This is a genomic window from Serratia sp. K-E0102 (genome assembly GCF_029962625.1).
In the GTDB taxonomy this organism is placed as follows: domain Bacteria; phylum Pseudomonadota; class Gammaproteobacteria; order Enterobacterales; family Enterobacteriaceae; genus Serratia; species Serratia sarumanii.
Window position 1 is genome coordinate 3,107,253 of record NZ_CP124754.1, and the last position, 113,658, is coordinate 3,220,910.

Genomic DNA, 113,658 nt, shown 5'->3' on the forward strand with positions numbered 1-113,658 from the left:
CACCTGGCGGATCGCTTCGGTGCCGCCGGTGGAAGCGCCGATGGCGATCAGTTTTTCACTGCTCAGCAGCGGCGCGTGGCTGAGGATCGCCGGCGCCGGGCTGTTGGAACGCTGCGGCAGGCGCGCCCTGGCGGCGGTGCGGATCTTCTCGGCAATCAGCTCGCTGTAAGCCAACATGCCTTCGCGAATGCCGAGCTGCGGTTTGGTCACGAAGTCCACCGCGCCCAGCTCCAGCGCGCGCAGCGTGATTTCCGAGCCTTTGCCGGTCAGCGAAGAGACCATCACCACCGGCATCGGCCGCAGGCGCATCAGCTTCTCGAGGAAATCCAGCCCGTCCATGCGCGGCATCTCGACGTCCAGCGTCAGCACCTGGGGATTAAATTTTTTGATCAGATCGCGCGCCACCAGCGGATCCGGCGCGGTCGCCACCATCTCCATGTCGGCGTGGCCGTTCACGATTTCCGTCATCAGCTGGCGCATCAGTGCCGAATCGTCTACGCATAACACTCTGATTTTACTCATTACCTCTCCTTGGTCAGCCCATACACGGTCTGCCCACGCAAGTAGAAATCCGGGCTGATCTGGCTGAAATTCTCGGAGTGGCCGGCGAACATCAGCCCCCCCGGCTTAAGCAAGGGAACGAAGCGGCGCAGGATGCGCTCCTGCGTCGCCTTATCGAAATAGATCATGACGTTGCGGCAAAAAATGGCGTCGAACTGCCCCGGCAGCGCCCACTCCGGCGCCAGCAGGTTCAGCGACTGAAAGTTCACCCGCGCCGCCAGTTCCGGCCGCACGCGCACCAGCCCCTGATGCGGCCCGGTGCCGCGCAGGAAATAGCGCTGCATTTGGGTCGGCGTCAGGGTGCGCAGATCTTCCTGGCGGTAAACGCCCGCTTCCGCTTTTTCCAGCACCTGCGTATCGATGTCGCTGGCCCAGACCTGGCAACTGCCGGCCCGCTGGCCCAATGCATCGCTCAGCGTGATGGCGATCGAATACGGCTCTTCGCCGGTCGAGGCCGCGGTGCTCCACACGCTGTAGCCGTTCGGCCGCGAGCGCGCGTGTTCCGCCAGGATCGGGAAGTGATGCGCCTCGCGGAAAAAGGCCGTCAGGTTGGTGGTCAGCGCGTTGATAAACGCCTGCCACTCCGCGCTGTTCGGATCGCTTTCCAGCAGCGCCAGGTAGTCGCCGAAATCGTGCAATCCCAACAGCCGCAGCCGGCGCACCAGACGGTTGTAAACCATCTCGCGCTTATGCTCCGCCAGCACGATGCCGGCGCGTTGATAAATCAACTGGCTGATACGGCGAAAATGCACGTCCGACAGCGGCAGGCGCTGCACCATTTGCGTCAACATCGACGCAGTATCCCGGTTAGAAGTTGACGGCGCCTGTTTCATGCCACCTCACCGGGGAAACACGTGCTGCTTATGCGGTTTAACAATCTTGGGCTTCCTTTACCACGGGTGAAACTGCGTTGTTGCTGTTACCTGGCGCGACGAAGTTATCGTCCGCCAGACGGAATACCGCGACCGCGTCAGCCAGGGTAATGGCCTGCTCTTCCAGCGCGGTGGCGGCAGAAGCGGACTCTTCCACCAGCGCGGCGTTCTGCTGGGTGACCTGATCCATCTGGGTCACCGCCTGCGTCACCTGCTCGATGCCGCGGCTCTGTTCATCCGAAGCCGACGCGATCTCGCCCATGATGTCGGTCACGCGGGTCACCGAACGCACGATGTCCTGCATGGTGGCGCCGGAGTTTTCCACCAGCACCGAGCCGTGTTTGACGCGGCTGACCGATTCATCGATCAGCACCTTGATCTCTTTCGCCGCCTGCGCGCTGCGGCTCGCCAGGTTGCGCACTTCGCCGGCGACCACGGCGAAACCGCGCCCCTGTTCACCGGCGCGCGCCGCTTCCACCGCCGCATTGAGCGCCAGAATGTTGGTCTGGAAGGCGATGCCGTCAATCACGCTGGTGATGGCGCCGATTTTCTGCGAACTGTTGGCGATATCGTGCATGGTGGTCACCACGTCGCCGGCCAGTTCGCCGCCCTTGGCCGCGGTGGCCGAGGCATCGCGCGCCAGCTGAGAAGCCTGCCGCGCATTATCGGCGTTCTGTTTCACCGTGGCGGTCAGCTGTTCCATGCTGGCGGCGGTTTCTTCCAGCGACGCGGCCTGCTGCTCGGTGCGGGAAGAGAGATCGTTGTTGCCTTCGGCGATCTCCTGCAGGCCGATCAGAATCGACTCCGCCCCGTCGCGCACCGCGCCGACGGTGCCGATCAGCGACTGCTGCGTGCGTTGCAGGCTGGCGAACAGCATGCTGATTTCATTGCGGCCATACACCTGAATCGGCGTCGCCAAATCGCCGGCGGCGATGCGTTCAAAGTGGCTGCGGATCTGGTTCAGCGGCTGTACCAGCATGGTGCGTAACCACCACATGGCGCTGCCGGTCACCACGATCAGCATCAAGACCGCCCCCGCCAGCATCAGGCCCGCCAGCGTGAAGGAGAACTGGTTGGCGTCTCTGGCTTCGCTGATGTCGCCGTTGACCAACTGCAGGTACTGCACGAAGTCGGCTTCGAACAGGTCCTGGGTTTTCTGCGTCGGCTGGTCCATAAACGCCTGCAGCTCCCCTTTCTCCAGAAAGCCGATCAGCTCACGCAGCGCGCCGCGCAGCCGCTCGTAGCTGGCCTTGGTGGTTGCCGTCTGCTGACTCTGTTGCTCACTGCTGCGCTCAACCGCCATGAACTGATTGAAATAGAGATCGGCCTTCTGCAGCGAACTGCGAGCGCTGCTCATCAATTCGTTCACCTGCTCCTGCGGCAGTTTCAACGCCGCACGGGTGCCGGCGCGGTTCAGCGTATTGCGCGCCTGCAACAGCGACACCCAGCTCAGGCTGAGCGAATCGCGCTGCTGGCTGCCGAGGGTGATGATGTCGAGGTTGTGGTTATCGGAGCGAAACGCGGAATACGACAGGCCGCTGCTGGCCAGCTGCAGAACGCAGAAGGTCATCAACAACAGGAACAAGCTGGTAGAGATACGGATTCGGTTAAACACTGTGAACCTCCTTGCAGCCGGCCGGCGACCGGCCTACGTAGGGGAAAGGGCCGCTGCGAGAGAGGCCCGATACCGGTCAGAACGTTTCCCAGTTATCCTGCAGATCGCTGGCGTTCATTTTCTTATGATTGATTACCGGTGTTACCGTCGCCTTGCTGGTGACAGGCGCTTTAAACTCTTCCTGGCCCTCCGCCCTCAGGCGGAATACCGCCACCGACTGGGTCAGCATGCTGGCCTGTTCTTCCAGCGCCGCCGCCGCCGAGGCGGACTCTTCCACCAACGAGGCGTTCTGCTGGGTCACGCGGTCCATTTCCGCTACCGCCTGGCCAACCTGATCGATACCGCGGCTCTGTTCGTCCGACGCCGAGGCGATTTCGCCCATGATGTCGGTCACGCGGGTGACGGCGTTGACGATGTCGCCCATGGTTTCACCGGCGCTCTCGACCAATACGGAACCCATATCGACGCGGCTGACCGAGTCTTCGATCAGGCCTTTGATCTCTTTGGCCGCCTGCGCGCTGCGCTGCGCCAGGTTGCGCACTTCACCGGCCACCACCGCGAAGCCGCGGCCCTGCTCGCCGGCGCGCGCCGCTTCCACCGCGGCGTTCAACGCCAGGATGTTGGTCTGGAAGGCGATGCCGTCGATCACGCCGGTGATATCGGCGATTTTCTGCGAGCTGCCGGCGATGTCGTGCATGGTCTGCACCACGTTGGCCACCACCTTGCCGCCCTTCTGCGCGGTTTCGGAGGCGCTCAGCGCCAGCTGTGAAGCCTGACGGGCGTTTTCGGCGTTCTGTTTCACCGTCGCGGTCAGCTGTTCCATGCTGGCGGCGGTCTCTTCCAGCGAAGCGGCCTGCTGCTCGGTGCGGGAGGAGAGATCGTTGTTGCCCGCGGCGATTTCAGACGCGCCGCTGTAGATGGCGTCCGCGCCCTGACGCACGCCGCTGACGGTTTCGATCAGTTCGCTTTGCATGTGTTTCAGGCTGGCCGCCAGCACGCCCATTTCGTTGCGGCTGGTGACGACGATCTGCTGAGTCAGGTCGCCGGCGGCGATCTGTTTGATGTGGTCAATCATGCGGTTCAGCGGGCGCACCAGGATATGATGGATGCCGGTCCAGGCGAGTACAATGACCGCCAGCACTACCACCAGCACCACGATCAGCGTCCAAATGGCCGAGTTGTACGAGCTGTTGCTGCCGTCGACCGCGATTTGGTACAGCTTGCCGTTTTGCTCCAGATACAGGTTGTAGCTCTGCTCAAAGTTGTCCTGGTAGCTCTGCGTAGGCTGATCGAAGAAGGCGTTGATCTTGCCTTCGCCCAGCAGCTGAATCAGTTCGGAGAGCGCGCCGTACAGAATGTCGTACTGTTGCTTAACGCGTTCTGCCGACTGGGGATCCTGACGCGGATCCTGAGGGATCTTTTCGTAAGCGGCATAGTGTCTTTCCGCCCTGGCCAGCTCTTCTTTCGCCTTGGCCAGCAGTTCATCAATGGTGGCGCCGCTGCCGATCTTATTGGTATCCATCATGTAGCGAATACCGGCACGGTTTAGGGAGTTGCGCGCCTGCAGCAGGTCAACGCGGCTTTCACTCAACTGCAGCTGCTGCTGGCGGATCGTTTGCAGGACGGTAAAGTTTTCCTTATCGCTTTTCAGCGAGGAGAAAAAGAGTCCGCCCGAAATCAACTGCAAGGCGCCAAACAGCACCAACACCAGCAACAGGCTGGTGACCACCTTCATACGATTTAACATGATTTCCCTTGTTGAAGCCCGCGCAGACAGGCTCTGATGACGTTGAATGTGAGAGTTATCGGCGCCGTGCGGCAAAACTTTATGCGGGAAAGTAACTATTTTTAGTGGGGGTTCCGGGCGCGGTCTGCGGCGCCGCGACAGGTCAGGAAGAGTGATGGATGAAGGGGGCAGCGCCCTGCCCCCTGGGGTCATGAATCAGACGCTTTTCGCCACGCTGTCGACCAGCGACATCTCTTCGCTGCTCAGCAGCTTTTCGATATCCACCAGGATCAGCATGCGCTCGCCCAGCGAACCGAGACCGGTGAGGTATTCGGTCGCCAGCGTCACCGCGAACTCCGGCGCCGGGCGAATCTGCTCGGCGGTCAGCGACAGCACGTCGGAAACGCCGTCGACCACGATGCCCACCACGCGCTGACCAAAGTTCAGCACGATCACCACGGTGTTTTCATCGTAAGACACGCTTTGCTGCGAGAATTTCACCCGCAGATCGATGATCGGGACAATCACGCCGCGCAGGTTGGTGACACCCTTGATGAACGCCGGCGTGTTGGCGATGCGGGTCACCTGATCGTAGCCGCGAATTTCCTGCACCTTGAGGATATCGATGCCGTACTCCTCATTGCCCAGGGTGAAAATCAGAAACTCTTGCCCTACCGTTTCGCCAGCCAATTTGCTGACGGCTGCCAATCCTGCCATATCATTCACCTTTTAAATCAATAAACTCATTATTATGCGGCGGCGTCCGTCAGACGCTTTTCACGGTTCAAGGTTTGCAACGCCGAGACATCGACGATCAAGGCCACGCTGCCGTCGCCCAAAATGGTCGCGGCGGAGATGCCCGGCACTTTGCGGTAGTTGCTTTCCAGATTCTTCACCACCACCTGGTGCTGGCCGATCAGTTGATCCACCAGCAACGCATAGCGGCGGCCGGCGCTTTGCAGGATAACGACGATGCCCTGCGTGGCGTCGGTTTTGGCGCCGTCCACTTCGAATACCCGATACAGCTCCACCAGCGGCAGGTATTCGCCGCGCACCTGCAGCACGCGTTCGCCCCCGGCCAGCGGATGCAGATCTTCCGCCTGCGGCTGCAGCGACTCCATCACCGCGTTCAGCGGCAGGATAAAGACTTCGTCGTTCACCTTGACCGACATGCCGTCGAGGATCGCCAGCGTCAGCGGCAGCAGGATGCGGATGGTGGTGCCTTTGCCGGCCTGCGAACGGATCTCGACGTGGCCGCCCATCTCCTGAATATTCCGTTTCACCACGTCCATGCCGACGCCGCGGCCGGAAACGTCGGTCACCTGCTCGGCGGTGGAGAAGCCCGGCGCGAAGATCAGCATGCCGACTTCTTCGTCGCTCATGCTTTCGCTCACCGCCAGCCCTTGCGACGCGGCCTTGGCGAGAATTTTTTCGCGGTTCAGGCCGGCGCCGTCGTCGATAACCTCAATACAGATGTTGCCGCCCTGATGTTCGGCCGACAGCACCAGATTGCCTACCGCCGATTTGCCGGCGGCGATGCGGGTGGCCGGCTCTTCGATACCGTGATCGAGGCTGTTGCGCACCAGGTGCGTCAACGGATCGATGATGCGTTCGATCAGGCTCTTGTCCAGTTCGGTCGAGCTGCCCTGCAGCGTCAGCTCCACCTGCTTGTTCAGCTTGCCGGCCAGATCGCGCACCAGGCGCGGGTAGCGGCTGAAGACGTATTCCATCGGCATCATGCGGATCGACATCACCGACTCCTGCAGATCGCGCGCGTTACGCTCCAGCTGGCTCATGCTGTTCAGCAGATCGCCGTGGTTGACCGGATCGAGCGTGCCGGAGCGCTGCGCCAGCATCGACTGGGTGATCACCAGCTCGCCCACCAGGTTGATCAGCTGATCCACCTTTTCCACCGCCACACGAATGCTGGTGGACTCGCTCGCCTTGGCGCGCGCTTTCGGCGCTTCCGCCGCTGCGGCGGCCGGTTTAGCGGCAGGCGGCGCGGCGGCCGGTTTAGCGGCAGGCGGCGCGGCGCTGGCGACCGGCGCTGGCGCAGGTTCCGGCACGGCGACCGCTGCCGGTAAGCTAGCTTCTGCGACGGCCGGTTCGCTCGGCGACGGCGTCGAGAAGCTGATTTGTTCCGGTTCCAGCACGAAGCACAGCACGGCGCTGATGTCGTCTTCGCTGGCGGAGGTGAGCAACGTCACGTCCAGACTGTGTTCCGTCTGATGAGGGTCTTTAACCTCACCGAGGTTGCCCAGCTCTTCCAACATCAAGGGGATTTCACTGGCTTTCAGCCCGTTCAGGCTGATGCGCATGCCGCCTTCGATCGCCGCCGGCGCGGCCGCCGGCTTCACGACAGGCTGCTGAACGGCCGGTTGAGCCGCGGGCGCCGCCTGCTGCTGTTGCGCTTCCAACGCCAGCTGGCGCAGCGCCTGGCAAATGTATTCAAAGCTTTCGGCGTCAGGCTGTTGCGAGGTTTTATAGGCGTCCAGTTGCTCCTGCATAATGTCTTTGGTTTCCAGAAACAGGTTGATAATCTCGGTGCTCAGGCTCATTTCCTGGCGTCTTGCACCGTCCAGCAGGTTCTCCAGCAGGTGGGTGGTTTCCTGCAGCACCGAAAAGCCAAAGGTCGCCGCGCCGCCCTTGATCGAGTGCGCCGCGCGGAAGATGGCGTTCAACGGCTCGATATCGGGGGCCAGCGGATCCAGCTCCAGCAGATGTTGCTCCATGTCGGCCAGCAACTCGTCCGCCTCATCAAAGAAGGTCTGATAAAAATCGCTAATGTCCATGCTCACGGGGTCACCTCTGGCTGTGAGTCGCGGTTAGTCGGTGCGGGTGCGGCCGCCGGTTGTTCCGGCGCCTGATCGGCCGGGGCTATCGCCGGGGATGCCTGCGCTGGGACGCTCGGCGCTGGCGTTGACGCCGCCGGCTCCGGGGCTGCCGCCGAGTGCTCCGGCGTTTGGCTGGCCGGTGCAGTTGCCGACGGCGCCAGCTGTTTCAGGCTGTCCGGCTGGGCGATATCCATCGCGTTGCTTTCGGCATTTTCATGTTCGATGCCTTCTTGCGTTTGCTTATTCAGCACCAGCACGGTGATGCGACGGTTAATCGCGTCATCGGCGCCGTGCTGTTTCAGGCTCATGGTCGCCGCCATGCCCACCACCCGCAGCACCTTGCCTTCCGCCAGGCCGCCGGCGATCAGCTCGCGTCGGGAGGCGTTGGCGCGATCGGCCGACAGTTCCCAGTTGCTGTAGCCGCGCTCGCCGCTGGCATAAGGGATATCATCGGTGTGGCCGGACAGGCTGATCTTGTTGGGCAAATCGTTGAGGATCGGCGCTATCGCCCGCAGAATATCGCGCATGTAGCTCTCGACCTGCGCGCTGCCGGTTTTGAACATCGGCCGGTTTTGGCTATCGATAATCTGGATGCGCAGCCCTTCGTCCATCATGTTGATCAGCAGATGCGGGCGCAGCGCCTTCAGGCGCGGATCGGACTCAATCAATTCATCCAGCTTTTCGCGCAGCTTGTTCAGGCGCAGCTCTTCGGCGCGCTTGTCCGGCGAATCGACCTGCTTTCTCACCAGGCCGTGCTGCTGCGTAGGATCGTCGCCGCCGCCCGGGATCGGGCTGCTTTCGGAGCTGCTCTTGTCACCGCTGGTCAGGGCCACCTTGAGCGGCGTGCGGAAGTATTCGGCGATTTGCGTCAGCTCCTGCGGGCTGGCGATCGCCAGCAGCCACATCACCAGGAAGAACGCCATCATCGCCGTCATAAAGTCGGCATAAGCGATCTTCCAGGAGCCGCCGTGATGGGCGGCATGATGCGACTTGCGCTTTCTGACCAGAACGACCGGATGATTCTGTTTCATGCTTCTTCTTCTTCCGTCGCCTGCTGCGCCGGCGCTTTCACGCGGCGCACGTGTTCTTCCAGCTCAACGAAAGAAGGACGTTCGGTGGTATACAGCGTTTTGCGGCCAAACTCGACGGCGATCTGCGGCGCGTAGCCGTTCAGGCTCGACAGCAGCGTGACCTTGATGCACTGCATCATCTTGACGTTTTCGGCGCTCTTCTGGCGCAGCAATGTGGCCAGCGGCGAGATGAAGCCGTAGGCCAGCAGAATGCCGAGGAAAGTACCGACCATGGCGTTGGCGATCAGCGCGCCCAGTTCCGCGGCCGGCCGATCGGCCGAAGCCAGGGCGTGCACCACCCCCATCACCGCCGCGACGATACCGAACGCCGGCAAGGAGTCGCCCACCATCGCCAGGCTGCCGGCGGGCACTTCGCTTTCCTGCTCGTAGGTTTCGATCTCTTCGTCCATCAGCGCTTCGATCTCGAACGCATTCATATTGCCGCTCACCATCAGCCGTAAATAGTCGGTAATGAACTCCACCAGGGTGTTATCGGCAAGGATGCGCGGATAATTAGAAAAAATTTCACTTTCTTGCGGATTATCGATATCGAACTCGAGCGACAGCATGCCCTGCTGGCGCGATTTGGCCAGCAGGCGGAACAGCAGCGCCATCAGATCCATGTACAGATCTTTGTTGTATTTGGAACGGCGCATCAGCCGCGGCAGCGCGCGCAGCGTGGCTTTGATTGCCTTGCCGTTGTTGCCGACGATGAAAGCGCCGACCCCCGCCCCGCCGATAATCAGAAACTCCGCCGGCTGATACAACGCACCGAGATGGCCGCCCACGATCAGGTAGCCGCCAAACACCGCACCCAATACCACCAGATAACCCAAAATAACTAGCACACGCATTCCTTAAATTAACAATGTGGATGGAAGGTGGGGCAAACGCGCCCTGGCGCACAGACCAGGCTGCGTGTCTGGGGGCGGCATGCCGCCCCTGCGTATCACACGTCGGTATTCATTGCCGAGAGCCGGCAATGTGGCGGCTCAAATGGCGCGTTTGACCTGCTCGTCCAGCAGTTGAGGAATAATATCGGCCAGTTGCGGCGAAAGTTTACGTCTTTTTACGGCGCGGGATGGGGGTTGGCATAAACTGCAGATGAAACCGTTCAGCGGCTGGTGCGCGTGGGTGATAAATGCGCCGCCGCAGCAGCTGCAGGCAGAGAGCTGCAGCATGCCGCTGTCGACGAAACGCACCAGCGTCCAGGCACGGGTCAGCGCCAGCAACGGCGCCTCACCAGCCTGCTGAGGACACTGCTCGAGATAGAGGCGATAGGCTTTGATCACCGCCTCCACTCCGCTGCACTGCCCGCTTTTCATCAGAAACAGGTAGGCGTTGTAAAACATCGACGAGTGAATATTTTGTTCCCAGGTCATAAACCAGTCGGTTGAGAACGGTAACATTCCTTTTGGCGGCGGGCTGCCGCGTAACTCCTTGTAAAGTTTAATCAAGCGCCCGCGGCTGAGCTGGGTTTCGCTCTCCAGCATCTGCAATCGGGCTCCCAGCGAAATCAGCTCCATGGCGAGCTGAATGTCCTTGGCTTCTTGAACGATACTTTTCTCAACCATCATCAGGCTCTTTTCTTCGTCGGGCTAGCGTCTTTACTCGATAGCTCTTGCAGTAAATGGCTTGATAGCAAAATGCCGGTATGGATTTGTTGCAGATCGTCGACGCGCGACTCTTTGGTCAGGCGTTCGATGGTCTGGCTTTCGTTAAAGCGGAAGTGGCAAACCAGCTGGTTGGTCTCGGCGAGTTTAACCATTTGCGGCAAAGTCAGCTGCGCCAGCGCATCGGCCATGGCTTCATCAATGCCAAGACGGAACATCGCGGAGGCTTTTTCATCGTTGATCAAACGCTGTGCTAAAAGTAAATATGACAGATTGATGTCATAAATATGCTTAAGTAATTCAGACGTACCCATATTCCCCATCCCGACAGACTATGTTTAAAAACATACGCTGGGTGATAAATTTTATCGCCCGTGACCTGGGTTGTTTCCCAAAGCTGGCAAATTAATCTCTCAAAAACGACTGCTATAATTTTCAACAATCGCTAAATTTGACCACTGTTCAGTATTTGCTACGAGCGTAAACCAACGTGTATGGATGTACAGCATTCTGCTTCGATAGTGTTTAGTCACCATGAAACTATTTTTACAAATTTAATAAGATTATTCCTAAAGCAGCGCAACTCTACCCCCGAACCATTAGCACACACAATGTAAGTGAGAGGCAATTTTAAATACAATGTGACATAGATCACAAAAATAAAAAATAATTAAGCCAAATACACCCAAATACGCTCACTTATTGACCGCTATTTTGTTCACAAAACAGCCATAGGTAAAAAAACGTCTTAAAAACAATGTTTATCCGCCAAAAAATTATCTTTTTTAGATCAATTCGAACAAAAGCATCACCAAACCAAAATAACAGAACAAAAATCTGTGTATAGGCGACAAACTCAGTATAAATAACCATTTGAGTTACTAAAAAATATCCAAGCTGAAAAATAACCTGTGTAAACTATAAGGTTATTAGCTATCGGATTTGACTTAAGCCCTCAGCCTGAAGCTGTTCTAATTTTCCACATCAGGTGATTATGGCTTATCAATGATTCGCAGGCGTAGTGAACAAGCTAACAGACGTAACGATATGTTTCCGTATTAGCGCGATGCAAGAATGCTTTTTCTACATTAGAGTTCCCCAAAACGACATATCGGCAGCAATCCATAAAACTTTAATGCCTTTTATTTCTTTTTCTTTCGCCGTGATAATTCCCTCTCCCCCAGGGATTATTTACATGGCTTACGTTTTCATCACTTCATTGTCATAAAATAAAACGCAGTTTTGTTTTACTCTTCATATTTCCCCATCGAGAAAAACGGCTTTTCAGCGCAAGCGACGACGACAAACACCGCACAATGCCGCAGCGGCACCACGGACGGTGAAAAAATCACCGCAAAAGATGGCCTGGCGCGGTGCCGCGAGCTTGTGCACGGCAAGAACGACGACGCGTCGGCCGTCAGCGGCCCTGAGACTTTCCCTATTTATCCGTTTATCAGCAGGATGAGATTGCTGACGGCGCATTGGCATATTATGATTTATCAAAGCGCCGCTACGTGCGGCGTGACATCATTACCCGGTGCAATTTATCTACTTGAAATGATTTTTGTCAGGTCGTACATCGCTGCCTCGACGGCGTCGCCGTGAGCCGCCGATGTGTTATTCACCCGGCTTTAACTATTAACAGGCTATATTTTAATCATGACCGATACGCTCGAATATCTGCTGACATTCCGTAAATGCTCCTCTTTGGACAGCCTGGAGAAGGTGTACGACAAACTGAACTACTCCATTGAAAATGATAAAGAAATGAGCAACATGTACCGCGCCGCCGACCACCGTCGCGCCGAGCTGGTTGCCGGTAAATTGTTCGATCTGGGCAAGGTGCCGAAAACGCTGTGGGCGCAGGTGCTTTAATTCAGTGAAATTACGTGCGGCAACGGTTTTATCTTTTATTGCTATATAACCGGGGTAAATTCGGCTTTTATTGCCGCGCGTGATGCGAAACACATTTATTCCCCCCGCCAGGCTCTACCCTTTATCCGACGCAGTACCTCCGCCCAGGCCGCCGATGCGGCAGCCTGGAATGCGATGGATACAACAAGGAGTGGGATATGGGGTATCAAAACGTTCTGGTCACCGTCGCCGTTGCCCCTGACAGCCACCGCCTGGTGGAAAAAGCCGTCTCCATCGTCCGCCCTTACGGCGGCAGCATCACCTTGTTAAGCACCCTCGCCAACCCGGAAATGTACAATAATTTCGCCGGGCCGATGCTGGGGGATTTGCGCTCGTTGATGGAGGAGGAAACCCGGCTGTTTATGGAGGAACTGCGTCAACGCGCCGGTTACCCGATCGCCGATGCGCTGATCGTGCACGGCGAGCTGGGTGACAGCCTGGAATACGCCAGCCGCCGTCAGCCGTTCGACCTGCTGATCTGCGGCAATCATCGCGACGGCATGATGAATAAGGTCTCCTGTTCCGCCGCCCGCTTTATCAATATCAGCCACATCGACGTGCTGATCGTTCCGCTCTAAGGCTAAGCACATTCGGTAACGTTGCCTTGCCGCCCCTGGACTAGGCTTAACGCATCTTGTTTGTCGCAACGCAAAGGAGCTTTCGATGTCCCCTTCTTCTCAACAGAACCGCCGCTTCCTGCTGGCCGCGCGTCCGCACGGTGAACCGACGGCGGCCAACTTCCGTCTCGATACCGTCCCCGCACCGCAGCCCGGCGCCGGACAGCTGGTGCTGCGCACCGTTTATCTGTCGCTGGATCCTTATATGCGCGGGCGCATGAGCGATGCCCCCTCCTACGCGCCGCCGGTGGAGATCGGTCAGGTGATGGTGGGCGGCACGGTATCGCGCGTAGCGGCTTCACAGCATCCCGATTTCAACGTCGGCGATTGGGTGTTGGGTTATGACGGCTGGCAGGATTACGCCCTGTCTGACGGCAGCGGCCTGCGCAACCTCGGCCCGCACCTGCCGCATCCTTCCCGCCTGCTGGGCGTGCTGGGCATGCCGGGATTTACCGCTTACATGGGGCTGCTCGACATCGGCCAACCGCAGGCGGGAGAAACGCTGGTGGTGGCCGCCGCCAGCGGGGCGGTCGGTTCGGTGGTCGGCCAAATCGGTAAGCTGAAAGGCTGCCGCGTCGTCGGCATCGCCGGCGGGGCGGAAAAATGCCGCTATGTGGTGGAAGAGTTGGGTTTCGACGCCTGCATCGATCACCGCGCCCCTGACTTTGCCGAACAGCTGGCGGCCGCCTGCCCTAAAGGCATCGACATCTATTACGAAAACGTCGGCGGGGCGGTGTTCGACGCCGTACTGCCGCTGTTGAACACCAAAGCGCGCATTCCGGTGTGCGGCATCATCGCCCATTACAATGCCACCGGGTTGCCTGCGGGGCCGGACCGCTTGCCGCTGCTGGAGGGACTGATCCTGCGCAAACGCATCCGTATGCAGGGCTTTATCATCTTCGACGACTACGGCTCACGCTTTGACGAGTTCTTGCAACAAATGAGCAGTTGGGTCGAACAGGGAAAAATCAAGTTCCGCGAGGACATCGTCGACGGGCTGGAGCAGGCGCCGCAGGCGTTTATCGGCCTGCTGCAGGGCAAGAACTTCGGCAAGTTGGTGATCCGCGTCGCCGACGAGTAACCGGTAACAGGGCGTGGTACACCACGCCCTGCTTTTAATGCACGGCACCGTCGCCGAATCTCACATCCTCCTCTACCGTCAGCGTCACCTGCACGATAGTGCGCACCGCTTCCACCCTCGCCGCCAGCGCCCTGCTCGGCTTGCCCGGATGCGCCGCCGCCGGCAAACGCGCAACGCGTACGCATTCTCCCGCTGCCTGACGAATTGGCCATCACGTCTTTCCCCATTGAGCCGATCGCCGGCCGGCAGAGCGCGACCCGGCCTTAATCTGGCTCTGCGGCCTGATAAGCCAAATCTCCTTCGCTCCCTGTCCACATTAATAATTGCTGCATTATCAACCGTTCAAACCCTCGACCAACGGCCTGCAGAGGGGGCTTTCCACGCCTACCAAATAGGAATCATCCGAATTAACATTCGGGAAATTTATATATTTGATCATCTTTAAGTGGCAAATGGTAAGGATAAAAAACAGTCAGTGACTTTTTTTACGTAAAAAAAGAGTTGTTTTATAAGCACGTTGACTTAAGTGTTACAGATTTATTTTTTGGTATTACCAATTACCCAATAATTTGAGATAAAAAATGATCTGCTCGCATGTATATGTTTTAGATGATTAAAACCAAGATCGTGAGCAAGTTAACGAATTGAGCATTGATCCACAAGGCTATTTTGCAAATGCAGAGCTCTATTGTAGACTGCACAAATCGTGCCTTTGTGTAAACTTTGTTAAATCTTTCGTCAGTTCCTGTCTCCATTCGTGACAGATACGCCATCGGGATCGCGCGTCAATTCTCGTGCGGTAGCTATGCCTAAAGCGGGGAATAGTATGGATCGCCTTATCATTGCGCACACGCCTTTGCCCTCCCATCAGCTGTTGTTCCGAAGCCTTTCCGGTGAGGAAAAACTGGCCGGATTGTTCGAGTTCGACGTCGAGCTGCTCAGCCCCGACAATCGGCTCGATCTGAAAGCGCTGCTGGGACAAAAAATCACGTTGGAGCTGCGGGGCAATCCGCTGGCGCCGCGCTATCTCAACGGCAATATCACGCGCATGACCCTCTCCGGAAGGGAAGCCGGCGGCAACCGTTACTATATCTACCGCGCCGTGCTGCGCCCCACGCTGTGGTATCTGACGCAAAACCGCGATTTCCGCATCTACCAGGAAAAGACCGTTCCCGACATCCTGACTCAGGTGCTGGGGCAGTATCAGGTGAAAATCGATAATCGCCTGAGTTACGACTACCGCATCTGGGGGTACTGCGTGCAGTACCAGGAGAGCGATTTCGATTTCATCAGTCGCCTGATGGAGCACGAAGGCATCTATTACTATTTCACGCACCAGCAAGACGGCCATACGCTGGTGCTGGCTGACGCGCCGTCGGCGCATCAGGAACTCGCCGGCTACGCCAGCATTCCCTATCAGCTCGCGGAAGGCGGCCTGGTGGAAAACAAAGACAGCATCAACAGCTGGAGCGTTTCGGACGCCATCACGCCCAGCCTGTATAGCCTGGATGACTACGATTTTCGCAAGCCGCGCGCGCGGTTGCTGGAGGCGCGGCAGAATCCCGCCTCGTTCGCGCAGGACAAAGCCGAGGTGTTCGACTGGCCCGGGCGTTATACCGATCACGCCCACGGCCAGTTTTACGTCAAGGTTCGCCAGCAGGAGTTCGAAGCGCAGCACGAGCAGATGAGCGGCGAAGGCAGTTCGCAGGGCATTGCGCCCGGCTACCGTTTTCAACTGATCCAGGCGCCGCGTATGGAGGACAACCGCGCCTACCTGGTGGTCAGCGCGCATTACTTCATGCAGGAAAACAGCTACGCCAGCAATGATAACGACGTCGGCGAGCAGCGTACCGAATTTCAGGTCGTTCCGGCGGACATCAATTGGCGCCCGGCGCGCATCACGCCCTGGCCGAAAACCCACGGCCCGCAAACTGCCGAAGTGGTGGGGCCGGAAGGCGAAAGCATCTGGACCGATAAGTATGGCCGGGTGAAACTCAAATTCCGTTGGGATCGCCACGGCAGCGGCAATGAAACCAGTTCCTGCTGGGTGCGCGTCTCCAGCGCCTGGGCCGGCTGGAAATACGGCGGGATCCAGATCCCGCGCGTGGGCGAAGAAGTGGTGGTCGACTTTATCAATGGCGATCCGGATCGCCCTATCATCACCGGCCGCGTTTACAACGAAGACAGCATGCCGCCGTGGGATCTGCCCGGCGACGCCACCAAAATGGGCTTTATGAGCCGCAGCAAAGGCGGCGGCGCCGACAACGCCAGCTTCCTGTTCCTGGAAGACTCGCCCGGCAACGAATCTTTCGACATGCACGCCGAACGCAACATGAACATGACGGTGGAAAACGACAAGAACGTCAATATTGACGGCAGCCGCACCACCACCATCGGCCGCAAGCAGGACGACACCGTCACCGGCGACGCCACGTTCCTGTACAAAGCGAAACGCACCACCACCGTCGATGGGCTGGAAACCGCCAACCTGAACGCCCACCAGACGGTGAACATCAAAGGCGGCCGCGACCTGACGATTATCGACGGCGGCGATAAAATCGACATCACCGGCAATCAGTCCTTCAAGCTTGACGGCGCGCAGACGCAAAACATTACGCAGACCCAACACGTCACGGTGAAGGGCAATCAGACCCTCGACATTACCGAAGGGCAACAAACCAGCACCATCAAGCAAGGGCAAACGGTCAACATCACCTCCGGCGGGCAGCACACCACCATCACCGCCGGCGGGCAGGAATTGACGGTTAAAGGCGGCGGCCAAACCGCTACCGTCACCGGGAATGTCACCGAGACCTACAAAAACGATCAGAGCACGACGATCACCGGTACGCTGACCATCAAAGCGAAAACGATCAACATCACCAGCGCGGACGGCGTGTCGGTGCAGACACCGAGCTGGAAAGATAACTGCCACGGTTGGAAATGGGTGGCGACGGGGGCCAACTTCGCCTTCTACGGCTCCAATCTTGCGTTGACAGGAGCCAGCCTGAAACACACGATGCTGGATATCTCGCACAATCCGCTGGCGATCAGCAAAACCAATTTCAAGCTCAGTAACGATCCCATGACGTTCACTCAGCTTGGCGCGCTGGTGACCAACGGCGCCTTACGGTTGAGCACCAAGGCGCTGGCGATCTTTTTATAAAGGGACTCCCATGTCGAAGGCCAAAAATGTTCTCACCGTTATCGGGTTGATTTTATTGGCTCCTATCCTCAGCCTGGTGGGTTTTTTCAAATTCATCACGGTCGATATCTGGGGTTATTTCAAACATATCGGTTCTTCCCTCAGCGTGATGGAGAACGGTATTTCCGCCTCCGGGCAAATCGTCAGCATTCGCCAGACCAACCTGTGGGACGGGAATCGGCCGGTCTGCGAAGTCGAAGTCAAATACATCGCCCAAGACGGAAAAAACCATACGGCCGTGGCGAAAGGCCCAATTAGCGTCGTGGATCTGCCGCGTTATCAGCCGGGCCATTTCACCGCGATCAAGTACGATCCGAAGAACCCCAAAAAAGCGGTGATCGAAGAGCTTTCCCGGCTTTGAGCGAAAAGGCTCCTTTCAATCACGCGATCCGATTGCAACGCTCTGCCAACGGCTTATCGTTCATCGGTTCGCTAACTCACCTTGCATAAGGAAAAGTCACGATGGGCGCGTTCATTGCCTTTTCGACGCAGGACAGCCTCTGGGGACAAATCCTGTTTACCTTCTTTGGCATCCTGGTTGGCTGCGTCTTGCTCGCCGCGATCGGCAAAACCTTTTTGTCGGCCAGCCGAGCGGCCGCGTTGCCTGCGCGGTTGCTGATCTTTGTCGCGCTGATGCTGGCGCTGCTGAAATACAACCAGCAGGTGATGTCTGCGGTGAATGCCCCCGCAGAATTGATCGGGTTCCTGATTTTGCCCGGCTTTTTGATGGGTTACCTGGGTGCGGCGCCCACCGGCAGACTGGCGCTGGTGATAGAGCTGCCCTGTTTTGCGGCGCTCGCCGCGCTGCTGATTCTGGGCGCCGCCGACGTCGAATTTTTTGCCCCCTATCACCTGGAGAGCGCCGGCCAATTTATCGCCAAGGCGATCGCTGCGGCATTGTCCGTCGCCGCCGTGCTGTTGGCTCGCGGAATAAACGGGAAGGACGGCGCACTGTCCTCTTGATCATCCCTTTCGAAGCGGGGCCCTCCCCGCATTAACGATCGGCGCTGAACGCCGCATCGTTTTCTTCATCTGTTGTGACATAGCCTGATATCTATTAAACCGAAAAACGGATTGTTTTTGAGCAGCAGCCTGGCTGCCAGCTGATATCCACAGGAAGCTTTACACACACAATGAAAGTCGTAAAACCTCTGCGCCTCAGCGCGCTTCATCGCCCCTTCTCTTGGCAAGGGCAAAACCATCTGGGCGTTTCCGTTTTGGCCTTGGCCGATATGGGGGCTTCCCCGCGCCTGCGCCCCGAACCGGAGCTGTGGCAGTTGGCCGCCGAAGAACTCACGCTGAGCGGCGGCGTGCTCGATTTGGCTATCCCCAAAGCCTGCGCGGAGTTTCTCGCCACCGGTAACGCCTACACCCACCATCAACAAGACAAAACCGCTTGCGCCGTAAAGATCCAGCTGGATTCGCTGGAAAAAACGCTGGTGGTTTTCGGCGATCGCCATTGGATCAACGATCGTCCCTCCACTCCCCTCCCTTTTGCAGAAATGCGTCTGGACTGGCGCCGGGCTTACGGCGGCACCCAGTTCGCCGATAATCCGCACGGCATCGGCGCCACTCCAGAAACATTTCCGCAGGGCCGCATCCATCGCCTACCCAATATTGAACCGCTGCAGGGGCGCCTCGCGTCTCCTCGGCAAAGCGCGCAACCGGCGAGCTTTGACGCGTTGGATATCACCTGGCCGCGCCGCTTCTCCCGCATCGGTAAAAACTACGACGCCGACTGGTTGAAAAACGGCTTTCCCGGCTTCGCCAACGATATCGACTGGCGCCTGTTCAACATGGCGGAAAGCGATCAGCAGTTTCCTCAACGCGACAGTTTGCCGCCCCGCGCCGCCTATCGAATTTGGAACATGCACCCTTCAGAACCGGTGCAGCAAGGTCATTTGCCGCCGTGGCGCACACGCTGTTTCATCAACCGGCTGCGCGGCGACGAAACGCATTTCGAAGAAATCGCGATGCGCCACACCACCGTCTGGTTCTTCCCGCATCGGGAACAGATGCTGCTGATTTATCAGGGCAGCACACGCATCAATGAAGACGATGCCGCCGACGTAATGCAGCTGATGCCGGCTTTGGAAATCGAAGGCGAGCCCCGCTCCACCGCGCATTATCGGCAGGTGTTGACCCAGCGGCTGGATAAGGAACGGGGGGTTCTGCACGCGTTTCGTGAGCAAGAGTTGTTGCCGGAAGCGTGCATCGGCGCCTGGCTGGATACGGAAACGCCGACGCAGCAAAGCCCGATGGCGGAAAATATCGCCGCCTACGAGCACCGGCAGCGCGAAGAGCACCGCCAGCGCCTGCTGCGTGAAGGCCAGGACATCGATGAACTGTTCCCGCTGCCGTCGCAAGACGCGCCGCCGAAGCTGGATCAACTCGCCGAATTCGTCGAGCGTCTGGAAAGCCAGGCCGAGGCGCAGTATCAGGACATGCTCAAGCTGGCGCAAGCCGAGGGTATCGATCCGCGCAATCCCGGTGGGGATCACGTGCCGCCATCCGGTGCGGAAAGCTACCAGCAGCAGCGCGATCTGCTGTTCCAGGAGGCGCGCCGGCATCCCGACGCGTTCAGCGAAAAACAGCTGGGGGAAAGCGAGCGCGCGCTGCACCAAATGTATTTAATGTCGGCACAGGCGCAAAGCCCTGCGCTGCGTTTAAGCGGCGATCTGGCGCAAATCATTCGCCAACGCGTCACCGCCGCCATGCTGCGCGATAAGGATCTCAACGGTCTTGATCTCACCGGCGCCGATCTGTCCGGCATGGATCTCTGCCAGGCTAACTTGCGCGGCGCTTTGCTGGAAAACGCCAATCTGCGCCAAACCCAACTGGTGGGTTGCGACCTTCGCGAGGCGATGCTGGCGCGCGCCGATCTCAGCGGTGCCGTCTTGCAGCAGGCCGATCTGAGCCACGCCTCTTTGGCCCTGGCGAAATGCGAAGCGACGGATTTCGGCGGCGCGCAGCTGCACGAAACCAACATTCAGCAAACGTTGTTTCAACGCTGCGATTTCACGATGGCCTCATTACGCGATTTGCTGGGATACGAAACCTTGCTCGGGCAGTGTGACTTCAGCCGCGCCACGCTGGCCAACATTACGCTGATGGAGCTGCAGTTGGAGCAGCTGACATTCCGCCACGCCCGGCTCGACAAAGTCAGCTTCGTCAAATGCCGCTTGCAGGCGGTGAACTTCGATCGGGCGCGGCTTGAAAGCTGCGCCTGGGTTGATACCGAGACGCAAAACCTCAGTTTCCGCGCCGCACGCCTCACGGCCTGCGCCTTTGCGGCAAAGACGCTGCTGCCGCAGGCGGATTTCAGCGACGCGACGCTAAACCAGTGCAATTTACGCCAGATGCCGTTGCAGCGGGCCAATTTCAGCCGTGCGCGTCTCAATAATTGCGACCTGTCGGAAACCCGGTTGAACGACGCCGATTTCCGTCAGGCCAACGGCAGCGGCAGCCTGTTCATTCGCAGCGATCTGTCTCGCGCCAACCTGCGCGACGCCAATTTCATTGCGGCGATCCTGCAAAAATGCGTGCTGTCAGGCGCCGACCTGCAGGGCGCCAATCTGTTCCGGGCCGACCTGTCGCAGTCGCAAGTGGATCAGGCGACCCGGCTCGAGGGCACCTATACCGCCAGGGTGAAAACATTGCCTCGCCACAACGGGAAGGAAGTATGACCTCAAAGCCAGAGCAAATACGCCAGCGCGTGAAACGCGGCGAGCTGATTGCCGGTGAGGATTTGCACGGCCTGTCATTCGCCGGTATGGATTTGGCCGGCGGCATGTTCAACGAACTGAACCTGAACGGCGTGAACTTCTCCGATTGCGATCTGCGCGACAGCGTCTTCAGCAATTGCCGGCTCGAACAGGCGCAATTTGCACGGGCGAACCTGAAGCAAACGGCCTTCAACCAGTGCGCCATGTCGGGCGGCCGCTTCAGCGAGAGCCATATCGAACTGACGATGTTCAACGACTGCCGGCTTGAACAGGGCGACTTCAGCCGGCTGGCGCTCAACCAAAGCCACTGGATGTCATGCCAATTGGCCGGCGCGAATTTTTCCGCCACTCAGCACGATCGCACCACCTTTTACGAAAGCCCGCTCGACGGCGCTGCGTTGAATCAGGCGCGGTTATCTCTTGTCACGTTCTTCCGATTAAATCTCCGTGACACAAGGTTTGAAGGGGCAGATTTCGACCGCGTCACGTTTTTCGAATGTGACCACCGCGGCAAAAGTTACGCCGGGCAGCGCCTGATCGCCTGCCAGTTTACCGATAACCAACTGGACGACGTCGATTTCAGCCAGGCGACGCTGCGTCAAAGCAACTTCAAGGGCGCTTCGCTGCGGCGCGCCAACCTGGCGGGCGTGCAGGCGCAGCAGTCGCTGTGGCTGGAGGCCAATCTGACCCACGCGCAGTGCCGCGGCGGGCAGTTCGATCAGGCGATCTTCAGCGAAGCGACGTTGGACGCCGCCAACTTCAGCCAGGCGCGCCTGTATCAATGCGTATTCCAGCACAGCCGCGCGGCGCGCTGTGATTTCAGCGACAGCGACCTGACCTACGCCGACTTTTGTTATGCCGACATCGGCGCCGCCGATTTCCGCCGCGCGCGCTTTATGCGCACCCGCATGCACCGCGCCCATCAGCAGCAAACGCGCTGGGGCGATCGCAGCGGAATTCTCGAGCGCGACGAAGAGCTGTACGCCGCCGAAACCTGGAGCGCACAGCGCCAGAGCCGAATCTGAATGCATTGACCACTTCACGAGGGGATCACCATGAGCGTTGCCAACACAACCCGCGCCGTCAACATCGCACCGCCCCAGCAGGCCGCCGGCCAGGTCGTCAACCTGTTGCCGGACGGCAGTCTGGTGGTGGAGTGCGAAGGCCGCGGCTGGCATTGCCGCCGGGCGGCGAGCTGCCTGCTGACGCCGGCACTCGGCGATAACGTGCTGGTCGCCGGCTGCGGCCACCAGCTGTGGGCGATCGCCGTCCTCGAACGTGCGGAACCGCAAAGCGCGGCGCGGCTGAGCGTTGCAGGCGATCTGCACATTGAAACGCCGAGCGGCTCGCTGTCGCTGCACGGCGCGCAGGCGCTGAAACTGAGCGGCGACGCCATGACGCTGCAGGCGAACAGCGGCGACTGCCAGGTCGACAAGATGAAATACAGCGGCGAAGAGCTGTCGGCCTTCGTCAGCATCAGCCGCCTGGTCGGCAAACGCTGCGAGTCGCTGTGGCATTCGGTCAGCCAGATCAGCCATTCGCTGTTCCGCAAAGTGCGCCAGACCGAGCACGTGCGCGCCGGGCAACTGGATTACCAGGCGGAAGATTACGCCCGCATTCATGCCCGCAACACGCTCATTACTTCAAAAGACATCACCAAGCTGGATTCGGAACAAATCCACGTCGGATAACCTGCGGAGGCCTTTTATGTTTGCCAACAGCCAAATGATCGGCGTGGACCTGGCGTTTCCCGACGTCTGTCTGACGCCAAGCCCGGCGCCGGTACCCGTGCCCTACCCGGATATCGCCCTGGCGCCGACCGCCATCCCGAACGCGTTCAACATTCTGTTCGTCGGCACCCCGGCGCACAACATGGCGACGGTTACGCCGCTGACCAACGGCGACAACCCCGGCGTGGCCACCGGCGTCGCTTCCGGGACGGTGATGGGGCCGTCCCGCCACCTGACCGGCGCCTTTACCGTGCTGCTCAAAGGCACCCCGGCCACCCGGCTGACCAGCCTCAGCCTGCAGAATTCCACCAACGCGCTCGGCATGCGCATCGTGCCGAGCCAATTAAAAGTGTTGCTGCTTGCGCCCTGATGACGGCGCCCTATTACACAGCCATTAAACAAGAAGAGGACATTGTGAAAACACGGATTACCCTGACGCTGCTGACCGCCCTGACGCTTGCCGGTTGTTCCACGCCGCCGCCACCGCCGCCGGCGCTCAATAACGACGCCATCGTCAGCAGTGAGGTCAACGGCGTCACGCTAAAGCACCGCGCCGCGGTGAGCGCGCCGCAACAGTTCAAGCCGATCGGTGAGGAGTACCGCAGCCTGTACGCCGCCAGCATCATGAGCAGCCCGAATTATACCGGCACCGCCGTCGGCAGCCTGGACAACGCCGCCGCGTTCTACGCGCTGGGCGAAGTGGAAAACAACTGGCTGGCGATCTCCGCCATCCGGGGCGGCGACCTGGTGGGTTACATCCAGGCCAACGCCGGCGTACCGGAAGCGCGCTACAAATCGACGCTGCGCAAAGATCTGCCGCGCCGCGCGCGCGCCGCCAAACAGGACTGCGTCAAAGTCGGCGGCGACAGCAAGGCGTGTAAAAACGCCGGCTCAGCCACCTGGATCCTCCAGTAGTCAGCACGCCTGCGGGCGACGAGATTCCCATGATGACGACCCCTATCGCTTCCCGCTGGTGCGGGATGCTGTTTTTGCTGCTGGGCGCGTTGGCGCTCGGCGGCTGCATGTCTTCCGCCAAAAGCGTGCCGTCGCGTTACAGCCTGGTGTTCGATGCCGATCGCCAGGTCAACGCCGCCGCCGGCGCGCAACCGGCGCCGATAAAAATTCGCGTGCTGCTGCTGCGTTCGGATGCGGAATTCATGGATGCCGACTTCTTCAGTCTGCAAAACGACGCCAAAAGCGTGCTCGGCAACAGCCTGCTGGACAGCGATCAGTTCTTCCTGACGCCGGGCCAGAGCGGCAAAAAACTCGGTGGGCAAAGCGCGTTGGATGCGCGCTACATCGGCGTGATCGCCGAATATCAAAATCTGGACGGCAAAACCTGGCGCCTTTCACTGCCGCTGCCGGAACCCACCGAAACCAATTTCTATAAGGTATGGCAATTCTCGCCGGATGAGCTGGAAGCGCATATCGTCGCGGGCGTGAGTGGCCTGCGCCCCGTAAAAAAGGTCGACTGACCTACCGCTGCGCTGAAGCGAAGTAACTATAGGTGTGATGATGAAAGATGCTCATAAGGTTGTCTGGACTGAGGGGATGTTTTTGCGCCCCCACCATTTCCAGCAGGCGGAAAACTATCTCGAAGGCTACATGCGCAACTGGGGCCAGGCCCACAGCGGCTGTTTCTGGGGTTTCCTCACCCTGGATCTGGACCAAACGCTGCTGCGCCAGGGCAAGATTGCCCTCAACGCCGCCAGCGGCATCATGCCGGACGGCACGCCGTTTCGCTTCGCCGGCGCCCAGCAGGCGCCCGCGCCGCTGACCATCGCCGAAAACAAGACCGGTGAAAACGTGGTGCTGGCCCTGCCGACCTACCGCGCGGGGCGTGAAGACGTGATCTTTCAGGAAAGCCCGGAGGCGCTGGCGCGCTATCTGGCTTACGAGAACGAAGTCGACGATCTCAACGCCGTCTCGGTGGGCAGCGCGGCGCTGCAGTTTGGCCGCCTGCGCCTGCGGCTGATGCTGGAGAGCGAGCTCAACGCCGAATGGACGGCGCTCGGCGTGACCCGCGTGCTGGAAAAACGCGGCGACAACAGCCTGCGCCTCGATACCGCGCAGATCCCACCGATGCTGAACTGCCAGGGCAACCCGGTACTGAAAACCTTCATCAACGATCTGCAGGGCCTGCTGCAACAGCGCAGCCAGCAGATGAGCCAGCGCCTGCTGCAGCCGGGCCGCGGCGGCAGTTCCGAAATGGTCGATTTCATGCTGCTGCAGCTGATCAACCGCCACCTCGGCCAGGTGAGCCACGCCTACCACCTCGACCATCTGCACCCGGAGCGCCTGTTCGCCGATTGGCTGCAGTTCGCCACCGAGCTCGCCAGCTTCTCGGCGCAGCGCACCCCGGAAGGCCGTCTGCCGGTGTATGACCACGACAACCTGGCGCTGTGCTTCGGCAAGCTGATGCTGTTGCTGCGCCAGGGGCTGTCGGTGGTGCTGGAAGACAACGCCATTCAGCTGACGCTGGTCGAACGCTCCCACGGGCTGAACGTCGCCACCGTGCAGGACGCCAAAATGATGCGCGACTTCGGCTTCGTGCTGGCGGTGCGCGCCGACGTGGCCGCCGAGGTGTTGCTGACCCATTTCCCGGCGCAGATGAAGATCGCCCCGGTCACGCGCATCCGCGATTTGGTGCAGCTGCAGCTGCCAGGCATCGGTTTGCGCACCATGCCCGCCGCGCCGCGCCAGATCCCCTATCACGCCGGCTACACCTACTTCGAGCTGGAAAAAGGCGGCGACCTGTGGAAACAGATGGAAAAATCCAGCGCCTTCGCTCTGCACCTGGCGGGCGAATTCCCGGGGCTGGACATGGAATTTTGGGCGATTCGCAGCCATACGGACCGGTAACCTATGACTCAGGAAAATAGCATGGCGCCGGCGGCCAACCCGCTGGTGGACGCCGCCAACCCGCTGCTGAACGCCATTTCGCAGATCCGCCAGTCGGCCACGCACGCCAACCCGGCGCAGCTGCGCCAACAGCTGATCGACGAAATGCGCCGCTTCGAGATCCGCGGCCAACGCGCCAACCTGCCGTACGAGGTGATCATCGGCGCGCGTTATTGCCTGTGCACCGCGCTGGATGAAGCGGCGGCGCTGACCCCGTGGGGCAGCAACAGCGTGTGGTCCGGCAGCGGGCTGCTGGTGACCTTCCATAACGAAACCTGGGGCGGCGAGAAATTCTTCCAGCTGCTGGCCAAGCTGTCGCAAAGCCCGCGCGAGCACATCAACCTGCTGGAGCTGATCAATTATTGCCTGCTGCTGGGCTTTGAAGGCCGCTATCGGGTGATGGAAAACGGCCGCTCGCAGCTGGAAACCATGAAACAGCGCCTGCTGCAGCTGATCCGGTCGGTGCGCGGCGGCTATGCCCCGCCGCTGTCGCCCCATGCGCTGGATCTGCCGGTACAGCAGAAACTGTGGCGCCCGCTGGTGCCGCTGTGGGCCTGCGTGGCGCTGACCGGCTTCCTGGCTTCGCTGCTGTTCATCGCCCTCAACTGGCGGCTGGGCGACAACACCAGCCCGGTGCTGGCGGCGATTTACCAAACCAATCTGCCGCAGGTGGCGATCGGTAACCCGGCGCCGGCCGCACCGCCGACGCTGAGCCTGAAGAGCTTCCTGCGCAAAGAGATCGCCGAAGGGCTGGTGGTGGTGCGCGACGAAGCGCAGCAAAGCGTGGTGATCCTCAAAGGCGACGGGCTGTTCGACTCCGCCGCCACCACGGTGCGCGCCAACTATATTCCGGTTATCGACCGCATCGCCGCCGCCATGAACGGCGTCAGCGGCAAAATCCTGGTCACCGGCTACAGCGACAACGTGCCGATCCGCAGCGCCCGTTTCGCCTCCAACTGGGAGCTGTCGCTGGCGCGCGCCGAAGCGGTCAGCGCCCGGTTGCAAAAGCACCTCGCCAACCCGCAGCGTGTCAAGGCCGAGGGCCGCGGCGAGAGCAATCCCGTCGCGCCGAACGATAACAAAGTGAACCGCGCGTTGAACCGCCGGGTAGAAATTACGCTGTTGGTCGCCCCGGAAAATACCCAGGCGGAAATCAACGGCTTGCCGCAAGGAACCGGAAAGTAATGCTCAGTACGTTATTCTCCATCATCACCAGCCGCCTGCTGTGGGGCTTTGTCGGCATTACCGCGCTGGCGTTCATCATCTGGATGATCGGCCCGCTGGTGGCCATCGGCGACTATCGCCCGCTGGAGCCGGAACTCAACCGCCAGATCGCCATCGGCGTTATCTACCTGATCTGGTTCCTGTGCCGACTGATCCCGCGCCTCTACAGCGCCTGGTTCAACAGCCGCCTGCTGAGCAACCTGCGCGCCGCCGAAGCGGTGCCGGCGGAAGACGGCAAGCCCGAGGTCAAACAAGACGATCAGTTGGCGCAGCGCTTCGACGAAGCGGCGCAGCTGCTGAAAAAGGCGCGCTTCACACCGGGCCAGGGCGACGGCAAACACCGCTGGATGACCCGTTTCAGCCGCCAATACCTGTACCAACTGCCGTGGTATGTGATCATCGGCGCGCCCGGCGCCGGCAAGACCACCGCGCTGGTCAACTCCGGCCTGCACTTCCCGCTGGCGGATCGCTTCGGCAAATCCGCGCTGCGCGGCGTGGGCGGCACCCGCAACTGCGACTGGTGGTTTACCAACGACGCCGTGCTGCTCGACACCGCCGGCCGCTACACCACGCAGGAAAGCCAGCGCGAAGAAGACGCCGGCGAGTGGCAAAGCTTCGTCGCGCTGCTGAAAAAATACCGCACCCGTCAGCCGATCAACGGCGTGATGGTGACCATCAGCGTCGCCGATCTGCTGAGCGACAGCGCCGAAGCGCGCGCCGCCCAGGCCAGCGCGCTGCGCAAACGCCTGATCGAACTGCACGAACAGCTGGGCATTCACTTCCCGGTCTATGTGCTGGTCACCAAAACCGACCTGCTCAACGGCTTTATGGCCTACTTCGGCAGCTTCGACAAAGCACAGCGCGACCAGATCTGGGGGTTCACCTTCCCTTACGAGCGCTCGCGGCAGCCGGACTTCAACCTGAACGCCGCTTTCGAACAGCAATACGCCCTGCTGCAACAGCGGCTGGACGCGGCGCTGCCTGATACGCTGCTGATGGAGCACGACGCGCGCCAGCGCGCCGAAAGCTACCTGTTCCCGCAGGAGTTCGCCGCGCTGCGCCCGCTGCTCGGCCAATACCTGGAGCAGGTGTTCGCCACCTCCAGTTTTGAAACCCGCTTTACCCCGCGCGGCATCTATTTCACCAGCGGCACGCAGGAAGGCCTGCCGTTCGACCGGGTGATGGGCGAGCTGAACCGCTATCTGCAGCTGCCGACGGCAAACTCAGGGGCGCAGGCCAACGCGGCCTGGGACAGCGTGGGTCAGGAAGCGCCAATCCCGGCGGCCAAGGGCCAAAGCTTCTTCCTGAAAGAGACGCTGGAATCGGTGGTCTTCCAGGAATCCGGGCTGGCGGGCAGCAACCGCTGGTGGGAATACCGCAACCGCGCCCTGCACTGGGCGGGTTACATCGCGCTGGCGGTGATCCTGGCGGTGCTGGCGATGCTCTGGTTCACCAGCTACGGCAACAACAAGGCCTATCTGGCAGAAGTGGCCGCCAAGGTGCCCGGCGTCGAGCGCCAGGGGCAAAACCTGACGCAGTTGGGCAACGGCGACATGTTCTCGCTGCTGCCGTTCCTCAACAGCCTGCTGCACCTGCCGGACAGCCAGAACTTTTCGCTGGACGATCCGCCGTTCACCTACCGCATGGGGCTGTTCCGCGGCGATCAGGTGAGCGACGCCGGCAATGCGCTGTACCAAAAAGCGCTGAAAGAGCTGCTGCTGCCGCAGGTGGCGCAACAGATCGCCGCCACGCTGCGCAACGACAACCACGGCGATGCGGACTTCAGCTACGAAGCGCTGAAGGCCTACCAGATGCTGTATCTGCCGAAGCAGTACGACGGCAAATTCCTGCGCGCCTGGGTGATGCTCAACCTGCAGCGCAACCTGCCGCAGGGCAGCACCCAGAAACAGCTGCAGCAGATCGAATGGCATCTGGGCCAGCTGCTGGATGCGCAGATCCAGGCCTCGCCTTACGCCAAAGACGACCAACTGGTGGCGCAGGCGCAGGCCGCCATCAACCGGGCGCCGCTGTCGCAGCGCGTCTACGGCCGCCTCAAGCGCCTGCTGCTGAAGCAGACCGACATCAAGCCGGTCAGCCTGGTCGATTTGGCCGGCCCGCAGACCGAGCTGGCGTTCAACCGCAAAAGCGGCAAACCGGTGACCGACGGCGTGCCGGGCCTGTTTACCTCGCAGGGATATTGGAAAGCGTTCAACGACAACATCGATCCGGTGACCGACACCCTGCGCAAGGAAGACGTCTGGGTGTTGAACAGCCAGACGCCGGAGCAGAAGAGCGCCGACCTGACCAAGACCATCCGCCAGCTGTACATGCAGGACTTCATCAGCGCCTGGGATGAGCTACTGGGGGATATCCAGCTGGCCAACATCGGCAACCTGACCCAGCGCATCAGCAGCGCGCGCCTGCTGTCCGGCAACCCATCGCCGATGCGTAACCTGCTGGTCAACGTCAGCAAAAACGTCACCCTGCGCGACGAGAAAAGCGACGCCGACTCCCGCTCGCTGCTGGCCAAAACCGAAGACAGACTGAATCAAAACGCCAATCGCACGCTGGAAGCGCTGTTCACCAACCGGCCGGCCAACGCCGACGGCGACGTATCCGCCCAGCCGGAACAGCTGGTGATGGCGCACTTCGCGCCGCTGCTGGAGCTGGCGCAAAGCCAGGGCGAAGGCAATAAGGCGATCCCTTTCGACAGCGTGCTCAAGCAGGTCGATGAGCTGTACAGCTATCTGACGGCGGTTCAGGGCGCGGCCAACAGCGGCATGTCGGCGCCACCGAGCGACATCATCCCGCGTCTGCAGGCCGAATCCGGCCGCTTGCCGGTGCCGTTCAAACAGATGCTGCTGTCGCTGGCGATCGGCGCCAGCAGCGACACCCAGCGCAAAGAGATGGAGAACGTGAAAAAGCGCATCAGCTTCGAGGTCGGCAGTTTCTGCCGCCAGGCGATCGCTGGCCGTTATCCGCTGGTGGCACGGGCGCGCCAGGAAGTGACGCCGGACGATCTGGCGCGCATGTTCGCGCCGAACAGCGGGCTGATGGACAGCTTCTTCCGCGACAACCTGCAGGGCAAGGTCGACACCACCCGCGCCAACTGGCGCTTTACCCCCGGCGTGGACGGCAAGACGCTGCCCGGCGGCGAGGGCATCCTGCGGTCGTTCCAACAGGCGCAGCGCATCCGCGACGCCTTTTTCGCCAACGGCACCGCGACGCCCTCGTACCGCGTGACCGTGCGGCCGGTGCGGATGGATAACGACATCCTCAACCTGACGCTGGATATCGACGGGCAGCTGTTCAAATACAGCCACGGCCCGCAGGTGCCGCTGGTGGTCAGCTGGCCGGGCACCCGCAATACCAACCAGGTGCATCTGCAGCTGGCGCTGGCCAACGGCACCACCGCCAGCCTGGTGACCAGCGGGCCGTGGGCGCTGAACCGCCTGGTGGATATGGCGCAGTCTTCGGGCACCGGCGGCCTCGGCCGCCAGGCGACCTTCAATCTTGACGGCCACCGCGTCACGCTGGAGTTCACGCCCAACAGCATTCGCAATCCGTTCCAACTGCCGGCCTTCTCGTGCCCGTAGCCCCGAAAGGACATGACCATGAGCACTGATTCAAGCGCCCCGACGAGCATCGGCTGGTACGGCAAACTCCCTTCCGCCGGCGACTTCCTGCAACGCCGCCTGCCCGATCCGGTGGTCAACAACTGGGCCCACTGGTTCCATAACGGGCTGGTGAATTTGCAGCGCGATGCGCAGGGGCCGAACGGCCACCCGTTCAGCAACGCACCGGTGTGGAACTTCGTGATCCCCGCCACGCTCGGCAGCCCGTACGTGCAGATGGGTTGCCTGTTGCCGGCGCGCGATCGCGTCGGGCGACGCTACCCGATCTGCGCGCTGCGCCTGTTCAGCCAACAGGATTGGCGGCCGCAACAGCTGAACATGGCGGCGAGCTGGTACCAACAGCTCGGTTATACCCTGCTGAACGGCGTGCGCAACGGTTTCTCCGCCGAGCAGATCGACCGCACGTTGCAGGCGATCCCGGCGCTGCCCAGCCCGCCGGCGGAAGCGGATTCCGAGATATTGTCGATTATCGGTTTCCAGCATCCGGACGTGCCGGGCCTCGGCTGGCAACAGGCCGCCGACTGTTTCGACCCGGCGCAGTACACCAGTTTCTGGTGGACCAATCAGGCCGACGGACACCCGCTCTACACCCACGTGCACAGCGGCAACCTCACCGTGCAGCTGTTTTCACTGCTGTTCGAGCCCAACGGCTGGGCGCGCCCCGGCCGCGGCGGCCAGTACCCGCAAATGTTTGATTAACATCGCTCGTTGAAGGAAATTTTATGGCTATCGACACCGATACCCTGCTGGCCCCGGTCGACGCGGACAATCCCTGCGGCGACAACCTGGAATACGACGCCGACTTTCTGGCAATGGAACAAGCCGCCACCGGCAAGGCCGAACAACAGTTCGGCAGCACCATCATCCCGGAAGAAGCGCCGGATTGGGTGCAGGTCGAACGCCTCGCGACCTCGCTGCTGACGCGCACCAAAGACCTGCGCGTCATGCTGTATCTCACCCGCGCCTGGACCCAGCTGCGCGGGTTGCCGGGCTACGCCGACGGGCTGACGCTGATCCACCAGTCGATGGCCCGTTACTGGGACGCCCTGCAGCCGCCGCTGGAGTTCGACGGCGAGGCCGACCCACTGTTTCGCATCAACGCGCTGGCCGACCTTGGCGACAAAGCCGCGCTGGCCGCCAGCGTGCGCGCCGCGCCGCTGCTGAAAAGCGCCGCCGGTGAAATCTCGCTGCGCGATGCCGGCGCCCTGCTCGACGGCAGCAAGCAGGAGTGCCCCAACTTTCCCGGCGGCCGCGCACGGCTGCAGGATGAGCTGGCGCAACAGGATCGCCCTGAAGGCGCCCTGGTGGCGCGCATCGCCAACACCCTGAGCGCCATTCGCGGCGAAGTGACCCGTCATCTGGGGGAAAGCGCGCTGCCGGAAATGAGCGCGCTCACCAAGGTCTTTTCGCTGGTGGCGCTCGCCGGCCAGAGCGAGGCCCCGGCCACCGCCGAACCCGACGCCCCGCCGGAAGCCGCCGCCGTGCAGCCACCCGCCGCCGTGCAGAGCGCCACCGCCCCGCTCAACTGGCGCAGCGCGCAGATCCAGTCACGCGACGACGCCCAGCTGATGCTGGACAAGGTGAAAAACTATTTTCGTCTTCATGAGCCGAGCCACCCGGCGCCGCTGATGATCGATCGGGTCCAGCGGTTGATTACGCTGGACTTTATGCAAATCGTCCGCGATTTGGCGCCCGATGGGCTTAACCAACTGGAGACCATTCTCGGTCGCCCCGACAACGAGGAGAACAGCTAGCCGCCGACCTTTGTTCTCTTGACGCATCCGATACCGTCTGCCCCTGAGCAGACCCGAATCAGAACCTGACTCTCCCAGCCGGACGAGGCGCGTTCCCAATCGCCATTAGATGGAGTAAATCATGTCAAACTCGAAATCCCGCAGCGGGCAGAAATTCATCGCCCGCAACCGCGCGCCGCGCGTACAGATTGAATACGATGTCGAAATTTATGGCGCAGAGCGCAAAATCCAGCTGCCGTTCGTGATGGGCGTGATGGCGGATCTGGTGGGGAAAGCGGTCGATCCGCAAGCCAGCGTAGAAGAGCGCAAGTTCATGGAGATCGACGTCGACAACTTCGACGAGCGCATGAAATCGCTGAAGCCGCGCGTCGCTTATCAGGTCGACAACACCCTGACCGGCGAAGGCAAGCTGAACATCGATCTGACCTTCGAAAGCATGGAAGACTTCTCCCCCGCCGCCATCGCCCGCAAGGTCGACGCGCTGGACAATCTGCTGGACGCCCGCACCCAGCTTTCCAACCTGCTGTCCTACATGGACGGCAAGAACGGCGCCGAAGAGCTGATCTCCAAGATCCTGCAAAATCCGGCGCTGCTGCAATCCCTGACCGACGCGCCGAAGCCGGCGGTTAACGACGAAAACAACGAGCGTGAGGATTAATCGATGAGCAACTCGCCTCAGCAACAAAATGCGTTGCAGACCACCGAGACTTTTTCCAGCGATGAATTCAGCGCGCTGCTGAACAAAGAGTTCCGGCCGAAGACCGATCAGGCCAAAGAAGCGGTCGAGAACGCGGTGAAAACCCTGGCGCAGCAGGCGCTGGAAAACACCGTCACCGTTTCTTCCGACGCCTACCGCACCATCCAGGCGCTGATTGCGGAAATTGACGAAAAGCTGTCGCAGCAGATCAACCAGATCATTCACCACGACGACTTCCAGAAGCTGGAAGGCGCCTGGCACGGCCTGCATTATCTGGTCAACAACTCCGAAACCGACGAGATGCTGAAGATCCGCTTTATGAGCATTTCCAAGCAGGAGCTGGGCCGCACGCTGAAGCGTTATAAAGGCGTGGGTTGGGACCAGAGCCCGATCTTCAAGAAAGTCTACGAAGAAGAGTATGGCCAGTTCGGCGGCGAACCGTTCGGCTGCCTGGTGGGCGACTACTACTTCGATCACAGCCCGCAGGACGTGGAGCTGCTGGGCGAAATGGCCAAGATCGGCGCCGCCTCGCACTGCCCGTTCATCGCCGGCACCGCGCCAAGCGTGATGCAGATGGAGTCCTGGCAGGAGCTCTCCAACCCGCGCGATCTGACCAAGATTTTCCAGAACACCGAGTACGCCGCCTGGCGCAGCCTGCGCGAGTCGGAAGACGCGCGCTACCTGGGTCTGGTGATGCCGCGCTTCCTGGCGCGCCTGCCGTACGGCATCCGCACCAACCCGGTGGACGAGTTTGACTTCGAAGAAGACACCGACGGCGCGACCCACGGCAACTACACCTGGACCAACGCCGCCTACGCCATGGCCGCCAACATCAACCGTTCGTTCAAAGAGTTCGGCTGGTGCACCGCCATTCGCGGGGTGGAATCCGGCGGCGCGGTGGAAAACCTGCCGTGCCACACCTTCCCGAGCGACGACGGCGGCGTGGACATGAAGTGCCCGACCGAGATCGCCATCAGCGATCGCCGCGAAGCCGAGCTGGCCAAAAACGGCTTTATGCCGCTGGTGCACCGCAAAAACTCCGACTTCGCCGCCTTTATCGGCGCGCAGTCGCTGCAGAAGCCGGCGGAATACTACGATGCCGACGCCTCCGCCAATGCCCAGCTTTCCGCGCGCCTGCCGTACCTGTTCGCCTGCTGCCGCTTCGCGCATTACCTGAAGTGCATCGTGCGCGACAAAATTGGCTCCTTCCGCGAGCGCGACGACATGGAACGCTGGCTGAACGACTGGATCATGAACTACGTGGACGGCGATCCGGCCAACTCCTCGCAAGAAACCAAGTCGCGCAAACCGCTGGCCGCGGCGGAAGTGCAGGTGGAAGAGATCGAAGACAACCCGGGCTATTACAGCGCCAAGTTCTTCCTGCGCCCGCACTACCAGCTGGAAGGCCTGACCGTCTCCCTGCGCCTGGTGTCGAAGCTGCCTTCGCTGAAGCAAAACGACGCGTCCTGATGGGCTGAAGTCAGGCCGCGATAGTGCGGCCTGGCTGATACATTAACCTCATCACAGGGAAAGAAAGATGAAGACAAAACGGTTTTATCTGGCATCGCTGTTGGCGGTCGTCTGCTCGCTCTCCGCCGCGCCGCCAGCTTTCGCAGAGCAGACATCGATAGCGCATTTGACGTCCGATGATGTCAATCTGCCGGGCAGTGACTTTTTCCGTTTCTATCGCAGTGCAGATAAACAGGAAAAAGAGAAAGCGCGGATTTATTTGCTGGGCGTGTTGGACGCGACGGAAGGCAAAAGCTGGTGCCAATACAGCCAGCTACAAACCGTCACTCTGCAGGAGTTTGTGTTCGAATTCTTTAATAAACTTCCCGCTGCGCGCCTGCACGAAAGGGCTGCCCCCCTGATTGAAGAGGCTCTTGCAACTCGCTTCCCGTGCAAAGGAGGCAAAGCATGAAACCTTTATATCGTCAGCTAAAAAGCAGCCATTACTCCTCTGATTACTCTAGCTCGGGATATTTGGCCGCAGAAGCCGTTTACGCTGAGATTGGTTATGAGCTTGATGCGCTTCTAAAGCAAAACCCTGGTTATGCCAATACCTGTGCCGTCCGCATGAGCCTGGCGCTGTTGAAAGCCGGCATAAGCTTCAAAGGCCGCCTGCCAATCAAAAAAGGCGCCTATAAGGGTAAAACGATTGAACCCGGAGCAAAACTGCTGGCCGATCAGTTGCATCGCTCCAGTAGTTTTGGCAAAGCCAAAATTTTCTTTAATGCTCCAGATGCAGAGAAGGGTATCGGTAATAAAAAAGGCGTCGTGTTCTTCAATAAAATAACCAACTATGATGGCGGACACATTGATCTGATCGAACCAGAAAACTCGCTATTGACCTGCCATTCCCATTGCTATTTTAACTGCAAAGAAGTCTGGTTTTGGGAATTAAGCTAGTGTTCCATCGGCTTGTCAGTAAATGCATGAGGTTTGGTTTAACTGCATGCTTGCAGATCGAAAAAAACCAGAACATACATTGAACCCAGACAACGCGAAATAATTAAGCATTGAGCCATTAGCACTTAATAGTGGCTCGGTAACCCGTACCGATAGTTTTCGGTATTTAATAAGGTGCATGGCACAAGGATATAAATTGGTAATGCATTACCACACTTGCAATTCCTGCTGCTATTACCTGAGTTTTTCAACGTAACGTTAATACTACTGTTAACCCTTAATAAAGAGTGAAGAAACTATGGCTATTGATATGTTCCTGAAAGTTGAAGGTGCCAGCGGCGAATCTAAAGATTCGAATCACAAAGGCTGGACCGACATTACTTCTTTCTCCTGGGGCGCTTCTCAACCGGGCAATATGGGCGTTGGCGGCGGCGGTGGCGCCGGTAAAGTGTGCTTCAACGATCTGCACGTTAACGCGCTGGTCGACAAGTCAACCCCGGCGCTGCTGAAGCACTGCTCCAGCGGTAAGCACCTGACCAAGGTTGAGTTGTCTGTCTGCAAGGCGGGCGGTACTCAGGTTGAGTACGTTAAAATCACCCTGGACGACGTGCTGGTCACCGCCGTGCAGTACACCGGCGCAGGCGGCGAAGACACCGTGGGCGTCACCTACTCGTTCCAGGCGGCCAAAGTGAAACAGCAATACTGGGAGCAGAGCGACAAAGGCGGCAAAGGCGCCGAAAGCAGCGCAGGTTGGAACATCAAGGAAAACCGCGAAGCTTAATTGTTATACAACCTCCCCGTTATGGGGAGGTTGGTTTGGCAAGCGATGTTTTTTAGATAAGGAAATCATGATGAAAGCGATTAGAAAAGGTGACAGAGGAAATCACGTAAAATCATTGCAAGAATTGCTTAATAAACAGGAGGCTATTCTTAACCCTGATGGCATATTCGGTCTAAAGACTGAATTAGCAGTAAAAAAAGTGCAACGTAAAAAAGGTCTGCATGTTGACGGCATCGCTGGTAGAAAAACATTCTTAGCCTTGGGTTCACACGTCGAAACCCGAGCACCACAACCTCCTATCGGTGGTAGTGCAGGTCGTCAAGGCCCCGGAGCTATGGGCATTTCACAAAGCGGTTTAAGGTTTATCTTTAATATTGAAGCATGGCGCGGAGTAAGTAACCACCTACATTGGCCTGGCGGTGCAAGCGGGGTCACTCTGGGGCCGGGTTATGATATGAAAGCTCGCTCTATAGAATCAATAAAAAATACCATGATCGCGATTGGATTAGACAGCGCAACTGCAGATAAAATCAGTGCAGCCGCCGGGTTACATCATCAGCAAGCTAAAGACTTCGCGAAAGAAAATCACAATTTAGTGGTTTTAACCGACACACAGGAAACGGAACTACTTAAATTTATAGTACCTGCCTATGAAAAAGCTGTTAGGAATAAAATTCTTGTTCCACTCACACAACAAGAGTTTGATGCGTTAGTCTCCTTTGCTTATAATCCAGGTGGTCGACTCAACAACGTCGCAGCATTCATTAATCAGAGCAAAATATCTGATGCAATGACAGAAATAAAACGTGCCATTACCTCAGGTGGAAAAGTGATGAAAGGGCTGATAAACAGAAGAAATTATGAAGTCGAGCTCTATTTAAATGGAAACTATCGCTAAGGAATTCGCCACAATGAAATTATCTGCATTTTTAATTAGTAGCGTATTTTTCTCACTTACTGCATGTGCAGCAGAAAAAAACGTTAATGCCCCGACATCATCAACTATTGATGGCTTATGGCAAGTGACTCAGGTCAACATAGACAATGAGACTACCCGCACACTTAACTATCAACTTAACGACCCTCGATTACTAGGAAGGGTAATCAATATTTCCACTAAATCAATAGAAAACAATCTGCCGGAAAAAGACGTCTGCACAGCGCCAACCTTAAGTATTGAGAGAAGCACGCTAAATCAATTCATCGGCAAGTCGATGGGCGGAGATAAAAGCATCACGGCTAAAAACTATGCATTGAAAGAAAACGGCCAAGCAGAAGTCTCTCTTTTCAAGATCGCTTGTCACTCCGGATCATTCGGCCCATCCGATAATGGTGCAAGCTCCAGCTTTGCCGTTCTCAATCCACAAAAAATGCTGATTAATTGGTACGATGGTTCGCTACTGCAATTAGAACGGTTACCGAAAGATCCTAAACCTGCAGCGTCTTTCGACTGTGCTAAATCTAAAAGTGTTGTTGAAAAAACTATCTGCTCAGACTTCAATTTATCCGCTTATGATAAAAGCGTTTCCCAAGCTTGGCTGTTGGCAAAAAAGCAGGCGACCGATGTAGGGGATAAAAAACTGGCGGCTTCTTTAAACAGCACGCAAAAATCTTGGTTACTGCAAAGGGATAAATGCCGAGATGACAAAGACTGCTTGGCCGATACGATGCAAAAACGAATCGATGAACTCACGTCTTACGATTAAAACTGTATTCCTACTCATGTTGGCGGTATTGAATGCTGAAGCTTACGCCAACGGAAAGTATTCCCCTGCCGAGTACCTCAAAAACTACGCGCTTAGCGTTTGTATCGCCGAGGGGTACTCAGCGAAAGAAGTCAAAAACGATGCCGCCGCCGCTGCTCGGGGTTACATGGAGTTCGGCGATTATTCTCTGGAAGCGCATACCGCTGTCAGGGCGCTGGCAAAAGAATTTCTGGCAAAGCCCTATGACAGCATGTCTGGGGAGCCGATGACGATGGCAAAGTGCATCGATCTTGTACATAGCCAAGCGTTGCAAACCATCATCAAGAAGTACCAAGGGAAAGACGACAACTGATATCAGAGTTGCTCAAACGACGGCTCATATCAAAGGTTATCTCGGATGAGAAGATACACGTACTTTTTAATGTCTCTGCTGCTCGGAAGCCATGTAGTCCTTGCTGAAAACTCGCTCAATGCTTTATCGCAAGAGGCACTATATAAAAATTGGTTAGTCAGCCGCTGCATTGGGAAGTCCACTGACTCAGTAAAAACCAAACAGGATGCCTTCCGTTCCGCCGCCGCCTATTTAGAATTGAGTGAACTGCCTCTGGATGCATTTGAACAAGGTGAAAAACTGGCTGAACAGTACGCAAATAAAAATAGCCAAGGCTCAGTTCAAGGGACTTACCATACTTTAGATTGTCTTTCACTGCAGAGCGCCAGTGAAGCTAACATCATCTTTTCTCGCTACTCTAATCAGTAAATTAGTTATAAGAGGGTAGTTACCTTGGGATAATCAAGAAATCTAATTTCAATTCTCTAATCAACAAGCCTTCAATTAATAACAAAAGCATTTCGTAAAATTAAGACCACAACAAGCCTTAGTGAACGAGTTAAGAAACAACTTAACGGCTTGCCAAAATACCCGCCAATTTTGGCAAGCCACAGATCGAATCATTAATTATTGCACTACCTCCTAATCAGCAGGAATGCCTTATGCGATTTTCCATTGTAAAAAATAAAAGCGGCCAGGTTCCGCCGCAGAGCAGTTGCGATTTTCTGCCGCCGGGCGGCACCATCGGCCGCAGCGTAGACAACAACCTGGTGCTGCCGGACGAAGAGCGCGCCATTTCTCGCCTGCAGGCGATCGTGCATATTTCCGCTGACGGCGAATGCCGCATCACCAACCGCGGCAACGTTACCCGCGTGCTGCTGAACGACATTCCGCTGGAACGTGGCCGCCAGGTTGAACTGCAGGACGGCGACGTGCTCGGCATCGACGATTACCAGATTGAAGTCAGCGCGCTGCAACAGCACGCCGCGCCACAGGCTCAACCGGTGGCCAAGGCCGCCGCCACTGCCGCTGCTGCGGCCCCTGCAGCCGCCGCCAAAGAAAAATCCGCCGCGCCAATCCCCAACGAAATCTGGGACAGCCTGGTGGAAGAATTCACGCCGAATGCGCCGGCCGCCGCCACAGTCACACCGCCGCCGGTCGCCAATCCAGGCAACCACCCGCTGCTGGACACTCCCGCTCGCGAGCTGAACCCGGCCGATCCGCTGGCGCAGCTGGCGGGCGATGTCGATCTGCGCCAGCTGCAGCAGCAGCAAACCGATCCGGCGGCGCTGTTCAACACCGACACCACCTTTGAGCGCGAACACATCCTGGCCGATACCACCCCCAGCGCGCTGCTGGCGGAGCAGGCTGCGCCGCCGCGCCCGGCGGCTCCCACCCAAAAAACGCAGCAACCGGAGCAAGAGCTGGATCCGCTGGCGCTGTTCGGCGGTTCATCCGCGCCCGCTTCGCCAGAAGCGTTGAACAGCAACGATCCGCTGGGGCTGCTGATGGGCGGCGCCGTGCCGCTGGCCCAGCCGGAAGAACCGGTACAGCCGCCCGCGCCGCCGTCTCCGCCGCCGAGCGCCGCACAACCGCAAGCGCCGCGCCCACAGCCGACGCCGCCACCTGTGCAAATCCCCGAGCCGCAGCCCCAACCCGCGCCGCAGTTCAGCCAGCAGGAACCACCCGTGCAGCCGCCGCGCCCGCGTCAGGGCAACCGCCTGGGCATCGATCCGGTCGCCTACCAGTCCGCCCAGCGGCAACATGCCGCCGCGCCGAATGGCGACACATTGGAAGGGCCGTTGCTGGCGGCGCTGCTGCAAGGCATCGGTCTCGACGATCTGCAGCCGCAGCCGCACTTCGACGAACAACAGATCCGCCAGGCCGGCCGCCTGCTGAGCCTGTTCTCGCAAGGCACCGTCGCCCTGCTCTCATCCCGCTCTATCCTCAAGCGCGGCGTAAAGGCCGAAATGACCATGATCCTCGACGAAGCCAACAACCCGTTCAAGCTGCTGCCTTCGGGCAAAACGGTGCTGATGCAGATGTTCGGCAGCCAGATGCCGGGCTTTATGCCGCCGGAACAGGCGGTGCGCGACGCGCTGATCGACCTGCAGGCGCACCAGCTGGGGATGATCGCCGGTATTCGCGCCATCATCGCCGCCATGCTGCAGTCGTTCAACCCGGAGCGTCTCGAAGAGGAAGCGCGCAAGGAAGGCGTGGCGCCGCGCCTGTCGCTGCCCGCCAACCGCAAGGCTGCGCTGTGGGACTACTTCGTGAAGAACTATCAGCAAACCTCCGGCGAGATCGAGGACGATTTCCACACCCTGTTCGGCGAAGCCTTCCTGCACGCCTATGACGTTGAAGTGAATCAATACAAAGACTCACAGACCAAACCGGACGCGTAATGAATATCACCATAGCCTCTACCTCCAACCAGGGCGGCCGCGCCTCCAACCAGGATCAGACCGGCGAGGTGCTCGGCAACCGCGCCGCCTGCTTCGTGGTGTGCGACGGCATCGCCGGCTTTCCGGGCGGCGATATCGCCGCCAAACTGGCGCGCGACACCATTTTGCAAAACTTCGACGGCGAAAAGCACCTGAACGCCCAGAGCATTCGCCAGCACATTACGCGCGCCAACGCCGCCATCCACCAGCAGCAGCGACAGTCGGACGAATACAGCAAGATGGGCACCACGCTGGTCAGCCTGTTTATCGATCGCGATTATCAGCTGGCCTACTGGGCGCACGCCGGCGACAGCCGCCTGTATCTCTTCCGCCGCGGCTACCTGCATGCCGTTACCACCGACCATAGCCTGATCCAACAGATGCAGGACGCCGGTTATCAGACCAACGGCATCAACAGCAACCTGCTGTATTTCGCACTGGGGCTCAATGAAGAGCGCGACGCCACCTACAGCGACGTGCTGCAGCTGGAAGACGGCGACGTTTTCCTGCTGTGCACCGACGGCTTCTGGCACAGCTTCAGCCAGGCCGAACTGGAACAGTCGCTGCACATGGTCAACTCCCCCAACGAGTGGATCGCTCTGATGCAGCAGGCATGGAAGAAAAACAATAACAGCGATAACTACAGCGCTATCGCCGTCTGGATTGGCTCACCGCAGGAAACCACCCTGCTGCATTCGCTGGCGGATGCGGAACGGTTTCTGAGCCGCGACTGAGCAGCGCACATTCACAGCAAGGTTCACTATGAAATATTGGATGCCGGGGCTCGTCGCCCTGATGGCGGTGCCGACCGCGCAGGCGATGAACTATCGCCTGGTTTACTCCCCCAGCCAGAAGCTGGAAGTGTTTATCGATGACGTCAAAAACAGCAATCCGGCAAGCTGGTGCGGCAAAAGCATCCCGCTGCGCATCGTCTCGGCGCAAAGCCAGGATCCGGCGGTGCTGAACGACTTCCTGCCGCGCGTCGGCAATCTGCTGGAAAAGCAGTGCCCGAAAACCGGCCACCTGCCCTGGACGCTGACCGACAAGCGCGGTGAGAAGCTGGCCAGCGGCGAGGCCGCCAAAGCGCGCGGCTGGAAACCGGTGGTCAAACAGGAGGCCGTCGAGCAGCCGCAGACCCCGCCGCAGCCGGCGATCCCTGCGGCAGTAGCCGTGACCTCTCCGCAAGCGGACACCGCGCCGGCTCAGCGTTTCAGCCTGCCGCAGGGCTGCCACTTCCGCACCTTCTGGCGTGACGAAGCCAACGGCGGCGCGCTGTTCATTCCCGCCGGCGACGCGCTGCGCTGCGGCGAGGACGGCTGGCTGCAGGGCAGCGGCGCGGTCACGCTGCAACAGGGCGGGCAAACCCTCTCGCCGACGCTGTGGTTCCTGCAAGGCTATCCGCTGGCGCAGATCAACGGCGGCGATCGCGCGCTGACCGTCGTCAGCGCCAACGCCCAGCGGCTGGTTCTGGGCGGCAACCCGCAGGCGCCGGGCAGCTTCCTGCTACTGAGCTTCGAACCGAAGCTGCACGCGTGGGCGTTCAACGGCGAAGCGATCGTTGAAATGCCGCGCGTCGACGCCGCAGACGAGAACAAGATCAAACAGCGCCTGCAGCAGGCGCAAACCGCCTGGCAACCGCTGCTGAGCGCCCCCGCTCCGCTGACCTTCAAGCTGGTGGAAAAGCTGGCCGCAGACCGGGTCGATCCCGCCAGCGGCAGCTACCTGTCGGTTAACGGCGCCACTCACTGATTATAAGGAAAGCCTGTGAAATCATTAGCAAGCATGCTGCAAGGCCAGTCGATCGGCGCGGCCATCACCACCGTCGAAAACGATATCAAGGCGAAACCGGCGGATGCCGACCTGCGCGCCGCGCTGGTGCAACTGCTGTGCCTGAGCGGCAACTGGACGCGCGCCAACGCGCAGCTGAAATCCTGGCAGGCGCTGAAACCGATAGCTCAACCGACCACGCTGCTGCTGATGCAGTCGGTCAACGCCGAGCTGCAACGCCAGGCGGTGTTTGCCGGCACGGCCGCGCCGGCGCTGCTGCGGCAGGATCAGCCCTGGCTGAAACTGATGGTGCAGGCGCTGCATCAGGATGCGCAAGGGGCGGCCGAACAGGCCCAGGCGCTGCGCGATGAAGCGCTGGAAGCCGCCCCGGCCGGCGCCGGGCGGTTAACGCTGGCCGAAGGCGACCAAGAACGGCAACTGCGTTTCGACTGGCTGACCGACGGTGACGGCCGCCTCGGCCCGGTGTGCGAGCTGGCACTGAACGGCGTTTACTACTGGCTGCCGTTCGCCGACATCGCCGCGATCCAGTTCCAGGCGCCGCAGAGCGCCATCGATCTGGTGTGGAGCCATGCGCTGGTGCGCCTGACCGACGGCCGCGAACAGGTGTGCCAACTGCCCGCCCGCTACCCGCTGGCCGAAGACAGCGACGACGCGCTGCTGCTGGGCAAACGCACCGAATGGCAACCGCTGGGCGACGGCACCCACTATGCGGGGCTGGGCTTGAAGACCTGGCTCAGCGAAAGCGACGAATTCCCGCTGCACAGCCTGCGGCAGCTGAGCTTCGACGCGAGCGCCTGACCATGAACGACAAGCGCCCACCCCACTACGACGGCGGCGATCTGCACCGCCAGGGCTATCGCTATCGTCAGGACAGCGAGCGCCTGACGTCGCGCGACAAAATGCAGCCGGTGCTGCTCGACATGCTGACCGACGACGAGCCGCAGAAAAAACAGGAGACGCAGGTGCGCAACCTGGTGTCGCACAGCGAACTGCGCCGCCGGGTGCTGCGCGATCTGCAGTGGCTGTTCAACTGCGTCAACAGCGAATCCAATCTGGATCTCGGCGATTTTCCTCAGGTGCGGCGCTCCACCCTGAATTACGGCATCGCCTCGCTGGCGGGCAAGCGCATGTCGGACATCGAATGGCTCGACATTCAGCGCGCGCTGACCGAGTCCATTCTCCATTTCGAGCCGCGCATTTTGCCCGAAGGGTTGCAAGTGCGCTGCATCTCGGACACCGGCTCGCTGGAGCTGCACAACGTGTTGTCGATCGAAATCAAGGGCCGCCTGTGGTGCGTGCCCTATCCGCTGGAGTTTCTGTTCCGTACCGACGTGGATCTGGAAAACGGCCACTTCGATCTGAAAGACATAGGGTAAGGCGATGGACAGTAAACTTTTAGACTATTACAACCGCGAGCTGGCCTATCTGCGCGAGATGGGCGCCGAGTTCGCCGAACAGTATCCGAAGGTCGCGGGCCGTCTCGGCATGCGCGGCATCGACGTGGCGGATCCTTATATCGAGCGCCTGATGGAGGGCTTCGCCTTCCTCACCTCGCGTGTGCAGCTGAAAATGGACGCCGAGTTCCCGCGCTTTTCTCAGCGCTTGCTGGAGATCATCTACCCCAACTACCTGTCGCCGACGCCGTCGATGGCGATCGCCGAACTGCAGCCGGACAGCAGCAAAGGCGACATCAGCAACGGTTTCGTGGTGCCGCGCGGCACCATGATGGACAGCCAGACGCTGAAGAAAAGCGGCATCACCTGCAGCTACGCCACCGCCCATGACGTCACGCTGCAGCCGGTGCGCATCGCCGCCGTCGAGCTGGGCGGCATTCCGGCCGATATCCCGTTGGCCTCGCTGGGGCTGCAGCACAGCGGCTGCGTCAGCGCGCTGCGCATTCGTCTCGAGTGCTACGAAAGCGTGACGCTCAACAACCTGCAGCTGGATCAGCTGATGTTTTACCTGGCCGGGCCGGACATGCAGGCGCAGCAGCTGCTGGAACTGCTGATGCAGCACAGCGTCGGGCTTGTCTGCCAAACGGTGGAGGCGCAGCCGCAGCGGCGGGCGCTGGCGCTGGACGGGCTGCGGCAGGAGGGCTTCGCCGCCGAACAGGCGCTGCTGCCCAACGACCTGCGCAACTTCGAAGGCTACCGGCTGCTGCAGGAGTACTTCGCCTTCCCGGCGCGCTTCCAGTTCTTCAGCGTCAACGGCCTGCGCCCGCTGCTGCAAAGCGTGCGCGAAGGGAAAAAGGCGCTGCGCCAGTTCGAAATCGTGGTGCTGCTGGATCGGCACGACGCCGCGCTGGAACGGGTGGTCGACGCCGCCCATTTGGCGCTGCACTGCACGCCGGTGATCAACCTGTTTCCGAAGGTCGCCGAACGCATCGCGATCAACGAAAAAAACCACGAATACCATCTGGTGGTCGACAATATCCGGCCGCTGGATTACGAAGTGTTCTCGGTGCAGCGGCTCGGCGGCAGCGCCAGCGAAAAACGCTACGAGCAAGAGTTTCGGCCGTTTTACAGCACCCTGAGCGCGGACGACGGCAACTATGGCGCCTACTTCTCGCTGCGGCGCGAACAGCGCACGCTGTCGGAGCACGCCCGCCGCTACGGCACCCGCACCGGCTATGCCGGTTCGGAAGTGTTCGTGTCGCTGGTGGACGAGCGGCAATCGCCGTGGCACAGCGATCTGAAATACCTCACCGCCGACGTGCTGTGCACCAGCCGCGACCTGCCGTTGATGTTGCTGCAACAGGATCAGGGCAACTTCGTGATGCCCGATTCGATCCCGATCAAGCAGGTCTCGCTGCGCAAAGGCCCCACCCCGCCGCGCCCGGCGCTGGCCGAAGGCATGATCACCTGGCGGCTGATCAGCCAGCTGCAGCTGAACTACCTCAGCATGATGGACGGCGATCCGGAACAGGGCGCCGCCAGCCTGCGCCAGCTGCTGGGGCTGTACGGCAACCTGAGCGAGCCGGCGATCGCCAAACAGATCCAGGGCGTGCGCCACTGCAACCTGCGGCCGGTCTATCGGCGAGTGCCGGAGCCGGGCCCCATCGTGTTCGCGCGCGGCATCGCCATCGATCTGACGGTCGATGAGCAGGCGTTCTCCGGCAACAGCCCTTATCTACTCGGCAGCGTGCTGGAGCGCCTGTTCTCACGCCTGGTGGCGATGAACACCTTCACCGAGATGACGCTCTCCAGCCAGCAGCGCGGCGAAATCGCCCACTGGCAGGCGCGCATGGGCAAAAGGACGCTGATATGAGCGCGGAGATGATTGCCACCGAACTGGCGCCGCCGCAGATTAACGCGCTGTATCGCCTGCCGGACGACTTCTGGCCGCGGCTGCGCAGCGCGCCTTACAAGCACGATCTGTTTCAGCTGCTGCGCCGCATCGACGCCCAGGGCGGCCAGCCTTACCTACTGGGGCGCGCGCCGCTGCCGCGCCACGAGATGCTGCGCCTGGGCCAGGAGCCGTCGCTGTCGTTCGCGCCCTCCACGCTGGCGCAGGTGGCGCCGCGCGCCAACAGCCCGCTGCACGACGTCTCGATCTTCAGCTTCGGCCTGTTCGGCCCCAACGGGCCGCTGCCGCTGCACCTGACCGAATACGTGCGCGAGCGGGTGTACCACCACCAGGACACCACCCTGCTGGCGTTCACCAACCTGTTCCATCACCGGCTGACGCTGCTGTTTTACCGCGCCTGGGCCGACGCGCAGCCGACGGTGTCGCTGGATCGCCCGGACAACCGGCGCTTCGACGAGTACCTGTCGAGCCTGATCGGCATCGGCCAGCCGGCGCAGCAGGAACGCGACAGCATCAACGCCCACGCCAAACATTTTATGGCCGGTCATCTGATTCGCCACAGCCGCGATCCGGAAGGCCTGAGCAAGATTTTGCAGCAGTATTTCAAGGTGCCGGTGCGCATCGTCGAAAACGTGCCGCACTGGCTGCGGGTGGAACCGCGCGAACAAGCTCGGCTCAAGGCCGGGCGCGGCGCGCCGCGGCTCGGCGAATCGGCCTTTCTCGGCATCGCGGTGCGCGATATTCAGCACAAATTCCGCATCGAGCTGGGGCCGATGCCGCAGCAAGACTATGACCGCTTCCTGCCCGGCGCCGACCTGTGCCGGCAGCTGCGCGACTGGGTGCGCCAATATCTGGGCATCGAGTTCGTCTGGGAAGTGCGCCTGATCCTGGCGAAGGAACAGGCGCACGGCATCCAGCTCGGCGGCGCGCAGCGGCTGGGCCTGAGCAGCTGGCTGGCCGACGATCGGCGGCAACGCGATCTCGACGATCTGATCTTCAGCCCTGAACCGCTGGAAAATCCGTTCTGACCCTATTTCGGCCGGCGCCCTGCGGCGCCAGGCCACTCTGAGACCTGAGGAAAACCATGTCTGAAATCAGCCGCTCGGTATTATTTGGCAAACTGGATAGCCTGTTATTCACCTCTCTGGAAAGTGCGACGGCGTTTTGCAAGCTGCGCGGTAACCCCTACGTCGAACTGGCGCACTGGCTGCATCAGCTGATGCAATCGCCGGACGGCGATCTGCAGCAGATCGTCCGCCACTTCGCGCTGGACGAGGCGCAGCTGGCGCGCGATATCGTCGAGGCGCTCGATCGCCTGCCCCGCGGCGCCAGCGCCATTTCCGATCTGTCCGAGCACATCGACAGCGCGGTGGAACGCGCCTGGGTCTATGGCTCATTGAAATTCGGCGCGGCGCGCATCCGCGGCGGCCACCTGCTGCTCGGCATCCTGAAAACCTACAGCCTGCGCCATCTGCTGAAGGCCATTTCCCCGCAGTTCGAGCGCATCAACGCCGATCTGTTGATGGAGCAGTTCGCCGCCATCACCGCTCACTCGGCGGAAAACGCCCAGGATGCGCCGGCGGAAAGCGGCGTCGAGAACGTATCCGGCGCGGCGCGCAGCGGTGAAAGCGTGCTGGCGCAGTATGCCCAGGATCTGACCGCCAGAGCGCGCAACGGCGAGATCGATCCGGTGGCCGGGCGCGATGAGGAGATCCGGCAAATCATCGATATCCTGATGCGCCGCCGCCAGAACAACCCGCTGCTGACCGGCGAGGCCGGCGTCGGGAAAACCGCGGTGGTGGAAGGCCTGGCGCTGCGCATCGTGGCCGGCGACGTGCCGCCGCAGCTGCGCGACGTGAAACTGTGCCTGCTGGACATCGGCATGCTGCAGGCCGGCGCCGGTGTCAAAGGCGAGTTTGAAAAACGGCTGCAGGCGGTGATCAACGAAGTACAGTCCAGCCCGACGCCGATCATCCTGTTTATCGACGAAATTCACACCCTGATCGGCGCCGGTGGCGCCCAGGGCACCGGCGACGCCGCCAACCTGCTGAAACCGGCGCTGGCGCGCGGCCAGCTGCGCACCCTCGGCGCCACCACCTGGTCGGAATACAAGAAATACATCGAGAAGGATCCGGCGCTCACCCGCCGTTTCCAGGTGGTGCAGGTGCATGAACCGAGCGAAGACAAAGCGCTGCTGATGCTGCGCAGCACCGTCAGCCCGCTGGAGCAACACCACCGCGTGCTGCTGCTGGATGAAGCGGTGGACGCCGCGGTGCGGCTTTCGCATCGCTATATTCCTGCCCGCCAGTTGCCGGACAAGGCGGTGGCGCTGCTGGATACCGCCTGCGCGCGCGTGGCGGTCAGCCAACATGCCGAGCCTGCTCAGGTCGAAGACTGCCGCCACCGCATCGATGCGCTGCAGATAGAGTTGGATATCGCCCGCCGCGAGGCCAAGGTCGGCATCGGCGATCCCCTGCGCCCGCAGGAGATTGAAGCCCAGCTGACCGCGCTGCGCCAGGAATTGGAACAGCTGACCGACCGCTGGCAGCAGGAGCTGGCGCTGATCCAAGAGATCATCACACTGCGCGCACAGCTGCACCAACAGGAAGCGGAGCCTGCCGACGAAGAGACGCAGGCTGGCCCTGACGCCGACGCGCTGCGTGCCCAGTTGGGCGAACTGCAGCAGCAGTTGAGCGCGCTGCAGGGCGAAGCGCCGCTGATCTTCGCCGCCGTCGACGCCAACATCGTGGCGGCGGTAGTGGCCGACTGGACCGGCATCCCGCTGGGCCGCATGGTGAAAAACGAGATTGAGGCGGTGCTGCAACTCTCCGACACCCTGAACCAGCGCGTGATCGGCCAACGCCATGCGCTGGATCTGATCGCCCGCCGGGTGCGCACTTCGCGGGCGCGGCTGGACGATCCGAACAAGCCGGTCGGGGTGTTCCTGCTGGCCGGGCCGTCCGGCGTCGGCAAGACCGAAACCGCGCTGGCGCTGGCGGAAACCCTGTACGGCGGCGAGCAGAACGTCATCACCATCAACATGAGCGAATTCCAGGAGTCGCACACCGTTTCGACGCTGAAAGGCGCGCCCCCGGGCTATGTCGGCTACGGCGAAGGCGGCGTGCTGACCGAGGCGGTGCGCCGCCGCCCTTACAGCGTGGTGCTGCTGGACGAAATCGAGAAGGCGCACCCGGACGTGCATGAAATCTTCTTCCAGGTGTTCGACAAGGGCTGGATGGAGGACGGCGAAGGCCGCCATATCGATTTCCGCAACACCATCATCATCCTGACCTCCAACGTCGGCACCGATCTGATCGCCGGACTGTGCAGCGATCCGGAGCTGCTGCCGGAGCCAGAGGCGCTGAGCGGCGCGCTGCGCCAGCCGCTGCTGTCGGTGTTCCCGGCCGCCTTGCTCGGCCGCCTGCTGGTGGTGCCGTATTACCCGCTGACCGACGCCACGCTGGGCAACATCGTGCGCCTGCAGCTGGGCCGCATCCAGCGTCGCCTGGCGGAGAATCACGACATCGTCTGCACCTTCGACGACGCGGTCATCGAGCAGATCGTCAGCCGCTGCACCGAGGTGGAGTCCGGCGGCCGCATGGTCGACGCCATCCTGACCAACACCCTGCTGCCGCAGATCAGCCACACCCTGCTGACCGGCAGCGCCAACGACCAGCGCTATCGCCAGCTGCATATCGCGCTGCAGAACAACGAATTCATTTGTCAATTTCAGGCATAACGCCGCGGCCGCCGAGACGGCGGCCCTTTGAACACAGAGAGTCATCACTATGTCGGGAACCGGGATAACCAAACCGAATTCGAACAGCCTGCCGAGCGGCTATCGATTCAACGAATTCGAGATCCAGGAAGCGATCGGCGAAGGCGGCTTCGGCATCGTCTACCGCGCCTACGATCACCAACTGGAACGCACCATCGCCATCAAGGAGTACATGCCGACCTCGCTGGCGAAACGCAACGACGATCTCAGCATCGGGCTGCGCGGCGAACGCTTCGGCAAAACCTTCCAGGCCGGGCTGAACAGCTTTATTCAGGAGGCGCGCCTGCTGGCGCGCTTCTCGCACCCCGGCCTGCTGCACGTGCTGCGTTTCTGGGAAGAGAACGGCACCGCCTACATGGGCACCCAGTTTTACAGCGGCACCACGCTGAAGAACCTGCAGGCGCAGCAGCCGGAGAAAATCGACGAGGCGTGGATCCGGCGGCTTCTGCCGCCGCTGTTCAGCGCCATCAACACCATCCATCAGGAAGGCTACCTGCACCGCGACATCTCGCTGGATAATATCCAAATCCAGGAGAGCCAGTTGCCGGTGCTGCTGGACTTCGGGTCGGCGCGCAAAGAGATCGGCAACCTGTCGGACGAAACGGAAATCATGCTGAAACCGGGTTTCGCGCCGATCGAGCAGTACACCGAGAACAGCGACGGCGAACAGGGGCCTTGGACCGATATTTATGCGCTGGGCGCCGTGCTGCACACGCTGATCGTCGGTTCGCCGCCGCCGGTCAGCGTGGTGCGCAGCATCGAAGACAGCTATCAGCCACTGACCGAGCGCCGCCCCACCGGCTACTCGCCGGAGCTGCTGCGCACCGTCGACCGCGCGCTGGCGCTGAAACCGGAGGACCGCCCGCAGACCATCGATGAAATGGCCGAGCTGTTGCATCTGCCGATCGCCGATGAAAATGAAATCATCAGCACCCCGGCCGCCGCGCCGGAGAACCTGCTGGTGGCCGCCAACCCGGCTGCTGCCGCCGCGGCCGCCGGCGCCGTTACCGCGCGCAGCACCCAATTCTCGCGGCCGATGATGGCCGGCGCCGGCGTCGCGGCGCTGCTGGCGATCGGCGCCGTCGCCTGGCTGAGCGGCGGCCAGGATGATACCCCGGCCGTAGCGCAAAACACCGAGACGTCACCGGCGCAGAAAACCCTGACGGAGCAGCCGAGCGCGCCGCAAACCGCGCCATCTGCGCCGGTGGAACCGCAAAAGGCGCCGCCGCCACCGCAGCCGGTAGCGCTGGTGTACTTCAAACTGCAGCCGGGCGAACAGGTCAGCCTCGACGGCAAGCCGCAGCAGGTGACGCCGGGCGAAAACGGCTTCGCCAGCCTGAATCTGGCGCCGGGCCGTTATCAGCTGGAGATCCGCCACAACGATCGGCTCCGCCAGCAGCAACTCAGCATCGACAACGCCGGCACCTGGCTGGTCAATCCGGCCACCGCCGGTTAATCCCGTTCTGCCCCCCGCCGCCGCGGGGGTTCCCCTTTTTCATGAGACTGACGCACCACTGCCCACCATCATTGGCCGCGCGGCAAGGCCGCTGCAAGGTCGGGGTATGCAGGGCACGACGTCAATCACAGAGGATGTTCTCATGTTGGATCGCATTATTGCGCACACGCCGCTGGGCCAGGAGCAGCTGCTGTTCCGCTCGCTGGACGGTATCGAGGCGCTTTCCACCCCTTTCGACTTCTCTATTGAATTGCTGAGCACCGACGCGCGGCTCGATCGCAAAGCGCTGCTCGGCCAACCGCTGACGCTGGAGATCCCGACTCAGGGCTTTCTCAGCGCCCCGCGCTACCTGAATGGCAAGATCACCGCCATCGCCGTCAGCAGCGAAGAGATCGGCGGCACGCGCTACGCGGTGTATAACCTGCACGTGCAGCCGGATCTGTGGCCGATGACCAAGGATCGCAACTTCCGCATCTTCCAGGAACAAACGGTGCCCCAGATCGTCAAGACTCTGCTGGCGGAGCACAACGTGCAGTTGGAAGATCAGCTGACCGGCGACTATCGCCTGTGGGGCTACTGCGTGCAGTACAACGAAAGCAGCTTCAACTTCATCAGCCGCCTGATGGAGTTGGAGGGCATCTATTACTATTTCAAACACGAGATGGGCAAACACACGCTGGTGCTCGGGGATGCGCCCCACCACCACCAGCCCTATCCCGGCTACGAGATGATCCCCTACCACCTGACGCCGTCCGGCGGCAGCACCAGCGAGGAAGGCATCAGCCAGTGGACGTTGTCCGATCGCGTCACGCCGGGCATCTACAGCCTGGACGACTACGATTTCCGCAAGCCGAACGCCTGGCTGTTCCAGGCGCGGCAAAACCCGGTCTCGCCGACGCCGGGGCAGATCGACGTCTACGACTGGCCGGGCCGCTACACCGAGCATCAGCAGGGGGAGTTCTACGCCCGCGTGCGCCAGGAGGCCTGGCAGGCTGAGCATCAGCAGATCCGGGGCACCGCCACCGCGATGGGCATCGCTCCCGGCAGCACCTTTACGCTGTATAACGCCCCGCACGCCGACGACAACCGCGAGTACCTGACGCTGCAGGCCAACTACCATCTGAAAGAGAACCGCTACGCCAGCGGCGACGATCAGAGCAGCGAACACCGTATCGACTTCACCGTGCTGCCGGCGGACGTGCCCTGGCACCCGCCGCAGCATGCCACCTGGCCGAAAACCCACGGGCCGCAGACCGCCCGGGTGGTCGGCCCGGCCGGCGAATCAATCTGGACCGACAAATACGGCCGCATCAAGGTGAAATTCCACTGGGACCGCTTCGGGCCGAAGGACGACGGCAGCTCCTGCTGGGTGCGCGTCTCCAGCGCCTGGGCCGGCCAGGGCTACGGCGGCGTGCAGATCCCGCGCGTCAACGACGAAGTGGTGGTGGACTTTATCAACGGCGATCCGGATCGGCCGATCGTCACCGGACGCGTTTATAACGAAGCCAGCATGCCGCCGTGGGCGCTGCCGGCCGCCGCCACCCAAATGGGCTTTATGAGCCGTTCCAAGGATGGCACCGCCGACAACGCCAACGCCCTGCGTTTCGAAGACAAGGCCGGCGCCGAACAGGTGTGGATCCAGGCAGAACGCAACATGGACACCCAGGTCAAAAACGATGAGAGCCACAGCATCGCTAACGACCACACCCACCTGGTGGGCGGCAACCAGATCAAACGGGTGGTGCTCAATCAGGCCAGCGGCGTCAAAGGCGAGACCTCCGCGCTGACCGGCAAAACACGCAGCGACGCCGTGGTCAACGCCTTTACCCTCGGCTCCGGCGAATCGCTGCGGCTGGAGTGCGGCGAAAGCGTGATCGAGCTGCTGGCGAACGGCCAAATCAACATCACCGGCACCAGCTTCAATATCACGGTGAAAGAGGACGGGGAGATCAATACCGGCGGCCAGCTGGATCTCAACCAGCCCGGCGGCGCCGCGCGCACCGCCGCGCCGGGCGGCGGCCATCAGGCGGCGATCCAGAGCGCCGTCGATCAGCTGTTCCCTAAAGAGTAGCCAAGTGGCACGCAGGGAAAGCCGGTTAACGCCGGCTTTCGGGCGGCGGCGCCGGCAAAACCGGCTGCCGCTGTAACCCCTTTTGGCAAGGAGGTGAATGCGCTGGCGGCAAGGTCACCGACGTTTAGCCAAAACAACGGGCTGAAGCTGTCCCGTTCATCGCTTCAGCCTTCCTTATCATCAAGGCCCCCTCACCACTTCTTCACCGTCTGGTAAATATCGAGGTCGAAATAGCCGTCGGCTTCGCAGTCGTTGAGATAGTGCTCATAGCTTACCCCCTCAACCGGCTGATAGCCGCTGGCCGGCAACAGCTTCTGGTAGAACTCGCCCCACACCCGCTCGAAGTCGCCATCGCTGATGCGCACGTGGTAGACCGCGTACTGCCCGGCGGGCAGCGTCAGCACGGTAACGCCCTCGCTCTCCGCCGGCAGCGCGAAATCGTCCGCCACGCTCATCACCACGTCGGCGCGCAGCTTTTCCGGCGCCACTTCCGCCGGATCGTCCCAATACAGCACCAGCCATTTGCCGAACGGCACGCCGTGGCGCTGCCGCCATGCCAGCAGTTGCTGCGAGCCCTGTGGGATCGTCTGCGGATACGGCCCCACGACTCTCACCCCCACCACCTTCTCCGCCGCCTTATCGATAATCCTCACGCTCATCGCCCTTCCCCCTCACATTGTCTCAGGCGCCGATTTCGGTGCGCACGTCCAGCAGCTCGGGGAAAAAGGTCAGATCCAACGCCTTTTTCAGGAAGCTGACGCCGCTGGAACCGCCGGTGCCCGACTTAAAGCCGATAATCCGCTCCACCGTTTTCATATGGCGGAAGCGCCACAGGTGGAAGCTCTCTTCGATATCCACCAGCTTCTCCGCCATTTCATAAGCTTCCCAGTAGGTTTGCGGGTTGTCGTAGATCACTTTGAACGCCGGCAGCAGATCCGGGTTGCGCTGGTAGGGCTGCGTCCAGTCGCGCTCGAGGCACTCCTGCGGGATCGGCAGGCCGTGGCGCGCCAGGTACAGCAAGTATTCGTCGTACAGGCTCGGTGCTTCGAGGATCGCCTTCAACGCGGCGTGTTTTTCCGCGTCGCTGCTGAACACCGCCAGCATCGCCGCATTCTTGTTGCCGAGCAGGAACTCGATCGAGCGATATTGGTGCGACTGGAAGCCCGACGAGCTGCCCAGCACGTCGCGAAACTCGACGTACTCCGACGGCGTCAGCGTTTCCAACACCGCCCACTGTTCGAACAACAGCCGCTGGATCTGTTTGACGCGCGCCAGGATTTTGAAACAGTGGCTGAGTTTGTCCTGCTGCACCAGCCGCAGCGCCGCCTGCAGCTCGTGCAGCATCAACTTCATCCACAGCTCGGAGGTTTGGTGCTGTATCACGAACAGCATTTCATCATGATGCGGCGGGTTGGAGAGCGGGTGCTGGCAGTCCAGCAGTTGGTCCAGGCACAGGTAGTCGCCATAGCTCATGCGTTTGGAAAAATCGGTGACAATCGCGCTTTCTAATTCCCGTTTGTTCATCTGTGATCTCCGTTGCGCCCAGCGCCCCATCGGCCTGGAACGTGCCGCAAAGAGAAAACAATAGTACAGAACCCGCCGCCCCGAAGGGCGATAAACGAGAGGTGCTTCGCAGATCTCACTCATCTGCGCCGCCCCTCTCGCCCCGCTTTACCCTATCAGCCCAAACAGGTCGTTGAGCGACTCGCTCATGGTCGGATGGGTGAACAGCTGATCGCGCAGCCGGGTATAGGGCAGCCCGGCGTCCATCGCCGTTTTGACGATGTTGATCATCTCATGAGCATCGCGGCACAGCAGCGCCACGCCGAGGATTTGGCCGGTCTGCGCATCGACCACCGCCTTCAGCAGGCCGCGCGTGTCGCCCAGCACGCGGGCGCGCGGGATCGCCGCCGCCGGCAGCGTGGCGACCTTAATGTCGCGCCCCTGCTGCCGGGCCTGATCTTCGCTGAGGCCGATACGCGAGAAGCTGGGGGTGATGAACACCGAGTAAGGCACCGCGCCGCGATCGGCCGTGCTGCGTTTACCCGCGCCGAACAGGCTGTCGCGCACAATGCGGAAATCGTCCAGCGAGATATAGGTAAACTGCGGCCCGCCGTTGACGTCCCCCAGCGCCCAAATATGCGGCACGCTGCTGCGCAGTTGCGCGTCCACCCGCACGGCGCCGCGCTCATCCGTCTCAACGCCGGCGCGCGCCAGCTGCAAACCTGCGGTGTTCGGCGCGCGCCCGGCCGCCACCAGCAGCGCATCGAACGACTGCACGCCGCCCTGATGCACCACCTCAACGCCCCCTTCCACATCGCGCACCTGCTTCACGCCGGCGTTAAACGTGAAGCTGACCCCGGCGTCGCTCAGGATTTGCTGTATCGCCTGCGCCATATCGCGGTCTTCCCGGCCGAGCAACGCATCCGCCTCTTCGAATACCGTCACGGCGCTGCCGAACTGCGCGAACATCGAAGCGAACTCCAGCCCGATATAACCGCCGCCAATAATGCCCAACCGCGCGGGCCGCTGCGTCAACTGCAGCAGGCCGGTGCTGTCGTAACTCCGCTGCGAGCGATCCAACCCGTCGATCGCCGGCCAGCGGCTGACGGCCCCGGTGTTGATGAAGATGCGCTCGCCGCTCAGCACCTGCGTTCCCGCCGCGCCCTGCACGCTGATGCGATGCGGATCGATAAACTCCGCCCGTCCGTCGATCACCGTGACCTGTTCAAGCCCCGCCAGGTTTTGATAGTTTTTCTCCCGCAGCAGGCCGGTCACCTGCCGCTTGCGCGCCATCGCCTGGCTGAACGCCTGTTCGCCCGGCCCGTGAAGCTCGGCATCGTGCACCAGCGTTTTGGTCGGGATGCAGCCGATGTTGATGCAGGTGCCGCCATACATCTGCGCCGACGCCTCCACCATCGCCACGCGCCATCCCTGCCCGGCCAGAAAGGCCGCCAGCGTTTTGCCGGCCTTGCCAAAACCGATGATAATCGCCTGATAATCGTACATTGTGTCGCCTCGTCTCGTGATGTTCATCGCCGGTCAATCAGCGTATTGCGGCCTCAACTAGCCGCTCCAGCGGCCTCAGCGCCGCGATCTGTCGTTCGTCGGCCCCGGCGCTCCGCTTCAGACTTTCCGCCGGGTGGTAGCTGACCTGCGTTTTGCCCCGTTCGTCTTGCGCAATCAGCACCCTGAACGGCAGATCCAGCGCCAACGCCGGCCGCGCCAGCATCAGCGGCGTGCCCGCCAGCGGGTTGCCCAGCACCAGCACCGTGGTGGGCGGCATCGTCAGATGATGCTCACGCGCCGCTTTCGCGTGATCGAACTCGGCGAACAGCGTCACGCCCTTCTGCTCGGCCGTGCTGATAATGCGCTGACGCGTTTGCTGATAAGCGTAGGCGCTCTCTACCGTTCGGGTTTCTTGCCCCATCGTCCCCTCCGCCACGGCAGAACAGGCCAGCATCATCAGGCTGCCGGCCACGGCCCGGTTCATGACGCTCATGCGACCTTCCCCCGCCACTGTTTCTCGAGCAAACTGCGCGCCGAATCCGCCATGATCATCACCGCGCCCGCCAACATCAGGGTGTCCTTCAGCACCAGGCGCCCGGCGCCGGAGAGATAAGGGAAACCGTGATGCGCATCGCCCAGCGCGGGCACCCAGGCCTCCGGGGTGGTGATCAAAAAGGTCAGCGTCACCAGCGGCGTGCAAAAGGAGAGTATGCCGCCCAATAGCCCCAGCCATTTGGAGAACGGGTTGGCCAGCACCAGCAGCGCGATCGCCACCTCCACCACGCCCAGGCCGTTGGAGAAGCCATAGGTATTGTTGGCCTGCTGCCAGGCGCGGGCGGCGAGGTTCAGTTCGCCTTCGTGCGTCAGGTGAGCCTGATAGTCCTGCGGCATGTCATAGAAAAACGACATCAGCGGGCTGTTGGCGACGAACGGCGTGATGCTGTCCGCTTCGTAAGGGATGAATTTGAGCAGGCCAATCCATAAGAAAACGATGGCGATGCTGAGGCGAATCAGCGTTAATCCCAGCTTGTCGCCCTTGCTCAGAAAGAATAGTATTTTCATTACCGGCTCCATGTCATTGATAACTCATGCATCGCAGCGGCGCCCTCCGCATCGCTGCACTATCGAACCGATCTTAGTGCTTCGCATTACGCCGGCCCATTGCCGAAACAATCAGCTTCTTAGCCAGGAGTCTCAAAATGGATCCGCTCAGCCAACTGTTGATGCTTAACGACATGCGCGGTTATGTGGCGCGCGATTGCCATTTCAGCGGCGAGTGGCGCTCGCCGCATGCCGCCGGGGAGTGGAGCCAGATCCGCTGGCACATGGTGCTGGCGGGCAGCTGTCGGCTGGAGATCCCCGGCGGCCGGCCGGTACCGCTGGAGCAAGGCAGCCTGCTGTTCTTGCCGCACAACTCCGCCCACCGCCTACTGCCGGAGAGGGCCGACAGCGCCACGCACCTGCTGTGCGGCGTGCAAATCTTGCCGCACAGCGCGTCGCCGCTGCTGGCGAGCCTGCCGGAATGTTTGCTGTTCAACAGCCGCCAACAGGGGCGGCTGGCGCTGCTGCAGGCGACCGGCCAGCTGCTGAGCGATGAGTTCAGCCAACAGGGCCAGGGGCACAACGCCATTGTCAGCCAGACCATGGCGCTGCTGTTCGCGCTGGCGATCCGCGCCTGGCTGGCCCAGCCAAATCAGAGCGGCAATCTGGTCGCCGCGTTGCTGCATCCGCAGTTGGGCAACGTGGTTGAACAGATGCTGCGCCGCCCGCAACATCCCTGGACGCTGGTTGAACTGAGCAAACAGGCCCATATGTCGCGCGCCAACTTCGCCCGCGTCTTTCGTCAGGTCACGCAGCAAACGCCGCTGCAGGCCCTTACCGCCATCCGCATGCAGCTGGCGGCCCGGCTGCTGGCGCGCCAGGCGTTGCCGCTGAGCCGTATCGCCGAACAGGCCGGCTATTCGTCGGAGGTGGCGCTGCACAAAGCCTTCACCCGCCACTTCGGCCTGACGCCGGGAAAATTCCGCCAGCAGGCCGCCGATGCGCCGCCGGACGCTTGCCCGATCCCGGCGTAACCTCCCACCCCGCCTTACTGTTTAGTAAACAACTCGGCCGCCGCCTGACAACTCTCACAAATGCGCGATCCCATGCGGGTTTCGCCCCGGTTGCGGCTTGCCTGCGCCTGTCTTCCCTTATAGATTGCAGGCTAACGGCAGGCAGCAAGGTATCGGCAAATGGCAAATATTCGAGACGTCGCGCGGTTGGCCGGCGTGTCCATCAGCAGCGTGTCGAACCTGCTGAATAACCGCAGCCACCAGATGAGCGCGCAGACCCGTGAGCGCATCGAACAAGCGATGGCAACCCTGGGGTATCGGCCGGCCCGAACGGCGGCGTTGCCCGCACCGCAGGCGAAGATCATCGGCCTGCTGCTGCCGTCGATCGTCAACCCGAGCTTTTCGGCGCTGGCGCATGCGGTCGACGGTGCGGCGCGGGCTCACCGTTACCGCGTCTTGCTCGGCAACGCCTACCGCCAGGAACAGGAAGAGGCCGCGTTTATCGACGATATGTTCCTGCATGGCGTGCGCGGCATCATCGTGGCGGCGAGCGACATTCGCCAGACCCATTTTGTCCGGGCCGCCGAGAGAGGCATGAAGATCGTCAGCTACGACAGCCCGTTCGCCGAGCAGATGGCCACCGATGCCCGGCTGTTCGACAGCGTATCGATGGACAATATCGCCGCCGGGCGCCTGGCCGCGCAGCACCTGCTCGAACGCGGCTGCCGACACATTGTGTTCGCCACCGAAGCGACGCTGACCGTCGGGCGCAGCCACAAGATCGACGGTTTTCTAAGTGCGCTGGGGCACAGCCTGAGCGAACGCCAACGGGTGATCGAAGGCAAAGCCAACAGCGCCTACGGCGACACGGAAATGTTCGAATTAGGGCTGACGCTGGCGCCGCGCGTGCTCGCGCTGACACCGCGCCCGGACGGCATCGTGGCGATTAACGATGCGCTGGGCATCGGGCTGATGGTGGGGCTGCGCGCCGCCGGCGTCCAGGTGCCCGCAGACATCTCGGTGATCGGCATCGACAATATCGCGCTGGCCGGCCTGGCCGAACCGGGGCTGACGTCCGTCAGGCCGCCGCTGGCGGAGATGGCGCAGCTGATGGTCGAGCGCCTGATCGGCCGCATCAACGATGATGCGCAACCGCCCGGCGAGTTTCTCTTCCCGCCGACAGTCATCAGCCGGCGCTCGGTCAAAGCCGCCGGCTAAATGAAATAACAGCGTCTTCCCCAGGCGATGCGCCGCGGCATCGTCCGGATCGGTGTCAGCCAAAAACAAAGGAATAGGCCGTCGGGCTTAAGGGATGCCCGCGTCTCAATGAATCAGCGTCGTGCCGTTATTTAACGTTCAGCTCAGGGTTATGGGCCGGGCCTCTATTATTCCGATTAACCACATTGGAAATATCAAAATGAAAATAAGCAAGCCGCAGGATATTGAACGCAGCGCTATCAGGAAATTGACGCTGCATATTGTCCCCCTCATGATTTTATTGTATTTCCTGGCGTTTCTCGATCGCAATAACATGGCCTACGCCGCCAAAGCGCTGGAAGATAACCTGGGCCTGACCGCCTCGGCCTTCGGCTTCGCCTCCGGGATTTTCTTTATCGGCTATTTCCTGTTTGAAATACCCAGCAACGCCGGCACCATTAAATTCGGCCCGCGCATCTGGTTCGCCAGAATATTAATTTCCTGGGGCATCTTCGCGACCCTGCTCGGCTTTGTGCGCACGCCGCTGGAGCTGTATATCTGCCGTTTTATGCTGGGCGTATGCGAAGCCGGGTTCTTTCCCTCGGTGGTGTATTACTTTACGGTGTTCTTCCCGGAAAAATACCGCACCAAAATTCTCGGCATGTTCATCATCGTCCAGCCGCTGTCCAACGCCGTCGGCTCGCCGATTTCCGGCTTTATTCTCAATATTCAGCATGATTGGTTCGGGTTCGCTCCCTGGCAGCTGCTGTTTATCCTCGAAGGGTTGCCGCCGATCGTCATCGGCCTGCTGATCCCGTTCCTGATCAAGAACTCGCCCAAGGACGTCGGCTATCTGAACGTGGAGGAAAAGGCCTGGCTGATGAGCAACGCCGGCCGCTCTAAATCCGGCTCTAAAATCACGCTGGGCGACTTCCTGAAAGGGATGAAAAACAAGAAATACCTGCTCTACGCATTGCTCAACTTCGGCATGGTGTGCGGCATTTACGGCTTCGGCACCTGGCTGCCGTCGATCATTACCGCCCTCTCCGGCGGCGATATCTTCCGCGTCAGCCTGCTGGCGCTCATTCCCTACGGCCTGGCCGCGCTGCTGGTGTACCCGTGGAGCCTGTGGGCCAGCAAAACCAAAAAGCTCGGCGTGTTCGCCGGCCTTAGCATGGTGGTCGCCGCTATCGGCCTGATGGGGGCGGTGACATTTTTTAAATACGATCCGCTCGTCGCGCTGTCGTTCCTGTGCATCGCCGCCATCGGCATCTACACCGCCGTACCGCCGTTTTTATCCATGCCCGCCAACATTTCCACCGGCGCGGCCGCGGCCGCCGGGCTGGCGGTGGTCAGCTGCATCGGCAATATCGGCGGCTTCGTCGCGCCTTATGCGGTGGGCGTACTGAACGATCTGACCGGCAGCAGCGCGCCGGGGCTGTTTTTCCTGGCCTCGTGCCTGTTGGCCACCGGGTTGATCTGCATTTTCTACTGCGCGAAACAGCGTGAAGGCGTCATCAATACTTAACGAACCAATAAGGAGTCAATCATGGGCGATCTTGCGGGCAAAAAGGTGTTTATCACCGGGGCGGAACAGGGCATCGGCCGCGCCACCGCAGAGCGGCTGATCAAGGCCGGTTGCGACATCTATTTTCACTATCACAGCGACGAAAGCGGCCCCAAAGCGCTGGTGGCGCTGGCCCATTCATTGGGGCAAAAGGCCGCTTACGGCTACGCCGATCTCATCGATAGCGACGAAACGCTGCGCTGCGTTTCGGCCGGCGCCGAGTTTCTCGGCGGCATCGACATTCTGGTCAATAACGTCGGCGGCATCGTCGGGCGAAAATGGCTGGGCGAGATCGACCGCGCCTTCTGGCAAACCGTGATCGACGTGAACATGACCACCATGCTGAACGTCACGCAAAGCGCGCTGCCGTTCCTGAAGGCGGCAAACGGCGCCAGCATCGTCAACCTGGCGTCGCAAGCCGGCCGCGCCGGCGGGCACTCCGGCTCGCTGGTCTATTCCGCCACCAAGGGTGCGGTGCTCACCTGGACGCGCTCGTTGGCAGCGGAGCTGGGTGAATACGGCATCCGGGTGAACGCGGTGGCGCCCGGCCTGATCCTCGGCACCCGTTTCCATAATCGCCACACCACCCAAGAATCGGCGGAGGAAACCGTTCGCGCCATTCCGCTGGGCCGCGCAGGCACGCCGGACGACGTGGCGCGTGCCATCGCCTTCCTGGCGGCGGAATACGACGGCTTCATCTCCGGCGCCACCCTCGACATCAACGGCGGCATCTACCGCATGTAGTTCAACCGCGGGCGGCACGGCTGCCGCCCTCTCATTCAGGAATCGCTTTATGATCAAATCCGCCATTACCCACCCGCCGCTGCTCGCCGCGCTGGCGCAATGCGGGCATAAAACTCAGGTGCTGATCGCCGACGGCAACTACGCCTGCGTGACCCACGCGCCGAAAGACGCCACCGTGGTCTATCTGAACCTGGCGCCCGGCACGCTCGCCGCCCCGCCAATCCTGGAAAAACTGCTGGCCTGCATCAACGTGGAAAGCGCGGCGCTGATGGCCTGCCCGCCGGACTTCACCAACACCATCGAAGCCGAATACCGGCAGCTGCTGCCGGCGCAGTGCCCGGTCGAACACCTGCCGCGCGAGGCATTTTACGCCGCGGTCAAATCGGATCGGACGCTGCTGGTGATCGCCTCCGGCGAACAGCGCCGCTTCGCCAACCTGCTGCTGACGGTGGCGCCGGGGGGGTGAGAAAGGGACATGTCGATAGGATAAAAAGAGGGGGCTCCCCCCCTCTTGCGGTTACAGATCCACAATCAGTTTTTCCAGTTCTCCTGCAAGAGCCGCATCGATATAGCTGGTAGCCCAGCCAAACAGATAAGCGAATGCAAAAATGCCCACCGTCGACGACACCAGCGTCGGCGCGAAAAACGCGGCGATAGCGGAGAGCGTGTAGCCTGCCCCGATGGACAACCCGAGCGCCTCAAGCTGATTACGGAACGCTTTCCAGCTGCCGGTAGAGAAACCCTCGATCGCGGCGTTTGTCAGGTCCGCCCCTTTAATCGCCCAATCCACGCCGGTAAACGCCTTGCCCAATACCCGCGCATTGCGGGCATACTGTTCCGCATCGATCTTTTTCAACCAGGCGACAATCGCCGCTTTATCCTGCGCCTTGAGCTTTTTGTTCAAGCCCTTCGTTAATTGCTCGTAGGTTTTTTCCGCATCCTGCACATTGCGGATATATCTGCCTTGAATTCCTGCCTCCAAATCCTTGGCGAGCTTGGCGTATTTCGCGCCGAGCTTTTCCGCGATATCTTTATTGATGCCGGCGGCCAGGCTGACGCCATCCTTGATCGCTTTTAATTCCGCATTTTGATATTCGACGAACTCCTTAACGATATTTTTTACCGAGCCTGGAGATTTCACCGGCTTACCGTTGGCATATTTCACCTCCATGCCATTCAGATTATCCCCTCTCACCACGGCGATAAACGCGGGCCGGTTCTTATTGGCCTTATAGTAGAGACTGTAGGTCGCCATTCCGGCTTGCTTTTCCACCTTCAAATGATGAAAGCCGAAATAACTCCCGGTCGTGCGGGTCGTCGAGAACTCACCGCTTTTGCCGTTACCATGCCAGCCGTTGACGGGCCGATCGCGGTGTGAGTCTGTCACGAAACTGCCTAACGAGGAGGCGCCGATCTGCCCGGCGTTCAGGCCATTATTACCACCTTTACCGGGGGTTGAGGTCTTGCGCGCATGGCCGGTTTCGATATCCCCGATCGCCACCATTCCTCCCTTGGCGTTGACTCCCATCACCAGTCCACCCAGGCCAATGTGCTTAGCCTGATCGGCCGTCAGACCGGTGGCAGAAAGGCTCAGCGTGCCAGACGGGCTGACGCTTTCAATACGCAATTGTGCATCCGGGTTGATTCTGCGCGCCGCCTTGATCACCGCCGCCAGCTTCATGCGCAACGCCGGATCGTTTTGGATCGCCGCTATCTGTTGCTGTTCCGGGCTGTTGCCAACACTGGCGCCGCCGCGATCGCCGGAATGGCCCTTATCACCGCCCCCAGGTTCTGGGCCCGTACCACGTTCAGAACTCCAGTTAGTTCCATCCCCTTTACCGCCATAATTAAATCCAGGCATATGCTTAATCCTTATTTCTTTATTATCAACATGCCGAGAAATACGCACGACGTAATTCTCGGCAAACCAATTTTTAACTGCCCGTCCGTTATAGAAATTCACAGCAACAAGAACAATGCATGGTGGCTGTGTGGCAGATTAAACAAAGAGAAACGGCGTTAACGGCAGAAATATGACGACCGAAAAACTTGATAGTCATAAATAGAAGGCGCTTACAGGAGGGGGGGATATGCTGCGGCTTCCGATCCCGATTCAGATAACAGCCGCACACGAAGTTGGCCCAAAAGTACCGAATGTGGTCACCTGCCCTACTCTTGCACGATGAGCGGATGGCAAATAATGGCTCCCGAACTTATCGTTAACAGGAGAGTGCAAATGAAAGCTTTGGTTCATGCCACCTTGCTGGCCGCCATGATGGGCGCCGCTTCCTTCAATGCATTGGCTCAGGAGACCGTAAACGTGAATACCAAAACCATCAGAGCCATGTCGGGCGCCCCCACCACCACTGCCCTGGCCGCCGCCAAAACGGCGCTAATCGTGGTGGATATCCAGAATGAATATTACGCAGGCAGCGGCTTTCGCGGCAAAATGGTGATCCCGGATGGCCAGAAAGTGTTGGATAACAGTAAAAAGCTGGTTGAGTTCGCCCGCAAAAACGGCATGCCGGTCTATTTCGTGCGGCATCTGGGGCCGGCCAACGGCCCGCTGTTTGCCGAAGGCTCGGTCTACGCCGAATTCAATCAGGCGCTGCAACCCGCTAAAGGGGATGCGGTGATCACCAAAGCGACGCCGAGCGCGTTCGTCGGCACCGATCTGGATGCGCAGCTGAAGAAGCAGGGCATCAAAACGCTGATTGTGGCCGGTTTGATGACGCACATGTGCATCTCTTCTACCGCACGCGACGCGGTGCCGCTCGGCTATGATGTGTTGATCCCGCAAGACGCGACGGCGACGCGCGATCTGGACGACGGCACGGGTGGCGTGGTCGATCACCGCGTGTTGCAGCGGGCGGCGCTGGCCGCGGTGGCGGACGTGTTTGCGGAAATCAAAACTACCGAGGGCATCCTGGCGCTGCCGGTGACCAAATAAGGTTCAGCGCGCCGCTCCCCGGCGGCGCGCACTGCAAGAGGCGTTATCGCGGATGAAAATAGGCATTGTGGTTTTCGACGGCATCATTCCCTTTCACCTTTCGGTGCCTTTTGCGGTGTTTGAAAAAGTGCTGGCGCCTTCAGGCGCACCACTGTGCGAACTGACCCTGTGCGCCGCCGAGCCTGGCGAGCTGAAAACCAATGCCGGTTTTTCCATTGTGGTCAACCTTGGGCTCGGCGCGCTGAGCGGCATGGACATGGTGATCGTGCCCAGTTGGGACAATCCGGCCCGCCAGCCGGAACCCGCACTGCTGGATGCGCTGTGCCATGCCCATGCTGCCGGCGCCACCGTCGTCGGCCTTTGCATGGGCGCATTCGTGCTGGCGGCGGCGGGCCTGCTGAATCATCGCCGGGCCACTACCCACTGGCGCTGGCTGCCGGACTTTCAGCAACGTTATCCGGCGGTGCTCGTCGAAAATGACGTGCTGTATCTCGATGAAGGGGATGTCGTGACGTCGGCCGGCACCGCCGCCGGCATCGATTGCTGCCTGCACCTGGTGAGAAAACGCTGGGGGGCTGACATGGCGGCGCAGGCGGCGCGCCACCTGGTGGTGCCCCCTCACCGGCAAGGTGGACAATCGCAGTATGTCGCGCTACCGGTGCAAAATACCCGCCAGGGGGACAACTTTTCCTTGGCGCTGGCCTGGGCGATGGAAAACCTGCATCAGACGCTGTCGTTGGATAGCCTTGCGCAGAAAGCCTGCATGAGCCGCCGCAGCTTTACCCGCCGGTTTCAGCAAACCACCGGCACCCGCTTTTCGCTTTGGCTGCTGAATCAGCGCCTCATCGCCGCACAGCGTTTGCTGGAAAAGAGCGACTGCTCGGTGGAAACCATCGCGGAAAAGGTCGGCTTTCCCTCTACCACCTCATTGCGGCGCCACTTTCTTAAGCAACTGAACACCTCGCCCTCGCGCTACCGGCGCGAGTTTCGCGGCGACAGCCGCACCACCGGAATATCCGCCAGCCGGGTGGTGTAGGCCGGCGACAGCATTTCGCGCTTCATTTGCCACGGCTTGACGATCCCCTGCCCGGCGAACCACACGCGCCCGCGCCCTTCCTGATTCAGGCGATCGAGGGTCGCCATCAACCGCTCGCTGTTGCGGCGCGGCGGGCAGTCGTCGAACAGATCAATCTGCGCCATGGCGGCGGCGCTGAAATCCCCCAGCACCACGCCGCCCTTCAGATAACGCCGCCCTTCCTGCCAGATGCTTTCCAGCGCGCGCACCGCCATGGCGATGATGTCGCGGCTGTCGTTGCTCGGGGTTTGCAGCCGGGCGGTGCCCATATTGCTGTAATACCCTTCGCCCGCCGAATGCGGGCTGGTTTTGATAAACACCGACACGTTGCGGCAGTAGCGCTTTTCCTGCCGCAGCTTTTCGGCGGCGCGTTCGGCGTAGCTGCAGATCGCCTCGCGCATGTGCGGGTAGTGCGTCAGCCGCTGGCCGAACGAGCGGGAGCAGATGATCTGCTCTTTGGCGGCCGCCTCATCTTCCCACCGCAGGCACGATTCGCCGCGCAGCTCGCGTATCGTGCGCTCCAGCACCACGCTGAAGGTTTTACGCGCCAGCCGGGTATCGCAGTCCGCCAGCTGCAGCGCGGTGTGAATGCCCATCGCCTGCAGCTGGCGAGTCAGGCGGCGCCCCACGCCCCACACCTCTTCCACCGGGATCAACGCCAGCAGCCTGCGCTGGCGCGCCGGATCGGATAAATCCACCACGCCGCCAGTACCGCGCCATTTCTTGGCGGCGAAGTTGGCCAGTTTGGCCAGCGTTTTGCTCGGCGCAATGCCGACCCCGACCGTTAAATGCAGCTCGCGCCGGATGCGATCGCGCACCCGCTGGCCGAACTGCTCCAGCGCTTCGCAGTGCGCCACGCCGTCCAGCCGCAGAAAGGCTTCGTCCAGCGAGTAGATCTCCACCGCCGGCGCCATCTCTTCCAGCGTATCCATCACCCGGCGGGACATATCGGCGTACAGCGCGTAGTTAGAGGAGAACACCGCGACGTTGCGGCGGCGCATCTCCTCTTTGATCTTGAAATAAGGCGCGCCCATCGGCACGCCCAGCGCCTTCGCCTCGGCGCTGCGGGCGATCACGCAGCCGTCGTTGTTGGACAGCACGATCACCGGCCGCCCGCGCAGATCGGGCCGAAAGATGGTCTCGCAGGAAGCGTAGAAGCTGTTGACATCTACCAGGGCGAACATGGTTACCGACCTTTCATCGTCAGTGGGTTGTTATTCATAACGGCACCAGATTACTGTTCATGCATACAGTATTTGTATTTTTCTGGCGACGATCAAGTAGAAACCACCCCATCGCTGCTATCCGTTTGATGCGCATTGGCTTTTAACTCAGCCTCCGTTTACCTGGAGCCAAGTTTTTCATTAACGGCGAACTTCACGCAGATCGAAACGAATCGGAATGTTCACGCTGAATTCCGCCTGCCCCGCTGCGATCTCGTTGCCGGGCGCGGGCAGTGGAGAAGCGCGCTGCGGTAACTGAAGCGCCTCCCGGTCGAGCGAAGCAACCCCACTCGATCGCAATAGTTTCACACCCAGCACGTTCCCCTGCCGATCCAACGTCACGGCAACCTGAACAACCCCCTGGCGCTGTTGGCGTACCGCCAGGGCCGGGTAGCGCTTGAAACGGCTCAAATGCGCCAACAGCAGGCCGCTCCAGACCGAGGCATCCTGGCTCGGCTGCGACGCCACGCTGGTTTGCGGCGCGGCAACACGCTTTCCATCCAGAGACGGCGGCGCGCTGGTGCTTGATGCTATTGAGCTTGCAGACGCTATTTTTTCCTGTTCCTTTTGCCTTGGACGCGGCGGTTCCGTCTTCGGTCTGATGGGGTCGTTCCGTTGCCCTTTGGCCTTGCTCTGCTGCTCCGTCGCACGCGGCGCATGAATCAGCGGAGGCATCGCCGCCTCCGGTTCCCGGTTGGCCTGCCGTTGCGCCACCGCCTGCACCTGGCGCACGCCGGTTGGCATTGGCTCTGCGTTGGGGATCGATTCCGCCTGCTCAGCAACCATCATCAACACCATCGGTTGCGCCGCGGGCAGCAACGGTGGCACCAGGTGATAACCAAGGCCAAACAACAACGCACCATGCAGACCCAACGCCAACACATTGGCGGTAGCCCAGCGCAATCGCCCGCCTGTAGGCGGTAAAGATAAATCGGCAGGTAATACGTTGTGATTCAACATGGAAAACGATACTCAGGTTAAGCGTGAAACAGACCAACGTACGCAGCGGTCAACGGCGGTCGGGGTATGTCAGAAAGGTCGTTTAGGCACGCGGCACCGGGCAGGGAACGAGAAAGAACAGGCCAAACGAAAAGGAAATACCCTAATGGCAGAGTAAAAAACTTTAGGACACGGTAATGAAGTATTTTGACAGCATATTTACCCTAACCGGCAGCGCACCGGGCAGAGCCGCAATGACGCGCTCGGGGTCAGCCAGCGGGAACGCACCGGAGAGCCGCAGGCCGGCTACCTCCGGCCGGCAGCGAATAACGCCCTGACGATAACGCCCCAGCTCCATCAGGAAGTCGTCCAGCCGCATGTTGTCGGCCAACAGCATGCCTTGCCGCCAACCGGGCTCTTGCGTCACGCGGTACGGATCGCCAATGCCTTGCCGGCTTAATCTGCCGCCCTGACCGGCGTTGAGCACCGCGTTCCGATGCGCCGGCGAAAGGATCGTGACTCGGCCAAGATAAACGGCGATATCACTGTAGGTTTCCCACAGGCGAACGCTGAAGCGAGCAGCCTGCGCCACGATCTCGCCCTGCGGCAGCCTCACCGTCAACGCGCCGCTTTCCGGCGGCAGATTCACCATCATTTCACCTTCCAGCAATGCGGCCTGCTGAAGGCTGACGTTGACCGCCGTTTGCGTGTTCAGCATCAACTGCGCGCCATCCGCCAACGCGACGGTTTGCTGCTCCCCCACCGCCGTGCGGTAATCCGCCAGCCAGGGGCGCCATGGCAGCGCGCCAGAACCGATGCCAACCGACCCTACCACGCCGATGGCCGCCAGGCTTCTCAGCAACCGGCGGCGTTGCGGGTTTGGCAACTGCGACAGACTACGCTGCGCCGCCGCCCCGTTAAGCAGAGAAAAACGGGATGAAAACGCGGCGATATGCCGCCAGGCGCGTTCATTTTCCGGTTTCGCCTGATACCAACGCCGCCAGTTTTCCCTATCCGCGTCGCTTGCCTCTTCCGACATCAGCTGGGTTAACCAGGCGGCGGCCTCACGCGCGCTCTGCCGATCGATATCCGATTCCATCATGGGTTCCGCACCTGCCGTTACGCCGCCAATGCAAAGAAACAGTGCAAATTGGCGCGCTGCAGATATTGTTTCACCGAACTGGTCGACACCCGCAAACGTTCAGCGATGTCGCAATAACGCATGCCCTGCAGGTGCGCCAACAGGAAAGCCTCGCGAACGTGCGCCGGCAATCCGTCCAACGCCTGATCCAACTGTTCGAGCATTTCGAGGGTTTGTTGACGAACCTCCGGCGAGGGCGCCTCGATCGCCGGCAGCTCGCTCAAGGCCTGCAGATAGCTCTCTTCGATTGTTTTACGTCGGTAATAATTCGCCACCAGCCGGCGCGCCACGGTCGCCAGGAAGGGGCGTGGTTGCCGAATGGCAAGCAACTGCGGACTCAGTAAAATACTGATGAACGTATCCTGCGCCAGGTCTTCGGCGTGATGCGCGCACCCGACCTTCTGTCTCAGCCAATGGCATAGCCAACTGTGGTGCTCAAGGTAAAGCTGTTGAGCAAACCCGTTGGCTGCCGCGGCCTCTTTCCTTGCCATTCGGTGACACCAATTGATAATGAGATTGAAAATGATAATTATTATTATTTTAAAATTGTAACTTCTGTGTCAAGCGATTGCTGATGATTTATAAACGGCGAAAAAGTAGGGAAATACGGGAGAGAAAACGTGAAAAGGGGCCAAAATGGCCCCTGTTAGCAGGATATTCAGAAACGTTGGCTAACGCTAAACTTGATGTTGCGCCCTACGCCGGACACCGATTCGCCCAGGTAAGGGTAATAATCGCGGTTGAACAGGTTGTCCACCGCGACGCGAGCTTCGAAGCCCTGCAAACCGCTGGGCTGCCACGAGGCGAACAGGCCGTGCAATGCATAACCCGACGTTTTCGGCAGCGCCCAGACAACGGCCATCGGATCGCCGTCGGCCGGTGAACGATCCTGTTTACGCACAAAATCGCCGGTCCAGCCGAAGGCCATGTCCCACTGCGGTACTTTCATACCCAGCATCGCGTGTGCCGTAACGGGTGGAATTTCGGCAATCCAGGTTTCGTTGCCCCACGGATCGCGCGGTGAAGCGTCGCGTTTGCCGCGAATCGAGGAGAACGACAGGCTGCCGAACAGGCTTTCGCTGTCATAAAACGATTCGAGCTCCACGCCCTCAATGGTATAGCCCGGCAAGTTGCGATAGTTCGACAACGGTTGCCCACATTGGCCCCCATGCCGTGCGGCGTCGCACACTACGCCGCGACGATAGAAAATCTCGTCCTTGCCGCGATTGCGGAACAGCGTAGTGCGGATCTGCAGGCTGTCTCGCGCCATCAACACATCGTTGAAGTCCAGCACCGCGCCAAGGCGCACGCCCGTCATGCGTTCCACCTGCAGGCCGCGGCTGGTGCCGGGCACGCTGGAAGCGGCGTATTGCACTTCGTACTGTTCGTCGATCACCGGGGCGCGCCAGGTGCGGCTAACGTCGGCAAACAGGGACAGATTCGACGTCGCTTTCCACATCACGCCCAAATGCGGCGACCAGCCGGTATAGGTCACGCTGCTGTAATCATGGCCCACGAGCGGATCGCTGTCGTTATAGCGCGGCGCCCGGTTCGGTTGCCCGGTATTGGTCACATGATCGTAACGCACGCCCGGCGTCACGGTCAGGCTGCCGAAGCTGACCGCATCCTGCAGATAAACGCTGCGGGTTTCCTGTTCGCCCGCCGGCATGTAATACGGCTGGAAATAGCCGTAGTTGTAACTGGCGTTTTTCACCTGCGAGGGGTAATACATCAGGGTATCGCGCTGGTGTTTATGCCAACGCGCGCCGAGCAACAGCTTGTGTTCCAGCGGCCCGCTGGCGAAACGGCTTTCATTGCTGACGTCAAACTGCCGATCGGTATAGTTCACCCAGCTTTCATTGCCCAACGTACCGAGATAGCTGAACTTTGACGCGGAATCCGGCCGCTTGTCATGCTGTTCTGTCTTCGAATAGGCATAAGACAGCGTCAGATTCAGCAACGGCTGCGCTTCCGGCGCCAGATTCCATTTCACCGAGTAATTGGTGTCCGTCTGGTCGCGATACACCAGAATGCGGCGCCACGCTTCTTCCCGGCCATATTTATCGATATCCGCCTGGCTGGGCGCGGCGATATCGTCCCGCTTGGCGGCAAAAGGCTGCCAGCCATCGGAATCGGAGCGCATCGCCGACAGCGTCAGCGTTTGCGCCTCGCTCAGATAAATATTGGTTTTTAACAGGTAGGAAGCCTGATCGTTGGCGGAATAGGCAAAGCGCGTGCCGTCCGGCCGCTTCAGGTTGCCGCCGTCACGCTTGCTCATGTAGATCAAACCGTCGGCAAATCCTTCCGGCGTACGGCCGTACAACGCACCGCTGTAAATGCCCTGGCGATCGTTGGTGTGGTAGCTGTATTTCAGCAAGCCGCCAAAATCTTCGCCCGGCAGCAGCATATCCCCGGCATCTTTGGTCTCCAGCGTAATGGTTCCGCCAAAGCCGCCATTGCCGTTCAACAGATTGTGCGGCCCCTTATCGACCTCAACCTTTTTCAGCAATTCGGGTTCAATGAATACCGAACCCTGCCGATATTTCTCAAATCCCTTCGGCGCCCCGTCCAGCACCACCTTCACATCTTCCATGTCGCCCATGCCCCAGATATTCAGGCTTTGGCCGCCCGGGCGCGGCGATCCCGCCATCCCTACGCCGGGCAAGCGATCAAGCAAACTGGCGATATTGTCTGCCTGCACGCGTTCGATGTCTTCTTTATCCAGCACCGAACGGCCGGCGGCGACGCTGTCGGACAAACCGCCGACCACCGACAGCTCCGGTATCGTCAACGGCTGAACCGGCCCGGCGTCGACCAACCGATATCCCTGTGCGGTTTGCTGAGCGCGCAATCCGCTGCCCGCCAACAGCGTATTGAACGCGTCGGTGAGGCGATAATGTCCCTGCAGGCCCGCGGTGCTTTTTCCACGCGTCTGTTCGGGCGTGAAAATCACTATCACGCCGGCCTTAGCGGCCGCCGTCTGCAAGGCGGGCGCCAGATCACCGGCGGGAATGGCGAAAGAAAGGATAGCGGGCTGTTCGACCGCCGAGGGTGATGCCGACGCACCGGGTGCCGCCATCGCGGAGGTAAGCATGCCCGATAGTGCGCATCCTATCCCGATAGCGACGCGCTTCCCGGTAATGCGTTTGGCTGATGTGAACGTACGCCCTGCGCCGTTCTTGTTTTTTATGGCCATGAAGGATTCCCCTGAGTGTATTGAACTGGAAACTCAGTAGAGAGGTCACGCCAACGAAAAGATCGGGCAGAAAAAAATGAAAAAAAGGGCCGAAGTTACCGCGCCGCGTAGACGATAAAGGTCACCACGCCGAAGATCTCCAGCTGCGCCTCGTCGTCGAACACGATCGGCGCATAGGCGGGATTCATCGGCAACAGCCGCACGTCGGGGTGGCGCTGCAGCTTTTTGACGGTGAATTCGCCGTCCACCGCGGCGATCACGATATTGCCGTGCTCCGGCGTCAGGGCGCTGTCGACGATCAGCAGATCGCCATCCTGGATATTGCCGTCGATCATCGACTCGCCGCTGGCGCGCACGAAGTAAGTGGCGTTGGGGTGCCGCACCAGCAGCTTGCCGATGTCCAGCCTGCTCTCGACATAGTCCTGCGCCGGGGAAGGAAAGCCGCAGGCCACGCGATCGGCAAACAGCGGTAACGTCAGGGGTTCACCTGGTGAAAAAGCATACAACCTTGAATTGCTCAGCATAATCATAACCAAACTGTATATTTATACAGTAAAGCATAAACAAAACGCGAACGCGTGCAACCCCCAATCCCCCTGCGGATCGCGCTTTCCCGCATAATATAATAATTTTCTGAGTGATTTTTCCTGCAGCTTTTGCCGTTCTTCGCGTGTGTTTACACACATGATACCCACCAAAACTGTGGATAATGCGGCACTCAGACCGTTGGCGTATCGATGGGCAGGATGAGTGAGGGATTGTCATTGCGAACGGCGCCGACGGCGGGCGATACCGGTTGCCAGACGAAATCCTCTGCCTGCAGGCTGTACACGTCAGCCTGCATTTGACCAGAGGGCGGGACTAAGCAGGTGTCGAGCCAGTCGCGCGCGGCCGTCGGTCTCTGCTGCGTACAGCGCCGCAAAGAACAGCGGCAGGCCTTGCCTCACGGGAGGAACGGCGGACGGCTTTACAAAATGACGCCAATAAAATTGCGACTGGCAATGGCATCAATGGGACGGCCAGAGACGAAAGTCAGTACGTTATGCCAGGAGCTTGGGATAACCCGACAAACGCTGTACCGCCACATTTCCCCTGATGGTCCACTGCGAGCTGACGGTATAAAGCTGCTCAACCGGGGATAATTTTAGCGGACGGAAAAATCTGGGGTTCTGGCGTAGAACCCCGAATAAGGAATAATCCTTAATTCATTTCAGGATTATTAATTCCATCTAAAACCTCTCGGCAATATTCTTTTTTATAGGCTTCATCATTACTTAATGACTTAACCAAAAAATCAGCATTTTTCCAACCATTATCCCAATGCGTATCGAATCCTGACTGTTCAAACTTTAATGTTCTAGTTAATGAGTCTTTTATTTGTTTTTTATATTTATCAATTTTCTCATTGGTTGCCCCACAAACATCATGTGCAACACGAGCATTTGAGCCAGAAAAACCTATTGCTGAAATTGCCATCGCTTCATTTGATTTGTCGAAATCATTCGCATATGCCACAGCATTAGATAAAGCGAATATGACAAGAGCAGGTATGGTTTTTTTGTATGAAATCATCTTTCACCTCTACTCATTGATTTTCATGGGTCAGTTTGGATATCGAAAATTATTGTACATTAAGGCTGCTTTTTAATCAGTCTCAACTTCTTTATAGAAGGCCTGAATGCGACAAACTTGGGAAGTACTGTAGCCTGTCGCGTCTGCTGTTTCTCGGATGCTCAGTTTCTTAATCTGTCGGTAGTGCCTGATCCATCCTGCACGCTCTATCTCGCCGCTGGCGCGTACGAAGTAGGTGGCGTTGGGGTGCCGCACCAGCAGCTTGCCGATGTCCAGCCTGCTCTCGACATAGTCCTGCGCCGGGGAAGGAAAGCCGCAGGCCACGCGATCGGCAAACAGCGGTAACGTCAGGGGTTCAGCTGGTGAAAAAGCATACAACCTTGAATTGCTCAGCATAATCATGACCAAGCTGTATATTTATACAGTAAAACATAAACAAAACGCGAACGCGTGCAACCCCCAATCCCCCTGCAGATCGCGCTTTGCCGCGTAATATAATAATTTTCTGAGCGATTTTTTTTTACGCCTGCTAAGGGTTTCACCGCCCCTTGCACACACGTTATCCACCAAAACTGTGGATAACCTGGTGGGGTCGCCGGCAGACGTCATTCCCTGCGCGAGCGGGATCAGAATCCTGTATAATCCCCACACCTGCTAATAAGAATTCATCCCCGTCGGCGCCTCGTCACCGACGGTCACGAGAACGTTATGAACAAGCACCTACTCCTCGCAGAAACCGACGATATCGAACAGGAATGCCTGTCGCGCCACGCGGTCTGGCAGCGCAACGATCTGGCTCTGGCGCAGCAGGATTGGCTGGCGGAAGAAGTGCCGGTCGCCCTGGTGTACAACGGCATTTCCCACGTGGTGATGATGGCGACGCCGAAAGATCTGGCGGCCTTCGCCATCGGTTTTTCGCTGTCCGAAGGCATCATCGCCTCCCCTGACGATATCTACGACATCCGCCAGCAACCGGCCTGCAACGGCATTGAAGTGCATGTGGAACTCTCGAGCCGCCGTTTTATGCAGCTGAAAGAGAAGCGCCGCAGCCTGGCCGGCCGCACCGGCTGCGGTGTCTGCGGGGTGGAACAACTGCAGGAGGTCGCCCAGCCCATCGCGCCGCTGCCCTTCACGCAACGCTTCGATTTGGCCCTGCTCGACCGGGCATTGGCGCAGCTGCAGGAGGTGCAAACGGTGGGGAAACTGACCGGCTGCACCCACGCGGCGGCCTGGATCCAGCCAGATGGCGCGCTCAGCGGCGGGTGTGAAGACGTCGGCCGCCACGTGGCGCTCGACAAGCTGCTGGGCTACCGCAGCCAACAGGCGTGGCTGCAAGGGGCGGCGCTGGTGTCGAGCCGCGCCAGCTATGAAATGGTGCAAAAATCCGCCATGTGCGGCGTCGAGATCCTGTTCGCCGTTTCCGCCGCCACCCGCCTGGCGGTCGAGGTGGCCGAGCGCAGCAACCTGACGCTGGTGGGCTTCAGCAAGCCAGGGCGCGCCACCGTCTATACGCACCCGCAGCGGCTCTGGCAATCGACGACGGCGGCATAGCGCCGCCGGATAAGAATCGACTATTCTCAATAGCAGGACACCAGGAAGCACCCACGTCATGATAATTCGCCCGAACCAGAACTGGTTTTTTCGCCTGTTCGCCTGGCACGGTTCCGTGCTGTCAAAGATCACCTTTCGCCTGTCGCTGAACGTGCTGATGTCGATAGTGGCGGTGATCAGCTATCAATGGTACGAACAGCTCGGCGTGCATTTGACCATCGCGCCGTTCAGCCTGCTGGGCATCGCCATCGCCATTTTTCTCGGCTTTCGCAATAACGCCGGCTACAGCCGCTTTGTCGAAGCGCGCAACCTGTGGGGCTCGCTGCTGATTACCGAGCGATCCCTGCTGCGCCAGATAAAAAGCCTGCTGCCGGACGAACCGGCGGTGCACCAGAAGGTCGCCAAGCTGCTGATCGCCTTCAGCTGGAGCCTGAAGCATCAGCTGCGCGCCACCGATCCGACCGCCGATCTGTACCACAACCTCAGCAGCAAAGAGCTGGCGGAGGTGATCGCCAGCCCGATGCCGACCAACCGCATCCTGCTGATGCTGGGCCAGGAGATCGGCAAGCTGCGCCGACGGGGGCTGCTGAGCGACATCACCTTCGAGCTGCTCGACAACAAGCTGAGCGAGCTGTCCCACGCCCTCGGCGGCTGTGAACGGCTCGCCAGCACGCCGGTGCCGTTCGCCTATACCCTGATCCTGCAGCGCACCGTTTACCTGTTCTGCAGCCTGTTGCCTTTTGCCCTGGTGACCGATCTGCATTACATGACACCGTTTGTTTCGGTGTTCATTTCCTATACCTTCTTATCCTGGGACTCACTGGCCGAAGAGCTGGAAGATCCGTTCGGCGTGTCGGCCAACCATCTGCCGTTAAACGCCATCTGCAACACCATCGAGCGCAACCTGCTGGAAATGAACGACCAAAGCCCGCTGCCGCCGCCGATGAAACCCGACGAGCACTTTAATTTGATCTGATCGATTTCACCCGAACACACTGGAGCCGAATGCAATGAATGCAAATAACAACCCGCCGCAAGCCGTATTCACGCCGGTAACGCGCCATGCCATCTTCATCGTCGCCACCCTGTCGCCCGTTCCCGCCCATCTGGCGGCGGTGCGCGCCTGGTGCGGCGACATCGCCGCCGTGGTGCGTTCGGTCGGCAAACGCGCGCCGGCGGGCAACCTCACCTGCGTTTGCGGCTTCGGCTCCGAAGCCTGGGATACGCTGTTTGGCGCCCCGCGCCCTCGCCAGCTGCATCCGTTCAGCCCGATCGGCAGCGGGGAACGCGTCGCCGTCGCCACGCCCGGCGATATCCTGCTGCATATCCGCGCCGATGAAATGGATCTGTGTTTCGAACTGGCCTCGCAGCTGGTCGGCAAGCTCGGCGACGCCGTGACGGTGGTCGAAGAGGTGCACGGCTTCCGTTACTTCGATCAGCGCGCCATGATCGGCTTCGTCGACGGCACGGAGAACCCGGAGGGGCACGAAGCCTTCGACTACACGGTGATCGGCGACGAAGACGCGGCGTTCAGCGGCGGCAGCTATGTGCTGGTGCAAAAATACCTGCACGATATGCAGGGCTGGAATTCGCTCAGCGTGGAAACGCAGGAGAAGATCATCGGCCGCCATAAGCAGTCCAACATCGAACTGGATGAAGCGGTCAAACCGTCGTCATCGCACAGTTCGCTGACCACCATCACCGACGAGCAAGGCAACGAGGTGAAAATTCTGCGCGACAACATGCCGTTCGGCCGCCCCGGCCTGCGCGAATTCGGCACCTACTTTATCGGCTATGCGCGCTCTCCGCAGCCAATCGAGCAGATGCTGGAAAACATGTTTATCGGCCGCCCGGCCGGCAACTACGATCGGCTGCTCGATTTCAGCCACGCGGTGACCGGCACCCTGTTCTTCGTGCCGTCCGCCCCGCTGCTGGAAGCGCTGGCCGATCGCAGCGGCGCCGAACTGCACTGATTTTGCCTGGGCGCAGGGCCGCAGCGATCAACCTTTGGTTATCCTGCAGCCCTGCGCATCGATCACCGGCTCCCCATCCTCTTTGCTGAAAGCCCCGCGCTGCGGATCCGGCAGAATATCCAACACCACCTCCGACGGCCGGCACAGGCGCGTGCCGAGCGGTGTCACCACAATGGGTCGATTGATCAAAATCGGCTGTTGCAGCATGAAGTCAATCAGTTGCTCATCGTTCCAGCCGGTCTCATCCAGTTTCAGCTCGGCGTAAGGCTCGACGTTTTTACGCAGCAGCGCGCGCGGCGTCATCCCCATTTCTGCCAGCAGCGCAATCAACCGTTCACGGCTGGGCGGTGTTTCCAGATACAAAATCACCTCCGGCTCAACGCCGCTGTTGCGGATCAGCGCCAACGTATTGCGCGACGTGCCGCAAGCCGGGTTGTGATAAATCTTGATACTGCTCATGACGGTTTCTCCTATCAGGATCAAACGGACAGCCGCAGCGCCAGCGCAGCCAAGGTGACGAACAGGATCGGCAGCGTCATCACCAGCCCCACGCGAAAATAATAGCCCCAGGTAATGACGATGTTCTTCCTTGCCAACACATGCAGCCACAGCAACGTGGCCAGGCTGCCGATCGGGGTGATTTTGGGGCCGAGATCGCTGCCGATGACGTTGGCGTAAATCATCGCCTGCTTGATGACGCCTTCCGCGCCGCTTCCGTCGATTGACAACGCCCCCACCAGTACCGTCGGCATATTATTCATGACGGAAGAGAGAAACGCGCTCAGGAAGCCGGTGCCGAGCGTCGCCGCCCACAGCCCCTGCCGCGCCAGCGCGTCCAACACGCCGGAAAGCAGCTCGGTCAAGCCGGCATTGCGCAGCCCGTAGACCACCAGATACATGCCCAGCGAGAAAATCACGATCTGCCAGGGCGCACCGCGCAGCACTTTGCCGGTGTCGATCGCGCGCCCACGTTTCGCCACCGCCAGCAGAACCAGCGCGCCGCAGGCAGCGACCAAACTCACCGGCACGCCGAGCGGCTCCAGAGCGAAGAAGCCAATCAGCAACAGCGCCAATACCGCCCAGCCGGCTCGGAAAGTCGCACGATCGCGAATCGCTTCTTGGGGTATCGGTAAACGCGTCAACGCGTAGCGCCGCGGAATATCCTTGCGAAAGAACAGATGCAACATCACCAGGGTCGCCGCCACTGCGGCAAGGTTGACCGGCACCATCACCGCCGCATACTCCGTAAAGCCCAGCCGGAAGAAATCCGCCGAAACGATATTCACCAGATTGGACACCACCAGCGGCAGGCTGGCGGCATCGGCGATAAAGCCCGCCGCCATCACGAAAGCCAGTACCGCCGCAGGGCGAAAGCCGAGCGCCGACAGCATGGCGATCACGATCGGCGTAAGGATTAACGCGGCGCCGTCGTTCGCAAACAGCGCCGCCACCACGGCCCCCAGCAGCAGCATGTAGGTAAACAGCCATCGGCCTTTGCCGTTGCCCCAGCGCGCGACGTGCAGAGCAGTCCAGGCAAAGAAGCCGCTCTCATCCAGCAGCAGGCTGATGATGATGACGGCGATAAAGGTCGCGGTCGCATTCCAGACTATCTGCCACACCACGGGAATATCGCCGACGTGCACCACGCCGCTCAGTAATGCCAATCCCGCGCCGAACGCCGCGCTCCAGCCAATGCCCAGCCCTCTCGGTTGCCAGATAACCAAGGTCAACGTCAGAATAAAGATCGCTCCTGCCACTATCATCGCCGTCTCACCGCCTCTTCACATCTACATATTCAATTTTCCGTATGTGTTTGCGCAAATTTTTTACCGTTACGGGCAGCCTTTCGCTACGCGTTGCCCCAACTCCATCATCTGTTCTGCCCGACACTGATAAGCCTGCTCAATAATCCCCGCCGCCCAAGCCGGCATATGCGGCGACAGGCGATAATATATCCACTTGCCATCGCGCCGATCGAGCAACAGCCCGCTTTCACGCAGCATCGCCAAATGCCTTGAGATTTTGGGTTGCGGCAGCGCCAATGCGCCCGACAACTCGCACACGCACAGCTCGCCGGCGTGGCGCAGCAACAGCACCAGCGTCAGACGCGTCTCGTCCGACAGGTTTTTAAACAGCTTCAGCGGCGTCAATGACGTCATGTCGCACTCCCGTTAACCTTATCGTCTCCACAAATCGCTCATGAAGATACCATTTTCATATTCGGAAAAACAAATATAAAACACAAAACGTTGTCCCCCTCACCGAGGCATATACTTATCTTTATGCTGTTCTTGCAGGAAGGAGGCACCATGCCGCTCACATTCAAACGTTCGGAAAGGCTCTCCATCGGCACCGAAATAGAGCTGCAACTGGTCGATGACAAGCACTACGATCTTACGGATCGGGCCGACCGGGTGGTCAGCGCGGTCGGCGACCGCCGGCGCGTCAAACATGAGCTCACCAAATCGATGGTGGAGCTGAACAGCTCGGTGCACCGCGATCTCGATGAGCTGCACGCCGAACTGCGCGCCCTGACCCATACCGTCCGGCGCAGCGCGCAGCGCCTGGGCTGTGACGTCTGCGGCGGCGGCCGCCATCTGAGCAACGACTGGCGCAAGCAGGTCATCAGCGACAACGCGCGCTACAGGCAGCTGGCCAGCCGCTTTGGCTATCTCTCCAAGCTGGCCTGCGTGTTCGGCCAACATATTCACCTCGGCGTCAACGACGGGGACGAGGCAATGTACCTGTGCCATGCGCTGACGCCCTATTTTCCGCAGCTGATCGCGCTCAGCGCATCGTCACCGCTGTACCAAGGCGTCGATACGCGCTTTGCCAGCTCCCGTTTCAGCGCGCAGAATTCCTTCCCCAACTACGGATGCCTGGAACATATCTACAGCTGGCGCGAATTCAACGCCTACTACGAACGGCTGAACGCCGCCGGCGTGATTGAAAGCATCAAGGATATTTACTGGGATGCGCGGCCCAAACCGGAGCTGGGCACGGTGGAGATCCGCATCTGCGATACGCCGCTGCGCCTCGCGCATGCCGTGCTGCTGGTCGGTTACTGCCGTCTGCTGGCTGATTTTCTGTTGCAACACCGCACGCCGATCGCGCCGGAATACGATGCCTTCACCAATTACAACAAGATCAACGCCTATCGCAGCGGTTTCGCCGCCGAATACGTCGATCCCGCGACGCTGCGTCGCAGCAGCCTGACCGCCCATATCCTGCACACTCTCGATGTGCTGAGCGGGTTCGCCGAGCGGCGGGAGGATCGGGCCGTGCTACAGGCGATCGAGCACCATGTCCGCCAAGGCATCAGCGATTCGGAGCATATCCGCCAGATGTTGCACAACGGCCTGCCGCAGGCTCAGGTGATCAAGCGCCTGTGCGATGAGCTGTTGCAACCGGCAAGTTAAGTTTCGGCTATCGATTCCATACGCCAAAGCCGCTGTTCATTATGTGCTCTTTCGCTACAATCGTGAGCACTGACATTCACCGTATCGAGGACACCATGTACAACTTCTCCCGCTATCAGGCAAAAGAACTGGCGCTGGCTTACATGAGCGGCAAAAAACACGATCTGTCGCCGCAAGAGTTTTTGCAACAGCTGAAAAGCAGCGAACGTTCGTTTGAGCACCTGCTGAAACACGGCAGCGAAATGCCGCGTGACGTGCTGGTTAAAAGCTTCTGAACGGCCGGTTGCCGGCCACTTTCCGTTTACGCCGCCGGTGGCGAGCCTGCAGGCCCGCGCATTCCCGGCCATTCATTCCCCTCCTCACTCTGCCTCAATTCGTCCTCACAGGCGAAAAGCCGATAAATTCGCATTCACAGGCGAATTATTGACATATTCGTATCCAGGTGCGAATTTATAGTCATCCTTCTATAAACATCGGAACATGTCATGCCGACGCCAATCAGCGTAATCAGCGGCGATCTGGTCGATTCCCGCCGATCAGACACCGTCAACTACCTCAATGAGCTGCACAGCCTGCTCGATCGGCTGCGGCGCGACGGGCGGCTGCATCAGGTGGAAATCTTTCGCGGCGACGCCTTCCAGGCGCAGGCCGCCCCGGAGGACGGGCTGCTGCTGGCGGTGTATATTCGCCTCGCGCTGCGGGCAACGGGCGCCGCGCACTGGGATGCGCGCGTCGCCGTCGGGCTGGGCAGCCAACGGCCCGACGCCGCCGGCTATGGCAGCGCCTTTATCAACTCCGGCAGCGCGTTGGACGCCATGGCGAAAAATTGCCGGCTGGCTCTGAAAACCGACAACGATCGGACAAACGCCATTGTCAGCGATCTGCTGCCGATGTTAGATCATGTGATTGGCCGCCTGTCGCAGACCGAAGCGCGCATCGTCCAGGCGAGAATGTTCGCCGACAGCGGCGCTGCCGTGGCGGATCAGCTGCAAAAAGCCGCCTCCACGGTCTCCGCCGCGCTGAAACGCGCGGCCTACGAGGAAATCATGCGGTTTATTCACGCCATTAACAGGATCGTCTGACTATGGATCTGACCTATGCGCCTTTGCTGGCCTGGCTGTTGCTCGTCCATCTGCTGGCGGATTTTCCGCTGCAGCCGCTGAGTTGGGTGGAAGATAAAATCCAGCATCGCGCGCGTTCACGTTTTCTGGTGTTGCACGCGTTGCTGCACGGGGTGCTGGCCGCCTGGGTGGTGGCCGGTTTCGGCCTGCTGCACGGCGGGCTTTCTTCACTTCAGGTGCTGGCCAGCCTGCTGATCATCGCCGTCAGCCACTACCTGATCGATTTACTGAAGGTCACCGCGATGAACCGCCTGAGCCCGGCCCGCAGTTTCCTGCTCGATCAGGGATTGCATCTGGCGGTAATCGCCTTGCTGTGGCTGGGGCTGACGCCGAATGCCGGTGAACTGCTCGCCGCGCTGGGGCGGCAACTGGGGCGTTGGCAAACCGGCCTGGTGCTGGTGGCCTACAGCCTGATTTATCTGCCGATGAGCCTGCTGATCGGGCAACTGCTGGCGCACTGGACGCCGCAAATGCCGCCTTCGGCCAAGGCCGACAACGACTCGCTGCTGCGCGCGGGCAAACAGATTGGCTATCTGGAGAGAACGCTGATCCTGACCTTCGTGCTGCTGGGGCAAATCCCGGCGATCGGCTTTTTGCTGGCGGCCAAATCTATCTTCCGTTTCGGCGATCTGCGCCAGAGCGACGATAAGATGCGCACCGAGTATGTGCTGCTCGGCACGCTGTTTTCCTTCACGCTGACCATCATGCTCGGCCTGCTGGTCAACAAACTGCTGTAGCGGAGCGGGGGCGAAAAATTTCGCCCCCGGAGTGAACGCCGAGGCGGCTTACAGCCACTCGCCGAAGCGGCGGATGTAGAAACGCTTCATCAACTGCGCGACCACGCAGTAGCTGACCAACGTAGCGGCCAACCACGGGAAGTATTCCCACGGCAGCGGCTGCAGGCCAACCAGGGCGCCGAGCGGCGAGAACGGAATGTAGATGCCGAGCGCCATCACCAACCCGGTGGTCAGCAATACCGGCAGCGCCGCGGTGCTCTGAATGAACGGGATCTTCTGGGTGCGCAGCATATGCACCACCAGCGTTTGCGACAGCAGCCCCTCAATGAACCAGCCGGACTGGAACAGCGCCTGGTGTTCCACGCTGTTGGCGGCGAACACGTACCACATCAGCGCATACGTCGTGATATCGAAGATTGACGAGGTCGGCCCAATCCACAGCATAAAGCGCCCGATGTTTTTGGAGTCCCACTTGCGCGGCTTGCGCAGGAACTCTTTGTCCATCTTGTCCCACGGCAGCGACAGCTGGGAAATATCGTACATCAGGTTTTGAATCAACAGGTGGATCGCCAACATCGGCAGGAACGGAATGAAGGCGCTGGCCACCAGCACCGAGAACACGTTGCCGAAGTTGGAGCTGGCGGTCATGTTCAGGTACTTGATGATATTGCCGAAGGTCTCGCGCCCTTTGATCACCCCTTCTTCCAGCACCATCAGGTTCTTTTCCAACAGGATGATGTCCGCCGACTCCTTGGCGATGTCGGTGCCGGTGTCGACCGAAATGCCGACGTCGGCATCGCGCAGCGCCGGCGCATCGTTGATGCCGTCACCGAGGAAGCCGACGGTATGGCCGTTGGCCTGCAGCATTTTCAGCACCCGCGATTTTTGCAGCGGTGTCAGCTTGGTGAAGACCGTGCGCTGCTCCACTTCGCGCGCCAGCGTTTCATCATCCATCTGTTCAATCTGCAGCCCGGAGAGCGGTTCACCCGGCTCCAGCCCGACGTCGCGGCAAATCTTGCAGGTGATCACCGGGTTGTCGCCGGTCAGCACCTTCACCGTCACGCCGTTTTCCTGCAGTGCGGCGATCGCCTGCTGCGCGCTCTCCTTCGGCGGATCGAGGAAGGTCAGCAACCCTTGCACCACCATGTCGCGCTCGTCGGCCACGCTCAGCGGGTCGGCCGGGCGTTGCGCATCCAGCTCGCGCGTCGCCAGCACCAGCACGCGGAAACCGTCTTCGTTATACTCGCGGGCCAGCGCCTGCAGCGCCGCACGGCGCGCGTCGTCCAGTTCCAGCGTCTTGTCGCCTTCACGCACGTGAGTGGCGATCTCCAGCATCTCCTCTACCGCGCCCTTACAGATCAGCTGCTGCTTGCCATTTTCGTCCGCCACCACGATCGACAAGCGGCGGCGCACGAAATCGAACGGCAGCTCATCCACCTTGCTGAAACGCCCCAGGGCTTCGATCCCCGGTTTACCGCGGCCAAAGCGGATCACCGCCTGATCCATCAGGTTCTTCATGCCGCTCTGATGGAAACTGTTCAGCCAGGCCAGGTGCAGCACCTCGTTATCCCTGGCGCCGTTGACGTCGATATGGTGCTCGAGAATGATGCGGTCCTGGGTCAGCGTGCCGGTCTTGTCGGTGCAGAGCACGTCCATGGCGCCGAAGTTCTGAATGGCGTTCAGGCGCTTCACCACCACCTTGCGGCGCGACATGGCGATCGCCCCTTTCGCCAGGTTGGAGCTGACGATCATCGGCAGCATTTCCGGCGTCAGGCCGACCGCCACCGCCAGTGCGAACAGCGCCGCCTCGCTCCAGTCGCCTTTGGTGAAACCGTTGATCAGCAACACCACCGGCACCATCACCAGCATGAAGCGAATCAGCAGCCAGCTGACGCTGTTCACCCCGCGATCGAACGCGGTTTGCGCCCGCGAACCGACGATCGACTTGGCCAACGAGCCGAAGTAGGTGCGCCCGCCGGTCGCCACCACCACCGCCGTGGCGGTGCCGCTGGCGACGTTGGTGCCCATCAGGCAGACGTTGGAGAGCTCAAGCAGCGCGTTCTCGCTGGACACTTCCCCTTCGCTCGACTTCTGCGCCACGCTGCCCATGGCATCGTATTTTTCGATAGGGATCGCTTCGCCGGTCAAAATCGCCTGGCTGATGAACAGATCGCGCGAGGCGATAAGGCGCACGTCGGCCGGCACCATGTCGCCGGCGGAGAGCTGAATGATATCCCCCGGCACCAGTTCGCGGATCGGCACTTCCAGCGTCAGCGGATGCGCGCTGTAGCTGCTGCGGCGCAGCACCGTGGCGGTGGTGCGCACCATCGACTTCAGCGCTTCCGCCGCTTTGTTGGTGCGGTATTCCTGCCAGAAACGCAGCAGCCCGCTCAGCGTGACCATGATGAGAATGATAATGACGCCGGTGAGTTCAGTTTCTTCACCGCTCTGGCGCGGCAGCCAATAATCGGTAAAGAAACTGATCGCAGCCAGCACCATCAGCACGAAGATAAACGGGTTGTTGAAAGCCTTGATCAGCTGGATCAAGGCATGCGGCGCCTTGTCGTGGGCGACCTGATTGGCGCCGAACTGCTCCAGCCGCTCATCGGCGTCGTCCTGAGTCAAACCGTTGCGGTTGCACTTCAGGTTCGCCAGCGTTTGGGCGATGCTGTTGGTCGCTTCTTCCGCAATGGCGTAGGTCACCGCGTCTTTATCACGGCGACGCGTTCTTTCATTAATCTGAGTCATAACGCTATTCTCTTATTTTCGTTCTGCGCACAGGGATATCCCGCCCGATAAACAGGTGACTCTGCGCAGAGTGGAATTTTTTAATTAGCGTGACTGAATAGCGTGATTACCCTGTCAGCCACGCACGAATCATTTCCCTTCCGGGGTCATCGTCCATAACGCCTCCTTAATGCCCGCGTTATTCAGGCCTACCTGAATAAACACGAACATATAATCAAGTTAATAAATATTTATATCATTACTCAGACAGGTAATTCGGACGCAACGCGCCAGCGAACGGCGCTCACGCTTTTTTCCAGGCTGACGCGGCAGACAATACCCTCAATTTCTTTTTGTGCGGCCGGCGTGGCGGTAATTTCCGCGCACACTTCCAATTGCCCCGGGCTGGAAATATCGGCGCTGCGCAAAGATTGCAGCCGCAAGGCGACGCCGTTCAGCGCCTGCAGAATCAGGGTGCGCACCAGAATTTCATCCTGCTCGCCACAGGTCACCTGAATGCGATAGCACAGTTCCAGATCGGTCGCCTGCTGGTGTGGCTGCAGATTGATGCGCTGGGCGGCCTCGCGCAGCAGGATATTGGCGCACAGGATCACCAGCGTGGCGACCACCGCATCCCAATGCTGGCCCAGGCCGCACAGTACGCCGATCCCCGCCGAACACCACAGCGTGGCGGCGGTGTTGAGGCCGCGAATGTTCAGCCCTTCACGCATGATAACGCCGGCGCCGAGGAAGCCGATACCGGATACGATCTGCGCAGCCACGCGGCCGGCGCTGGCCGGATCGGTGGACATGGAGCTGAGAATAAAGACCGCCGCGCCGGTCGCCACCAGCGCATTGGTGCGCAGGCCGGCCATACGTTGGCGCCACTGGCGCTCGGCGCCAATTACCGCGCCCAGGCACATCGCCAGCAATAAATTTAAAACGAAAGGAGTCATAGCCATGACTGTCCCCTTAATTAACCTCAGGAGATAAAATCATGTGCTGTTTAGCACACGCAAAATCGCGCCGAAAATAAATCAGCGAATCAGCGTACTGTGCCTGGAGGGAAAAGGCTGTGGCTGCAGAATACCATAATAACGTCCAACTCAATTCACCTGAAACCATCAGGCCTCAGGAAACGTTTTTTATTCGGGTATGCACAGCTCAGGAATAACTGGAGAGGGGTGCTGCCCGCCGATAACGGCAAGCAACAAATCAGAAGAGAATTGGTCAGCTTGCCTTATTTGTTTTATTACAACTACAACTGTCCAATTGGGTTTCTCCACTGAAATTTTGGCTGAGTATAGTGACGTCGGGTAATGAAGTAAAGGCTAATTTATTAAACGAAAAATAAACTGAAATACCGCGATGATATTTCGATGTCACAAATCGGCAGCGACAGCGTTGGGCGGCAGTGCGCTTATCGGTAAACTGCTCCCCTTCATCTTTCAAGGACGCCCCCGATGAAACACCGGCTTTCCCCGCTCGCGCTCGCGCTGCTCGTCAGCTATCCCGCCGATGCCCTGCTGCTGCTGCAAGGCGACGCGCAGTTTGAACTCGATCCCGCCACGCTGCGCATTGCCGCCGGCGCTGTGCCGGTCAATCTGGCGCAGCCCGCGCAACAGGTGGAAGATCTCACCGCGTCGCCACAACGCGCCAGCTGGCGCTGGCCGCAGAGCGCGGTCAAGGTTAGCGCCCGTCTGGAAGGCGGCGATCTGCGCCTGAGCTTCAGCAGCGACCGGCCACAGCTTCTGAACTGGTATCGCCTGCCGCCACAAACAGAAACGCTGCTGTTGCCGATCGGCGAAGGCAGCCGCATTCCGCTCGACAACGCCGTCTGGCGCCATTACCTGACGGCGGAAATGACGCCGCTGGATACCAACTGGGATCTGAAGCTGCCGCTGTGGAGCCAGCAATACCAGGGCAAGGTCTACAGCTGGCTGATGTTGACGCCGTTCAGCAACCGGGTCACCTTCGCCTCGGCGCAGGAAAAGCTGGAGATGCGCGCCGGGCATCAGTTCAACCGCTTCAATCAACAGCAGGCATTCGAGGTGCTGCTGCACGTCGGTGACACGCCGCTGTCCGGCGCCCGCCGCTATCGCGACTATTTGCAACAGAACGGCCAGTTCAGCAGCCTGCACGAGAAGATAAAGCAGGCGCCCGAAGGCGAAAAGCTGATCGGCGCCACCCATGTCTACCTGTGGGGGGACAAACTGCTGGCGGCGGAAGATGTCAAAGATTGGCCGGGGTTGCTGCACTACCTCGCCTCTCCCGCCGCCGAAGCGCTGCGGCAGCGGATGGATGCCGAGAGCAGAAGGCTCCTGCTGCAGCTGGCGGGCAAAACGCCGGAGGGCTGGCAGCAACAGCCCCTGATCGACGGCATCAACCAGGCGTTGACGGCGCAAATTCCGCTGGGCGCCACGCCGGATGACGCCGACTTTCTGCAGGCGCAGCAGCGCCAGGCCGCTGCGGTGCGAGAGCGGGCGCAGCGAGAGCTGGGGCGCTGGCTAACCCCGGCGGACCGTTGGGGGCAAGGGCTGGCCGAACCGGTGATCGACGCGCTGCGCCAGGCCGGCTTGCCGCGCCTGTGGTTAGGCACCGATAACTGGACCGCCGCCTTCCTGCACCCGCAGGCGGTGGGCGCAGCCAAAGCGGCCGGCTATCTGATCGCCAGCTACGACTCCTACGATACCGCCATTGCGCGCGGCGTGAACGACAGCTGGCTCACCGCGCAACTGCCGACGGCGCTGCGGGAAAGTTGCGCCATCGTGCGCGCCGACGGCAGCAAGAAACCCGGCTTCGGCAAACAGGGTTACTACCTCAACCCGGGCTGCGTCCTGCCCTATTCTCAACGGCGCATGCGCGAGCTGGTGCAACTGGCCGGGTTGAACAGCCTGTTCCTCGACGTGGACGGCACCGGCATGGTCTCCGACGACTATCAGCCCGGCCACCCGACCGGCGCGGCGCAGATGGCCGAGGCGCGCAACGCTCGGCTGGCCTGGTTCAGCGCCACCCTTAAGCTGCCGCTCGGCTCGGAGGACGGCAATGCGGTGACCGCCCGCAGCCTGATGTTCGCCCACGGCATGGAAACCTGGGGATTCGGCTGGGGCGACAAGCAGATGAATCAGGATAAATCCTCGCCCTATTATCTCGGCGCCTGGTGGCCCAACGCCCAACCGGCGTTTTTCTTCCGCCCCGCCAAGGTGAAGCAGCCCTACCGCACCGTCGAATTCGATCCGCGTTATCGCCTGCCGCTGTACCAGGCCGTTTTCCACGATGCGATCGTCAGCAGCCACCACTGGAATTACGACAATCTGAAGTTCAGCGACGTTCAGACCACCCGCAGTCTGCTCAGCCAGCTGTACAACACCGCGCCGATGTTCCATCTGAGCCGCGTCACCCTGGCGGCCCGCCTGCCGGCGATCAAACGCGCCGACGCCGCCTTCCGGCCGTTGCATCAGGCCCTCTGGGACAAAGCGCTGACCGACTTCCGCTGGCTCGATCGGGACGGCTGGGTGCAGCAGACGACCTTCAGCGACGGTTCGACGCTGACCGCCAACTTCAGCGCGCAGCCGTTCGCCGGCGTAGCGGCCCACAGCCTGCGCGCCAAACTGGCCGACGGCCGCACGTTCGACGTTGCGCCTTAGCAAGGTCGCCGGCGATGGGCTACGCTAGGCTATATTTCCGACGACCCGCAAGGAGTGGCTGATGACGCCTCTGATCCACACTCTGCTCGACGAGATTTGGCAAAGCCTGGGGCAACGCCCCGCGCCCTGCGACCGTTTAACCATAAGCGATACCGGCGCATTGCCTTCGGCTTTTCCCGTGACCGAATTGGCTACCGCCGCCTGGAGCGCCGCCGGTTTGGCCTGCGCCGAGTTGCTTCGCCGCGAGGCTGCCGATGCGCCGCAGGTCTGGATCGATCAACGCCTGGCCTCGCTCTGGTTCGGCTGGACGCTGCGCCCGCTGGGTTGGACGCTGCCTGCGGCCTGGGACGCCCTGGCCGGCGACTACGCGACGGCGGACGGCTGGATACGCCTGCACACCAATGCACCGCACCATCGGCGGGCGGTGGAACAGGTGCTGGGCCCGGCATCGGACAAAGGCGCGCTGGCGGAACGCGTGCTGGGCTGGAAAAAAAACGAGCTGGAGGAAGCGGTGCTCGAGGCCGGCGGCTGCGCGGCCCAAATGCGCTCGGCGGCCGCGTGGCGACAACATATTCAGGGCAAGAGCGTGGCGCTCGAACCGCTGATCCACGCCTCGCTGCAGCCGGAAGCATCGCCGCCGGGCTGGACGTTGCCCGTCGCCCGGCCGCTGCACGGCGTGCGGGTGCTAGATCTGACGCGCATTCTCGCCGGGCCGATCGCCACCCGTTTTCTCGCCGGTTTGGGCGCCGACGTGCTGCGCATCGATCCCTACGGTTGGGATGAGCCCGGCGTCGAGCACGAGGTAATGCTGGGCAAACGCAGCGCGCGCCTCAACCTGACCAATGCGCACGATCGCCACACGTTTGAACATCTGCTGAGGAACGCCGACGTGATCGTGCACGGCTACCGTGCCGGTGCGCTGGAGAAGTTGGGCTATGGCGCGGAGGAAAGGCGCGCGCTGGCGCCGGGCCTGATAGACGTCTGCCTGAATGCCTACGGCTGGAGCGGGCCGTGGCGCACCCGGCGCGGTTTCGACAGCCTGGTGCAGATGAGCTGCGGGCTGGCGGAGGCGGGCATGGTTTGGCGCAGCGCCAGTTTGCCGGTACCGCTGCCGGTACAGGCGCTGGATCACGCCACCGGCTATTTGATGGCGGCGGCGGTGCTGACCGGAATGGCGCAGCGCCTAAGCCGCGGCACCGGCTACCACGCGCGGCTGTCGCTGGCGCGCACGGCGCAACTGCTGCTGGCGCATCCCTGTTCGGCAGATTATCGGCCGGAGCCGCTGGCGCCGGCCGGAACCGCCGACGAGAACCCGGAAACGGAACTGACTTACTGGGGCGCCGCGCAACGCCTGCGCGCCCCGTTAAGCCTGCAGGGTACGGCGCTGCAATGGGCGTTGCCGGCGACCACGCTCGGCACCTCACAGCCGGAGTGGCTGCGCCGTTAAACCGCCGCCAACTGTTGCTGCAGCCATTGCAGCAAGCGTGTGACCGCCGGCGTCAGCCCGGCGGTCTGCGGCCACACCAGATAAACGTCGTCCTCGCTCAGGCGACAGGGCGCAGCCAGCGCCACCAGTCGCCCCGCGTCGATCGCATCCTGCACCAGCAGCTTTTTCGCCAGCGCGATGCCGAACCCCTGCTCCGCGGCGCGAATCAACAACCCGGCATCGTTGAACACCGCCTGTTGCCGCCCGCACAGCGAGCGCCCTTGCGCATTGAACCAGTCGCGCCACGGGCTGACGTCGTGCTCCAGCAAGGGAACGTCGCCGCCGTTCTCGAATGCCGTTCCCCACTGACGCGCCATATCCGGCGAGGCGACCGGCAGCACGTCGCCCGACGCGATGCGCTGCGCCTGCAGCCCCGCCCACTGGCCGCTGCCGATGCGGATCGCCGCATCGAACCCGCGCTGCGACAGATCCTGCAACGCCAGCGAGGCATCGATATCCAGCGCAATATCGGCGCAGGCTGCATGAAATGCCGGCAACCGCGGCAACAGCCAGTAATGGGCAAAAGACGGCAGCACGCTGATGCGCAGCGTCTGGCTCGCCGCCAAGCGCCGGGCGCGGGCGACGCCCTGCTGCAGCGCCTGCAGCGCCGGCTCTACCGCCGCCAGCAACTCTTTCCCGGCGGCATTCAGGCGCACACCGCGCCCGCGCCGTTCAAACAGCGGGTAGCCCACCGCCTGCTCCAGCAGCTGAATTTGCTGACTGACCGCGCCATGCGTCAAATGCACCTGCTGCGCCGTGGCGCGCAAATTCTCCAACCTGGCGGCGATAGCAAAGGTCGGCAAGACATGCAGCGGGAGACGTTCATTCATCATTGGTTAACCAGGCTAGCCAAAAAGGCTATTTTTCATCGATTTTGGCCCGCAGGCAAATGTTCTATGTTTACCCCATCATCCCTGACGCTTTCGGAGCCGCCATGCACCCACGTTTACAACAGGATCTTGCACAGTTTCCGCAGATCCTCGATCACACCCGCCAGTTGGCGGAAGATTTTCTGGCCGGGCTGCAGCAACGCCCGGTCTGCCCACCGCTCGCGCAACAGCAACTGCAACCCGGTGACGATCGGCTGGCGGAAAACGGCGAAGGCGCCCTGGCGGCGCTGGATGACTTTTGGCAACGTTATCAGGCGGGCATTTCCGCCAGCGCCGGCCCGCGTTATTTTGGCTTCGTCACCGGCGGGGGCACGCCGGCGGCGGTCGCGGCAGACTGGCTGGTTAGCGTGACAGACCAAAATAGCCAGCTCAGCCATGATACGATCGCTGCGGCGATCGAGCTGGCCGCGGTGACGCAGTTGAAATCCCTGCTGGGCCTGCCGGAAGCGTTCAGCGGCAGCCTGGTCAGCGGCGCCACCATGGCCAATTTCGCCGGGCTGGCCATTGGCCGGCAGTGGCTGGGGCAACAGCACGGCGTGGATATCGCCCAACAGGGCCTGGCGGCGCTCGGCCCCATCCGGGTGCTGGCGGCCAACCCGCATTCCAGCAGCGTGAAGGCGCTCAGCATGCTCGGCATCGGCCGCGACGCGCTGACGACCGTCGCCAGCCTGCCGGACTCAGAAGCCATGGATATGGCGGCGCTGGAGCGACAGCTCGCCGCCGGCGCAGGCCGTCCCACGCTGGTGCTGGCCAGCGCCGGCACGGTCAACACCGTCGCTTTCGACGATCTGCCGCGTCTGCTGGCGCTGCGGGAGCGCTACCCGTTCTGGCTGCATGTCGATGCGGCATTCGGCGGCGTGGCGGCCTGCTCGCCGCTATACGCCCCAAGGCTCGAGGGCTGGCAGCATGCCGATTCTATCACCGTCGATGCGCACAAATGGCTGAACGTGCCTTATGACAGCGCGATCCAATTTACCCGCCACCTGGATCTGCAGATGCAGGTATTTCAGAACCATTCGGCTTACCTGGAAGCGCCGACGCCGCGGCCGGACAACTATCTGCACCTGACGCCGGAAAATTCGCGCCGCTTTCGCGCCCTGCCGCTTTGGCTGACGCTGAAAGCCTATGGCCGCAGCGGCATACGGGATATCGTCGAGCGCAACGTCCGATTGGCGCAGGCGCTGGGCGCGGCGTTAGCGGCCGACGACGGCTTCCATCTGCTGGCGCCGGTGAATTTGAACGTGGTGTGCTTCGCGCTCAGTCACCCGCAGGGCGACAGCGAAGCGGCGCGCGATCGCTTTCTCGATCGCCTTAACCGGCACGGCGTGGTGCGTTGCACCCCGACGAGCTATCACCATCAGCCGGGGATCCGCGCCGCGCTGGTCAACTGGATGACGGAGGAACAGGACATCAGGCTGGCGCTGGACTCGCTGCGCCATTGCCTGGCGGAAGCGGCCTAATGCACGCGGCGCATTACTCGCGTCGGAAGGCCTGCAATTGCCGTGCTTGCCGCCCGTCATCGCCGATGTTATCCGGCGATAGCCAGGCGGCAAACGCCGCGCGCCGCGCCGGCCATTCTCCGTCGACGATCGACAGCCAGTCGGTGTCGCGTGTGCGTCCTTTGACGACGACGGCCTGGCGGAACGTGCCTTCATAGCGGAACCCCAGGCGCTCGGCGGCCTGACGTGAAGGCAGATTGAGGCTATCGCATTTCCATTCGCAACGCCGGTAACCAAGATCGTCGAACAGGTGCCGCAGCATCAGGAAGATCGCCTCGCTGCCCAGCACACTGCGCTTCATCAGCGGCGACCAGTTGATGGTGCCCAGTTCGGCCACGCCGTTGGCGGGATCGATGCGCAAAAAAGCGCAGGTTCCTACCGCGCGCCCGTTCGCCCGATCGATCACCACCATCGTGTTTCTGTCTGCGCTGGACGCCTGCGCCTGGAGATAACGTTGGAAATCTGCGCGCGACTGCGGGCGTTCCCAAAACAGATAGGTCCAGTTGCGATCGTCCTCGGCGGTTTGATAAGCCTGATAAAGCGCATCCCCCCAGCGCTCGAGGTTAAGCGGTTCCAGGCGGCAAAACCGCCCTTGCAGTGGCGTGTGGCCGGGCATGCCTGCCGGCTGCCAATGAGGGAGGGCTTCACCTATCGGCTGCCCATACTGATTCCGTCTCACCGCGGCATCCTGTTTTTTGAAAGGTGGAGAGGCAAGTTAAAACCAACGCGGGCCAGAGACAACTCCGACCTGCCATTCCTCCCCGGGGATCGGGCAGCAGGATGATAGTTTAGAAAAATCACTCAATCACCGTTAAACATTCACGAAAACTATTTCATGTGAAATAAATATCCAGATAACTCATTGTAAAACGGTGATTTATAGCAACAATTAAGCTACACATTCCAGCCAGAATGTTAACTTCTGTTTGTTGTTATGATAAAAAAAGGCGTGCTTATCATTTGCGCGAAAAGCAAAAAACACCGCAATGTAATGATTTTTATATGTAAAAAGCCAAATCACTCAGTGCGAGTGTTTTTTCACCGCTCAAGAAACACGCTAAAAGACCTCAAAAAAACGACACATGAATTTTTTTTAAGACTTTTCCTAGCAAACTAAAATTTTGTTTCGTGACATGATGAACAGATTCACGGCAAGCAATGCAGACAGGCTCGGGCGCCAAGCGCAAATCAGGCTCAACATGCCGAAGCTGGACGAACAGCAGATCGCCCTGACTTAAGCCAAACTTATAGATTCATGCAATTAATAAGTTTAGTATGAAAATATCATTGAGTGACGTCGTGTTTATTGATAGAACACTCGCTACACTGAATTATTGCTCCATTTTGCCTTTCGGCTTTTTAGGCTTTTTCTCATATTACCGCAGTAAAACGGATTTAAGTGGGGGTGCGATATGCCAACGATCATCATGGATTCATGTAGCTATACCAGATTGGGATTAACCGACTATCTGACTTCGCATGGCGTGAAGAAACGCCATATTAATGCCATCGAGGACATTGACAGCTTGCACGAAAAATGCAGCAAGTTGAATCCCAGCCTGGTGTTTATTAACGAGGACTGCTTCATCCACGAAGCGAACGCCACCGAGCGAATAAAACGGGTGATTTCACTGCACCCGGATACGTTATTCTTCATCTTCATGGCCATTACCAACGTACATTTCGACGATTATTTATATGTTCGCAAGAACGTCATCATATCGTCAAAATCCATCAAACCAGAGACTATGAATCAGCTACTTAGTCACTATCTCGAGAGAACGTCCCTACGGGCGGAGAAATCCTCTCTGGATCAAACGCCGGTAACGCTGAGCCAGACCGAATCGAACATGTTACGCATGTGGATGTCCGGTCAAGGCACCATCCAGATATCAGACCAGATGCAAATAAAGGCCAAAACGGTCTCTTCCCACAAAGGAAACATCAAGCGGAAAATAAAGACGCACAACAAGCAGATCATTTACCACGTTGTTCGTCTGACCGATACCTTGACCAGTGGAATATTTGTCAATAGCCGTTAAACCACAGAGAAGGCCCCCACTCTGTTTTGCCAGCCGTTAAATACCCGGTGATAATGTCATCTGGATATCAGATGCTGGCGCCCTTAAAAGAATACCTGCTGCGTTATCCCCCGCTAGCGCAACGGGTATTTTTTTGTCATCGATAAAAAGAATCTTACCGCTATGAAATAATCTCAAAACGGACAATTTCATTAGCAAATTAATGAGATTAGCCGAAGTTACTGCCCATGCTCGCGACAGGGCTCCACAAACGTGCCGTCACGGCTGTCGATTTCATTAAAAAACCATACGCCCGCCGGGTAGTCGTCAAGAGAAACCAGATACATGGTGCCTTCGTTGAACACCTCTACGGCCAAAATGATGCCTTCACGCCGCGGGCCGCCGTCTGTTTTTACCGTCACTCGATCGTTAACCTGCATACCATTCCCCATTATTTGCGATTGCCGTCAGTGTATTACAAAACCGAGGGCGATGGACACCGCCCTAACCCTGCCGGCCTCTGCTATCAGCGTAGCAGCCGCCTGGATTTTCACTTTCTTAACGGTTTGGCCGCAGAATCTTAAGCCGGTCTCGCGTAGCCTGTCTTCAGGCGTTTCCCCCCCAGAGAAGCGCTCGCAAATGAAGAAGTAACAAGGAACTTTTGCCCGCAGACTTGCGGGCTTTTTTTCGCACCGCCGAATTTCAGACACAAAAAAACCCGCCGCAGCGGGTTTTTTTCAATCAGCGCCAGGCGCCAATTAGATAGCGGTAACGTTAGCCGCAGATGGACCTTTCGCACCGTTCTCGATAGAGAACTGTACGTTCTGGCCTTCAGCCAGGGTCTTGAAGCCTTGATCCTGGATAGCAGAGAAGTGTACGAATACGTCTTTGCTGCCGTCTGCTGGGGTGATGAAACCAAAACCTTTAGCTTCGTTGAACCACTTCACTTGACCTTTGATCATGTTAGACATGTCTAATTCCTTCAATAATAAATGTAAGCCGCCATGGGCGAGGTAGCCGGTCATCAGTTACTTATGGAGGCACTGGAAAGGAAATTCGTCAGAGAAGGGCTATCCGGGATAACGCTTTAAATTTGAACTACTTTACTCAAAATGTCGTGCATAAATAGGTCTGTACCACAGGCCGACATCATTAACTCATGAGCGAGCGGCAATAGCAACCTTTTTCGCCGCGATGGGGCGCTAATCTCGGCTAAACGCACAGGATTTGACCCCGTCTGCCGATGGAATCGCCGCCTGGCTCGCCCGTAACGCCCAAGGCAAATGATAGTAATTCTCGTTCTGCTGTTTTATAGTTGCCTGACGAAATCATTCAGGGAGAGTCACCATGCCGAGATGGCTTACATTGCCGGCCGCCAGTGCCATTCTGCTGGCCTTTGCCGCTTGCAGCGCCCCGTTGGGCGCGCTGGAGCTGAATTATCATCCGCCTGAACCCAGCATCACCCCCGCCCCCAAAACTGCGCCGGAGCCGGGGCCGGCCCCCAAAGCGGAAAAACCGCCGATTGCCTGGGCAGAGGCGAGAGATAAAAGCGGTTTTCGCGTCGATATCGAGTGCGATCATCCAGGCTGCAGCAAACCACGCGCCAAACCTTATCCCGCGTATGAAGGCCCGGTGAAGAAAACCGATCGCCGCCGCCAGTCCGATCCTTATTCCACCAATCAGGATCCCGATTACAACATTCAGTTGGGCTATGAGTGGTAGCGGCGCTTTCGGAGTAATACCTATATCAGCCGCCTTTGCCGCTGCATAGAATAGCGTCAGTTCACCACTCCTCCTGGTGTTGAACACAACAAGCTGTGTTGCAAATCTTTATGCGCCTCCCTATAGGCGCTTTTTTTTTTGCCTCGCCCTCACAGCGTCTTCCCGATTACAGATTGCTCTCATTGCCCCGCAGAGTGATCAATGTCACAAATACGCCTCCTTGCCATTCTTATTCGGAGGTAACGTTCATGGCCACAGGATCCCTTGCCCTCCTGGCCGTCTTGGCCGGCATTGCGGGCTTCGCCCTCTATAAACATTTAAAATCTCAGAAAAAAAGCACACTCATCCGCCCGTACGATCGGTAACCGACAACGCGCTTTCACCGCGAAGGCCCGGCACAACGCACGCCGCGCCTTCGCGGGCTGTCATGCTTTCATCACAAAATTGTCACACTATGGCCATATGATTATTCGCGTTTATCCGCTCTGGCTTAACACCAAGGATTTCGCCCATGACCATAATTAAAGCTGCAAACCATCAGGAAGCAGAAAAACTCATCCGCGCCGGCACCGCCAAGAAAATCGAACTGGCCTACGATATCGGCAGCGACGACTTCTTCCAGCTTGCCAGCCTGTGGTGCGATAAAGGCGCCAAGATCTCCAAAGGAAAAGACCACTTCATCGTCTCTTTGAAAGGGTTCCGCATCCCCCCTAACGATTGATGCCCTGCCGCCCATCGCGGCGGCTTCGCCCCTTCCTCGCAAAACCGCTCTATTCGACCACGCGCGCCTCATTCGATTTCGCTAAGCTAACAGCAGACTTTATTGCGGACGTTTCGCCCGATAGCCACGTCCGCCACGATGAGGAGAGTGACCATGTCAACAAATGCAGCGCTGCCCGGCACGATGAAAGCGATTGAAATCAGCCAGCCGGGCGCCCCCGAGGTTCTGGTCGTCGCTGAACGCCCGGTGCCGGTTCCGCAAGCGGGCCAACTTCTGGTGAAAATCGCCGCCGCCGGCGTTAACCGCCCCGACGTGCTGCAGCGCCAGGGGAACTATGCGCCGCCGCCCGGAGCCTCGGATATCCCCGGCCTGGAAATTGCTGGCGAAGTGGTGGCCACCGGGGAAGGCGTGACCCGCTTCGCGCCCGGCGATCGGGTTTGCGCCCTCATCGCCGGCGGCGGCTATGCCGAATACTGCACCGTGCATGAAAGCAATGCGCTGCCCGTTCCGGCGGGCCTGAGCCTGACCGAGGCCGCCGCGCTGCCGGAAACCTTCTTTACCGTCTGGGTCAACGTGTTCCAGCGCGGCCACCTCAAGGCCGGCGAGACCGTGTTGATCCATGGCGGCACCTCCGGCATCGGCACGGTCGCCACCATGCTGGCGAAGGCCTTCTGCGCTCAGGTGATCACCACCGTCGGCTCCGAAGAGAAACGACAGGCCAGCCTGGCGCTGGGCGCCGACGTGGCGATTAATTACCGCAGCGAAGACTTTGTCGCACGCACCAAAGACGCCACCAACGGTAAAGGCGCCGACGTTATCGTCGACCTGATCGCCGGCGATTATGTAGCCAAAAACTATCAGGCCGCGGCGATGGAAGGCCGCATCGTGCAAATCGGCACGCAAAACGGCGTGGTGAAAGAGCTCAATCTGATGCCGCTGCTGTTGAAACGCCTGACCCATACCGGTTCGACGCTGCGTTCGCGCAGCGTGGCGGACAAAGCGCAGATCGCCGCCGAGCTGCGCGAGAAGGTTTGGCCGCTGCTGGAGCGCGGCGTGCTGAAGCCGCAAATTTTTAAAACCTTCCCGCTTGAGCAGGCCGCCGCCGCGCATGCGCTGATGGAGTCCAGCGAGCACATCGGCAAGATCATGCTGACGTTCTGACCTCATTCCCCGCGGCCGGTGCTGCGGGGAAACCGATGCCACGCTCAGGGGATGATGCCGCGACGGCGGAACTCATCGAACAGCGAGAAAAACATGGCTTCGGTTTCGACAAACTGATGGAAACCGAAGCGCCGCGCCTTGCTGCCGTCCGCGAACATGTCATAGTCCCAGGAAAAGACGAAATCGGCGAAGCGCCAGCCGGCCACCGCGCGATAGTCCGGTTCGGCCAATTGGTGCCGCTGCACCAGCTCGCGCCACAGCGGCGCTTTGTCCGCCATCATGCTCTCCAGCGGCATCGGCAGCGGCGGCGCACATTCCAGCCCAAAGTAAGCGGCGATTTTCGGCCACATCTCGCTCCAGCGAAACAGATCGCCGTTGTTGATATTAAACGCCTGATTGGCCGCCGCCGGCTCGGTCGCCGCCCACAGCGTGGCGCGCGCCAACAACCCGGCATCGGTCATTTCCAGCAGGCTGTGGTAAGCGCCCGGTTTACCGGGGAAGCGCAGCGGCAACCCGAGCGCTTTGCTGATCGACGCGTAAACCGCGATGCTTAACGCCAGATTCATCGGATTGCCGAGGGAGAAGCCCCCCACCACGCTCGGGCGAATGGCGCTCCAGCGCCAGCGCTTGCCGACCTGCCGCTGCGCCAGATACTGTTGCTGCGCCACGTTAAACTCCGGCGGCATATGCCCGGCGTCGCTTTCGCGCGCCGGCGTTTTAAACGGCCCCAAATGCGCGCCATACACCTTATAGCCCTGCATCAGACTGATGTGCTCCAACGCCGGTGCGGCCGGCTCTAGCCCCTCGACAACGTGTTGCAACATCTGCAGGTTCGGCGCCACCAACCCCGCCCAGTCCGGCGCATCCTGATAGGCGGCATAGAAAACGTGGCTAATCGCGCTCAGCGGCCGCAGCGCGTCGCGCGTCGCCGCCGCATCCAGCAGATCAACCTGCAGGTGGCGCACCCCCGGCGCCGGTTGCCCACCCCGGCGCGAGACGCCCACCACTTGCCAGCCCTGGCCGGTCAGCTCCTCAATCAATCGGCGCCCAATCACGCCATTGGCGCCGATCACCAATGCCTGTCGCTTTGCATTCATCTTGCCACTCCTCGGGTTGTTGATGCCCTGAGTGTTATTGATTAGCGATGCTTGCGGTAGAGCCGAATTAGCACTAACACTTATAAGAAAAATCTATAGGCAAGATCGACATGGATAAACTGAACGCAATGAAAACCTTTATGCGGGTGGCGGAGCTGGGCAGCCTGTCGGCCGCCGCTCGCGATCTGCGTTTGACGCAGCCGGCGGTCAGTCAGCAAATCGCTGCCCTGGAGCAGCGACTGGGAGCCCAGTTGCTGTTTCGCAGCACCCGGGCGGTCACCCTGACCGATGCCGGCAGCGGTTATTATCAGCGCCTCAAACCGATTCTGGCGGCGGTCGACGAAGCGGAAGAAGCGCTGCACGGCCAGCGCCACCAGTTGCAGGGCAATCTGCGCATTCACGCCCCGACCGGGTTCGGGCAGTTGCACGTCACACCGCTGGCCATCGCTTTCCAGCAGCGTCATCCGAACCTCGCCATCGAGCTGCTGCTGGACGATCGCCTCGCCGACGTGATCGGCGAAGGCATCGACGTGGCGTTGCGTTTCGGTGAACTGCATGCGCCCGGCATGGTGGCGAAACGTTTGGGCGAGCTGCAGCGCCTGCTGGTGGCGTCACCGGCCTATCTGGCCAGGCATGGCACGCCGCGTTCCCCGGCGGAGTTGGCGAAACATGCACACATTCGTTACAGCGGCCTGAACGACGGCGATACGCTCACCCTGTTCGGCCCGCACGGCCCCGAGACGGTTGCTCTGCGGCCCACGTTCCGCGCCAACAATACGCTATCCCTGCTGGCCGCCATTGAGGCTGGGGCCGGCATCGGCGGCGCTCAACGGCCTTTAATCGCCGAACAGCTGGCGACAGGGGCGCTGGTGCCCGTTTTGCCGGAATACCGCTACCCGCCCATGGCGCTGCACGCGGTTTATCCCGCCTTGCGTTTTATTCCGGAGAAAGTGCGCGCCTGGGTGGCGCATCTGCAGCAGGCGTTGACGACGATCGAGGGGATCAGCGGAGTGAATGCCCCCGGCCAGACGCCGGGAGCCTAATCATTATTTGAACAGTTTACCGACCATGTCGCCCAGCTCGTTGCTGTCTTGCTGCACTTCACCGTTTGGCGAGGCGGCATCGGTGACCGTTGGCAAGAACTGTGCAATGGTGCTGGACGCCTGAGCCGGATCAATACCCAGCTTTTCAGCCAGTTGGTTGATGGCGTCGCTACCCAACGCCTGCTGTACGTGATCGCCGGTAATCGGCTGATTTTCGCCATTGCCGAGCCAGGAACCGACGATATCGCCGAACTGCCCCTGACGGAATTTGTCCAAAATGGCCTGCAGGCCGCCTTGTTGCTCGACCCACTGCATAATGGCGATGTAGTCGATGCCTTTGCCGTTGGCGCCGCCGCCCAGAATGTTACCCAATACGCTATCGAACAGACCCATGATATTCCCCTTTCAGCGAGTGCGGACTGCGCCGCGCCGCCGGATTGATTTCACGAAAAAGGGCCGCCGCGGCGACCCTGTTGAGCAATGGCTGCTTAGCCTTTGATCTTCCTGTAGACAAAAAGCACCACCAGGGCGCCGATTACTGCCACCACAAAGCTGCCCAGGTTAAAACCGTCAACGCGGCCCATACCGAAGAAGGTGCTGATATAGCCGCCGACTACGGCGCCCACGACCCCCAATATAACGGTCACAATAAAGCCGCCGCCGTCTTTGCCCGGCATAATCCACTTGGCCAGGATACCGGCGATTAAACCAAAAATGATCCAGGAAATGATGCCCATCTTTACTCTCCCTATTACCTTTTGCCTAACAGAAATCCTATTACCAGGCCCACGACGGCGCCGGCGCCTATCCCCGCCCAAGGGTTATCCTTGATGCAGGCACATGATTGCTCGAGCGCTGCCTTTACGCCGCTGCGAACTTCGCAGGCGGTGGTTTTCACGTAGTCGCTCGGTTGCTCAACACCGTTTAGATCGTCATTTTCATATGACATGTCAAATCCTTACAGACCAACCCTCTGAGAATCTCGTCACATGTTTCGCGCCAGGCGCCGTCCGCTCCGCGATCTTGCTCTGGGCAACCTGCCCGCTGCCGCTCAATGCAGAGGCGTACGGCGACAAACGCATAACTTCACACTATGACTATAGTAAAAAATCAGCGGTTTACCCATTTCCGTCCGTCTGAATTTCACCGTACAAAAAACGATCTAATTTCATCCTGCTGTCATCTCGCGAGGCTAAACTTTAAACAAATCCTCCTGGAGGAAACGCCGATGTTCAATGCCCCTTTTGTCCTGATTCTCGCGCTACTGTACGCACTGGCCGCCGTTTGGGACGGTTCCGCCGCGTTATTGTTTCATTAAGGTTACATAGCAGTTGTCACTTTTGCGATGCGCTTAATTGTGTCTTTATTTTTCAATTTCGCCAGTCGTTTGAAATAGCGTAAAATATCTGCCATTCCCTCGGTAAAAATCCTATCTCTCCCCGTTTTTCGCCTGCGCTTAACTAAAGCGTAAAAAAAGCATTAATGGAAAATCCTATTTAGCTCAGAATGTTCTACCATTCGCTCTATGAAAATTTGGGTTAAGGTCCCATTGGAAAAACAAGGAATCACAGGAAAAATGCTTTCTAACCAACGCTTTGAGCGCGAATTCTTGCGCCCTCGTTATTGGTTGCTGTGGATAGGGCTGGGAATACTCTATCTCTTGGTATTACTGCCCTACCCGCTCATTTATCGACTCGGACACGGCCTTGGCAGAATAGCCATGCGCCTGATGAAACGCCGGGTAAAAATAGCGCGCCGCAATTTAGAGCTCTGCTTCCCCGCAATGCCCACCGCCGAGCGCGAGGCGCTGATCGTCAAAAATTTTGAGTCCGTCGGTATGGGCCTGTTCGAAGTCGGCATGGCCTGGTTCTGGCCCGACTGGCGCATCGCCCGCTGGTTCAAGGTGAGCGGCATGGAAAACATGCGGCTGGCGCGTCAGGGCGGCAAAGGCGTTCTGCTGATCGGTCTGCATTTTCTGACACTGGAACTGGGCGCGCGCATTTTCGGCATGCAAAACCCCGGCATCGGCGTGCATCGCCCGCACAACAACAGGCTGATGGAGTGGGTACAAACCCGCGGCCGGCTGCGCTCGAATAAATTCATGCTCGATCGTAAAGATATCAAAGGCATGATCCGCAACCTGAAACAGGGCGAAATCCTGTGGTACGCGCCGGATCACGATTATGGGCCGCAAAGCAGCGTGTTCGCGCCGCTCTTCGCCGTGGAAAACACCGCCACGACCACCGGAACCTTTATCCTGGCGCGCATGGGGCGGCCGTCGATCGTGCCTTTCGTGCCGCGCCGCCTGCCAGATGCTCAGGGCTATGAGCTGATCGTGCAGCCGCCGTTGACGGACTTCCCGCTGGATGATGAAACGCGCGCGGCGGCCAAGATGAACCGCGTGGTGGAAGAACAGGTGCTGCTGGCCCCCGATCAGTACATGTGGCTGCACCGCCGCTTTAAAACCCGCCCAGCCGGCGAGCCGTCGCTGTATTGACCGCCCTTGCGCCTTCGCCCGTCATGCCGGCGGCGAAGACGCACTCACCTCGCACAAGCATTCTGCGCCAGGGGAACTACACTAATAAGTCACCGACGGCAATTATTGCCGCCAGCAACCATTTCTTCCTGCCCGAGGGCCGGTCGTTGCCTGTCGAGCCACAACCGAGGTCAATGTCATGCTGGTACAACCCTATCTGTTTTTCAGCGGTAACTGTGAGCAAGCGATTAACTTCTACGAACAGCAGTTGAATGCCAAAATTGAAATGGTCATGCGCTATAAAGACATGCCCGAAGAAGCCCGGCAAGACGGGCCGCAGGACGTCAATCCGGAGGCGATCATGCATGCGCGCCTGCTGATCGGCGACGGCGTACTGATGGCCTCCGACGGCTGCCCGCAAGATGACGGCGGCGGCGCTTCTCATAAAGGCTTCTCGCTGTCGCTGAACCCCAGCGATGCGGAACAAGGACGCAAACTGTTCGACAATCTGGCGCAGGGCGGCCAGGTGACGATGCCTTACCAAGCCACCTTCTGGGCCAAAGGCTTTGGCATGCTGACCGACAAATTCGGCGTCAACTGGATGATTAACGTCGAATAACCCGTCATGGCGCCGCTAGCCATAGCGGTGCCAGTCATACGCCGCCTTGGCGAACAGCACGAACAGCAGCGCCAACAGCGCCAATCCCAACCGCCAATAGGGCGACCGGCGCCGCCGCCAGGCGAAGTACATCATCACCGCCAGCGTCCCCAGCGTAAGGGGGTAATACACCGCCAGCGTCAGTAAAGTGATTATGATGTAATCCGACATGGCTCTTTCACTCCGCAGTGTCCACCCTGCCGCTGATACGGGGTGCAAACGCCCTTTCTCGCTATCGCCACGTTAGGGGCTAGAGGTCTGGCGCATTTATGCATAAAATATAAGATTGCTCTTAACTCAAATTGAATAGTAATCAAACAACAAGGGTGACATGACTCAGCAGCAACCCATACAGGATGCCGTGCCGGCGCGCAGCGCTAAAAGCTCCCCATTATTATTTCAGGCCGGCGTGTTTGTCATCATCGTTGCCGCCACGCTGATCCTCTTTAACAGCTGGCAAATCTGGAACGCGCATCAGCGCGATCTGCGCAGCGCCGAGCATGAGTCCGCCAACCTCGCCCGCTCGCTGGCGCAGCATGCCGACGATACTTTCATGCAGGTGGACGGCAACCTGCTCGATCTGACCGAACGTCTCCAGACCGACGGGTTGGGCCCAGCGCAGCTGACGCGGCTGCAGCGCGTCATGCAGACGCAGGTCGGCAACCTGCCGCAGCTGCACGGGCTGTTTCTCTACGATGCGCGCGGCCGCTGGCTGGCGACCTCCTCGGGCAAATTCATCAAGAACGCCAACAACGCCGATCGCGATTACTTCAAATACCATCAAAACCGCGACGGCGGCGGCCTGTACATCGGCAAGGTGATCCGCAGCCGCACCACCGGCGATCTGATCATTCCCGTTTCGCGGCGTTTCAACAACCCGGACGGCAGCTTTGGCGGCGTGGTGCTGGCGACGCTGTACGTCGATTATTTCCGCCAGTTTTACGACAGCTTCGCCCTCAACACCGACGCCTCACTGAACCTGCTACTGGCGGACGGCACCATCCTTTACCGCCGCCCTTACTCGGCGGCGTCGATCGGTAAAAGCATCGCCAAGGGCGTGTTGTTCAGCGAAATTTTACCGCATTCGGAGTTCGGCAACGCCACCATCACCTCGCTGTACGACAAAGTGGAGCGCATCTACGGCTATTCGCGGGTCAACCGCTTTCCGCTGGTGATCGCCGCCGGGTTGTCGAAACGCGACGCGCTGGCGGACTGGCGCACCGACGCCGGTCTGTTCGCCGCGGGCGGCCTCTCGCTGCTGATGATCCTGTTGGCGATGGGCATGGTGCTACTGCGGCAAATCAAGCACAGCATGCAAACCGAAGCCGAGCTGATGCGCACCCGCGATCAGTTGACCAGCATCAACCAGATGCTCGAAGAGCTGGCGCTGCTGGACGGCCTGACCGGGCTGGCCAACCGCCGCCAGTTTGATATCGCGCTGAAGAACGAGCTGGCGCGGGCTTCGCGCAACTACCGCAGCGTGGCGCTGCTGATGCTGGATATCGACTATTTCAAACAGTACAACGACAGCTACGGCCACGTCGCCGGTGACCAGTGCCTGCAGCAGATCGGCCAAACGCTCAAAGGGTTGGCCTGCCGCAGCAACGACGTCCTGGCGCGCTACGGCGGCGAAGAGATGGGGATTATCCTGCCGGATACCGACGTGCAAGGCGCACTGATTTTCGCCGAGCGCGTTATCAACGCGGTGCGCGATCTGAAAATTCCGCATCAGGGCAACCCGCACGGCATCGTTACCATCAGCATCGGCATCTGCGCCAAAGTGCCGCATATGTATAACGATACGCCGATCAGCTTTATCAATGAGGCGGACAGTGCGTTGTATCAGGCCAAGAAAAAAGGCAAAAACTGCATTTACGGCGCTTAACCAATAATCGGGTCACCAAGATTTGGCGGCCCGATTTATTCGCCAGAAAAATGAAGTAGTTCCCTCACGAAACATTATTTCACTGGTTTACCCTGCACTCTGAATAAAATAACGAAAATAATAAGCAGTATATTTATTTTCATTGTAATTCAACAAGATAAAACACGCCATTCAGCAGGCAATTTGTGCCTTTTTTGATTATTCGTGCCTATGCCTCGCCTCGTTTATACCCCGTTTACTTTTCATTGGCATTGCCGGTGATACCCTTATCAGGATTATTCTATCTATCAGGAAGCCATCGCACGCTTCGGCGCATTGCGCCCTGCTGATACAGCCATAATAGAACCCACAAATTTCACGTTGCCATTGGGCGGCCTGCTGACGCCGCTCCAGCCAGCCACTGCGCAAGCCAGTGCAGCCAATCACGCGGCAACCTGAGAGGCAGGAATAAAGCGATATAGATTTGCAAGGAGATCTCATGCCTACTGGCGATATTATGCACGAACAGGCCGTCCTGACGCTGCCGTTACGACAATGGGCGGCAGCGGAAGCATCCAGCGCGGTCAGCGAACTGGAACAGGGCAAGGTGCTGTTTCTGCCCGAACTGGCCTTCACCCTGTCTGAACAGGAAATGCCGCTGCTGGATCCGACATTGGTCGACCCGAAGCGCAAAAACATCAGCTACCAACCGCTGTCCGGCAAGCTGAGCGGCGTCGCCGTCGCGGAACGCCGGCAGCAGGTTCAGCAATTGCTGGAACGCTATTACCAATCCTGCCGCCAGCTGATCGCCGGGCTGTTGCCCGAATATCAGGAGGCGCTGCACCACCCGACCGGCAGCCTGCGTTTACATCCGGTTTCCGCCTGGCGGGCGGCCAGTTCCTGGCGCAAAGACGACAGCCGGCTGCACGTTGACGCCTTCCCGTCGCGCCCGAACTACGGCGAACGCATTCTGCGCATTTTCACCAACATCAACCCGCACGGTGAGCATCGCCAATGGCGGGTCGGCGAGCCGTTCCCTGAGCTGGCGGCACGCTTTATGCCACGTCTCGCTCGCTACTCCGCTTTCGGCAGTTGGCTGCAGCACCAAGTGCGCATCACCAAAACCCGCCGCAGCCATTATGACCACCTGATGCTGCAGTTGCATGACGCCATGAAGGCCGACGGCGATTATCAGCAACGGGGGCCGCAGCTGGCGCTGACGTTCCCGCCGGGCAGCAGCTGGATTTGCTTCTCTGATCAAACGCCGCATGCCGCGATGGGCGGCCAGTTTATGCTGGAACAGACCTTCCTGCTGCCGGTGAATAAGATGCAGGATCCGCAGCGTTCACCGCTGAAAGTGCTTGAACAGCTGCGCGGTCAGCCGCTGATCTGAATGATTTGCCGCCGCCGGGGGCCGGCGGCGGCAAACGCGCATCACGCTTCGAAGTCCCCCTGTTGGCGCGCCACCAGCGTCAGAATGCTGTACAGCGCCACCGGCTGCTGTTGCTGATTCAACACCTGCACATCCCACACCACCACGCCGTGCGGGCGATCTTCGGCGGTTTTCTGCGGCTTGCGGATTTTCTTTTTGCAGGTCAACCGCACCTGAATGGTATCGCCGATCTTCACCGGCTCGATAAAGCGCAAATTTTCCATGCCGTAGTTGGCGATCACCGGCCCGACGGCGGCGTCGACAAACAGCCCGGCCGCGGCGGACACCACAAAGTAACCGTGCGCCACCCGCTCGCCGAACAGCGAGTCGGCGGCGCCGATCTTGTCCATGTGCGCGTAGAAATGGTCGCCGCTCAGGCAGGCGAAGTTGACGATATCCGCTTCGGTCACGGTGCGGCGCGCGGTCAACAGGCTGTCGCCCAGTTGCAGCTGCTCGAAGTATTTCCGGAACGGATGCACCGGATGCTCGGCGACCGGCGCGCCGCGCACCCATTCGCCGCCGATGGCCGCCAGCATCGCCGGGCTGCCCTGGATCGCCGTGCGCTGCATATAGTGTTTCACCGCGCGCAGCCCGCCCAGCTCTTCACCGCCGCCGGCGCGCCCCGGGCCGCCGTGTACCAGCATCGGCAGCGGCGAACCGTGGCCGGTGGACTCCGCCGCCGCCCGCTCATCCAAAATCAACATGCGGCCGTGGGCGCAGGCCGCCGCGCGAATGAAGCGCGTGGCCAATGCCGGATCGGCGGTCACCAGCGAGCCCGCCAGGCTGCCCTGCCCCAGCAACGCCAACGCGATCGCCTGTTCGGTATCCGCATACGGCATCAGCGTCGCCACCGGGCCGAAGGCCTCGGTGCCGTGCACCGCCTGATGGGTGAACGGATCGGCGCAATACAGCAGGGTCGGCGGATAAAACGCCCCGCCGCGCGCGCCGTCGCCCAGCACCTCCAGCTTATCCAGCGCCGCGCCACAGAGCGGTTCGCAGCCGTTGCGCAGCAGGAACTCCACCTTGCTTTGCACATCATCACGCTGCTCGTGGCTGACCAACGCCCCCATGCGCACCTGCTCCAGCTGCGGGTCGCCCACCGTCACCCCCGCCAGGCGCTGCAGCAAGGCCTGACGCACCGCCGCCACCTGCGCCGCCGGCACGATGATGCGGCGGATCGCGGTGCATTTCTGCCCCGCCTTGGCGGTCATTTCACGGCACACTTCTTTGATGAACAGCGCAAACTCCGGCATTTCCGGCGTCACGTCTTCTGCCAGCACGCAGCAGTTGAGCGAATCCGCCTCCATGGTGAACGCGATCGATTTCTCCAGCAGGCGCGGGTGTGCCCGCAGCCGCTGCCCGGTCTGCGCCGAACCGGTGAAAGTCACCGCATCCTGGTAATCCAGGTGCGCAAACATGTCGCCGACGCCGCCGCAAACCAGCTGCAGCGCCCCTTCCGGCACCAGGCCGCTGTCGACGATCAGCCTGACCATCGCCTGCGTCAGCTGCGCGGTGGCGGTGGCCGGCTTGATGATGGCCGGCATGCCCGCCAGCCAGGTCGGCGCCAGTTTCTCCAGCATGCCCCAGCACGGGAAGTTGAAGGCGTTGATGTGCAGCGCCACGCCGGGGCGTGAAGTGAGCACGTGGCGGGCGGCGAACTGCGCCTGTTTCGACAATGGGATCAGCTCGTCTTCCGGCCACAGGGTATCGTCCGGCAGATCGCGGCCGGCCATGCCGGCATAGGCGAACAGCGTGGCGATGCCGCCCTCGATATCGACCCAGCCGTCGCTGCGCGTCGCCCCGGTTTGATAGGAAATCTGATACAGCGCCTCTTTATGCGCCAGCAGGTGTTTGGCTACCGCTTTCAGCATCTGGGCGCGCTGCTGGAACGTCATGTGCGCCAGCGCCGGGCCGCCGCGGCTGCGGGCATAGTCCAGGCTCGCCGCCAACGGCAGGCCGTCGGTGCAGACCTGGTACAGCGCTTCGCCGGTCACCGCGTGGCGGATTTCGCGCGCCTCTCCCTGCCCGTACACCCAGGCGCCAGAAAGATAACTGTGTAACTGCTGCATGTGCCCTCCGAAATTCATAAATTTTCACCATACAGCTTAATTACGTATCATATAAATGCCAGTCGAGGCCAAATCAAATTTTAACAAAAAGAGAACAAAAGGCGTTTTCAGACCGCTTAACCTGCCATAAACAAGGAATTAATCACTTTATTTATCAAATAAAATCAAATAAATAACAAAACCAATTGTGAGTGGCCTCGCAAAACCACATTAATTACGTTTGATCTTTTTGTTATCAGTTTGTAGCATTATGGTTAGTTAAAGTGATTCACATTTTTATGTTTAATGTGAAAAATACGAATCACCAAGAGGCAAGCATGACAACTGACGCACAGTATCAGCAGCATTTCGACGACAAGATCGCGGCGGATATCGCCATTGAGGCCAAAGACTGGATGCCGGACGCCTACCGTCAGAACCTGATTCGGCAGATTGGCCAACACGCCCACTCGGAAGTCATCGGCATGCTGCCGGAAGCCAACTGGCTGACGCGCGCCCCCACGCTGCGCCGCAAAGCGGTGCTGCTGGCCAAAGTGCAAGATGAGGCCGGCCACGGTCTGTACCTCTACAGCGCCGCCGAAACCCTCGGCTGTTCGCGCCAGGACATCTACCAAAAGATGCTCGACGGCAAGATGAAGTACTCCTCTATCTTCAATTACCCCACGCTCAACTGGGCGGATATCGGCGTGATCGGCTGGCTGGTCGACGGCGCCGCCATCGTCAACCAGGTGGCGCTGTGCCGCGCGTCCTACGGCCCCTATGCGCGGGCGATGGTGAAGATCTGCAAAGAGGAAAGCTTCCATCAGCGCCAGGGCTACGAGGCGGTAATGGCGATGGCCAACGGCAGCGACACGCAGCGCGCCATGCTGCAGGACGCCATCGATCGCTTCTGGTGGCCGGTGCTGATGATGTTCGGCCCGAGCGACGCCGACTCCCCCCACAGCGCCCAGAGCATGGCGTGGAAGATCAAACGCCACAGCAACGATGAGCTGCGGCAGAAGTTCGTCGACAACACCGTGCCGCAACTTGAAGCGCTCGGCATGACGGCGCCGGATCCGGAGCTGCGCTGGGACGCCGCCGCGGGCCACTATCGTTTCGGCGAAATCGACTGGAGCGAGCTGCATGAGGTGATCAAAGGGCGCGGCCAATGCAACCACGAACGCCTGCAGGCCAAACGCCGCGCCTGGGAAGACGGCGCCTGGGTGCGCGACGGCGCCATGGCCCACGCCGCGAAAAACGCCGCCTCCGCCGCATAGCCAACATAAGGAACCGAGATCATGAGCCACGTTGAATGGCCGCTGTATGAAGTGTTTATCCGCAGCAAACAAGGGCTGGCGCATCGCCACGTCGGCAGCCTGCACGCCGCCGACGACCAAATGGCGCTGGAAAACGCCCGCGACGCCTACACACGCCGCAACGAAGGTTGCTCGATCTGGGTGGTGCAGTCGCGCCATCTGATCGCCTCGCAGCCGGAAGATCGCGGCGCGTTCTTCGATCCGTCCGAAGACAAGATCTACCGTCATCCGACGTTTTACACCATTCCCGACGGCATCAAGAACATGTAGAGGCGACAATGACGGTTAACGATCCGCGCATCAGCTATTTACTCCGCCAGGGCGACACGCCACTGATCCTCGCCCAGCGCCTGTGCGCCTGGTGCGGCCACGCGCCCGAGCTGGAAATCGATCTGGCGCTGGCCAACATCGGGCTCGATCTGCTCGGCCAGGCGCGCAACTTCCTGGGCTACGCCGCCGAACTGGCCGGCCCGCCCTGCAGCGAAGACAGCCTGGCCTTCGGGCGCGACGAGCGCCAGTTTCATAACCTGCTGTTGGCGGAGCAGCCGAACGGCGGTTTCAACGACACGCTGGTGCGTCAATTCCTGCTCGATGCCTACCACGTACAGCTGCACCAGGCGCTGAGCCGCAGCCGCGACGCGCAGATCGCCGCCATCGCCGCCAAATCGCTGAAGGAGGCCGATTACCACCTGCGCTTCAGCCGCGGCTGGATGATCCGCCTCGGCGACGGCAACGACGTCAGCCACCGCAAGATCCAGCAATCACTGGATAACCTGTGGCGCTTCACCGCCGAGCTGTTCCACGCCGACCCGCTGGAGCTGGAACTGGCGGAACAAGGCATCGCCGTCGATCCGCGCGAACTGCAGGCCCCCTGGCAAGCGCAGGTGGAAGAGACGCTGCGCCAGGCGACGCTGGCGCTGCCTGCCGAGCAGGCGTTTCGGCACGGCGGCAAGCAAGGCCGGCACAGCGAACACCTCGGCCCGCTGCTGGCGGAGATGCAGTTCCTGCAGCGCGCCTATCCAAACGGGCAATGGTAGGAGGCCGCGATGAACGTCACCCGTTTGCAACCCGCCGAAATTCCGCAGATTTGGCACTGCCTGCAGCAGATCAGCGATCCCGAGCTGCCGGTGCTGTCGATCACCGATTTGGGCATGGTGCGCGACGTGGCGCGCGACGGCGCTGGCTGGCGCGTGACCTTCACTCCAACCTATTCCGGCTGCCCGGCCACCGAATTTCTGCTCAACGCCATCGAGCAGCGGCTGGCGGCCGCCGGCTTCAGCCCGGTGCAGGTGGACATTCGCCTCAGCCCGGCCTGGACCACCGACTGGATGAACGCCGACGCCCGCGAACGGCTGCGGCAATACGGCGTAGCGCCACCGCAGGGGCACACCTGCGATCGGCCACACGCCCACGGCCCGGTAGCCTGCCCGCGCTGCGGCAGCACCCACAGCGAGAAGATCAGCGAGTTCGGCTCCACCGCCTGTAAAGCGCTGTACCGCTGCTGCGACTGCCGGGAACCGTTCGATTATTTCAAATGCATATAGGAGCGCTGACACCATGACGGTCTTTCATCGCCTGAACGTCGCCGCCATCGAGCGCGAAACGCCGGACGCCGTAGCCATCACCCTGCGGGTGCCCGAAGAGCTGCAAAACCAATACCGCTATACCCCCGGCCAGCACCTGACGCTCAAGGCGTTGGTCAACGGCGAAGAGCTGCGGCGTTGCTACTCCATCTGCAGTTCGCCGCAGGAAGGCCTGCTGCAGATCGGCGTGAAGGCGATTGACCAGGGGCGCTTTTCCGGCTTCGTCAACCGCATGCTGAAGGTCGGCGACGCGCTGGAGGTGATGGTGCCACAGGGGCGCTTCGGCTACCAGCCGCAGGCAGAGCGCCACGGCAACTACCTGGCGATCGCCGCCGGCTCCGGCATCACGCCGATGCTGTCGATCATCAAGGCGACGCTGCAGCTCGAACCGGGCAGCAACTTCACCCTGATCTACGGCAACCGCAACAGCCGTTCGATGATGTTCAAAGAGGCACTGTCGGATCTGAAAAACCGCTACCCGCAGCGTTTTCAGCCGCTGTACCTGTTCAGCCAAGAAAGTCTCGACAGCCCGCTGCTCAGCGGCCGTATCGACCGCGAACGCCTCGCGGCGATCGGCGGCGCGCTGCTGGATTTCCGCGACTATGACCACGCCTTTATCTGCGGGCCGGAATCGATGATGGACGACGCGCAAACCGTGCTGGAACAGGCCGGCGTACCGGCCAATCACATCCACAGCGAGCGCTTCAACACCAGCGGCTTGGCCGCCCGCCCGCGCCACAGCGGCGATCGCAACGCCACCCGGGTGGCGATCCTGCTCGACGGCCGCCGGTTGGATATCGAGATCGGCGAACAGGACGACAGCATTCTCGACGCCGCGCTGCGCCAGGGCGCCGACCTGCCCTACGCCTGCAAAGGCGGCGTCTGCGCCACCTGCAAATGCCGTCTGAAAGCCGGCCAGGTGGAGATGGGCGTCAACTATAGCCTGGAGCCGGATCAGCTGGCGGCAGGCTACGTATTGAGCTGCCAGTCGTGGCCGAAAGGCGACGGCGTGGTATTGGACTTCGACGTCTAGGAGCCGCGATGGACACCCCCTTTATTTTACATCAGCAGCAGCACCGCGTGGTCACGCTGACGCTGCATCGCCCGGAGGCGCGCAACGCCCTGAGCACGCCGTGCCTGGAACAGCTGGTTGCCCGCCTGGAGCAGGCCGACGCCGACAGCGGCGTGGGCGCCGTGGTGATCGCCGGTGCGGCGCGCTTCTTCGCCGCCGGCGCCGATCTGCGCGAACTGCAACAGCAGGATCTGCCGGCCGCGCTGGCGGATCGCCGTCCGCAGCTGTGGCAGCGTCTGGCGCAGTTCAGCAAGCCGCTGCTGGCGGCGGTGAACGGTTATGCCCTGGGCGCCGGCTGTGAGCTGGCGCTGGCCTGCGACATCGTCATCGGCGGCGAAAGCGCCCGCTTCGGCCTGCCGGAGATCACCCTCGGCCTGATACCGGGCGCCGGGGGCACCCAGCGCCTGATCCGCTGCGTCGGCAAGTCGCGCGCCAGCCAGATGGTGCTGGCCGGCGAGCCTATCGACGCCCGCACCGCGCTGCAGGCCGGCCTGATCGGCGAAGTGTGCGTCGATGCCCTGACGCTGGAACGCACGCAGCAGATTGCCGAACGCATCAGCCGTCAGGCGCCGCTGGCGCTGCGCGCCGCCAAACAGGCGCTGAAACAGGCCGAGGAAACCGGCCTCAGCCAGGGGCTGGCGATGGAGCGTCAGCAGTTCGTCACCCTGGCCGCCACCGACGATCGCCGCGAAGGCATCGCCGCCTTTTTCGAAAAACGTACGCCAAACTATCAGGGGCGCTGATTTATGGATAACGCATTGATTCTCAGCCATCTCGACGCCGGCGTGTTGACGCTGACCCTCAACCGGCCGGATCGGCTCAACAGCTTTAACGACGAGATGCATCGCCAGCTGAGCGAAGCGCTGACGCAAGCCGAGCGCGA

108 protein-coding genes and 2 pseudogenes (2 of these 110 running past the window's edge) are annotated in these 113,658 nt (G+C 60.3%); 71 read left to right on the forward strand and 39 right to left on the reverse strand.

Going from position 1 to position 113,658, the window contains the following annotated elements; all coding sequences use genetic code 11:
* From SSARUM2_RS14925 to flhD, 10 genes are all read right to left on the reverse strand, one after another.
* Positions 1-522 carry the 5' end (the start) of a chemotaxis response regulator protein-glutamate methylesterase gene (locus tag SSARUM2_RS14925; RefSeq protein WP_060438544.1) on the reverse strand. The gene continues 528 nt to the left of window position 1, outside the view, so the window shows 522 of its 1,050 coding nt (coding positions 1-522); its start codon is at positions 520-522; the stop codon falls past the left edge of the window.
* Positions 522-1,394, reverse strand: coding sequence for a protein-glutamate O-methyltransferase CheR (cheR, locus tag SSARUM2_RS14930; RefSeq protein WP_060438543.1), 873 nt, complete (start codon positions 1,392-1,394; stop codon positions 522-524). The genes SSARUM2_RS14925 and cheR overlap by 1 nt, the downstream gene beginning before the upstream one ends.
* Before the next feature lie 37 nt (positions 1,395-1,431).
* Complete coding sequence (locus tag SSARUM2_RS14935; protein WP_033653630.1) at positions 1,432-3,048, reverse strand: methyl-accepting chemotaxis protein; 1,617 nt, start codon at positions 3,046-3,048, stop codon at positions 1,432-1,434.
* Positions 3,049-3,124: 76 nt separating this feature from the next.
* The gene (locus SSARUM2_RS14940; RefSeq protein WP_049234708.1) at positions 3,125-4,795 is read right to left on the reverse strand and encodes a methyl-accepting chemotaxis protein; all 1,671 of its coding nucleotides are present in this window, start codon (positions 4,793-4,795) and stop codon (positions 3,125-3,127) included.
* A gap of 195 nt (positions 4,796-4,990) precedes the next feature.
* On the reverse strand, positions 4,991-5,491 hold the full coding sequence (cheW, locus tag SSARUM2_RS14945; protein ID WP_025303271.1) for a chemotaxis protein CheW: 501 nt from the start codon (positions 5,489-5,491) through the stop codon (positions 4,991-4,993).
* 32 nt (positions 5,492-5,523) lie between these two features.
* A complete protein-coding gene (gene cheA, locus SSARUM2_RS14950) occupies positions 5,524-7,572 on the reverse strand; it encodes a chemotaxis protein CheA (protein ID WP_060449725.1) in 2,049 nt (682 codons plus the stop codon).
* Positions 7,569-8,639, reverse strand: a complete 1,071-nt coding sequence (motB, locus tag SSARUM2_RS14955) for a flagellar motor protein MotB (RefSeq protein WP_047571541.1) — start codon at positions 8,637-8,639, stop codon at positions 7,569-7,571. Before motB ends, cheA begins: the two co-directional genes overlap by 4 nt.
* Entirely contained in the window at positions 8,636-9,526 is an 891-nt protein-coding gene (gene motA / locus SSARUM2_RS14960; RefSeq protein WP_015378266.1) for a flagellar motor stator protein MotA, read from the reverse strand. Before motA ends, motB begins: the two co-directional genes overlap by 4 nt.
* A gap of 144 nt (positions 9,527-9,670) precedes the next feature.
* Positions 9,671-10,255 (reverse strand): flagellar transcriptional regulator FlhC, encoded by a 585-nt coding sequence (gene flhC / locus SSARUM2_RS14965; RefSeq protein ID WP_016927281.1) that lies wholly within the window; start codon positions 10,253-10,255, stop codon positions 9,671-9,673.
* Positions 10,255-10,605 carry a flagellar transcriptional regulator FlhD gene (gene flhD / locus SSARUM2_RS14970; RefSeq protein ID WP_033647796.1) on the reverse strand — a complete coding sequence of 117 codons (351 nt, stop codon included), beginning with the start codon at positions 10,603-10,605 and terminating at the stop codon, positions 10,255-10,257. The genes flhC and flhD overlap by 1 nt, the downstream gene beginning before the upstream one ends.
* A gap of 928 nt (positions 10,606-11,533) precedes the next feature.
* Here flhD and SSARUM2_RS14975 point away from each other — a divergent pair.
* From SSARUM2_RS14975 to tssI (SSARUM2_RS15155), 37 genes are all read left to right on the forward strand, one after another.
* Positions 11,534-11,896 carry a hypothetical protein gene (locus SSARUM2_RS14975; RefSeq protein ID WP_049194652.1) on the forward strand — a complete coding sequence of 121 codons (363 nt, stop codon included), beginning with the start codon at positions 11,534-11,536 and terminating at the stop codon, positions 11,894-11,896.
* Positions 11,897-11,950: 54 nt separating this feature from the next.
* The gene (gene ydgT / locus SSARUM2_RS14980; RefSeq protein WP_033635010.1) at positions 11,951-12,166 is read left to right on the forward strand and encodes a transcription modulator YdgT; all 216 of its coding nucleotides are present in this window, start codon (positions 11,951-11,953) and stop codon (positions 12,164-12,166) included.
* Positions 12,167-12,363: 197 nt separating this feature from the next.
* Positions 12,364-12,783: a universal stress protein UspC gene (uspC, locus tag SSARUM2_RS14985; protein ID WP_033635011.1), complete on the forward strand. Its 420-nt coding sequence runs from the start codon at positions 12,364-12,366 to the stop codon at positions 12,781-12,783.
* 85 nt (positions 12,784-12,868) lie between these two features.
* Positions 12,869-13,903, forward strand: a complete 1,035-nt coding sequence (locus SSARUM2_RS14990; RefSeq protein ID WP_060438541.1) for an NADP-dependent oxidoreductase — start codon at positions 12,869-12,871, stop codon at positions 13,901-13,903.
* Positions 13,904-14,729: 826 nt separating this feature from the next.
* Positions 14,730-17,069 (forward strand): type VI secretion system tip protein TssI/VgrG, encoded by a 2,340-nt coding sequence (tssI, locus tag SSARUM2_RS14995; protein WP_033647800.1) that lies wholly within the window; start codon positions 14,730-14,732, stop codon positions 17,067-17,069.
* Positions 17,070-17,079: 10 nt separating this feature from the next.
* Positions 17,080-17,469, forward strand: a complete 390-nt coding sequence (locus tag SSARUM2_RS15000; protein WP_033647801.1) for a DUF3592 domain-containing protein — start codon at positions 17,080-17,082, stop codon at positions 17,467-17,469.
* Positions 17,470-17,570: 101 nt separating this feature from the next.
* Positions 17,571-18,071 carry a hypothetical protein gene (locus SSARUM2_RS15005; protein WP_060452571.1) on the forward strand — a complete coding sequence of 167 codons (501 nt, stop codon included), beginning with the start codon at positions 17,571-17,573 and terminating at the stop codon, positions 18,069-18,071.
* Between the two features lie 170 nt (positions 18,072-18,241).
* A complete protein-coding gene (locus SSARUM2_RS15010; protein WP_049234714.1) occupies positions 18,242-20,794 on the forward strand; it encodes a DUF2169 domain-containing protein in 2,553 nt (850 codons plus the stop codon).
* The gene (locus SSARUM2_RS15015) at positions 20,791-21,858 is read left to right on the forward strand and encodes a pentapeptide repeat-containing protein (protein WP_033635019.1); all 1,068 of its coding nucleotides are present in this window, start codon (positions 20,791-20,793) and stop codon (positions 21,856-21,858) included. Before SSARUM2_RS15010 ends, SSARUM2_RS15015 begins: the two co-directional genes overlap by 4 nt.
* A 30-nt stretch (positions 21,859-21,888) precedes the next feature.
* Positions 21,889-22,524, forward strand: a complete 636-nt coding sequence (locus SSARUM2_RS15020) for a DUF3540 domain-containing protein (protein WP_033653621.1) — start codon at positions 21,889-21,891, stop codon at positions 22,522-22,524.
* Positions 22,525-22,540: 16 nt separating this feature from the next.
* Complete coding sequence (locus SSARUM2_RS15025) at positions 22,541-22,933, forward strand: DUF4150 domain-containing protein (RefSeq protein ID WP_004934933.1); 393 nt, start codon at positions 22,541-22,543, stop codon at positions 22,931-22,933.
* Between the two features lie 44 nt (positions 22,934-22,977).
* Positions 22,978-23,478, forward strand: coding sequence for a type VI secretion system accessory protein TagV (gene tagV, locus SSARUM2_RS15030; protein WP_033638520.1), 501 nt, complete (start codon positions 22,978-22,980; stop codon positions 23,476-23,478).
* 29 nt (positions 23,479-23,507) lie between these two features.
* Entirely contained in the window at positions 23,508-24,038 is a 531-nt protein-coding gene (tssJ, locus tag SSARUM2_RS15035) for a type VI secretion system lipoprotein TssJ (RefSeq protein ID WP_050595943.1), read from the forward strand.
* 40 nt (positions 24,039-24,078) lie between these two features.
* Entirely contained in the window at positions 24,079-25,425 is a 1,347-nt protein-coding gene (gene tssK, locus SSARUM2_RS15040; RefSeq protein ID WP_033638522.1) for a type VI secretion system baseplate subunit TssK, read from the forward strand.
* 21 nt (positions 25,426-25,446) lie between these two features.
* Positions 25,447-26,649 carry a DotU family type VI secretion system protein gene (locus tag SSARUM2_RS15045; protein WP_049272050.1) on the forward strand — a complete coding sequence of 401 codons (1,203 nt, stop codon included), beginning with the start codon at positions 25,447-25,449 and terminating at the stop codon, positions 26,647-26,649.
* A complete protein-coding gene (gene tssM / locus SSARUM2_RS15050) occupies positions 26,649-30,284 on the forward strand; it encodes a type VI secretion system membrane subunit TssM (protein WP_060430468.1) in 3,636 nt (1,211 codons plus the stop codon). The genes SSARUM2_RS15045 and tssM overlap by 1 nt, the downstream gene beginning before the upstream one ends.
* An 18-nt stretch (positions 30,285-30,302) precedes the next feature.
* Positions 30,303-31,022, forward strand: coding sequence for a type VI secretion system-associated protein TagF (tagF, locus tag SSARUM2_RS15055; protein WP_033647808.1), 720 nt, complete (start codon positions 30,303-30,305; stop codon positions 31,020-31,022).
* Between the two features lie 23 nt (positions 31,023-31,045).
* Positions 31,046-32,077 (forward strand): type VI secretion system protein TssA, encoded by a 1,032-nt coding sequence (gene tssA, locus SSARUM2_RS15060; protein ID WP_060438539.1) that lies wholly within the window; start codon positions 31,046-31,048, stop codon positions 32,075-32,077.
* A 121-nt stretch (positions 32,078-32,198) separates the two neighbouring features.
* Positions 32,199-32,735 carry a type VI secretion system contractile sheath small subunit gene (tssB, locus tag SSARUM2_RS15065; RefSeq protein ID WP_033635026.1) on the forward strand — a complete coding sequence of 179 codons (537 nt, stop codon included), beginning with the start codon at positions 32,199-32,201 and terminating at the stop codon, positions 32,733-32,735.
* Between the two features lie 3 nt (positions 32,736-32,738).
* Entirely contained in the window at positions 32,739-34,244 is a 1,506-nt protein-coding gene (gene tssC / locus SSARUM2_RS15070; protein ID WP_016927259.1) for a type VI secretion system contractile sheath large subunit, read from the forward strand.
* A 67-nt stretch (positions 34,245-34,311) separates the two neighbouring features.
* Complete coding sequence (locus SSARUM2_RS15075) at positions 34,312-34,695, forward strand: Rap1a/Tai family immunity protein (RefSeq protein WP_025303292.1); 384 nt, start codon at positions 34,312-34,314, stop codon at positions 34,693-34,695.
* A complete protein-coding gene (locus SSARUM2_RS15080) occupies positions 34,692-35,183 on the forward strand; it encodes a T6SS effector amidase Tae4 family protein (RefSeq protein ID WP_041035661.1) in 492 nt (163 codons plus the stop codon). Before SSARUM2_RS15075 ends, SSARUM2_RS15080 begins: the two co-directional genes overlap by 4 nt.
* Before the next feature lie 298 nt (positions 35,184-35,481).
* Positions 35,482-35,964: a type VI secretion system tube protein Hcp gene (locus SSARUM2_RS15085; RefSeq protein WP_004961372.1), complete on the forward strand. Its 483-nt coding sequence runs from the start codon at positions 35,482-35,484 to the stop codon at positions 35,962-35,964.
* Between the two features lie 67 nt (positions 35,965-36,031).
* Positions 36,032-36,862 carry a pesticin C-terminus-like muramidase gene (locus tag SSARUM2_RS15090; protein ID WP_225369034.1) on the forward strand — a complete coding sequence of 277 codons (831 nt, stop codon included), beginning with the start codon at positions 36,032-36,034 and terminating at the stop codon, positions 36,860-36,862.
* Positions 36,863-36,875: 13 nt separating this feature from the next.
* Positions 36,876-37,670, forward strand: coding sequence for a lysozyme inhibitor LprI family protein (locus tag SSARUM2_RS15095; protein WP_072270122.1), 795 nt, complete (start codon positions 36,876-36,878; stop codon positions 37,668-37,670).
* 16 nt (positions 37,671-37,686) lie between these two features.
* A complete protein-coding gene (locus tag SSARUM2_RS15100; RefSeq protein ID WP_080437548.1) occupies positions 37,687-38,022 on the forward strand; it encodes a T6SS amidase immunity protein Tai4 family protein in 336 nt (111 codons plus the stop codon).
* A gap of 69 nt (positions 38,023-38,091) precedes the next feature.
* Positions 38,092-38,430, forward strand: coding sequence for a T6SS amidase immunity protein Tai4 family protein (locus SSARUM2_RS15105; RefSeq protein ID WP_225369035.1), 339 nt, complete (start codon positions 38,092-38,094; stop codon positions 38,428-38,430).
* A 233-nt stretch (positions 38,431-38,663) separates the two neighbouring features.
* Positions 38,664-40,406, forward strand: a complete 1,743-nt coding sequence (tagH, locus tag SSARUM2_RS15110; RefSeq protein WP_060452570.1) for a type VI secretion system-associated FHA domain protein TagH — start codon at positions 38,664-38,666, stop codon at positions 40,404-40,406.
* A complete protein-coding gene (locus tag SSARUM2_RS15115; protein ID WP_049234725.1) occupies positions 40,406-41,179 on the forward strand; it encodes a protein phosphatase 2C domain-containing protein in 774 nt (257 codons plus the stop codon). Before tagH ends, SSARUM2_RS15115 begins: the two co-directional genes overlap by 1 nt.
* Before the next feature lie 28 nt (positions 41,180-41,207).
* Positions 41,208-42,194, forward strand: coding sequence for a hypothetical protein (locus SSARUM2_RS15120; RefSeq protein WP_039565453.1), 987 nt, complete (start codon positions 41,208-41,210; stop codon positions 42,192-42,194).
* Between the two features lie 15 nt (positions 42,195-42,209).
* Positions 42,210-43,031, forward strand: coding sequence for a type VI secretion system accessory protein TagJ (locus tag SSARUM2_RS15125; RefSeq protein WP_265093626.1), 822 nt, complete (start codon positions 42,210-42,212; stop codon positions 43,029-43,031).
* Positions 43,032-43,033: 2 nt separating this feature from the next.
* A complete protein-coding gene (locus SSARUM2_RS15130; RefSeq protein WP_033635032.1) occupies positions 43,034-43,609 on the forward strand; it encodes a GPW/gp25 family protein in 576 nt (191 codons plus the stop codon).
* A 4-nt stretch (positions 43,610-43,613) separates the two neighbouring features.
* Entirely contained in the window at positions 43,614-45,500 is a 1,887-nt protein-coding gene (gene tssF / locus SSARUM2_RS15135) for a type VI secretion system baseplate subunit TssF (protein ID WP_033647812.1), read from the forward strand.
* Positions 45,497-46,567, forward strand: coding sequence for a type VI secretion system baseplate subunit TssG (gene tssG, locus SSARUM2_RS15140; RefSeq protein ID WP_033647813.1), 1,071 nt, complete (start codon positions 45,497-45,499; stop codon positions 46,565-46,567). The genes tssF and tssG overlap by 4 nt, the downstream gene beginning before the upstream one ends.
* A gap of 56 nt (positions 46,568-46,623) precedes the next feature.
* Positions 46,624-49,278, forward strand: coding sequence for a type VI secretion system ATPase TssH (gene tssH / locus SSARUM2_RS15145; protein WP_060452569.1), 2,655 nt, complete (start codon positions 46,624-46,626; stop codon positions 49,276-49,278).
* A 49-nt stretch (positions 49,279-49,327) separates the two neighbouring features.
* On the forward strand, positions 49,328-50,773 hold the full coding sequence (locus SSARUM2_RS15150; protein ID WP_060438535.1) for a serine/threonine-protein kinase: 1,446 nt from the start codon (positions 49,328-49,330) through the stop codon (positions 50,771-50,773).
* 142 nt (positions 50,774-50,915) lie between these two features.
* Positions 50,916-52,844 (forward strand): type VI secretion system tip protein TssI/VgrG, encoded by a 1,929-nt coding sequence (gene tssI, locus SSARUM2_RS15155; RefSeq protein ID WP_060438534.1) that lies wholly within the window; start codon positions 50,916-50,918, stop codon positions 52,842-52,844.
* Between the two features lie 191 nt (positions 52,845-53,035).
* Here the strand turns inward: tssI (SSARUM2_RS15155) and sbmC are convergent, their stop codons facing one another.
* The 5 genes from sbmC to rclC all read right to left on the reverse strand — a co-directional run bounded on the left by sbmC (position 53,036) and on the right by rclC (position 56,915).
* Positions 53,036-53,503 carry a DNA gyrase inhibitor SbmC gene (sbmC, locus tag SSARUM2_RS15160; RefSeq protein WP_060437784.1) on the reverse strand — a complete coding sequence of 156 codons (468 nt, stop codon included), beginning with the start codon at positions 53,501-53,503 and terminating at the stop codon, positions 53,036-53,038.
* A gap of 22 nt (positions 53,504-53,525) precedes the next feature.
* Positions 53,526-54,368 carry a tryptophan 2,3-dioxygenase gene (gene kynA, locus SSARUM2_RS15165; RefSeq protein WP_033635042.1) on the reverse strand — a complete coding sequence of 281 codons (843 nt, stop codon included), beginning with the start codon at positions 54,366-54,368 and terminating at the stop codon, positions 53,526-53,528.
* A 147-nt stretch (positions 54,369-54,515) separates the two neighbouring features.
* Positions 54,516-55,853, reverse strand: a complete 1,338-nt coding sequence (rclA, locus tag SSARUM2_RS15170) for a reactive chlorine resistance oxidoreductase RclA (protein ID WP_060421575.1) — start codon at positions 55,851-55,853, stop codon at positions 54,516-54,518.
* A 37-nt stretch (positions 55,854-55,890) separates the two neighbouring features.
* Positions 55,891-56,346 (reverse strand): DUF302 domain-containing protein, encoded by a 456-nt coding sequence (locus tag SSARUM2_RS15175; RefSeq protein WP_080298864.1) that lies wholly within the window; start codon positions 56,344-56,346, stop codon positions 55,891-55,893.
* Positions 56,343-56,915, reverse strand: coding sequence for a reactive chlorine resistance membrane protein RclC (gene rclC / locus SSARUM2_RS15180; protein ID WP_086556934.1), 573 nt, complete (start codon positions 56,913-56,915; stop codon positions 56,343-56,345). The genes SSARUM2_RS15175 and rclC overlap by 4 nt, the downstream gene beginning before the upstream one ends.
* Before the next feature lie 137 nt (positions 56,916-57,052).
* Here rclC and SSARUM2_RS15185 point away from each other — a divergent pair, with 137 nt between their 5' ends.
* The 5 genes from SSARUM2_RS15185 (at position 57,053) to SSARUM2_RS15205 (ending at position 61,881) form a co-directional block, all read left to right on the forward strand.
* A complete protein-coding gene (locus SSARUM2_RS15185; protein WP_048321737.1) occupies positions 57,053-57,928 on the forward strand; it encodes an AraC family transcriptional regulator in 876 nt (291 codons plus the stop codon).
* A 159-nt stretch (positions 57,929-58,087) separates the two neighbouring features.
* Complete coding sequence (locus tag SSARUM2_RS15190; protein ID WP_060430485.1) at positions 58,088-59,125, forward strand: LacI family DNA-binding transcriptional regulator; 1,038 nt, start codon at positions 58,088-58,090, stop codon at positions 59,123-59,125.
* A 271-nt stretch (positions 59,126-59,396) separates the two neighbouring features.
* Positions 59,397-60,632: an MFS transporter gene (locus tag SSARUM2_RS15195; RefSeq protein WP_170929829.1), complete on the forward strand. Its 1,236-nt coding sequence runs from the start codon at positions 59,397-59,399 to the stop codon at positions 60,630-60,632.
* A 21-nt stretch (positions 60,633-60,653) separates the two neighbouring features.
* Positions 60,654-61,415, forward strand: coding sequence for an SDR family NAD(P)-dependent oxidoreductase (locus SSARUM2_RS15200; protein ID WP_039565434.1), 762 nt, complete (start codon positions 60,654-60,656; stop codon positions 61,413-61,415).
* Positions 61,416-61,464: 49 nt separating this feature from the next.
* Positions 61,465-61,881 carry an RbsD/FucU domain-containing protein gene (locus tag SSARUM2_RS15205; protein ID WP_041035686.1) on the forward strand — a complete coding sequence of 139 codons (417 nt, stop codon included), beginning with the start codon at positions 61,465-61,467 and terminating at the stop codon, positions 61,879-61,881.
* Positions 61,882-61,932: 51 nt separating this feature from the next.
* Here the strand turns inward: SSARUM2_RS15205 and SSARUM2_RS15210 are convergent, their stop codons facing one another.
* The gene (locus SSARUM2_RS15210) at positions 61,933-63,276 is read right to left on the reverse strand and encodes a colicin-like pore-forming protein (protein WP_033653600.1); all 1,344 of its coding nucleotides are present in this window, start codon (positions 63,274-63,276) and stop codon (positions 61,933-61,935) included.
* A gap of 375 nt (positions 63,277-63,651) precedes the next feature.
* On the opposite strand from SSARUM2_RS15210, the gene SSARUM2_RS15215 reads away from it, so the two are divergent.
* Complete coding sequence (locus tag SSARUM2_RS15215; protein ID WP_060452568.1) at positions 63,652-64,365, forward strand: cysteine hydrolase family protein; 714 nt, start codon at positions 63,652-63,654, stop codon at positions 64,363-64,365.
* A 52-nt stretch (positions 64,366-64,417) separates the two neighbouring features.
* The gene (locus SSARUM2_RS15220) at positions 64,418-65,401 is read left to right on the forward strand and encodes a helix-turn-helix domain-containing protein (protein WP_060452567.1); all 984 of its coding nucleotides are present in this window, start codon (positions 64,418-64,420) and stop codon (positions 65,399-65,401) included.
* Here SSARUM2_RS15220 and umuC read toward each other — a convergent pair.
* The 6 genes from umuC to umuD all read right to left on the reverse strand — a co-directional run bounded on the left by umuC (position 65,338) and on the right by umuD (position 72,469).
* The gene (gene umuC / locus SSARUM2_RS15225) at positions 65,338-66,624 is read right to left on the reverse strand and encodes a translesion error-prone DNA polymerase V subunit UmuC (RefSeq protein ID WP_060425989.1); all 1,287 of its coding nucleotides are present in this window, start codon (positions 66,622-66,624) and stop codon (positions 65,338-65,340) included. The genes SSARUM2_RS15220 and umuC overlap by 64 nt on opposite strands.
* A 180-nt stretch (positions 66,625-66,804) precedes the next feature.
* Positions 66,805-67,566, reverse strand: a complete 762-nt coding sequence (locus SSARUM2_RS15230; protein WP_049234743.1) for an energy transducer TonB — start codon at positions 67,564-67,566, stop codon at positions 66,805-66,807.
* Between the two features lie 220 nt (positions 67,567-67,786).
* Entirely contained in the window at positions 67,787-68,704 is a 918-nt protein-coding gene (locus SSARUM2_RS15235; protein WP_033647829.1) for a FecR domain-containing protein, read from the reverse strand.
* Positions 68,705-68,721: 17 nt separating this feature from the next.
* Positions 68,722-69,234 (reverse strand): sigma-70 family RNA polymerase sigma factor, encoded by a 513-nt coding sequence (locus SSARUM2_RS15240; protein ID WP_025303329.1) that lies wholly within the window; start codon positions 69,232-69,234, stop codon positions 68,722-68,724.
* A 167-nt stretch (positions 69,235-69,401) separates the two neighbouring features.
* Positions 69,402-71,837, reverse strand: coding sequence for a TonB-dependent receptor (locus SSARUM2_RS15245; RefSeq protein ID WP_033647830.1), 2,436 nt, complete (start codon positions 71,835-71,837; stop codon positions 69,402-69,404).
* A 197-nt stretch (positions 71,838-72,034) separates the two neighbouring features.
* On the reverse strand, positions 72,035-72,469 hold the full coding sequence (umuD, locus tag SSARUM2_RS15250; RefSeq protein WP_033635060.1) for a translesion error-prone DNA polymerase V autoproteolytic subunit: 435 nt from the start codon (positions 72,467-72,469) through the stop codon (positions 72,035-72,037).
* Positions 72,470-72,858: 389 nt separating this feature from the next.
* Here umuD and SSARUM2_RS15255 point away from each other — a divergent pair.
* Positions 72,859-73,081: pseudogene (locus tag SSARUM2_RS15255) on the forward strand (resolvase); the annotation flags it as partial.
* Between the two features lie 58 nt (positions 73,082-73,139).
* Here the strand turns inward: SSARUM2_RS15255 and SSARUM2_RS15260 are convergent.
* Positions 73,140-73,511, reverse strand: coding sequence for a hypothetical protein (locus SSARUM2_RS15260; protein WP_125460725.1), 372 nt, complete (start codon positions 73,509-73,511; stop codon positions 73,140-73,142).
* A 210-nt stretch (positions 73,512-73,721) separates the two neighbouring features.
* Positions 73,722-73,913 (reverse strand): annotated as a pseudogene (locus SSARUM2_RS15265) (DNA polymerase V); the annotation flags it as partial.
* Between the two features lie 306 nt (positions 73,914-74,219).
* On the opposite strand from SSARUM2_RS15265, the gene fdhD reads away from it, so the two are divergent.
* From fdhD to SSARUM2_RS15280, 3 genes are read left to right on the forward strand one after another with little or no spacing between them, the layout of a single operon-like run.
* Positions 74,220-75,062, forward strand: coding sequence for a formate dehydrogenase accessory sulfurtransferase FdhD (fdhD, locus tag SSARUM2_RS15270; RefSeq protein ID WP_048321741.1), 843 nt, complete (start codon positions 74,220-74,222; stop codon positions 75,060-75,062).
* 58 nt (positions 75,063-75,120) lie between these two features.
* Positions 75,121-76,038, forward strand: a complete 918-nt coding sequence (locus SSARUM2_RS15275) for a bestrophin family ion channel (RefSeq protein WP_033635062.1) — start codon at positions 75,121-75,123, stop codon at positions 76,036-76,038.
* 34 nt (positions 76,039-76,072) lie between these two features.
* Entirely contained in the window at positions 76,073-77,035 is a 963-nt protein-coding gene (locus SSARUM2_RS15280; protein ID WP_033635063.1) for a Dyp-type peroxidase, read from the forward strand.
* A 27-nt stretch (positions 77,036-77,062) separates the two neighbouring features.
* On the opposite strand, the gene arsC is transcribed toward SSARUM2_RS15280, so the two are convergent.
* The 3 genes from arsC to SSARUM2_RS15295 form a co-directional block, all read right to left on the reverse strand.
* On the reverse strand, positions 77,063-77,494 hold the full coding sequence (gene arsC / locus SSARUM2_RS15285; protein WP_060430490.1) for a glutaredoxin-dependent arsenate reductase: 432 nt from the start codon (positions 77,492-77,494) through the stop codon (positions 77,063-77,065).
* Positions 77,495-77,514: 20 nt separating this feature from the next.
* On the reverse strand, positions 77,515-78,798 hold the full coding sequence (locus tag SSARUM2_RS15290; RefSeq protein ID WP_060438531.1) for an arsenic transporter: 1,284 nt from the start codon (positions 78,796-78,798) through the stop codon (positions 77,515-77,517).
* A 69-nt stretch (positions 78,799-78,867) separates the two neighbouring features.
* The gene (locus tag SSARUM2_RS15295) at positions 78,868-79,194 is read right to left on the reverse strand and encodes a metalloregulator ArsR/SmtB family transcription factor (RefSeq protein ID WP_033647837.1); all 327 of its coding nucleotides are present in this window, start codon (positions 79,192-79,194) and stop codon (positions 78,868-78,870) included.
* Positions 79,195-79,344: 150 nt separating this feature from the next.
* Between SSARUM2_RS15295 and SSARUM2_RS15300 the strand changes: the two genes are divergently transcribed.
* From SSARUM2_RS15300 to SSARUM2_RS15315, 4 genes are all read left to right on the forward strand, one after another.
* Positions 79,345-80,454 carry a YbdK family carboxylate-amine ligase gene (locus SSARUM2_RS15300; RefSeq protein WP_039565412.1) on the forward strand — a complete coding sequence of 370 codons (1,110 nt, stop codon included), beginning with the start codon at positions 79,345-79,347 and terminating at the stop codon, positions 80,452-80,454.
* 95 nt (positions 80,455-80,549) lie between these two features.
* The gene (locus SSARUM2_RS15305) at positions 80,550-80,729 is read left to right on the forward strand and encodes a hypothetical protein (protein ID WP_004935085.1); all 180 of its coding nucleotides are present in this window, start codon (positions 80,550-80,552) and stop codon (positions 80,727-80,729) included.
* 210 nt (positions 80,730-80,939) lie between these two features.
* Positions 80,940-81,536: a hypothetical protein gene (locus SSARUM2_RS15310; RefSeq protein ID WP_033635069.1), complete on the forward strand. Its 597-nt coding sequence runs from the start codon at positions 80,940-80,942 to the stop codon at positions 81,534-81,536.
* A gap of 2 nt (positions 81,537-81,538) precedes the next feature.
* On the forward strand, positions 81,539-82,312 hold the full coding sequence (locus SSARUM2_RS15315; protein ID WP_033635070.1) for a DUF3307 domain-containing protein: 774 nt from the start codon (positions 81,539-81,541) through the stop codon (positions 82,310-82,312).
* A 48-nt stretch (positions 82,313-82,360) separates the two neighbouring features.
* On the opposite strand, the gene mgtA is transcribed toward SSARUM2_RS15315, so the two are convergent.
* Both mgtA and SSARUM2_RS15325 read right to left on the reverse strand, forming a co-directional pair.
* Complete coding sequence (gene mgtA / locus SSARUM2_RS15320; protein ID WP_033653591.1) at positions 82,361-85,060, reverse strand: magnesium-translocating P-type ATPase; 2,700 nt, start codon at positions 85,058-85,060, stop codon at positions 82,361-82,363.
* A gap of 242 nt (positions 85,061-85,302) precedes the next feature.
* On the reverse strand, positions 85,303-86,001 hold the full coding sequence (locus SSARUM2_RS15325; protein ID WP_025303346.1) for an MgtC family protein: 699 nt from the start codon (positions 85,999-86,001) through the stop codon (positions 85,303-85,305).
* Between the two features lie 501 nt (positions 86,002-86,502).
* Here SSARUM2_RS15325 and SSARUM2_RS15330 point away from each other — a divergent pair.
* Entirely contained in the window at positions 86,503-88,686 is a 2,184-nt protein-coding gene (locus SSARUM2_RS15330; protein ID WP_060452566.1) for a glycoside hydrolase, read from the forward strand.
* A gap of 61 nt (positions 88,687-88,747) precedes the next feature.
* Entirely contained in the window at positions 88,748-90,133 is a 1,386-nt protein-coding gene (locus SSARUM2_RS15335; protein WP_060438529.1) for a CoA transferase, read from the forward strand.
* On the opposite strand, the gene SSARUM2_RS15340 is transcribed toward SSARUM2_RS15335, so the two are convergent.
* Positions 90,130-91,005: a LysR substrate-binding domain-containing protein gene (locus SSARUM2_RS15340; protein WP_033653588.1), complete on the reverse strand. Its 876-nt coding sequence runs from the start codon at positions 91,003-91,005 to the stop codon at positions 90,130-90,132. The genes SSARUM2_RS15335 and SSARUM2_RS15340 overlap by 4 nt on opposite strands.
* A 101-nt stretch (positions 91,006-91,106) precedes the next feature.
* On the opposite strand from SSARUM2_RS15340, the gene SSARUM2_RS15345 reads away from it, so the two are divergent.
* Entirely contained in the window at positions 91,107-92,522 is a 1,416-nt protein-coding gene (locus tag SSARUM2_RS15345; RefSeq protein WP_041035708.1) for a pyridoxal-dependent decarboxylase, read from the forward strand.
* Between the two features lie 13 nt (positions 92,523-92,535).
* Here SSARUM2_RS15345 and SSARUM2_RS15350 read toward each other — a convergent pair whose 3' ends face one another.
* Positions 92,536-93,177: a GNAT family protein gene (locus tag SSARUM2_RS15350; RefSeq protein ID WP_080437547.1), complete on the reverse strand. Its 642-nt coding sequence runs from the start codon at positions 93,175-93,177 to the stop codon at positions 92,536-92,538.
* 796 nt (positions 93,178-93,973) lie between these two features.
* Between SSARUM2_RS15350 and rcsA the strand changes: the two genes are divergently transcribed.
* On the forward strand, positions 93,974-94,603 hold the full coding sequence (gene rcsA, locus SSARUM2_RS15355; protein ID WP_033635078.1) for a transcriptional regulator RcsA: 630 nt from the start codon (positions 93,974-93,976) through the stop codon (positions 94,601-94,603).
* 218 nt (positions 94,604-94,821) lie between these two features.
* Here rcsA and dsrB read toward each other — a convergent pair whose 3' ends face one another.
* Together dsrB and cspE are read right to left on the reverse strand one after the other, a co-directional pair.
* Positions 94,822-95,022: a protein DsrB gene (gene dsrB / locus SSARUM2_RS15360; RefSeq protein ID WP_033635079.1), complete on the reverse strand. Its 201-nt coding sequence runs from the start codon at positions 95,020-95,022 to the stop codon at positions 94,822-94,824.
* Positions 95,023-95,340: 318 nt separating this feature from the next.
* Positions 95,341-95,553 carry a transcription antiterminator/RNA stability regulator CspE gene (cspE, locus tag SSARUM2_RS15365; protein WP_004935122.1) on the reverse strand — a complete coding sequence of 71 codons (213 nt, stop codon included), beginning with the start codon at positions 95,551-95,553 and terminating at the stop codon, positions 95,341-95,343.
* Between the two features lie 376 nt (positions 95,554-95,929).
* On the opposite strand from cspE, the gene SSARUM2_RS15370 reads away from it, so the two are divergent.
* The 3 genes from SSARUM2_RS15370 (at position 95,930) to SSARUM2_RS15380 (ending at position 98,186) form a co-directional block, all read left to right on the forward strand.
* Positions 95,930-96,304: a hypothetical protein gene (locus tag SSARUM2_RS15370; protein ID WP_039565400.1), complete on the forward strand. Its 375-nt coding sequence runs from the start codon at positions 95,930-95,932 to the stop codon at positions 96,302-96,304.
* Positions 96,305-96,815: 511 nt separating this feature from the next.
* Positions 96,816-97,025: a hypothetical protein gene (locus SSARUM2_RS15375; RefSeq protein WP_033647847.1), complete on the forward strand. Its 210-nt coding sequence runs from the start codon at positions 96,816-96,818 to the stop codon at positions 97,023-97,025.
* A 153-nt stretch (positions 97,026-97,178) separates the two neighbouring features.
* Positions 97,179-98,186: an NAD(P)H-quinone oxidoreductase gene (locus SSARUM2_RS15380; RefSeq protein ID WP_033647848.1), complete on the forward strand. Its 1,008-nt coding sequence runs from the start codon at positions 97,179-97,181 to the stop codon at positions 98,184-98,186.
* 44 nt (positions 98,187-98,230) lie between these two features.
* On the opposite strand, the gene SSARUM2_RS15385 is transcribed toward SSARUM2_RS15380, so the two are convergent.
* On the reverse strand, positions 98,231-99,283 hold the full coding sequence (locus tag SSARUM2_RS15385; protein WP_049197249.1) for an SDR family oxidoreductase: 1,053 nt from the start codon (positions 99,281-99,283) through the stop codon (positions 98,231-98,233).
* Between the two features lie 110 nt (positions 99,284-99,393).
* Here SSARUM2_RS15385 and SSARUM2_RS15390 point away from each other — a divergent pair, with 110 nt between their 5' ends.
* Positions 99,394-100,326, forward strand: coding sequence for a LysR family transcriptional regulator (locus SSARUM2_RS15390; protein ID WP_041035714.1), 933 nt, complete (start codon positions 99,394-99,396; stop codon positions 100,324-100,326).
* 3 nt (positions 100,327-100,329) lie between these two features.
* Here SSARUM2_RS15390 and SSARUM2_RS15395 read toward each other — a convergent pair whose 3' ends face one another.
* From SSARUM2_RS15395 to SSARUM2_RS15405, 3 genes are all read right to left on the reverse strand, one after another.
* On the reverse strand, positions 100,330-100,719 hold the full coding sequence (locus SSARUM2_RS15395) for a YidB family protein (protein ID WP_033635085.1): 390 nt from the start codon (positions 100,717-100,719) through the stop codon (positions 100,330-100,332).
* A gap of 95 nt (positions 100,720-100,814) precedes the next feature.
* Entirely contained in the window at positions 100,815-101,063 is a 249-nt protein-coding gene (locus SSARUM2_RS15400) for a GlsB/YeaQ/YmgE family stress response membrane protein (RefSeq protein WP_033635086.1), read from the reverse strand.
* 14 nt (positions 101,064-101,077) lie between these two features.
* Positions 101,078-101,275, reverse strand: a complete 198-nt coding sequence (locus tag SSARUM2_RS15405; RefSeq protein ID WP_033635087.1) for a DUF883 family protein — start codon at positions 101,273-101,275, stop codon at positions 101,078-101,080.
* A 627-nt stretch (positions 101,276-101,902) separates the two neighbouring features.
* On the opposite strand from SSARUM2_RS15405, the gene SSARUM2_RS15410 reads away from it, so the two are divergent.
* Positions 101,903-102,823, forward strand: a complete 921-nt coding sequence (locus SSARUM2_RS15410) for a Kdo(2)-lipid IV(A) acyltransferase (RefSeq protein WP_049211426.1) — start codon at positions 101,903-101,905, stop codon at positions 102,821-102,823.
* 178 nt (positions 102,824-103,001) lie between these two features.
* Positions 103,002-103,421 (forward strand): VOC family metalloprotein YjdN, encoded by a 420-nt coding sequence (gene yjdN / locus SSARUM2_RS15415; RefSeq protein ID WP_033635089.1) that lies wholly within the window; start codon positions 103,002-103,004, stop codon positions 103,419-103,421.
* Between the two features lie 15 nt (positions 103,422-103,436).
* Here the strand turns inward: yjdN and SSARUM2_RS15420 are convergent, their stop codons facing one another.
* Complete coding sequence (locus tag SSARUM2_RS15420) at positions 103,437-103,631, reverse strand: hypothetical protein (protein WP_033635090.1); 195 nt, start codon at positions 103,629-103,631, stop codon at positions 103,437-103,439.
* A gap of 160 nt (positions 103,632-103,791) precedes the next feature.
* Here SSARUM2_RS15420 and SSARUM2_RS15425 point away from each other — a divergent pair, with 160 nt between their 5' ends.
* Positions 103,792-105,345 carry a sensor domain-containing diguanylate cyclase gene (locus tag SSARUM2_RS15425; RefSeq protein WP_049211424.1) on the forward strand — a complete coding sequence of 518 codons (1,554 nt, stop codon included), beginning with the start codon at positions 103,792-103,794 and terminating at the stop codon, positions 105,343-105,345.
* Positions 105,346-105,823: 478 nt separating this feature from the next.
* The gene (locus SSARUM2_RS15430) at positions 105,824-106,717 is read left to right on the forward strand and encodes a Kdo hydroxylase family protein (protein WP_049234682.1); all 894 of its coding nucleotides are present in this window, start codon (positions 105,824-105,826) and stop codon (positions 106,715-106,717) included.
* 41 nt (positions 106,718-106,758) lie between these two features.
* On the opposite strand, the gene paaZ is transcribed toward SSARUM2_RS15430, so the two are convergent.
* Positions 106,759-108,825 (reverse strand): phenylacetic acid degradation bifunctional protein PaaZ, encoded by a 2,067-nt coding sequence (paaZ, locus tag SSARUM2_RS15435; protein WP_047571499.1) that lies wholly within the window; start codon positions 108,823-108,825, stop codon positions 106,759-106,761.
* 317 nt (positions 108,826-109,142) lie between these two features.
* Here paaZ and paaA point away from each other — a divergent pair, with 317 nt between their 5' ends.
* The 7 genes in view from paaA to paaG are tightly spaced (at most 21 nt apart) and all read left to right on the forward strand, a layout consistent with a single transcriptional unit that may run on beyond the window.
* The gene (gene paaA / locus SSARUM2_RS15440; RefSeq protein ID WP_033635096.1) at positions 109,143-110,081 is read left to right on the forward strand and encodes a 1,2-phenylacetyl-CoA epoxidase subunit PaaA; all 939 of its coding nucleotides are present in this window, start codon (positions 109,143-109,145) and stop codon (positions 110,079-110,081) included.
* A gap of 21 nt (positions 110,082-110,102) precedes the next feature.
* Complete coding sequence (paaB, locus tag SSARUM2_RS15445; protein WP_004935173.1) at positions 110,103-110,390, forward strand: 1,2-phenylacetyl-CoA epoxidase subunit PaaB; 288 nt, start codon at positions 110,103-110,105, stop codon at positions 110,388-110,390.
* 8 nt (positions 110,391-110,398) lie between these two features.
* Positions 110,399-111,157, forward strand: coding sequence for a 1,2-phenylacetyl-CoA epoxidase subunit PaaC (gene paaC, locus SSARUM2_RS15450; protein WP_060452563.1), 759 nt, complete (start codon positions 110,399-110,401; stop codon positions 111,155-111,157).
* A 9-nt stretch (positions 111,158-111,166) separates the two neighbouring features.
* Positions 111,167-111,664 carry a 1,2-phenylacetyl-CoA epoxidase subunit PaaD gene (gene paaD, locus SSARUM2_RS15455; RefSeq protein ID WP_033653577.1) on the forward strand — a complete coding sequence of 166 codons (498 nt, stop codon included), beginning with the start codon at positions 111,167-111,169 and terminating at the stop codon, positions 111,662-111,664.
* A gap of 13 nt (positions 111,665-111,677) precedes the next feature.
* Complete coding sequence (paaE, locus tag SSARUM2_RS15460; protein WP_060452562.1) at positions 111,678-112,736, forward strand: 1,2-phenylacetyl-CoA epoxidase subunit PaaE; 1,059 nt, start codon at positions 111,678-111,680, stop codon at positions 112,734-112,736.
* Between the two features lie 8 nt (positions 112,737-112,744).
* Positions 112,745-113,518, forward strand: coding sequence for a 2,3-dehydroadipyl-CoA hydratase PaaF (paaF, locus tag SSARUM2_RS15465; protein WP_060451664.1), 774 nt, complete (start codon positions 112,745-112,747; stop codon positions 113,516-113,518).
* A 3-nt stretch (positions 113,519-113,521) separates the two neighbouring features.
* Positions 113,522-113,658 carry the start of a 2-(1,2-epoxy-1,2-dihydrophenyl)acetyl-CoA isomerase PaaG gene (paaG, locus tag SSARUM2_RS15470; protein WP_033653574.1) on the forward strand. 655 nt of this gene lie beyond the right edge of the window, so only the first 137 of its 792 coding nucleotides appear in the window; it begins with the start codon at positions 113,522-113,524; the stop codon falls past the right edge of the window.

Excerpts from the sequence above, each read along its gene's own strand:
- cheR (WP_060438543.1), bottom strand. The coding sequence starts at position 1,394 with ATGAAACAGGCGCCGTCAACTTCTAACCGGGATACTGCGTCGATGTTG.
- SSARUM2_RS14940 (WP_049234708.1), bottom strand. The coding sequence starts at position 4,795 with ATGTTAAATCGTATGAAGGTGGTCACCAGCCTGTTGCTGGTGTTGGTG.
- cheW (WP_025303271.1), bottom strand. The coding sequence starts at position 5,491 with ATGGCAGGATTGGCAGCCGTCAGCAAATTGGCTGGCGAAACGGTAGGG.
- motB (WP_047571541.1), bottom strand. The coding sequence starts at position 8,639 with ATGAAACAGAATCATCCGGTCGTTCTGGTCAGAAAGCGCAAGTCGCAT.
- flhC (WP_016927281.1), bottom strand. The coding sequence starts at position 10,255 with ATGATGGTTGAGAAAAGTATCGTTCAAGAAGCCAAGGACATTCAGCTC.
- flhD (WP_033647796.1), bottom strand. The coding sequence starts at position 10,605 with ATGGGTACGTCTGAATTACTTAAGCATATTTATGACATCAATCTGTCA.
- ydgT (WP_033635010.1), top strand. The coding sequence starts at position 11,951 with ATGACCGATACGCTCGAATATCTGCTGACATTCCGTAAATGCTCCTCT.
- uspC (WP_033635011.1), top strand. The coding sequence starts at position 12,364 with ATGGGGTATCAAAACGTTCTGGTCACCGTCGCCGTTGCCCCTGACAGC.
- SSARUM2_RS14990 (WP_060438541.1), top strand. The coding sequence starts at position 12,869 with ATGTCCCCTTCTTCTCAACAGAACCGCCGCTTCCTGCTGGCCGCGCGT.
- tssI (WP_033647800.1), top strand. The coding sequence starts at position 14,730 with ATGGATCGCCTTATCATTGCGCACACGCCTTTGCCCTCCCATCAGCTG.
- SSARUM2_RS15000 (WP_033647801.1), top strand. The coding sequence starts at position 17,080 with ATGTCGAAGGCCAAAAATGTTCTCACCGTTATCGGGTTGATTTTATTG.
- SSARUM2_RS15005 (WP_060452571.1), top strand. The coding sequence starts at position 17,571 with ATGGGCGCGTTCATTGCCTTTTCGACGCAGGACAGCCTCTGGGGACAA.
- SSARUM2_RS15010 (WP_049234714.1), top strand. The coding sequence starts at position 18,242 with ATGAAAGTCGTAAAACCTCTGCGCCTCAGCGCGCTTCATCGCCCCTTC.
- SSARUM2_RS15015 (WP_033635019.1), top strand. The coding sequence starts at position 20,791 with ATGACCTCAAAGCCAGAGCAAATACGCCAGCGCGTGAAACGCGGCGAG.
- SSARUM2_RS15020 (WP_033653621.1), top strand. The coding sequence starts at position 21,889 with ATGAGCGTTGCCAACACAACCCGCGCCGTCAACATCGCACCGCCCCAG.
- SSARUM2_RS15025 (WP_004934933.1), top strand. The coding sequence starts at position 22,541 with ATGTTTGCCAACAGCCAAATGATCGGCGTGGACCTGGCGTTTCCCGAC.
- tssJ (WP_050595943.1), top strand. The coding sequence starts at position 23,508 with ATGATGACGACCCCTATCGCTTCCCGCTGGTGCGGGATGCTGTTTTTG.
- tssK (WP_033638522.1), top strand. The coding sequence starts at position 24,079 with ATGAAAGATGCTCATAAGGTTGTCTGGACTGAGGGGATGTTTTTGCGC.
- SSARUM2_RS15045 (WP_049272050.1), top strand. The coding sequence starts at position 25,447 with ATGGCGCCGGCGGCCAACCCGCTGGTGGACGCCGCCAACCCGCTGCTG.
- tssM (WP_060430468.1), top strand. The coding sequence starts at position 26,649 with ATGCTCAGTACGTTATTCTCCATCATCACCAGCCGCCTGCTGTGGGGC.
- tagF (WP_033647808.1), top strand. The coding sequence starts at position 30,303 with ATGAGCACTGATTCAAGCGCCCCGACGAGCATCGGCTGGTACGGCAAA.
- tssA (WP_060438539.1), top strand. The coding sequence starts at position 31,046 with ATGGCTATCGACACCGATACCCTGCTGGCCCCGGTCGACGCGGACAAT.
- tssB (WP_033635026.1), top strand. The coding sequence starts at position 32,199 with ATGTCAAACTCGAAATCCCGCAGCGGGCAGAAATTCATCGCCCGCAAC.
- tssC (WP_016927259.1), top strand. The coding sequence starts at position 32,739 with ATGAGCAACTCGCCTCAGCAACAAAATGCGTTGCAGACCACCGAGACT.
- SSARUM2_RS15075 (WP_025303292.1), top strand. The coding sequence starts at position 34,312 with ATGAAGACAAAACGGTTTTATCTGGCATCGCTGTTGGCGGTCGTCTGC.
- SSARUM2_RS15080 (WP_041035661.1), top strand. The coding sequence starts at position 34,692 with ATGAAACCTTTATATCGTCAGCTAAAAAGCAGCCATTACTCCTCTGAT.
- SSARUM2_RS15085 (WP_004961372.1), top strand. The coding sequence starts at position 35,482 with ATGGCTATTGATATGTTCCTGAAAGTTGAAGGTGCCAGCGGCGAATCT.
- SSARUM2_RS15090 (WP_225369034.1), top strand. The coding sequence starts at position 36,032 with ATGATGAAAGCGATTAGAAAAGGTGACAGAGGAAATCACGTAAAATCA.
- SSARUM2_RS15095 (WP_072270122.1), top strand. The coding sequence starts at position 36,876 with ATGAAATTATCTGCATTTTTAATTAGTAGCGTATTTTTCTCACTTACT.
- SSARUM2_RS15100 (WP_080437548.1), top strand. The coding sequence starts at position 37,687 with ATGTTGGCGGTATTGAATGCTGAAGCTTACGCCAACGGAAAGTATTCC.
- SSARUM2_RS15105 (WP_225369035.1), top strand. The coding sequence starts at position 38,092 with ATGTCTCTGCTGCTCGGAAGCCATGTAGTCCTTGCTGAAAACTCGCTC.
- tagH (WP_060452570.1), top strand. The coding sequence starts at position 38,664 with ATGCGATTTTCCATTGTAAAAAATAAAAGCGGCCAGGTTCCGCCGCAG.
- SSARUM2_RS15115 (WP_049234725.1), top strand. The coding sequence starts at position 40,406 with ATGAATATCACCATAGCCTCTACCTCCAACCAGGGCGGCCGCGCCTCC.
- SSARUM2_RS15120 (WP_039565453.1), top strand. The coding sequence starts at position 41,208 with ATGAAATATTGGATGCCGGGGCTCGTCGCCCTGATGGCGGTGCCGACC.
- SSARUM2_RS15130 (WP_033635032.1), top strand. The coding sequence starts at position 43,034 with ATGAACGACAAGCGCCCACCCCACTACGACGGCGGCGATCTGCACCGC.
- tssF (WP_033647812.1), top strand. The coding sequence starts at position 43,614 with ATGGACAGTAAACTTTTAGACTATTACAACCGCGAGCTGGCCTATCTG.
- tssG (WP_033647813.1), top strand. The coding sequence starts at position 45,497 with ATGAGCGCGGAGATGATTGCCACCGAACTGGCGCCGCCGCAGATTAAC.
- tssH (WP_060452569.1), top strand. The coding sequence starts at position 46,624 with ATGTCTGAAATCAGCCGCTCGGTATTATTTGGCAAACTGGATAGCCTG.
- SSARUM2_RS15150 (WP_060438535.1), top strand. The coding sequence starts at position 49,328 with ATGTCGGGAACCGGGATAACCAAACCGAATTCGAACAGCCTGCCGAGC.
- tssI (WP_060438534.1), top strand. The coding sequence starts at position 50,916 with ATGTTGGATCGCATTATTGCGCACACGCCGCTGGGCCAGGAGCAGCTG.
- sbmC (WP_060437784.1), bottom strand. The coding sequence starts at position 53,503 with ATGAGCGTGAGGATTATCGATAAGGCGGCGGAGAAGGTGGTGGGGGTG.
- kynA (WP_033635042.1), bottom strand. The coding sequence starts at position 54,368 with ATGAACAAACGGGAATTAGAAAGCGCGATTGTCACCGATTTTTCCAAA.
- rclA (WP_060421575.1), bottom strand. The coding sequence starts at position 55,853 with ATGTACGATTATCAGGCGATTATCATCGGTTTTGGCAAGGCCGGCAAA.
- SSARUM2_RS15175 (WP_080298864.1), bottom strand. The coding sequence starts at position 56,346 with ATGAGCGTCATGAACCGGGCCGTGGCCGGCAGCCTGATGATGCTGGCC.
- rclC (WP_086556934.1), bottom strand. The coding sequence starts at position 56,915 with ATGAAAATACTATTCTTTCTGAGCAAGGGCGACAAGCTGGGATTAACG.
- SSARUM2_RS15185 (WP_048321737.1), top strand. The coding sequence starts at position 57,053 with ATGGATCCGCTCAGCCAACTGTTGATGCTTAACGACATGCGCGGTTAT.
- SSARUM2_RS15190 (WP_060430485.1), top strand. The coding sequence starts at position 58,088 with ATGGCAAATATTCGAGACGTCGCGCGGTTGGCCGGCGTGTCCATCAGC.
- SSARUM2_RS15195 (WP_170929829.1), top strand. The coding sequence starts at position 59,397 with ATGATTTTATTGTATTTCCTGGCGTTTCTCGATCGCAATAACATGGCC.
- SSARUM2_RS15200 (WP_039565434.1), top strand. The coding sequence starts at position 60,654 with ATGGGCGATCTTGCGGGCAAAAAGGTGTTTATCACCGGGGCGGAACAG.
- SSARUM2_RS15205 (WP_041035686.1), top strand. The coding sequence starts at position 61,465 with ATGATCAAATCCGCCATTACCCACCCGCCGCTGCTCGCCGCGCTGGCG.
- SSARUM2_RS15210 (WP_033653600.1), bottom strand. The coding sequence starts at position 63,276 with ATGCCTGGATTTAATTATGGCGGTAAAGGGGATGGAACTAACTGGAGT.
- SSARUM2_RS15215 (WP_060452568.1), top strand. The coding sequence starts at position 63,652 with ATGAAAGCTTTGGTTCATGCCACCTTGCTGGCCGCCATGATGGGCGCC.
- SSARUM2_RS15220 (WP_060452567.1), top strand. The coding sequence starts at position 64,418 with ATGAAAATAGGCATTGTGGTTTTCGACGGCATCATTCCCTTTCACCTT.
- umuC (WP_060425989.1), bottom strand. The coding sequence starts at position 66,624 with ATGTTCGCCCTGGTAGATGTCAACAGCTTCTACGCTTCCTGCGAGACC.
- SSARUM2_RS15235 (WP_033647829.1), bottom strand. The coding sequence starts at position 68,704 with ATGATGGAATCGGATATCGATCGGCAGAGCGCGCGTGAGGCCGCCGCC.
- SSARUM2_RS15240 (WP_025303329.1), bottom strand. The coding sequence starts at position 69,234 with ATGGCAAGGAAAGAGGCCGCGGCAGCCAACGGGTTTGCTCAACAGCTT.
- SSARUM2_RS15245 (WP_033647830.1), bottom strand. The coding sequence starts at position 71,837 with ATGCTTACCTCCGCGATGGCGGCACCCGGTGCGTCGGCATCACCCTCG.
- umuD (WP_033635060.1), bottom strand. The coding sequence starts at position 72,469 with ATGATTATGCTGAGCAATTCAAGGTTGTATGCTTTTTCACCAGGTGAA.
- SSARUM2_RS15260 (WP_125460725.1), bottom strand. The coding sequence starts at position 73,511 with ATGATTTCATACAAAAAAACCATACCTGCTCTTGTCATATTCGCTTTA.
- fdhD (WP_048321741.1), top strand. The coding sequence starts at position 74,220 with ATGAACAAGCACCTACTCCTCGCAGAAACCGACGATATCGAACAGGAA.
- SSARUM2_RS15275 (WP_033635062.1), top strand. The coding sequence starts at position 75,121 with ATGATAATTCGCCCGAACCAGAACTGGTTTTTTCGCCTGTTCGCCTGG.
- SSARUM2_RS15280 (WP_033635063.1), top strand. The coding sequence starts at position 76,073 with ATGAATGCAAATAACAACCCGCCGCAAGCCGTATTCACGCCGGTAACG.
- arsC (WP_060430490.1), bottom strand. The coding sequence starts at position 77,494 with ATGAGCAGTATCAAGATTTATCACAACCCGGCTTGCGGCACGTCGCGC.
- SSARUM2_RS15290 (WP_060438531.1), bottom strand. The coding sequence starts at position 78,798 with ATGATAGTGGCAGGAGCGATCTTTATTCTGACGTTGACCTTGGTTATC.
- SSARUM2_RS15295 (WP_033647837.1), bottom strand. The coding sequence starts at position 79,194 with ATGACGTCATTGACGCCGCTGAAGCTGTTTAAAAACCTGTCGGACGAG.
- SSARUM2_RS15300 (WP_039565412.1), top strand. The coding sequence starts at position 79,345 with ATGCCGCTCACATTCAAACGTTCGGAAAGGCTCTCCATCGGCACCGAA.
- SSARUM2_RS15305 (WP_004935085.1), top strand. The coding sequence starts at position 80,550 with ATGTACAACTTCTCCCGCTATCAGGCAAAAGAACTGGCGCTGGCTTAC.
- SSARUM2_RS15310 (WP_033635069.1), top strand. The coding sequence starts at position 80,940 with ATGCCGACGCCAATCAGCGTAATCAGCGGCGATCTGGTCGATTCCCGC.
- SSARUM2_RS15315 (WP_033635070.1), top strand. The coding sequence starts at position 81,539 with ATGGATCTGACCTATGCGCCTTTGCTGGCCTGGCTGTTGCTCGTCCAT.
- mgtA (WP_033653591.1), bottom strand. The coding sequence starts at position 85,060 with ATGACTCAGATTAATGAAAGAACGCGTCGCCGTGATAAAGACGCGGTG.
- SSARUM2_RS15325 (WP_025303346.1), bottom strand. The coding sequence starts at position 86,001 with ATGGCTATGACTCCTTTCGTTTTAAATTTATTGCTGGCGATGTGCCTG.
- SSARUM2_RS15330 (WP_060452566.1), top strand. The coding sequence starts at position 86,503 with ATGAAACACCGGCTTTCCCCGCTCGCGCTCGCGCTGCTCGTCAGCTAT.
- SSARUM2_RS15335 (WP_060438529.1), top strand. The coding sequence starts at position 88,748 with ATGACGCCTCTGATCCACACTCTGCTCGACGAGATTTGGCAAAGCCTG.
- SSARUM2_RS15340 (WP_033653588.1), bottom strand. The coding sequence starts at position 91,005 with ATGATGAATGAACGTCTCCCGCTGCATGTCTTGCCGACCTTTGCTATC.
- SSARUM2_RS15345 (WP_041035708.1), top strand. The coding sequence starts at position 91,107 with ATGCACCCACGTTTACAACAGGATCTTGCACAGTTTCCGCAGATCCTC.
- SSARUM2_RS15350 (WP_080437547.1), bottom strand. The coding sequence starts at position 93,177 with ATGCCCGGCCACACGCCACTGCAAGGGCGGTTTTGCCGCCTGGAACCG.
- rcsA (WP_033635078.1), top strand. The coding sequence starts at position 93,974 with ATGCCAACGATCATCATGGATTCATGTAGCTATACCAGATTGGGATTA.
- dsrB (WP_033635079.1), bottom strand. The coding sequence starts at position 95,022 with ATGCAGGTTAACGATCGAGTGACGGTAAAAACAGACGGCGGCCCGCGG.
- cspE (WP_004935122.1), bottom strand. The coding sequence starts at position 95,553 with ATGTCTAACATGATCAAAGGTCAAGTGAAGTGGTTCAACGAAGCTAAA.
- SSARUM2_RS15370 (WP_039565400.1), top strand. The coding sequence starts at position 95,930 with ATGCCGAGATGGCTTACATTGCCGGCCGCCAGTGCCATTCTGCTGGCC.
- SSARUM2_RS15375 (WP_033647847.1), top strand. The coding sequence starts at position 96,816 with ATGACCATAATTAAAGCTGCAAACCATCAGGAAGCAGAAAAACTCATC.
- SSARUM2_RS15380 (WP_033647848.1), top strand. The coding sequence starts at position 97,179 with ATGTCAACAAATGCAGCGCTGCCCGGCACGATGAAAGCGATTGAAATC.
- SSARUM2_RS15385 (WP_049197249.1), bottom strand. The coding sequence starts at position 99,283 with ATGAATGCAAAGCGACAGGCATTGGTGATCGGCGCCAATGGCGTGATT.
- SSARUM2_RS15390 (WP_041035714.1), top strand. The coding sequence starts at position 99,394 with ATGGATAAACTGAACGCAATGAAAACCTTTATGCGGGTGGCGGAGCTG.
- SSARUM2_RS15395 (WP_033635085.1), bottom strand. The coding sequence starts at position 100,719 with ATGGGTCTGTTCGATAGCGTATTGGGTAACATTCTGGGCGGCGGCGCC.
- SSARUM2_RS15400 (WP_033635086.1), bottom strand. The coding sequence starts at position 101,063 with ATGGGCATCATTTCCTGGATCATTTTTGGTTTAATCGCCGGTATCCTG.
- SSARUM2_RS15405 (WP_033635087.1), bottom strand. The coding sequence starts at position 101,275 with ATGTCATATGAAAATGACGATCTAAACGGTGTTGAGCAACCGAGCGAC.
- SSARUM2_RS15410 (WP_049211426.1), top strand. The coding sequence starts at position 101,903 with ATGCTTTCTAACCAACGCTTTGAGCGCGAATTCTTGCGCCCTCGTTAT.
- yjdN (WP_033635089.1), top strand. The coding sequence starts at position 103,002 with ATGCTGGTACAACCCTATCTGTTTTTCAGCGGTAACTGTGAGCAAGCG.
- SSARUM2_RS15420 (WP_033635090.1), bottom strand. The coding sequence starts at position 103,631 with ATGTCGGATTACATCATAATCACTTTACTGACGCTGGCGGTGTATTAC.
- SSARUM2_RS15425 (WP_049211424.1), top strand. The coding sequence starts at position 103,792 with ATGACTCAGCAGCAACCCATACAGGATGCCGTGCCGGCGCGCAGCGCT.
- SSARUM2_RS15430 (WP_049234682.1), top strand. The coding sequence starts at position 105,824 with ATGCCTACTGGCGATATTATGCACGAACAGGCCGTCCTGACGCTGCCG.
- paaZ (WP_047571499.1), bottom strand. The coding sequence starts at position 108,825 with ATGCAGCAGTTACACAGTTATCTTTCTGGCGCCTGGGTGTACGGGCAG.
- paaA (WP_033635096.1), top strand. The coding sequence starts at position 109,143 with ATGACAACTGACGCACAGTATCAGCAGCATTTCGACGACAAGATCGCG.
- paaB (WP_004935173.1), top strand. The coding sequence starts at position 110,103 with ATGAGCCACGTTGAATGGCCGCTGTATGAAGTGTTTATCCGCAGCAAA.
- paaC (WP_060452563.1), top strand. The coding sequence starts at position 110,399 with ATGACGGTTAACGATCCGCGCATCAGCTATTTACTCCGCCAGGGCGAC.
- paaD (WP_033653577.1), top strand. The coding sequence starts at position 111,167 with ATGAACGTCACCCGTTTGCAACCCGCCGAAATTCCGCAGATTTGGCAC.
- paaE (WP_060452562.1), top strand. The coding sequence starts at position 111,678 with ATGACGGTCTTTCATCGCCTGAACGTCGCCGCCATCGAGCGCGAAACG.
- paaF (WP_060451664.1), top strand. The coding sequence starts at position 112,745 with ATGGACACCCCCTTTATTTTACATCAGCAGCAGCACCGCGTGGTCACG.